This is a genomic window from Runella defluvii, from assembly GCF_014195535.1.
GTDB classification, from domain to species: Bacteria; Bacteroidota; Bacteroidia; order Cytophagales; family Spirosomataceae; genus Runella; species Runella defluvii.
This window is the reverse complement of record NZ_JACIBY010000005.1, coordinates 317,845-433,187: the sequence shown is the minus strand read 5'-3', so window position 1 is coordinate 433,187 and position 115,343 is coordinate 317,845. Positions and strand designations below refer to the sequence as shown.

88 protein-coding genes (1 of these 88 running past the window's edge) are annotated in these 115,343 nt (G+C 46.2%); 50 read left to right on the top strand and 38 right to left on the bottom strand.

All coding sequences use genetic code 11. The features are described 5' to 3' along the window. Positions 1 to 44, bottom strand: the 5' portion of a protein-coding gene (locus FHS57_RS14435) for a T9SS type B sorting domain-containing protein (protein WP_183974743.1). It extends 1,924 nt beyond the left edge of the window; 44 of the gene's 1,968 nt are visible here — the first part of the coding sequence; the start codon lies at positions 42 to 44; its stop codon lies beyond the left edge, outside the window. Between the two features lie 151 nt (positions 45 to 195). On the opposite strand from FHS57_RS14435, the gene FHS57_RS14430 reads away from it, so the two are divergent. Next, positions 196 to 1,443, top strand: a complete 1,248-nt coding sequence (locus FHS57_RS14430) for a bifunctional 3,4-dihydroxy-2-butanone-4-phosphate synthase/GTP cyclohydrolase II (protein ID WP_183974741.1) — start codon at positions 196 to 198, stop codon at positions 1,441 to 1,443. Positions 1,444 to 1,544: 101 nt separating this feature from the next. Here FHS57_RS14430 and FHS57_RS14425 read toward each other — a convergent pair whose 3' ends face one another. Together FHS57_RS14425 and FHS57_RS14420 are read right to left on the bottom strand one after the other, a co-directional pair. After that, the gene (locus FHS57_RS14425; protein WP_183974739.1) at positions 1,545 to 2,201 is read right to left on the bottom strand and encodes a hypothetical protein; all 657 of its coding nucleotides are present in this window, start codon (positions 2,199 to 2,201) and stop codon (positions 1,545 to 1,547) included. A 79-nt stretch (positions 2,202 to 2,280) separates the two neighbouring features. Continuing rightward, positions 2,281 to 2,991: an ATP-binding cassette domain-containing protein gene (locus FHS57_RS14420; RefSeq protein ID WP_183974738.1), complete on the bottom strand. Its 711-nt coding sequence runs from the start codon at positions 2,989 to 2,991 to the stop codon at positions 2,281 to 2,283. A gap of 142 nt (positions 2,992 to 3,133) precedes the next feature. On the opposite strand from FHS57_RS14420, the gene FHS57_RS14415 reads away from it, so the two are divergent. After that, a complete protein-coding gene (locus FHS57_RS14415) occupies positions 3,134 to 5,623 on the top strand; it encodes a T9SS type A sorting domain-containing protein (protein WP_183974736.1) in 2,490 nt (829 codons plus the stop codon). A gap of 72 nt (positions 5,624 to 5,695) precedes the next feature. On the opposite strand, the gene FHS57_RS14410 is transcribed toward FHS57_RS14415, so the two are convergent. Then, entirely contained in the window at positions 5,696 to 7,204 is a 1,509-nt protein-coding gene (locus tag FHS57_RS14410; RefSeq protein WP_183974734.1) for a DUF4301 family protein, read from the bottom strand. 200 nt (positions 7,205 to 7,404) lie between these two features. On the opposite strand from FHS57_RS14410, the gene FHS57_RS14405 reads away from it, so the two are divergent. Then, the gene (locus tag FHS57_RS14405; protein ID WP_183974732.1) at positions 7,405 to 7,860 is read left to right on the top strand and encodes a (deoxy)nucleoside triphosphate pyrophosphohydrolase; all 456 of its coding nucleotides are present in this window, start codon (positions 7,405 to 7,407) and stop codon (positions 7,858 to 7,860) included. A 3-nt stretch (positions 7,861 to 7,863) separates the two neighbouring features. Here the strand turns inward: FHS57_RS14405 and FHS57_RS14400 are convergent, their stop codons facing one another. From FHS57_RS14400 to FHS57_RS14390, 3 genes are read right to left on the bottom strand one after another with little or no spacing between them, the layout of a single operon-like run. Further along, positions 7,864 to 8,676 (bottom strand): RpnC/YadD family protein, encoded by an 813-nt coding sequence (locus FHS57_RS14400; protein WP_183974730.1) that lies wholly within the window; start codon positions 8,674 to 8,676, stop codon positions 7,864 to 7,866. Positions 8,677 to 8,695: 19 nt separating this feature from the next. Then, positions 8,696 to 11,578, bottom strand: a complete 2,883-nt coding sequence (locus tag FHS57_RS14395; RefSeq protein WP_183974728.1) for a metallophosphoesterase — start codon at positions 11,576 to 11,578, stop codon at positions 8,696 to 8,698. Between the two features lie 47 nt (positions 11,579 to 11,625). Beyond that, on the bottom strand, positions 11,626 to 12,612 hold the full coding sequence (locus FHS57_RS14390) for a hypothetical protein (protein ID WP_183974726.1): 987 nt from the start codon (positions 12,610 to 12,612) through the stop codon (positions 11,626 to 11,628). A gap of 135 nt (positions 12,613 to 12,747) precedes the next feature. On the opposite strand from FHS57_RS14390, the gene FHS57_RS14385 reads away from it, so the two are divergent. Next, positions 12,748 to 13,392: a hypothetical protein gene (locus tag FHS57_RS14385; RefSeq protein ID WP_183974724.1), complete on the top strand. Its 645-nt coding sequence runs from the start codon at positions 12,748 to 12,750 to the stop codon at positions 13,390 to 13,392. A 345-nt stretch (positions 13,393 to 13,737) separates the two neighbouring features. Here the strand turns inward: FHS57_RS14385 and FHS57_RS14380 are convergent, their stop codons facing one another. The 3 genes from FHS57_RS14380 to FHS57_RS14370 all read right to left on the bottom strand — a co-directional run bounded on the left by FHS57_RS14380 (position 13,738) and on the right by FHS57_RS14370 (position 17,693). Next, positions 13,738 to 14,073: a hypothetical protein gene (locus FHS57_RS14380; RefSeq protein ID WP_183974722.1), complete on the bottom strand. Its 336-nt coding sequence runs from the start codon at positions 14,071 to 14,073 to the stop codon at positions 13,738 to 13,740. A gap of 12 nt (positions 14,074 to 14,085) precedes the next feature. Then, a complete protein-coding gene (locus tag FHS57_RS14375) occupies positions 14,086 to 16,536 on the bottom strand; it encodes a penicillin acylase family protein (RefSeq protein WP_183974720.1) in 2,451 nt (816 codons plus the stop codon). Positions 16,537 to 16,604: 68 nt separating this feature from the next. Continuing rightward, complete coding sequence (locus FHS57_RS14370; RefSeq protein ID WP_183974719.1) at positions 16,605 to 17,693, bottom strand: AI-2E family transporter; 1,089 nt, start codon at positions 17,691 to 17,693, stop codon at positions 16,605 to 16,607. Between the two features lie 109 nt (positions 17,694 to 17,802). Here FHS57_RS14370 and FHS57_RS14365 point away from each other — a divergent pair, with 109 nt between their 5' ends. Next, entirely contained in the window at positions 17,803 to 18,285 is a 483-nt protein-coding gene (locus FHS57_RS14365; protein WP_183974718.1) for a hypothetical protein, read from the top strand. 77 nt (positions 18,286 to 18,362) lie between these two features. Further along, entirely contained in the window at positions 18,363 to 19,211 is an 849-nt protein-coding gene (locus FHS57_RS14360) for an SdiA-regulated/phytase-like domain-containing protein (protein ID WP_183974717.1), read from the top strand. Between the two features lie 212 nt (positions 19,212 to 19,423). On the opposite strand, the gene FHS57_RS14355 is transcribed toward FHS57_RS14360, so the two are convergent. Then, a complete protein-coding gene (locus FHS57_RS14355) occupies positions 19,424 to 20,953 on the bottom strand; it encodes a flotillin family protein (protein WP_183974716.1) in 1,530 nt (509 codons plus the stop codon). A gap of 57 nt (positions 20,954 to 21,010) precedes the next feature. After that, positions 21,011 to 21,580 carry a serine protease gene (locus tag FHS57_RS14350; RefSeq protein ID WP_183974715.1) on the bottom strand — a complete coding sequence of 190 codons (570 nt, stop codon included), beginning with the start codon at positions 21,578 to 21,580 and terminating at the stop codon, positions 21,011 to 21,013. Between the two features lie 203 nt (positions 21,581 to 21,783). Between FHS57_RS14350 and FHS57_RS14345 the strand changes: the two genes are divergently transcribed. The 5 genes from FHS57_RS14345 (at position 21,784) to FHS57_RS14325 (ending at position 27,827) form a co-directional block, all read left to right on the top strand. After that, a complete protein-coding gene (locus tag FHS57_RS14345) occupies positions 21,784 to 22,806 on the top strand; it encodes a sterol desaturase family protein (protein WP_183974714.1) in 1,023 nt (340 codons plus the stop codon). A 357-nt stretch (positions 22,807 to 23,163) separates the two neighbouring features. Continuing rightward, positions 23,164 to 24,237, top strand: a complete 1,074-nt coding sequence (locus FHS57_RS14340) for a DNA cytosine methyltransferase (protein WP_183974713.1) — start codon at positions 23,164 to 23,166, stop codon at positions 24,235 to 24,237. Beyond that, on the top strand, positions 24,234 to 25,238 hold the full coding sequence (locus FHS57_RS14335; RefSeq protein ID WP_183974711.1) for an HD domain-containing protein: 1,005 nt from the start codon (positions 24,234 to 24,236) through the stop codon (positions 25,236 to 25,238). Before FHS57_RS14340 ends, FHS57_RS14335 begins: the two co-directional genes overlap by 4 nt. Next, positions 25,238 to 26,959 (top strand): ORC-CDC6 family AAA ATPase, encoded by a 1,722-nt coding sequence (locus tag FHS57_RS14330; RefSeq protein WP_183974709.1) that lies wholly within the window; start codon positions 25,238 to 25,240, stop codon positions 26,957 to 26,959. The genes FHS57_RS14335 and FHS57_RS14330 overlap by 1 nt, the downstream gene beginning before the upstream one ends. Continuing rightward, positions 26,952 to 27,827, top strand: a complete 876-nt coding sequence (locus FHS57_RS14325) for a hypothetical protein (protein ID WP_183974707.1) — start codon at positions 26,952 to 26,954, stop codon at positions 27,825 to 27,827. The genes FHS57_RS14330 and FHS57_RS14325 overlap by 8 nt, the downstream gene beginning before the upstream one ends. A gap of 201 nt (positions 27,828 to 28,028) precedes the next feature. Here the strand turns inward: FHS57_RS14325 and alaS are convergent, their stop codons facing one another. Further along, the gene (gene alaS / locus FHS57_RS14320) at positions 28,029 to 30,680 is read right to left on the bottom strand and encodes an alanine--tRNA ligase (RefSeq protein ID WP_183974705.1); all 2,652 of its coding nucleotides are present in this window, start codon (positions 30,678 to 30,680) and stop codon (positions 28,029 to 28,031) included. 166 nt (positions 30,681 to 30,846) lie between these two features. On the opposite strand from alaS, the gene FHS57_RS14315 reads away from it, so the two are divergent. Next, the gene (locus FHS57_RS14315; RefSeq protein WP_183974703.1) at positions 30,847 to 31,155 is read left to right on the top strand and encodes a hypothetical protein; all 309 of its coding nucleotides are present in this window, start codon (positions 30,847 to 30,849) and stop codon (positions 31,153 to 31,155) included. A 142-nt stretch (positions 31,156 to 31,297) separates the two neighbouring features. Beyond that, positions 31,298 to 31,711, top strand: a complete 414-nt coding sequence (locus FHS57_RS14310) for a DUF3592 domain-containing protein (RefSeq protein ID WP_183974701.1) — start codon at positions 31,298 to 31,300, stop codon at positions 31,709 to 31,711. A 271-nt stretch (positions 31,712 to 31,982) separates the two neighbouring features. Here the strand turns inward: FHS57_RS14310 and FHS57_RS14305 are convergent, their stop codons facing one another. The 3 genes from FHS57_RS14305 to FHS57_RS14295 form a co-directional block, all read right to left on the bottom strand. Further along, entirely contained in the window at positions 31,983 to 33,149 is a 1,167-nt protein-coding gene (locus tag FHS57_RS14305) for an AIR synthase-related protein (protein WP_183974699.1), read from the bottom strand. Positions 33,150 to 33,218: 69 nt separating this feature from the next. Further along, a complete protein-coding gene (locus FHS57_RS14300; RefSeq protein ID WP_183974698.1) occupies positions 33,219 to 34,562 on the bottom strand; it encodes a Gfo/Idh/MocA family protein in 1,344 nt (447 codons plus the stop codon). 72 nt (positions 34,563 to 34,634) lie between these two features. Next, positions 34,635 to 36,176, bottom strand: coding sequence for a serine hydrolase domain-containing protein (locus FHS57_RS14295; RefSeq protein ID WP_310586994.1), 1,542 nt, complete (start codon positions 36,174 to 36,176; stop codon positions 34,635 to 34,637). 226 nt (positions 36,177 to 36,402) lie between these two features. Here FHS57_RS14295 and FHS57_RS14290 point away from each other — a divergent pair, with 226 nt between their 5' ends. Both FHS57_RS14290 and FHS57_RS14285 read left to right on the top strand, forming a co-directional pair. Further along, positions 36,403 to 36,990 carry a methyltransferase family protein gene (locus FHS57_RS14290; RefSeq protein ID WP_183974697.1) on the top strand — a complete coding sequence of 196 codons (588 nt, stop codon included), beginning with the start codon at positions 36,403 to 36,405 and terminating at the stop codon, positions 36,988 to 36,990. Positions 36,991 to 37,054: 64 nt separating this feature from the next. Next, entirely contained in the window at positions 37,055 to 40,318 is a 3,264-nt protein-coding gene (locus tag FHS57_RS14285) for an ELWxxDGT repeat protein (protein ID WP_183974696.1), read from the top strand. On the opposite strand, the gene FHS57_RS14280 is transcribed toward FHS57_RS14285, so the two are convergent. Next, positions 40,315 to 41,823 (bottom strand): sulfatase family protein, encoded by a 1,509-nt coding sequence (locus tag FHS57_RS14280; RefSeq protein WP_229601347.1) that lies wholly within the window; start codon positions 41,821 to 41,823, stop codon positions 40,315 to 40,317. The genes FHS57_RS14285 and FHS57_RS14280 overlap by 4 nt on opposite strands. A 63-nt stretch (positions 41,824 to 41,886) precedes the next feature. On the opposite strand from FHS57_RS14280, the gene FHS57_RS14275 reads away from it, so the two are divergent. Together FHS57_RS14275 and FHS57_RS14270 are read left to right on the top strand one after the other, a co-directional pair. Next, positions 41,887 to 42,597, top strand: a complete 711-nt coding sequence (locus FHS57_RS14275) for an SDR family oxidoreductase (RefSeq protein ID WP_183974695.1) — start codon at positions 41,887 to 41,889, stop codon at positions 42,595 to 42,597. A gap of 232 nt (positions 42,598 to 42,829) precedes the next feature. Further along, the gene (locus FHS57_RS14270; protein ID WP_183974694.1) at positions 42,830 to 43,468 is read left to right on the top strand and encodes a porin family protein; all 639 of its coding nucleotides are present in this window, start codon (positions 42,830 to 42,832) and stop codon (positions 43,466 to 43,468) included. A 67-nt stretch (positions 43,469 to 43,535) separates the two neighbouring features. On the opposite strand, the gene FHS57_RS14265 is transcribed toward FHS57_RS14270, so the two are convergent. Beyond that, positions 43,536 to 45,392, bottom strand: a complete 1,857-nt coding sequence (locus FHS57_RS14265) for a vWA domain-containing protein (protein ID WP_183974693.1) — start codon at positions 45,390 to 45,392, stop codon at positions 43,536 to 43,538. Between the two features lie 263 nt (positions 45,393 to 45,655). On the opposite strand from FHS57_RS14265, the gene FHS57_RS14260 reads away from it, so the two are divergent. Both FHS57_RS14260 and FHS57_RS14255 read left to right on the top strand, forming a co-directional pair. Beyond that, complete coding sequence (locus FHS57_RS14260; protein WP_183974692.1) at positions 45,656 to 46,237, top strand: RNA polymerase sigma factor; 582 nt, start codon at positions 45,656 to 45,658, stop codon at positions 46,235 to 46,237. Next, positions 46,230 to 47,447, top strand: a complete 1,218-nt coding sequence (locus FHS57_RS14255) for a carboxypeptidase-like regulatory domain-containing protein (protein ID WP_183974689.1) — start codon at positions 46,230 to 46,232, stop codon at positions 47,445 to 47,447. The genes FHS57_RS14260 and FHS57_RS14255 overlap by 8 nt, the downstream gene beginning before the upstream one ends. Before the next feature lie 14 nt (positions 47,448 to 47,461). On the opposite strand, the gene FHS57_RS14250 is transcribed toward FHS57_RS14255, so the two are convergent. After that, entirely contained in the window at positions 47,462 to 48,166 is a 705-nt protein-coding gene (locus FHS57_RS14250) for an SDR family NAD(P)-dependent oxidoreductase (RefSeq protein WP_183974687.1), read from the bottom strand. 69 nt (positions 48,167 to 48,235) lie between these two features. Here FHS57_RS14250 and FHS57_RS14245 point away from each other — a divergent pair, with 69 nt between their 5' ends. Then, complete coding sequence (locus FHS57_RS14245; RefSeq protein ID WP_183974685.1) at positions 48,236 to 49,189, top strand: aldo/keto reductase; 954 nt, start codon at positions 48,236 to 48,238, stop codon at positions 49,187 to 49,189. Here FHS57_RS14245 and FHS57_RS14240 read toward each other — a convergent pair. From FHS57_RS14240 to FHS57_RS14230, 3 genes are all read right to left on the bottom strand, one after another. Continuing rightward, a complete protein-coding gene (locus FHS57_RS14240; protein ID WP_183974682.1) occupies positions 49,159 to 50,427 on the bottom strand; it encodes a sterol desaturase family protein in 1,269 nt (422 codons plus the stop codon). The two genes, FHS57_RS14245 and FHS57_RS14240, sit on opposite strands and share 31 nt — an antisense overlap. Before the next feature lie 98 nt (positions 50,428 to 50,525). Continuing rightward, positions 50,526 to 51,587, bottom strand: a complete 1,062-nt coding sequence (arsS, locus tag FHS57_RS14235) for an arsenosugar biosynthesis radical SAM (seleno)protein ArsS (RefSeq protein ID WP_183974680.1) — start codon at positions 51,585 to 51,587, stop codon at positions 50,526 to 50,528. A gap of 29 nt (positions 51,588 to 51,616) precedes the next feature. Continuing rightward, positions 51,617 to 51,952: an arsenosugar biosynthesis-associated peroxidase-like protein gene (locus FHS57_RS14230; protein WP_028525823.1), complete on the bottom strand. Its 336-nt coding sequence runs from the start codon at positions 51,950 to 51,952 to the stop codon at positions 51,617 to 51,619. Positions 51,953 to 52,064: 112 nt separating this feature from the next. On the opposite strand from FHS57_RS14230, the gene rnr reads away from it, so the two are divergent. After that, the gene (rnr, locus tag FHS57_RS14225) at positions 52,065 to 54,401 is read left to right on the top strand and encodes a ribonuclease R (RefSeq protein ID WP_374757999.1); all 2,337 of its coding nucleotides are present in this window, start codon (positions 52,065 to 52,067) and stop codon (positions 54,399 to 54,401) included. A gap of 392 nt (positions 54,402 to 54,793) precedes the next feature. Here rnr and FHS57_RS14220 read toward each other — a convergent pair whose 3' ends face one another. Beyond that, on the bottom strand, positions 54,794 to 59,767 hold the full coding sequence (locus FHS57_RS14220) for a hypothetical protein (protein ID WP_183974677.1): 4,974 nt from the start codon (positions 59,765 to 59,767) through the stop codon (positions 54,794 to 54,796). Between the two features lie 96 nt (positions 59,768 to 59,863). Between FHS57_RS14220 and FHS57_RS14215 the strand changes: the two genes are divergently transcribed. Further along, the gene (locus FHS57_RS14215) at positions 59,864 to 61,138 is read left to right on the top strand and encodes a DUF2851 family protein (RefSeq protein ID WP_183974675.1); all 1,275 of its coding nucleotides are present in this window, start codon (positions 59,864 to 59,866) and stop codon (positions 61,136 to 61,138) included. An 85-nt stretch (positions 61,139 to 61,223) separates the two neighbouring features. After that, complete coding sequence (locus FHS57_RS14210; protein ID WP_183974672.1) at positions 61,224 to 62,690, top strand: M20/M25/M40 family metallo-hydrolase; 1,467 nt, start codon at positions 61,224 to 61,226, stop codon at positions 62,688 to 62,690. A gap of 230 nt (positions 62,691 to 62,920) precedes the next feature. Here FHS57_RS14210 and FHS57_RS14205 read toward each other — a convergent pair whose 3' ends face one another. Next, positions 62,921 to 63,556 (bottom strand): DUF1361 domain-containing protein, encoded by a 636-nt coding sequence (locus FHS57_RS14205; RefSeq protein ID WP_028525827.1) that lies wholly within the window; start codon positions 63,554 to 63,556, stop codon positions 62,921 to 62,923. 409 nt (positions 63,557 to 63,965) lie between these two features. Between FHS57_RS14205 and FHS57_RS14200 the strand changes: the two genes are divergently transcribed. The 3 genes from FHS57_RS14200 to FHS57_RS14190 all read left to right on the top strand — a co-directional run bounded on the left by FHS57_RS14200 (position 63,966) and on the right by FHS57_RS14190 (position 69,809). Beyond that, on the top strand, positions 63,966 to 67,208 hold the full coding sequence (locus FHS57_RS14200; RefSeq protein WP_183974669.1) for a SusC/RagA family TonB-linked outer membrane protein: 3,243 nt from the start codon (positions 63,966 to 63,968) through the stop codon (positions 67,206 to 67,208). Between the two features lie 65 nt (positions 67,209 to 67,273). Further along, positions 67,274 to 68,800 (top strand): SusD/RagB family nutrient-binding outer membrane lipoprotein, encoded by a 1,527-nt coding sequence (locus tag FHS57_RS14195; RefSeq protein ID WP_183974667.1) that lies wholly within the window; start codon positions 67,274 to 67,276, stop codon positions 68,798 to 68,800. A gap of 109 nt (positions 68,801 to 68,909) precedes the next feature. After that, positions 68,910 to 69,809 (top strand): DMT family transporter, encoded by a 900-nt coding sequence (locus FHS57_RS14190; RefSeq protein WP_183974665.1) that lies wholly within the window; start codon positions 68,910 to 68,912, stop codon positions 69,807 to 69,809. Between the two features lie 13 nt (positions 69,810 to 69,822). Here FHS57_RS14190 and FHS57_RS14185 read toward each other — a convergent pair whose 3' ends face one another. Both FHS57_RS14185 and FHS57_RS14180 read right to left on the bottom strand, forming a co-directional pair. Further along, positions 69,823 to 71,496, bottom strand: a complete 1,674-nt coding sequence (locus FHS57_RS14185) for a hypothetical protein (RefSeq protein WP_221225633.1) — start codon at positions 71,494 to 71,496, stop codon at positions 69,823 to 69,825. 62 nt (positions 71,497 to 71,558) lie between these two features. Beyond that, the gene (locus FHS57_RS14180; RefSeq protein ID WP_183974662.1) at positions 71,559 to 72,740 is read right to left on the bottom strand and encodes a GlmU family protein; all 1,182 of its coding nucleotides are present in this window, start codon (positions 72,738 to 72,740) and stop codon (positions 71,559 to 71,561) included. 126 nt (positions 72,741 to 72,866) lie between these two features. Here FHS57_RS14180 and FHS57_RS14175 point away from each other — a divergent pair, with 126 nt between their 5' ends. From FHS57_RS14175 to rimO, 12 genes are all read left to right on the top strand, one after another. After that, positions 72,867 to 74,357, top strand: coding sequence for a tagaturonate reductase (locus FHS57_RS14175; protein ID WP_183974660.1), 1,491 nt, complete (start codon positions 72,867 to 72,869; stop codon positions 74,355 to 74,357). A gap of 81 nt (positions 74,358 to 74,438) precedes the next feature. Then, positions 74,439 to 75,077, top strand: coding sequence for a DUF1684 domain-containing protein (locus FHS57_RS14170; protein ID WP_183974658.1), 639 nt, complete (start codon positions 74,439 to 74,441; stop codon positions 75,075 to 75,077). 57 nt (positions 75,078 to 75,134) lie between these two features. Then, positions 75,135 to 75,818, top strand: a complete 684-nt coding sequence (locus FHS57_RS14165) for an MCP four helix bundle domain-containing protein (RefSeq protein ID WP_183974656.1) — start codon at positions 75,135 to 75,137, stop codon at positions 75,816 to 75,818. An 88-nt stretch (positions 75,819 to 75,906) separates the two neighbouring features. Then, positions 75,907 to 76,947, top strand: a complete 1,041-nt coding sequence (locus tag FHS57_RS14160; RefSeq protein WP_183974654.1) for a DUF4097 family beta strand repeat-containing protein — start codon at positions 75,907 to 75,909, stop codon at positions 76,945 to 76,947. Positions 76,948 to 77,280: 333 nt separating this feature from the next. After that, positions 77,281 to 78,141 (top strand): glucose-1-phosphate thymidylyltransferase RfbA, encoded by an 861-nt coding sequence (gene rfbA, locus FHS57_RS14155; protein WP_183974652.1) that lies wholly within the window; start codon positions 77,281 to 77,283, stop codon positions 78,139 to 78,141. A 6-nt stretch (positions 78,142 to 78,147) separates the two neighbouring features. Beyond that, positions 78,148 to 78,756: a riboflavin synthase gene (locus tag FHS57_RS14150; RefSeq protein ID WP_183974650.1), complete on the top strand. Its 609-nt coding sequence runs from the start codon at positions 78,148 to 78,150 to the stop codon at positions 78,754 to 78,756. Between the two features lie 12 nt (positions 78,757 to 78,768). Further along, positions 78,769 to 80,241 carry an alpha-amylase family glycosyl hydrolase gene (locus FHS57_RS14145; RefSeq protein ID WP_183974648.1) on the top strand — a complete coding sequence of 491 codons (1,473 nt, stop codon included), beginning with the start codon at positions 78,769 to 78,771 and terminating at the stop codon, positions 80,239 to 80,241. A 51-nt stretch (positions 80,242 to 80,292) separates the two neighbouring features. Continuing rightward, on the top strand, positions 80,293 to 80,799 hold the full coding sequence (locus FHS57_RS14140; protein WP_183974646.1) for a GbsR/MarR family transcriptional regulator: 507 nt from the start codon (positions 80,293 to 80,295) through the stop codon (positions 80,797 to 80,799). A 97-nt stretch (positions 80,800 to 80,896) separates the two neighbouring features. After that, positions 80,897 to 81,463, top strand: a complete 567-nt coding sequence (locus tag FHS57_RS14135; RefSeq protein WP_221225632.1) for a hypothetical protein — start codon at positions 80,897 to 80,899, stop codon at positions 81,461 to 81,463. A gap of 160 nt (positions 81,464 to 81,623) precedes the next feature. Further along, entirely contained in the window at positions 81,624 to 82,277 is a 654-nt protein-coding gene (locus tag FHS57_RS14130) for a hypothetical protein (RefSeq protein ID WP_183974642.1), read from the top strand. Positions 82,278 to 82,363: 86 nt separating this feature from the next. After that, positions 82,364 to 82,501, top strand: a complete 138-nt coding sequence (locus FHS57_RS14125) for a hypothetical protein (protein WP_183974640.1) — start codon at positions 82,364 to 82,366, stop codon at positions 82,499 to 82,501. 104 nt (positions 82,502 to 82,605) lie between these two features. Next, entirely contained in the window at positions 82,606 to 83,913 is a 1,308-nt protein-coding gene (rimO, locus tag FHS57_RS14120) for a 30S ribosomal protein S12 methylthiotransferase RimO (RefSeq protein WP_183974638.1), read from the top strand. Between the two features lie 110 nt (positions 83,914 to 84,023). Here the strand turns inward: rimO and FHS57_RS14115 are convergent, their stop codons facing one another. Beyond that, positions 84,024 to 85,370, bottom strand: coding sequence for an amidohydrolase (locus tag FHS57_RS14115; RefSeq protein ID WP_183974636.1), 1,347 nt, complete (start codon positions 85,368 to 85,370; stop codon positions 84,024 to 84,026). Between the two features lie 92 nt (positions 85,371 to 85,462). Between FHS57_RS14115 and hisB the strand changes: the two genes are divergently transcribed. Both hisB and FHS57_RS14105 read left to right on the top strand, forming a co-directional pair. After that, the gene (gene hisB / locus FHS57_RS14110) at positions 85,463 to 86,584 is read left to right on the top strand and encodes a bifunctional histidinol-phosphatase/imidazoleglycerol-phosphate dehydratase HisB (RefSeq protein WP_183974634.1); all 1,122 of its coding nucleotides are present in this window, start codon (positions 85,463 to 85,465) and stop codon (positions 86,582 to 86,584) included. Positions 86,585 to 87,076: 492 nt separating this feature from the next. Then, on the top strand, positions 87,077 to 87,448 hold the full coding sequence (locus FHS57_RS14105; RefSeq protein WP_183974633.1) for a DUF3127 domain-containing protein: 372 nt from the start codon (positions 87,077 to 87,079) through the stop codon (positions 87,446 to 87,448). A 183-nt stretch (positions 87,449 to 87,631) separates the two neighbouring features. On the opposite strand, the gene FHS57_RS14100 is transcribed toward FHS57_RS14105, so the two are convergent. The 11 genes from FHS57_RS14100 to FHS57_RS14050 form a co-directional block, all read right to left on the bottom strand. Next, positions 87,632 to 88,996 (bottom strand): putative oxidoreductase C-terminal domain-containing protein, encoded by a 1,365-nt coding sequence (locus tag FHS57_RS14100; protein ID WP_183974632.1) that lies wholly within the window; start codon positions 88,994 to 88,996, stop codon positions 87,632 to 87,634. A 48-nt stretch (positions 88,997 to 89,044) separates the two neighbouring features. Next, positions 89,045 to 89,833, bottom strand: a complete 789-nt coding sequence (locus FHS57_RS14095) for a glucosamine-6-phosphate deaminase (protein ID WP_183974631.1) — start codon at positions 89,831 to 89,833, stop codon at positions 89,045 to 89,047. A gap of 36 nt (positions 89,834 to 89,869) precedes the next feature. Next, complete coding sequence (nagA, locus tag FHS57_RS14090) at positions 89,870 to 91,057, bottom strand: N-acetylglucosamine-6-phosphate deacetylase (protein ID WP_183974630.1); 1,188 nt, start codon at positions 91,055 to 91,057, stop codon at positions 89,870 to 89,872. Positions 91,058 to 91,151: 94 nt separating this feature from the next. After that, on the bottom strand, positions 91,152 to 92,507 hold the full coding sequence (locus tag FHS57_RS14085; protein WP_183974629.1) for a sugar MFS transporter: 1,356 nt from the start codon (positions 92,505 to 92,507) through the stop codon (positions 91,152 to 91,154). 70 nt (positions 92,508 to 92,577) lie between these two features. Continuing rightward, positions 92,578 to 93,945, bottom strand: a complete 1,368-nt coding sequence (locus FHS57_RS14080) for a Gfo/Idh/MocA family oxidoreductase (RefSeq protein WP_183974628.1) — start codon at positions 93,943 to 93,945, stop codon at positions 92,578 to 92,580. Between the two features lie 213 nt (positions 93,946 to 94,158). Further along, the gene (locus FHS57_RS14075) at positions 94,159 to 94,482 is read right to left on the bottom strand and encodes a high-potential iron-sulfur protein (RefSeq protein ID WP_183974627.1); all 324 of its coding nucleotides are present in this window, start codon (positions 94,480 to 94,482) and stop codon (positions 94,159 to 94,161) included. Positions 94,483 to 94,507: 25 nt separating this feature from the next. Next, positions 94,508 to 96,442 (bottom strand): PVC-type heme-binding CxxCH protein, encoded by a 1,935-nt coding sequence (locus tag FHS57_RS14070; protein WP_183974626.1) that lies wholly within the window; start codon positions 96,440 to 96,442, stop codon positions 94,508 to 94,510. A 7-nt stretch (positions 96,443 to 96,449) separates the two neighbouring features. Next, positions 96,450 to 97,715, bottom strand: a complete 1,266-nt coding sequence (locus FHS57_RS14065) for a hypothetical protein (RefSeq protein ID WP_183974624.1) — start codon at positions 97,713 to 97,715, stop codon at positions 96,450 to 96,452. A gap of 277 nt (positions 97,716 to 97,992) precedes the next feature. Next, positions 97,993 to 99,336 carry a neutral/alkaline non-lysosomal ceramidase N-terminal domain-containing protein gene (locus FHS57_RS14060; RefSeq protein ID WP_183974623.1) on the bottom strand — a complete coding sequence of 448 codons (1,344 nt, stop codon included), beginning with the start codon at positions 99,334 to 99,336 and terminating at the stop codon, positions 97,993 to 97,995. Continuing rightward, entirely contained in the window at positions 99,333 to 100,727 is a 1,395-nt protein-coding gene (locus FHS57_RS14055) for a DegT/DnrJ/EryC1/StrS family aminotransferase (protein ID WP_183974615.1), read from the bottom strand. The genes FHS57_RS14060 and FHS57_RS14055 overlap by 4 nt, the downstream gene beginning before the upstream one ends. A gap of 97 nt (positions 100,728 to 100,824) precedes the next feature. Continuing rightward, the gene (locus FHS57_RS14050; protein WP_183974613.1) at positions 100,825 to 101,844 is read right to left on the bottom strand and encodes a Gfo/Idh/MocA family protein; all 1,020 of its coding nucleotides are present in this window, start codon (positions 101,842 to 101,844) and stop codon (positions 100,825 to 100,827) included. 155 nt (positions 101,845 to 101,999) lie between these two features. On the opposite strand from FHS57_RS14050, the gene FHS57_RS14045 reads away from it, so the two are divergent. From FHS57_RS14045 to FHS57_RS14000, 10 genes are all read left to right on the top strand, one after another. Then, on the top strand, positions 102,000 to 102,638 hold the full coding sequence (locus tag FHS57_RS14045; RefSeq protein WP_183974611.1) for a GntR family transcriptional regulator: 639 nt from the start codon (positions 102,000 to 102,002) through the stop codon (positions 102,636 to 102,638). Between the two features lie 316 nt (positions 102,639 to 102,954). Further along, positions 102,955 to 106,119 carry a SusC/RagA family TonB-linked outer membrane protein gene (locus FHS57_RS14040; protein WP_183974609.1) on the top strand — a complete coding sequence of 1,055 codons (3,165 nt, stop codon included), beginning with the start codon at positions 102,955 to 102,957 and terminating at the stop codon, positions 106,117 to 106,119. A gap of 243 nt (positions 106,120 to 106,362) precedes the next feature. Further along, on the top strand, positions 106,363 to 108,150 hold the full coding sequence (locus FHS57_RS14035; RefSeq protein ID WP_183974607.1) for a RagB/SusD family nutrient uptake outer membrane protein: 1,788 nt from the start codon (positions 106,363 to 106,365) through the stop codon (positions 108,148 to 108,150). A 130-nt stretch (positions 108,151 to 108,280) separates the two neighbouring features. Next, positions 108,281 to 109,084 (top strand): creatininase family protein, encoded by an 804-nt coding sequence (locus FHS57_RS14030; protein ID WP_183974606.1) that lies wholly within the window; start codon positions 108,281 to 108,283, stop codon positions 109,082 to 109,084. Between the two features lie 317 nt (positions 109,085 to 109,401). Further along, positions 109,402 to 109,791, top strand: a complete 390-nt coding sequence (locus FHS57_RS14025; RefSeq protein WP_183974604.1) for a RidA family protein — start codon at positions 109,402 to 109,404, stop codon at positions 109,789 to 109,791. A 99-nt stretch (positions 109,792 to 109,890) separates the two neighbouring features. Next, entirely contained in the window at positions 109,891 to 110,850 is a 960-nt protein-coding gene (locus tag FHS57_RS14020) for a 3-hydroxyacyl-CoA dehydrogenase family protein (protein WP_183974602.1), read from the top strand. Then, positions 110,850 to 111,974, top strand: coding sequence for a mandelate racemase/muconate lactonizing enzyme family protein (locus tag FHS57_RS14015; protein ID WP_183974600.1), 1,125 nt, complete (start codon positions 110,850 to 110,852; stop codon positions 111,972 to 111,974). The genes FHS57_RS14020 and FHS57_RS14015 overlap by 1 nt, the downstream gene beginning before the upstream one ends. Before the next feature lie 109 nt (positions 111,975 to 112,083). Next, positions 112,084 to 112,995, top strand: coding sequence for a DMT family transporter (locus FHS57_RS14010; protein WP_229601345.1), 912 nt, complete (start codon positions 112,084 to 112,086; stop codon positions 112,993 to 112,995). Positions 112,996 to 113,006: 11 nt separating this feature from the next. Next, positions 113,007 to 113,957, top strand: coding sequence for a dihydrodipicolinate synthase family protein (locus FHS57_RS14005; RefSeq protein ID WP_183974595.1), 951 nt, complete (start codon positions 113,007 to 113,009; stop codon positions 113,955 to 113,957). Positions 113,958 to 114,276: 319 nt separating this feature from the next. Then, a complete protein-coding gene (locus FHS57_RS14000; RefSeq protein WP_183974593.1) occupies positions 114,277 to 115,065 on the top strand; it encodes an SDR family NAD(P)-dependent oxidoreductase in 789 nt (262 codons plus the stop codon). The last annotated feature ends 278 nt before the right edge of the window (positions 115,066 to 115,343 follow it).

Genomic DNA, 115,343 nt, shown 5'->3' with positions numbered 1-115,343 from the left:
GCTAGGCTTACCAAAAAGAAAAAAAGTACAAGAGATGATTTCATAGATTTATGATTTCCGATTTCCTTCTCCCCAAAGAACGTATCTTTGCAAAAGGTTGTTTTACTAACAAACTTACTACGAAAAGAATTACACGCACTACACAGAATCGTAAACATAAAACGTTGTTTTTCGCAAACTATTTTTATTTGATACATGGATAGCAATAATAATACCAATTCCATCAAGCTCGATACCATTGAATCGGCGATTGAAGACATTCGAGCAGGGAAAATCATCATTGTGGTCGATGATGAAGACCGTGAAAATGAAGGAGACTTTATTTGTGCGGCCGAAATGACCACGCCTGAAATGGTGAACTTCATGGTAAAAGAAGGCCGAGGGCTCATGTGTGCCCCCCTTACCGTGGAGCGCTGCGAGGAATTGGGCCTCAAAATGATGGTGGGAGATAATACTTCTACGCACGAGACACCGTTTACCGTATCGGTCGATTTGCTGGGGCACGGCTGTACGACGGGAATTTCGGCTTCCGACCGTTCTAAAACCATTCAAGCTTTGGTGGATCCTACCATCCGTCCCGAAGAATTAGGTCGTCCAGGACATATTTTTCCGCTTCGTGCCATGCCTGGCGGCGTACTTCGTCGCACGGGTCATACCGAAGCTGCCATTGATTTTGCGCGTTTGGCAGGATTAAAACCTGCGGGAGTCCTTATTGAGATTTTGAACGAAGACGGTACGATGGCGCGTTTGCCACAGCTGCGCGAATTGGCCGATAAGTTTGATATGAAGTTGGTGTCTATCAAGGATTTGATTGAATACCGTCTTCAGAAAGAAACCCTTATCAAGCGCGAAATCGCCGTTGACATGCCGACCGAATGGGGGCATTTCGACATGATTGCGTTCCGCCAAATCCATACCGAGGAGTTACACTTAGCCCTTATTAAAGGTACGTGGGAAAAAGATGAACCCGTATTGGTGCGCGTTCACTCATCGTGCGTGACGGGCGATATTTTCGGGTCATGCCGTTGCGACTGCGGGCCGCAATTGCACGCGTCGATGGAAATGGTTGAGCGCGCGGGCAAAGGCGTGGTGGTGTATATGAACCAAGAAGGGCGTGGTATTGGACTTATCAACAAACTGAAAGCCTATAAATTGCAAGAAAATGGCTTGGATACGGTTGACGCCAATATTGCCCTTGGGTTTAAAATGGACGAGCGTGATTATGGCGTAGGCGCACAGATTTTGCGCGATTTGGGATTGAGCAAAATCAAACTCATTTCAAACAACCCTAAAAAACGGGTGGGTTTGATGGGTTATGGCCTAGAAATTATTGATTGTGTGCCCATCGAAATGCCTGCAAATCAGTACAATGAAGGATATTTGAAAACAAAGCGCGACAAAATGGGGCACCGCCTTACGCAGTTTGCAGCTGTGAAAGAATAAATGTCTAGGGTAGAATGTCGAGGGGCGAGTGCAGAGTGTCGAATACAAAAATACACTCGACACTCTGCACTCGCCCCTCGACACTGAAAAACACTAAAACACTAAAACAATACGGCTCGAATCACCAATGGGCTCGAAGTCGGATAAATGTTCTCTGCGGGATATGAAGGGTTCACCAAGTTGTTGTAACTTAGGTTATACAACAACATCAGGTTAAATGCCTTGATAAAACGCCCCCCAATCGGAGTGGAGTACGAAGCTCCCACCATGGCCGAATTTATCCAAGTTCGCTTACGTACGCCGCTGGCGTTGTAGTCGCGGTATTGGACGTTAAGCGATTCGTATTCAGCGTTTAAGTTGATACTTTCGTAAACATTAAACATCCCAAACACTCGTCCGCCGTAGTTATCGTAGCTACTTTTAAGGGTAGGAGAATAGCGGAGTTGGGTGTATTGATACGTAAAACCACCCCCTAACGAAAGGCGATTAGTAACCTGATACCCTGCCACGGGCGAAACCCCAATACTGGTTACGGTTCCAAACGACAGTGGCCCAATACTTCCTCCCAAGCGAAGGCGGTCTAAGGGCGAAGGCGGACGCTCTGGATCTTGTTTGCGAGGAGGTGCGTCTAACACTTTGATGGGGCCATCATTATTGGGTCGTACTGGTGGTGGAGGTGCGTCGGGGTTGGCGGTCTGAGCGGCGGCTCCAAATGCCCATAAGGAGGCCACTACCAATCCCAAAAATAATTTTCTCATAGTCTCAAATATAAAAAACGTTCAAAAGAGATTACGTTCAAAGGAACAATTCTGTTTCAAAAACGAAAAAAAAGGAGGGCTATTGCGTGGTAAGCTCTCGGAAGACTTCTTCTAGCGGTTTACCTTCGCTGCGCAAATCGGCAAGGGTGCGATTGGCCACGACTTGCCCCCGATTGATAATGACGGCACGGTCGCAAATGGCTTCCACTTCTTGCATAATGTGCGAGGAAAAAAGAACCGTTTTTTCTTTTCCAACGCTTTTAATGAGTGTCCGAATCTCAAGAATTTGGTTCGGGTCGAGTCCCGTGGTGGCTTCGTCCAAAATCAGAACGGGCGGGTTATGAATCAAGGCTTGGGCCAAACCAACGCGTTGGCGATAGCCTTTGGATAATTGTCCAATTTTTTTGTTTTGTTCAAGCCCTAGTCCACATATTTCTACCATTTCACTCACCCGCTGGCTCAGTTTTTCGCCTTTGAGGCCATACAAAGCCCCCACAAAACGCAAAAACTCTTTGATGTACATATCGGTGTAAAGTGGGTTGTGCTCAGGCAGATAGCCAATCGAGCGGCGTACTTCCATCGACTGCTTCGCTACGTCAAATCCACACACTTCTACGCTTCCGCTGGTGGCGCTGAGGTAGCCCGTCGTGATTTTCATGGTCGTCGATTTTCCCGCGCCGTTAGGCCCTAAAAATCCCATGATTTCGCCAGGCTTTACGTCGAAGCTAATGTCGTTGACGGCTTTTTGTGCGCCGTATAGTTTAGTGAGGTGTTGTATCCGAATGGACATGATTTTTCAGAATTGGGGCGAAAATACAAATTTCTCGTTTAGGGTCTTGTATATTTGCTTGATAGAAAACTACAAAGAGAAGGGATTGTTGTATTGCAATGGCACAATTTTAGCGTATAACAATGTAACGGACTTGCGTTTTATGAGATTGTTTAAACGGACTGGGGTTTTATTATTTTTAGGCGTAATCGCTTGGATGAACACGTGGGCACAAACCCCGACGATTACCACAACGGACGTCAGCGGGGCAGCAGCCTGTGCTGGGGCAACTTTGTCGGTGGCGTTTACACCATCCAATGTCCCTACGCCTGCTAAACGTACTTACACGGTGCAATTGTCAGGAACGGGAGGGACGTTTACGAGTCCTACGGCGTTGGCATCGGGAGCAACCAGCCCGATTGTGGTTACCTTGCCCGCAACAGCTCCTAATGGGGAGTATCGTTTGCGCGTTGTTTCGGATACGACGGGTATCACGTCGGTGCCAACTTCTATTTTTACCATGCTCAGACGCCCCACAGCCACGCTTTCGGGCGATACCACGATTACGTTGGGTGGCACGGCGACCTTGACGGTTGTTTTTACAGGAAATGGCCCTTGGACTTATACATTTACCAATACCAACACAGGCACTACGCTCACAAGTCCGCTTAAAGGGATTGTGCAACCTACTGTGAGTACTACTTATGCCCTTCAGTCGGTTAGCAATGTGTGTGGTGCGGGTACAGTTGCTGGCAGTGCGCGGGTACGCGTTTTACCCATTATTACCCCTACGTTTGCATCTACTTCCGTTTGCGCAGGTTCGACGGGCACGGTGGCTTTTGTCACCACGGGCACGTTTGAATCAACGGCTGCTGTAACCTACACGGCACAGGTATCAGACTCGACGGGGAGTTTCACCAGTCCCGTTGCGATTGGGACAGGCACAGCCAGCCCATTGCAAGTTACTTTTCCAGCTTCGTTGTTAGCAGGCAAAAACTACAAAGTACGCGTTATCGCTAGTGCCTCGGCCACTTCGGTGGGTAGCGGTGTGTTTGCGATACAAGCTTTGCCTACCGCTACCTTGAGTGGCAGTACAACGATTGGGGTAGGAGAAAGCGCAAAACTCACGTTAGACTTTACTGGAGAAGGCCCGTGGACGTACGTTCTATCCAATGACCAGACGGCTACAGTGAATACTACTCCTGCTTTAGTGACGGTCAGTCCTACGACGACGACGACCTATTCTGTTAAATCAGTTCGTAATGCGTGCGGAACAGCCCCCACGCCGACAAGCACTGTTCAGGTAAAAGTCAATCCACGGGTGAGTGCAGCCGACGTGGCCTTGGGTTCGGTTTGCGTCGGAAGTGTCATAAGTTTACCTTTTGTGGTAACGGGAACTTTTGAAGGCGCGGTTACTTATACCGTTCAGCTCTCAGATGCAACGGGTTCGTTTACAGCGCCTCGTGCGCTTGCAACGGGAACGAGCAGCCCAATTTCAACGACGATTCCTGCCAACGTTGCGGCGGGGGCGGCGTATCGTTTACGGGTAGTAGCCAGTGTGACCTCAACATCGGTCAATAGCGCTTCGTTTATAATAAAAGTTAGACCAACGGCGGTATTGTCGGGCGCTGCTTCGGTCAATTTTGGTGAATCAACAACCTTGCCTGTGACATTAACGGGCGATGGTCCTTGGTCGCTTGCATTGTCAGACGGCACCACCACAACTTCGGAAGTAACTCCTGCGCAAGTAACTGTAAAACCCACCCAAACGACGGTATATCAACTAACTTCGGTGCGAAATTCGTGCGGTGAAGGTACTGTTTCGGGAATTGCCTCGGTGACGGTTATTCCGCGCGTAATTACCGAAAACATCACCTCAGGTATTTGTAGTGGTAAAGAATTTGAAGTCAAATTTTCGCTTGGCGGCGGAACCCTCCCTGCCAATACCGTATTTCAGGCGCAGTTGTCGGACAGTTTAGGAAATTTTACCAATGCTGTTATTATCGGGACGGGAAGCCGTAGCCCTATTTTAGCCAATATCCCCGCGATTCCGAACGCCAACGGTTACCGAATTCGGGTCGTAGTGGTAGGAAGCACAACGGTTACGTCGCAGCCGACTTCGCCCTTTCTGCTAGGACGCCGCCCTACGGCCGCACTGAGTGGAGGCGTGGCGACGCCGCTCAAGCCTGGGGATGAACTATTGTTAGTGATTCAGTTTACTGGCGATGCACCTTGGACCTACACAATGTCGGATAATACGATGGGGACAACAAACGAAACCCCCGTTTTGATCACTGTTAAACCCACTTTACCAACGACCTATACCCTCAGCTCGGTGAGTAACTCGTGTGGGACGGGGACGGTATCGGGTAGTGTAACGGCCAATGTGGTGATTACAGGAGTGGAGGAAGAACAAGAAAAAATCATCGTGGGGCCTAATCCATTGTCCGACCGACTGCACCTAACCATCGACATTCCTACGGCGACCGAATGGCAGATAATAGACGTACAAGGGCGCGTGTACCAAAAACGCCAGTGGACAGCGGGCGAATACCGAGACGAAATCAATACCCAAGCTTTGCCAAATGGATTGTATTTTCTTCGAATAAAAGTAAGTGATAAATGGCTTGAACGTAAGCTGTTGAAGCAATAGAAAAAATTAACCCCCTCTGATGCGGAAAACCGTTCAGAAAGGGCTAAAAAAGGTGTTTTTTGTTGATAAACCTTACGCTTGGTGCTCTTTACGGAGCAAATCGTTGACAGTTTTGACGGGGTTGAAGGTAATCAACGGAACCTCCACAAACACCGTATTCCAGTCAGACATTGAGCCGTTCCAAAGTCCTGGGAGTTCTTGGGCTTTCAAGTCTTTCCCGTCTTTTGATTTTTGGGTAATAAAGCCCGTATTGGAGTCGCGATAACTCATCAACTCAAATTTCTTGCCTTTATAACCACGGAGAGAGCACACCAAATCAACGGGGTTGAAGTGCGTTGCGGTATCGAAAAGTGCTTTTTGGGCAGCATCGTCCATGTCAATTTGCGCCGACTCTACGACTTGGAGCGAGGTCGTGCCGTCGGGATTCGCCGCCCAGAAAGGCCCGCCACCAGGCTCGCCGACGTTTTTCACCATTCCGCACAAACGCACAGGGCGGTCGAGTTTCATGGCAAAATAAGCGAGTTTCTCGGTATTTGAAAGCGTCCAGAAATCCTTGGTAGGCTGCGTAAACATCGTCGTTTCGTAAAACTCTGACAGTTCGCTGATTAGGCTATCGCTGTTTTCGCCTGCTTCGATGCGGGCTAAGAAATCAAAAATTTGCTGGCGGTATTTCAACAACAACGCCCCAAGGACTTTTTTGTACGTAAAAGTGGTGTCTTTGAGGCTATCGGGTACTACGTTGTCGATGTTTTTGATGAATACCACATCCCCGTCTTGGTCGTCGAGGTTGGCCAAAAGCGCCCCGTGCCCCGCAGGACGGAACAACAGGCTACCGTCGGCGTTGCGGAAAGGTGTGTTGTCCATGTTCACCGAAATGGTATCGGTAGAGGGTTTTTGCTCCGAAAAACTCACTTCATAAGTGACGCTGTATTTTTCTTCAAAAGCAGGTTTCATGGCTTCAATCAGGGCTTCGAAACGGCTGCGGTGCTCTGGTGAGACAGTAAAGTGTAGGCGAACAACCCCGTTGGCATTGGCGTAGTTGGCGCCTTCTACCAAATGCTCTTCTACGGGCGTACGCGCCCCTTCTTCGTAGTTGTGGAATTTTAACAAACCTTTGGGAAGGTTGCCATAATCTAGCCCTTTGCCACTCAAAATATAGTCGGCAATTTGTTGGTAATTGCCGTCGCCAATGGCCGTTTCAATGTCAACACCGTCGTTGGCCATGGCGGCTTTTAGGTCTTCAAAGAAAGCAAAATCGCGAATCCGCTCGCTAAATTCAGGGATAGACTTGTCGCTTTTTCCGTCGTCTTTGAAAGCAAAAAGCGACTTGAACATCCGCGTGGCAGCGCCCGAAGCTGGGACAAACTTCAACAACGAAACGTTTTTGGCTTGTGCATCAAACTCATCGACAAGAGCAGCACTTTCTTCTTCGCTCACGCGCACAATGCCATCACCTACGGTAGCGGCTTTGAGAACTTTTAAAAAAGGGAAACCCGTTTCAAAATGAGAAATCTGTTGTTGGATGGTTTCAAGCGAAATGCCCTGTTTTTCGATTTGGGCGAGGTCTTTTTCAGTAAACATGGGTTTGAATAAGATTATACTGTTTAAGGTTCGGAGATACAAAATCGTATTATGACTACAAAAACTTGGACTTTGTGCTAAAAATAAGGAAGATTCAGGGATGCAAACTATAAAATATTTGTTAATCCTTCGACCGTTCGATAAAAAAAGCGGTTAGAAATGATTTTCCGTACTAACTTTGTATAAAAAAGCGGCTTTGTATGGCAATCCCACCCGAAAGTTCAAAAAAAATTGTGGTAGTACCCTGCGCTATCTTTGAAAAAGATGGGCATGTTTTTTCGGCCCAGCGCAAGGAAGGGATGTCACTGGCTTTAAAATGGGAGTTTCCTGGCGGAAAAGTGGATGAAGGCGAAACGGAAATTGAGGCACTTCACCGCGAAATTATGGAAGAACTGAGTGTAGAAATTGAAATAGGAGTACGCCTTGAACCTGCCTACAAAGAAGACCCTAACCGCATTATCTGCCTTGTACCTTACGTGTGTCGGATGCTTACCTCGCCCATCGTTTTGACTGAACACCAACAATACAAATGGGTTCGGCTGGAAGAGGTTCACAAACTAGATTGGGCCGAAGCCGACTTAGAAGTCATCGAGACTTTTCTTCATTATTTAGGCGTTAGCAAACTACGTCGCCATAAGACAAAGTTAAAGTGCTGATTGTTAGGTGTTTTTTGCCTGGAGTTTTTGTTGGACAGCTTTGACAAAGTCCACAGTAGTATCTGCTATATCGGCAATTTGTTCAAAAGTCCTGTTTCCTTCTCTAAGCAGAAAAGCGACAAATTTTGATAATTCTTTTTCCTGTCCTTTGATGAAGAAAGGGTCATTTTCGACATCAAAATATTTTGCCATGTTCTTTATCATATCATCAAACTTTAAATTCAAGTTACGAAGTTTTGCAAGAATTCTCAACTGCCTATAGTGTTTTTTTAACGTATTTGCATCAGTTTTAGTTTCTTCGAGCCTTTGGATGATTTTTGAGAGCACATTTGTAGGTTGTTCGTTGCCAAAATCCCCCAAAACAGCTAAAATAATTTCTTCAGGGTTTGTTGAATTGAGAAATCGTAAATAATCGAATTGGGTGATATTGATGAGCTGAAACTGAAAATAATTACCATCCTCTGAAAGTACAGTTCTCATTGTTGGTTCTTTGTTGCCAATGTAAATAACAAATTGCCTAATAGGAAACTTGTATTTCGATTTTAATAAAACCCAGTAATCTGCCATGCGATATACCATTTTTTTATAGTCATCTACTTGGAATTCAAGGTGTAAAATAAACTTTCTGCCGCTTGGGTCTGTAATTATTCTCAAAACGTCTGCTTCTTTTTCCTTGGTTTGTTGCAGCTTTTCTTTGATTACGGTCGATTCTAGAACTTTGAAGCCCAAAACGCTATTCATCAATGCAGGAATGATACTTTCAATATTTTCTTTTACGATTCGGTCATAAATATTACCTTCTCTCTTGTGTTCCATAGTAAGCAAAAAGGGTTGTTTACAGTTTCACAACTTTGCGAACAATCGTTTGCCCCTCTACTACAAAACGTAACAGATAGGCGCCAGGGACGGTGTCTTCGAGTGATATGTCAAGCCCGTGCAATGTTCCTTTTCGGAAGTGTCCTTTGTTGAGGGTTTTTCCTTGCGCATCCAATAATTCCCAATCGCCTGATTTTTGTCCAAAGACCTTAGCTTCTACTTTGACTTTGTTGTGGGTTGGGTTGGGCAATACCCGCAAGTCTTCGTCAGAAACAGGCGCAATGGCCGTGAGAAGAACATTCACGCGCGCATTGCCACCAACGCTTCCGTTTCCACATACGTTTGTCACTGATTTTAGTGTATAGGTGGTTTCTAAGGCTGGTTTTACGCTGATGGTTTGAGCGTTGCTGGAGATAGTGGCCGTGTTATTGTCGGAAAGAACGTACGTCACGGGAAACGTGCCTTGAGCACTTAATTTTAGCTTAGCTTCCCCTCCAAACGCAATTGTCGTGTCGCCACTAAGGGTTGCTTTGGCGCGTTGTTTGAGCGAGAAAACGTCGCTTGGTGTGAGGTTCGCGTTGGCATTTTGGGTCGGTTTGATGCGTAAACGGTAATTTCCACCAATTTCTACATTGGCAGGAATCGTAACTTTAAGGGGACTTTGGCTGCCACTTCCGACAGTGCGAGATGTGGTAAAGTTTCCTTCTTTGTCCGATAATTGAGCTTCAAACCCAATGCCTGTATCAAATCCTCCCGTGACGGTGAAAGGCAAATCAAACACCGATTCATCGCAAAGTATAACTCCCGCAGGCATTTGAGCCGTGATTTTGGGCGTTACCTCCACTCGTGCACTTCCGTTGGTGGTGCCTGTCCCGCAAGCATTGCTTACGGAGGTGACGGTATAAGTGGTGGTTGTAAGCGGCGAAATGGAGATGGTCAATGGGTTGGTGGAAGTGGTCGCAGCGGGGCCGCCCGAAAGCTGGTACGTCCATGGTCCTGAGCCCGAAAATTGGAGCGTAAGTGGGGTGCTTTGCCCTGCCTCAATGGTTGCTGCGCCGCTCAAGGTTGCCGAAGGTTTTTGTTGGATGCTAAAATTGGCCGATACAACTGGAGCAATCCCCGCGACGTTGGCCACAATGCGCAAGCGATAGTTGTCGCCCGAAGGGAGTGTGGTGGGTAAGGTGGCAGAAAATGCTTCGTTACTTTCGGTGGAAAGGGTGACGGGTTGTGAAAAATTGCCTTGATTGTCAGATAATTGCAAGGTGTATTTCCAGCGATTGCGGTCGGTGTTGGTTACCGAAAAAGGAACCGAAAGTGCCGCACCTGCGCAGGCATTGGCCAGAGGTTTATCGAAAGAAAGGGCGGGCTTGTCGCTTACCGAAACTACAAAACGGTCCAACAAACAACCCGCTTCGTCGCGAACGGTAAGGGTGGTGTCGCCCGTTAGGGTAAAGGACAATGTGGGCTGGTTGCTGCCATTAGACCAACTGGTAGCGCCTTTCCACGAAGGGGTGAGCGTCACAACTTCTCCGTGACGCGCTTTGAGTTGCGTCGTTTTATTGACGTTTTTGAAAATCGTAAATTGATCACGAACCACACCGTCGTTACAAAGCCATTCATAGTTAAGGCGGTTGTCTTCGACTTCGATAACGACCGAACCTCCGTTTTGGAAGTTTTTGAAAGGCATTGCGGGGTGGGCTGGCCCATCGAGTCCGTTGTTACGCCCCGAAGAACCTGCGACTACGTAAATAACGCCCTCATCACCTCCGTTTTTGACGTACGCACACGAATTTGGGCTATTGTCGTATTTGCCCGATGAAGTGCTGGTCAAATGAGCGGCTTCGTTGAAAGTCGGGGCAAGTCCTGTGTGACCCCGCGTAGGGCGCGAACGTTCATACAAGTGGCTATGACCGCTCAGTACCAAATCAACTTTGTATCGCTCTAAAATAGGGTTTAGATTTTGTCGAATAAGAACTAATTCCGTTTCGGTATCCGAGTCGTGCGAGTTTTTGGTGTAAGGTGGGTGGTGAAACATCACAATCGTCCACGGAAGGCGATTGGCGGCTAAGTCTTTTTTGAGCCATTCTACCTGTGGGCTGAGCGTATCGTACAATCGGTATTTGTCTTGCTCAATGCCGTAAGAGTCCAAGGCTACTACGTGTACATTGCCGTAATCGAACGAATAATTCATTTCGGAGCCCGACGGAACACCGCCCGACTCGCCGTTTTGGGGTTGGGAGAAGATTTGAAAATAGGCAATCTCACGACGGCTTTGCACGCCCGAATAGTATTCATGGTTGCCAGGAATGGCCCAAATAACGTTGTTTTTGAAGAAATAATCTTGGTAAATATTGAAGAAATTGTTCTGGTATTCTTCGTCGGTACCGATGGCATAGGCATTGTCTCCAAGAAACAAAACAGCGTCGGTTTGGCGGTTGTCGTTTTGAATACGTTTTAAATAAGCATCGCGTACTTCCCGCTGGTTGGGCGAACCGTCTCCTGCATCACCTAAGGCCCAAAACCTCACCTTTTGCTTACTTCCCGTGGGCGGAGCTGTTTTGAAATAATAGGAATCTCCTTCGTAGGTCGTGCCGTTGACTTGGATTCCGTAATAATAGACTGAGTTGGGAGTAAGGCCATTGATGCTTACTTCGTGTTCGGTCGTAGGAACGTCGCGGCTAACGCTTTGCGTTTTTTGGGAAGAAGAACTTCCGTAGGTGAGCTTACTAACCACCGCCACGTCTGTCCGCCACCGCACTACGATGCCCGTTGAAGAACCCATTTGGAGGTAAGGACCTCGTACAATTTTTTGGGCAAAAAGGGCATTGGACGCACAACTGGTCATAAGAAGTGCAAACCAAACAACGACTAAAAAACGGCGTTTACGTAGAAATGAAGCCATGCGAATTGTGATTAATTAAATCGAACCACAAAGTTGCGCAAAAGAACCTATTTTACCTCAATCGTTACGCTTACTTCTTTCTGAGGTTTGCAGTACCACTCGCCTTGGCAACGTAAAAAGTACGTGGTGGTTTCTTGCGGCGAAAAACTGCGTTGATTGCGCGGTGAGTAACTGTACCGTTGCATCAGCGTTTTGGTGCCATTGGCAGTTTGGTAAAACCATTCCAATGGCCCCTGACCATATTCGTTGACGGGGCAGCCCGACAATGATAAGGTGATTTCTTCCCCCTTCGTAATGGTGTATTTTTCGGCAGTGAGCGTGGGAATAGGGACGTTGCAAGTGGCACACTCTTTTTCCCGAACCACTACGTACTGCACATTTTGAGCAAAGTCGGAGGCTTTGAAGAAATAGCGCTGCGACCAACTGCCCGTGGTAGAGTTTTCAAGAATTACCCGATTGCTATCAAACGTTTTGGTCGAAGAAAGGCTCACTTCGGCACATTTGACTTCGTCGAGCAGGTTGGAATAACCTTTCCGAAGGGCCACTTTGTACTCACGTCCTGTGAAAATATTGGTATAGGTGGTGTCTTGAGAAATCAAAATTTCGTACGGATAAGGCCGAAGGGTGTCCACAGGCGGCAAGTTGACGTCAATGTCGTCCCGATACGCTTTGTCGGTAAATCGAATCAAGGCTCGGGCGGCTTTTCGGTCGGTCGTAGTGCCTTTGGGGCCATCCCAAACGATTTTGAATTTACGAGAGAGAACCGTTTTAAACGAAATAGGCCGACGTACCAACTCACAAGGATTGGTCAGACCGCCTCGGTAAAAAATACCAAACACGGCTGTGGCGTAGTACAAACTATCTTGTGGATTAAAAAAGCCACGGTCTTGGTCGGTGACTTCCGAAGTACTGATGGGAGCGCCCGCTTCACATTTGCCCGAAGTTCCCGATGTTCTTCCGTTAAAAAATGGATTTTCGCACCCTATCAGCCCTACCAATCCAATCCATACAATTATTGTCAGCCACTTCTTCATTTCACAAATCGTTTTCGATAGTTTCTCAGACAAATATACGGGGAAATTGCTAAAAACGATTCTGGTAGTTTGAGCAACGTTCATAAAACTGGTATGCTTATTGCTCTGACGCTGAGTATAACTAAGCTTACGTACATGAAAAAATTATACCTAGTTGCGTTGTTGAGCATGTTAGTGGGAGTGCAGTCGTATGCTCAACGTTTTGTAAAAATCGACGAAGACAGTCGCCGTTTTTGGATGAATGTGGGTGTCGGGCCTGGTTTGATGAAAGCGGGTGGTTCTTACGATTTTAGCCCATTTTTTCTCCCGAAAACAGCTCCTACGTGGCAGGTGTTTTTGTCGCCATATTACATGGCATCCAATCGGTTTAACGTTGGCCTAAAATTGGGCGGCTTCTTCCGACCCTCATTTGAGGATGTAGAGTCAAAGAGCATTATTCAGCAAAAATTCACGTCGTTTGGGTTGTTGTACGCCGACTATTATTTGTCGTCACCCTATCGGATTTTGGAGCGACCTTGGAAACCTCGTTTTTACTTGGGACTGGGTGCTGGCGTTTCGTACATTGGTAAACTAGAAGCCAAAGACTTGTTGACCGAAAACCGCTTTACATTCCGTCGCAAAAACCAAGATGCGTTCATCACGGTAGCGCCCAAAATTGGGGTTTCTTTCCGTTATATTAAACTCGAAATTGAGCACACGTTGACAACGCCTTTCAATCCAGATATTACGTCGATTACCATCATCAGCGCGCTACCGTTGGGCAATCCAAGGTACTATTAGAGGAGTGATGAGTTATGACAGATAAGTGATGAGGAGTTGACAGACTATTCTTTACAAATAAAATCCCCGAGTCCTTGTTAAAGGCTCGGGGATTTTTGTTAGTTGAAGTTTCTGTCTCGGGCGGGTTGTGAGCAACCCTTGACACGCATCTTGCTTTTTGCCTCTTGCCTGCTTCGGGCGGGTTATGAGCAACCCTTGACACGCATCTTGCTTTTTGCCTCTTGCCTCCTTTGGACGGGTTGTGAGCAACCCTTTGCACGTTTGGAGCAACCCTTTGCACGTTTGCCCTTTTTGCCTCTTGCACTTTGCCTTCTTCGAGCGGGTTGTGAGCAACCCTTTGCACGGCTAGGGTTTTAGCGCCAAGCGACAATAATGACCTGCTAAACCTGCGAAGCCCGCCACTAATCCTCCCACGAGGGTGACGGCGGCAAAAAGGCTGGCGGCGTTTGGTAATTTGAAAATTTCGGCCACTTTTAGGGGAAATGCTCCTCCGCTGGAGACACTTTGGAACAATGAATACCCTAACCATAAAGTAGAAACTGCGGCAAACGCAATTCCGTACGCTTCTTTGGCATTTTTAGCTTTCCAAAAACAAAGCCCAAAACATACGATGGGCATCAGCCACCAAGGGCCTAAAAATTGAGCAATACCGCTTATGACAAGAATAAGAATATAAAGCATGAGTCGGAGAGTTTAGCGTTGTAATTTGACGGTTGATTTGATGCGAGGGTGTTGTTCGTCTTTCGACTTCAAAAACACTAACTCGTTGAGTTCGCCTTTGGCCCATTTTTCCACCATGTTGTCGTAGTGTGGGCTACCTGGGTTGCCCGACTGCCCCCCTGGGTACAAACCGTAGGCTTTGGGCCACGTTTTGTCGAGCTGCACCACCATTCGCCACGATGGGCCATGACCTGCTTCGGTGGTTGCGTTGACAATGTTAGCCCCCCCTCCGTTGATGATATCCATGCGCGAAAACGACTTGAATAACGGTACAAGGTGCTTGATGTCAGTTCCTTTGGCAGTCCCCCAAACCCACGTTTGTGGATTATATGGCCCGTATTTTACCGTAAGCGAGTCAATGGTAGCTTTGAAAGTGGTTGTAATAATGTCAGCGGCGGTTTCTACCTTGTCGGTCGTTTTTACGTTGTCAAACCACTTCGCATTGGGTTGTTTTTGGAGCATAGCCCACGTACGGTCGCGGGTAGGCTGTGACATGGGCGCTTTTTCGTCTTGCGTTGGAAACTCATCTTCCCAAATCGCCAGCCGCAGTTCTTTTACGAAACGCTCAAAAATGGTAGGCGCAATTTCGTTGGGGTCGTTGCGCAAGTTCCATTTGGCCAACACGCCGTAGGCTGGCAAGGCTTTGGCGCTAGGGTCTTTTTCCAAATACTTGAGTAATTCGGGCAGAATGCGGCGTGCTTCTACGTTGAAATTATCATTTTGGAGGAGACGTAAGCTGTCGGGGGTTGCTTTGGTCATGTTGCCCAAACGCTCATTGATACGAATACCCCGTTCGGCGGGCGCAAATTTCCACCCCAAATAATACGGGTAAGAAGGGTCAGCGGGAAACTGATTGGCCGAACTTACAAAGCCACGGGCAGGATTTTTGACGTAAGGTGTTTGCTCCACGGGAATCCACGCTTTCCACTCGTGCTCAGGGTTAGCGCCATCGAGCGAATATTTTCCTTGCTCTTTCCATTTCAACGGAAAATGCCCCGCTGAGGTAATGGCCACGTCGTTTTGATTGCTGGCAAACACAACATTGAAACCTGGAGCGGCTAAATAGGGTAAAATTTTACGGTAATCGTCGTAATTTTTACCGTGGTTGATGAGGTACAACGCCTTCACTGAATTTCCTGCGGCTACGGGACCTACCCACGTAAGTGCATGACCAACGGGTAAATCGGAGAAGAAAGGTTTTTGTCCTTGGCTATAAAGAATCGGGCCGTGGTGGGTATAAAGAACGGTATCACGGATGATTTCGGGCGAACCTTTTACCTTAAATTCACTGACTCTCGACGTGACAGGGCGCCAGTCGTTGCCGTATTTGTATTCTTTGAACGTATTGTCTTTGAACTGAATTTGGAACAAATCAAACACGTCCGAACCGACGTTGGTCATTCCCCAAGCAATGTCTTTGTTGAACCCAATGCCAATCCCTGGCCAACCGGGCACGCATACGCCATAGACGTTGACCGTGGGTGAAACCAACTGCATTTGGTACCAAATAGAAGGAAGACTTAGCCCTAAGTGGGGGTCGTTGGCGAGCAAAGGCAGCCCAGAGGCTGTACGCGAACCATGAACCGCCCAGTTGTTGGAGCCAATACCAGGGTTTTCAGCTTCAAGGTCGAGATTGGCGGCGATGCTCGCTTTCATAAGTTCGGGTACTTTGGGAACGGCCAGTGGCGTAAAATCCCATTTTGTGCCCGAGGGTACAATCGGCGACTCTTCTACGGGATAGTCAGGAAAGAGGTCGTTCATGGTTTCTTTGCCAAACTTCGCCAAAGCATTGGCCATGCGGTAGTCGTCCGAGCGCGCGTTCATGTCTTTGCGCATCACCATTTCTACCAAGGCTGTTTTAAGCGGCGACCAAGCTTCGGGCGTATAGCCAAGAATTTTATACTCAATGGCCAAATCTTTGTACGAAACCTGTTGAATATAAGCGTTTACCCCCGCCGAATAAGACTCTACAATGAGCTTAGACGTAGGCTCATGGGTAAATGACTCCGCCAATCTCTCGGCTCCTTCGGGTAGTTGGAGACGACGATTATAGCGGTCAAAATCAAGTGCCAAAGGCCCCATTACCTCACTCAAACGCCCTGCCGCTACGCGACTGTAAAAGTCCATTTGCCAAAGACGGTCGCGGGCAATGATGAAACCTTGGGCGAAATACAAATCTTCGTCGTTATCGGCAAAGATGTGCGGCACTCCGTTGTCGTCGTATTTGACCGTAACTTCGCCTTTTAGCCCTTGAAGTTTAATGTCGGCTGGGGGTTGTTTATCGGGCGACTCGGCATTTTGCCAAAAACCCGTAAACGGACTAAAAAAAGGTCCCAAAGCAGGAGCAGGCCCAAGCGGGCGGCTAAAAATGTACGTCAATCCACCAGCTACCAGCAGACTCAACAACGCACGAATGTATTTCATTGGGGAATGTTAAAAGGGTTTGGTTTTGGTATTTTGTTGATAAAAAAATGAATTAATTGGGGTGCAATTTAGTGTTTTTTATCAAATGTTGGCCAGTCGAGTGGCGCACGATCTTCGGCTTCTCCCAATAAATAACCAAAAGGTTTGAGGGCTTCGACCGAATCAAAAATAACTTTCACAATGGCCGTAACGGGAAGGGCCAAAATCAAGCCTGAAACGCCCCAAAGTTGTCCCCCAAAAATCAAGACAATCATGGATGCAAGCGGGTTGACACTCACTTTAGAACCGACGATGTAAGGCGTAATGAAATTTCCTTCTAGTATTTGAATCACCCCAAAAACGGCCAATACTCCCAGCGAATACATGGGCGAATCGAGCGCAACCAAGGCCATTAAAGCGGGTAAAATAGAGCCTATCAACAAACCGATGTAAGGGATAAGCAACAAGCAAGACGCAAAAAAACCAAAGAAAACCGCGTGCGGGACGCCAAGCAGCAGCAAACCTGCGGAATTGAGCACTCCCACAATCAGAATCACCGAAACCAGTCCTACGAGGTAGCCTTGTACAACCTCATAAATCCGCCGAATGGCTTGATCGACGCGGCGTTTGTGGCGGCTATCAAACAATTTGTAAAAAAACTGACGGAAGAAATCGCGGTAAAGCAAAAAGAAAAATACAAACAAAGGAACAAGCGTAGCTGAAGCCAGCGTACCTGTGGTGGTAGCAACGGCCCCCGTCAGGACCGATGCACTATTTTTGAGGGCTTCGGTGAGGTACTTGCGGCCTTCGGTAATTTGTTTACGGCGGCTCATGCCAAAATTATCACTTAAAAAATCTTGTCCTTGGTCAATCCAATAATTGGCTTTTTTCTCCAAACGAGGAAGCTCTTCTCCAAAACTGATGATTTGAATGGAAGCCAAGTAAATCAATCCTACCAAAACCGCAAAAAAGATGATTTGGGCAATGGTAATGGCCAACAAACGAGGGAAACGCCAACGTTCTAAAAAAGCACAAATGGGGTACAGTAGCACCGAAAATAACACCGAAAAGGTGAGGGGTACGATGGTTTCGCGGAGAACGTACAAGATATAAACGATAATTACCGAGGAAAGAAGCCACCCCGCGAGTCGAAGGGAAAAAGGAAATGATTTTTGCATGGTCAGACTGAACCTTTTAGGGTAATTTTAAGATTTTTGGAGAGGATTTGGGTCGAAACGGTAAATTCACCCAAATCTACGTATTTTCAAGGGGAAAAGGCAAACTCCCGTGCCAAGGGTTGCTCACAACCCGCTCGAAGAAGGCAAGAGGCAAAAAGCAAATGGCAAACGTGCGCTCGTGCTAAGGGTTGCTCCCAACCCGCCCGAAGAAGGCGAGAGGCAAAAAGCAAAGGGCAAACGTGCGCTCGTGCTAAGGGTTGCTCACAACCCGCCCGAGGAAGGCAAGAGGCAAAAAGCAAAGGGCAAACGTGCGCTCGTGCTAAGGGTTGCTCACAACCCGCTCGAAGAAGGCAAGAGGCAAAAAGCAAAGGGTAAACGTGCGCTCGTGCTAAGGGTTGCTCCCAACCCGCTCGAAGAAGGCAAGAGGCAAAAAGCAAAGGGCAAACGTGCGCTCGTGCCAAGGGTTGCTCACAACCCGCCCGAAGAAGGCAAGAGGCAAAAAGCAAAGGGCAAACGTGCGCTCTTGCTAAGGGTTGCTCACAACCCGCTCGAAGAAAGCAAAAAGCAAATGGCAAATGTGCGCTCGTGCTAAGGGTTGCTCACAACCCGCCCGAAGAAGAACAAAGACCCGAAACTCCAAACAGGAAACTGTAAACCGAAAAAGAGAAAATGTTTCAAAAACTATTTTGGCTGGCATTTACGTTGCGCGTGGCGATGTGCGACTGTCACCACGAAAGACGAAAAGAAGGCTTCAAACGGGCAAACTCCCGTTATAAAGTAACGCAAGTAGGGCAATTGCCGCCAGAGATTCACGAAACTTCGGGGCTGGTGTTGGGGGAAAAAGAAGGGACATTTTGGACGCACAACGACGGTGGCAACACCGCCGAAATTTATGAAGTTGACCCAAAAGGAACGTTACTCCGCACGCTTCCGCTGTCACCTTTGGTCAATAAAGACTGGGAAGACATCGCCAAAGACGACCGAGGCAACCTCTACCTCGCCGACGTGGGCAATAACGCCAACAATCGCCGCGATTTGGTCATTTATAAATTTCACCCGCTCACACCCGAGCGCGTAGAGAGTATTCGGGTTAGGTACGCCGACCAACGCGCGTATCCACCCGCCGCCGACTCGCTCAATTTTGATTGTGAAGCGGTGGTTTGGCGCCAAAACAAGCTCTATTTGTTTTCCAAAAATCGCAGTAAAACCGACCGAATGGTGAAAATGTATGCCGTGCCCGACGCAGCAGGCAGCTACGAGACCAGCCCCCAAGACAGCGTGTATAGCCACGCGATGGTAACAGGAGCCGATGTGAGTCCCGACGGGAAAACGCTGGCATTGCTCACCTACGGGAAAGTGCTGCTTTTTGACATTGCCCAAGGCATGAATTTAGAACACCCGACGCATTGCCTAAAAATAGCCCGTGCTCAGACCGAAGCCATCGTTTTTGTCAACAACACCGATTTTGTAGTTTCCAACGAACGAAAGGGACAACTGTGGAAAGTGACGAAAAAATAGTCCCTTTTGTCATTCCGTAGGAATCTAAAACGTGGTAGAAGATTCCTACGGAATGACAAAAAGCGTAAATATTACCTCAGATAGCGCGAACGTCTCGTTCGTGATCTTCATTATTAGGCTTCTAGCCTTTTCAATTATTGACTAAAACTCAAAGGCTGGAAGCCTTTGAATAGTCATCACGAGTGAGACACTCGCGCTATCGGACTTTGTCATTACGATTTAGAATCCGTTGGGAGCTGAATCGTTGGAGTTTCGCCCGATTCTTTGCCTTTTAAGTAATCAGGAAGATTCAAACCTGCCATGTTGAAAAGGTCATTGAGGGGAGGAACCGATTTCATCATGCCAGAGATAAAATTGGCGGTAGATGAGTTCTCACCGTTGCTTCCGCCATTGTCCCAAACCGTCACTTTGTCGATTTTGATATTTTTCACGGCTTCTACTTGAATTTGTATCAATTCAGGAAGTTTTTCAATCAACAACAACTGGAAGGCTTTCGACGGGTCGCCACCTGCGGCTTGCACTACTTCTTTGTACCCTTCGGCCTGTTTGGTCAGGATTTCGTACAACCCTTTTGCTTCGGCCTCCATTTTGGCATAAATCGCGTCGGCTTCCCCTTTGGCTTTTTCGCGGATGCGTTCGGCTTCGGCCTGAGCTTCGATAATGGCGCGTTGTTTGGCGATTTCGGCAGGGACAATCGTGTTGGCCAACTGCGACGAACGTTCGCGTTCGGCACGGGCGGTCTCTGCTTTTTGTTCAGCCAGATACGATTCCTCCAAAGCCATTGCTTGTTGTACTTTTTCGGCGGCGTTGGCACGACGGTTGGCTTCCGCTTCGCGCTCACGGCGGAGGGCTTCGGAGTTGGCGATGGTGATTCGAGCTTCGTTTTCACCCCGAACGGCGATGGAGTTGGCCTCCGAAATTTTAATACGCGTGTCTTTTTCGGCTTCGGCTTTTCCGATGGCTTCGTCGCGGAGGGTGGCCGCAATGACCACTTCTTTGTCCTTTTTGGTTTGCGCAATTTGAATATCGCGTTCGCGCTGGGTTTCAGCAATGCGGGTGTCGCGGTCGCGGTCGGCGAGGGCTTTTCCGATTTCCCCCACTTTTTCTTGTTCGGCTACGCTGATTTTGGCTTCGTTGATGGCCTTCGCAGCGGCTTCTTTACCAAGGGCTTCGATGTACCCCGACTCATCGCGCAAGTCGGTAACGTTGACGTTAATCAATTTTAAGCCTATTTTTTTCAACTCAGCTTCTACGTTTTGGGTAATATTGGTCAAAAACTTGTCGCGGTCTGAGTTGATTTCCTCGATGGTCATGGTGGCAATCACCAAACGAAGTTGTCCAAACAAAATATCCTTGGCCAATTCCTGAATGTCCTGCATCGAAAGCCCCAAAAGGCGTTCGGCGGCGTTGTTCATGCTGTCGGTTTCGGTAGAGATGGCTACTGTAAAACGGCAAGGAACGTCGATGCGGATATTTTGACGGCTGAGGGCATTGGTCAAATTGGCTTCAATGGAAATGGGTTTTAAGTCCAAAAAGGCGTAATCCTGAATCACGGGCCACACAAAAGCACCCCCGCCGTGGATACAGCGCGCCGACGACGTGCCGCCGTCTTTATTGGTTCCCGTCCGTCCGTAGATGACAAGAATTTTGTCAGAAGGACAGCGCTTGTAACGTGCCAAAAGGGCGGTAATGGTAGCGAAAATAACGACCGCAATCACCGCGATGGTAATCAATGGAGTCATGGTTGTAAAGAGATTTAGTTAAAAAATGAATGAAAATAGTTTAGCAAAAAAAGAGAATTAGCACAGCTCCACCACCAAGGTGTCATTGGGCAAAGTAGCAGTCACTTTAACAACCGCCCCCGTAGGAATAGGCGCTGCTTGGTGGGTGACAGCATTGAGCTCGCGAAGCGTATTTTGAACGCTCACGTGCACTTTGCCATGTCCGTTTTGCTGGGCAGGGATGGTCAGATAGACTTCGGCGGTTTTACCGATGGCATTTTCGAGCCGCATCACGTTGTTTTGGTTGAGCTTTTGCAACTGTTTGATAATAAAGAAAAATACCCCAATCAACGCCAATCCCGCCAATGTAGCAACAATGACGAGGGCTAACTGATTGGAAATGAGTTCGTAGAAACCAAGCCCCGTCCAGCCAAACCCTAACAAAAAATGAATCAGGTTTCGGAACGAAAACAATTGAAACGGTCCATCGGTGTGCGACACATCGCCGTCGAAGTCGGCATCGAGGCCATCGGAGGCATCGCTTCCCGCAAACGTCATAACGGTTTGAATCAGGAAAATGAACGACGCAGGCAGCGTAATGTACCACAACCCTTTTACAAAAGGGTCGGCATTCTGAAGGAATTCCATAGCAGGTAGCGTTAAGAGGTTAAGAATCACTTAAAAATAACGGTACAAAGGTAGATTACCAGCGATTGTTGGAAGAAATGATTTTAAGGTCGCGCCTTGGAATCACGTGACGGCGCCTTGTAAGTGCGTGATGAGCGGTAGGGGGCACAGTAAATATTCCCATCACGCTCCTTATGGTTTTGACTTAGTAAACCAGCCCTCTCATGGAAATTTTGCAAACCCTTTACAAAGAAATTTTAGGCTTTTTAGGCGTAAACGGCATTATCAACATCATTAGCAGTGGAGATTACAGTGCGTTTAGCACCTTAGACGGCATCCTTACGGCCTTGAGGCCAATGATTCCGTTGTTGTTGGTGTTTGAGTTTGGGTTAGGCATTGCCCAGAAAAACCCGCAGACCAAGGTCTATCGTACCAACTTTATCATCTATGTTTTCAATCGTTTTATTTCACGCTATATCTCTTTGGGCGTAACGGGCTGGATGATTGCCACTCTACAGCCGTATGCCCCTTTCAACGCCACACTCACCTGGTATTGGCTCCTCTACGGCTACGTAGTGTGGGAGTTTGCCCATTTTATCTACCACTTTTTTGGGCATAAAGTACGCCTGTTTTGGTGTTTGCACGCCACGCACCACACGCCCGAAGACATGAACTTATCGGTTGCCCACGCGCACTTTTTTCTCGAAGCTCCCTACGCCGATGCCATTCGGACTTCTATTTGTATTTTGGCGGGCTTAGACCCTAAGTTGCTCTTTTTCATTATGTTTATTGACGGTACGTATGGCACGTTTATTCACGTAGGAGAGAACCTGTTCAAAGATGGTACATTGGGACTGCAAAAAGTACGTTTCTTTGGCAAATACATCCTTACCCCTTCTGACCATCGGGTGCACCACGCCCGCAATCCGCTGTACATGGATACCAACTTTTGCAATTTCATTAATATTTGGGACAGGGTATTTGGCACGTACCAAGTAGAGCGAAAAGACATCCCTATCGAGTACGGTATCACGCGCAAGATAGACTCAGGCAATTTTATGGAAACCTACTTTGGTGAAGTGTGGGAACTCCTGAAAGACATGGCAAGTGCGCCCAGCCTCAAAGCCTTTTTACTCTATCCCATCATGCCTCCAGGCTGGAGCCCCGACGGCAACCACCGCACTGCTACGGTCGTGCGGCAGGAGTATTTGGAAGGTAAGGACGCGCTGGTAGGTACAAAGGGGTAGTGGGTTTGTGGGAGGAAACCTCCTGCTCGGAGAAGGAAGTTTTTAACCTCTTCTTTATCAGGACTTTGTTCGATTTTATAGGTAAATTGTAGCTTTTTTTGTTTGATTTAATAGGTAACTTTGGCCGTTTTTTGTTCGATTTTATAGGTAAAATGCTTTTTTGCTCGTGGCTGGGAGGGGAGGTTATGGTATTTGCGGCCTGAAATAATGGGAGAGAAGTGTGAGAGTTAGATTATAAAAAAATATTTTATAAGTACTTGATATTCAGTTATTTGCAAAATAGTTAAACGATATTTTTCTGTTATTAGTAGATTTTGCCAAATTAGCATATTGAAATGATATTGTAAATTTTCTTTGATGGCTAATAAAATTATAGGTATTGACTTGTTTTCTGGGGCAGGAGGTATGTCGTTAGGGGCGCTTGAAGCGGGTGTTGATGTGAAATTAGCAGTTGAAAATGATATACATGCTTGTACTACTTATCGTCATAATTTACCCCAGACAATCATATTCGATAAAGATATACGTGCTTTGAATACGATTCCTCTTAAAATTTCTTCTAAATCAAACATTATATTATTTGGCGGACCTCCTTGTCAAGGATTCTCTACATCTAATCAAAAGACTCGGAATTTAAAAAATGATAATAACTGGCTTTTTGAGGAGTTTGTAAGAATTGTCAAGCTTTTAAAGCCTGTTCCAAAGTGGGTGGTATTTGAAAATGTTAAAGGCTTTTCGGAAACCGAGAGTGGTCTTTTTTTAGAAAAAGTAGTCGCCGACTTAGAAGGTCTTGGATATAAAGTTTCATGTGCCAAATTAAATGCAGTTGATTTTGGAGTACCTCAAAAACGGACACGCTTTTTTATAGTAGGAAGCATTGATGGAATCGAATTTGAGTTTCCAATACCGACACATTTAACCATTAACACAGTTAAAGATGCTCTAGATGATTTACCAATTTTGAAAGTAGGTGCAAGTGAAAATTGGCAAAACTATGGAAAAGACCCTTCTTCGCCTTACGCTAATCAATTAAGAGGTAATCTTGAAAAGTCTGCTAACCATCAAGTTACCAGAAATTCAGAATTAGTAGTAAAAAGGTATAAGTATATCCCACAGGGAGGCAATTGGCAAAACATTCCTGCTGAACTGATGAATAACTACAAAGACTTTACTCGTTGCCATACAGGCATTTACCACCGTTTGCGTGAAGACACACCTTCTATTGTTATTGGTAATTATCGAAAAAATATGTTAATTCACCCAACACAGGATAGAGGGTTATCAGTAAGGGAAGCCGCTCGGTTACAATCTTTTCCTGATTGGTTCGAGTTTAAAGGTAGTATTGGGTTTCAACAACAGCAAGTAGGCAACGCAGTACCACCACTTTTAGCAAGGTCAGTTTTTAAAAAAATTATCGAATATCTAAAATGAGTTGGATTGAACAAAATTTTGAAAAGCATATTTTGAAAATGCTTAAAAAAGAATTAAATAACCGTGAAGATGCGGATAAGTACTATACTCACTATAAATCTATTAGAAATAAATTAGTTGATGAGATATTTCCAAATATTTCAGTCAAAGAACCAAATTTGACCGATCATAGTGCAAAACACATTCAAAATGTTATGTCCAATGCTTTTATCATTTTAAATAAAGGGATGGTAAAGGAGTTTTCTGGATGGGATTGGTATTTTTTAGGAATGACTATTCTTTTTCACGATGTTGGTAATGTATTTGACAGAAAAGAACATTGGAAATATGATACTATTACAAAAATTTACGATGATTTCTTACATAAAGATGCTAATTATAAACGAGAAAGACATCAAATAGCAACCGCTGCTGAAGCTCATAGTGGAAATAGTCGTGACGGTTCAAAAGATACTATGAAAAGTATTGACCCTACGGGCGACATTGACAATGGATATCCAGTAAAATTAAGAGATGTCGCAGTTATTCTGCGTTTCGCTGATGAATTAGCCGAAGGGCCTCAGCGTACATCTTATTTCATGCAAAAAAATAAACTTATTCATAAAAATAGTTTAAAATTTCATGAATATGCTTCGCAAACCAGTATATTTATTGATAAGAATAATGAGCGCATAGCTTTGACTTATGACTTACGTATTGAGACCAAGACAGATAAAAATTTAAAAAAATTAGAAGACAATTTAAAATATATCTACAGCCGTGTACACAAACTTGATCAAGAGCGAAAATATGCACGACATTATTCGTCTTTTTGTGAGCAATTTAAAAAAACGAGTGTTGCAATAAATATTACATTAAAAGATAGGACAGTTGTACAGCTAAACAACTGTATATTAGATGATTTAACTATTCCTGGGCAAGAAGAGTACAAATCTCTTGAAAGTAAATACGAAGATTACAAAATCAACAATATTATTAATAAAATAACCAAATTTGATTAATGCGTAACCCCTTTGAGTATGAAGCTGCTAATAATCTATCAGAGGAGGACATCTTAGATTATTACATAGAAGATCACAATTTTTCTCGCTTTATCATTTCCCCGCGCAATATTTTTTTGACAGGAGAAAGAGGAACAGGCAAAACTATGACGTTACTGTACTACTCGGCAAAAATTGAATATTTGAAGTCTAAAAAAGAAAAGCGAGAATTTGATTTTCATAATATTGGCATCCATATTCCTTGTAAAACCCCACTGATTTACAAACAAGAATATGAACTACTCAATGACTTTAAAGCGTATCTGGTGAGTGAGCACTACCTTACTTTATACATAGCGAATGAATTGGTGACTAGTTTACATGCAATAAGGGAAATAGAAAACGCTTTTATTAAGCATAATCTAAAATTAAAGAATGACTTTGAATATTTAACAGGTGAGGCTCTACCGTCAGAAAAATCCTTTTTAGAATCTATATCTATTTTTAGTCATCGAGAAGTAATTAAGACCCAACGAAAAATTAATTCACCTGATTTTGATGAGTTTTACAATAATACTTATTCTCTTAATTCACTAATTTTACCTTTGTTGGAAATGATTAAGAGCGTACCTTTTATGGGTAATGCTCACTTCATGTTTATGCTTGACGATGCCCATGATTTGAATAGCTTTCAGAAAAAAATTGTTAATTCATGGATTGCATACCGCGACCACTCTAATTATAGTTTTAAGGTAGCTATAACTTCTGAAAAAGAATATCACTTCACAACTGCTTCTGGGGGTAGCATTATCGAAGACCATGACTTTACAAAAGTTGAGAAAGAAAACCCTTTTCGTAATTCAAGGTCTGATTTTGGTAAAATGGCTAAGGATATTATAGAGAGACGCCTGAGCTTATATAACATAAATATTTCCGCAGAACATTTTTTTCCTACTAATCCAAGTATGATTAAAGGCTTGGAAGAAGCAAAAGAAATTGTTAGAAAAGAATATTTGACGAAAAATCCAAGCGCATCACAAAAACAAGTCAGTGATTACGTGTATAAGTACCATAGAGCGTATTATTTTGGACAAAGACATTCAAAGGCGAATTTACCCCCCTATTCGGGACTTGAAATAATTGTACAGCTTTCTACAGGAGTAATCAGAAACTTATTAGCACCATGCCATGAAATGTTTGAAATGGTATTGTCAAATCAGCAAATTAACAATTCTAACATCAAAGAGATTAGCCCAACAATTCAGACAGAGGCTATAAAATCAATTAGTAAACGAAAATGGGAGAGCATAGAACATCTTCATCGAAATATAGAAGGTTGCTCAGAGAATGATAAAAATTATATCTTGAATATGTTTAATAATTTGATGACTTTATTCAGAGATAGATTACAGAGTAATTTATCAGAACCAAGAGCTATAAAATTCATTATTACGGAACATAAAAGCGAAGCTATGAGAAAATTAGAGCATCTTTTATTGATTGCTCAAAAAGCTCAATTGCTATATATGCGTACGGGACGTAGTAAAGATGATGGTAAACATACAAGTTATTATGAACCGAATAGGTTGTTACTACCTGATAGAGGTTTAGATCCAATAGGACAACACTCTGAAATAAGTATCAAATCTACTGATTTGTGGGCTGCTGCATCGAAAAATAAACGATTAAAAGAAGCCACCCAACTTCTCCAACCACCGACACTTTTTGACGACTATGATTGATAATATAATTGCCGTTTTAGGATGGGAAGAACGCTTTATCGAAGGCTTACAAAAGAACCTAAATGAGTTTAATAGCGTTACATTGTATTTGATTATTTTTGACGAATATGAATCATATTCGTCAAAGAATCTTTCGAGGATACAAGCTATTTGTGATGAAAAAAAAGTGAAAATAGAAAAACTGAAATTATCATACAAAAATCCTGCTTACAGTTGGCGAAAATTAGAAAGTTTAGTTGCTAACAAACTAATGAGTACAGAAAATGTTATTCTTGATATTTCAACGATGCCTCGTGAAACAATCTGGGGGTTACTTTTCTTCCTTCAAAAAAACTCAAAGCAAACTCACTATATTTATCACAAACCACTGAACTATGGTGAATGGCTTTGCAAAGAGCCTGATAGGCCACGATTACTATACAAACATTCAGGAATAGCTGAATTTGGTCGCCACACTGCGTTGATGATATTGACGGGATATGACTATGACAGAACAAATCAGTTGGTAAGATTCTACGAACCCGCATTAACAGTTCTTGGACTTCAAAAAGGTAGCCAATTTGATAATCAGAAAAGGAATATCGAGAAACAACACAGAGAACAATGTAAAGGAACGGAAGTAAATACGTTTGAAATAGACTTTTATAGTGGAGATTTGGGGTTTTCTGTACTAAATGAAGAGATAACCAAATTGAAAAGCGATTATAATGTTATTGTGGCTTCTCTTGGACCAAAAATTTCTTCTATTTCTATTTATCGAATCTTCTTAAAGCATCCAGAAATCGCTTTAACTTATGTGCCAACAAAAGAGTACAATAAGTCTTATTCTGTGGGTATTGCGGATGAAGCCGTTTACGGAATGTTCTAAAAGTATTTACGATAAACTCTGCTTCCTAAAAAGCCACATTAAATAATTCTCTAAACAAATAGCTATGAAATGAAGAAGTTTGAGAGAGATTCATAAAATTTGGCAAGTATTATTTGTTAGATTTTATAGGCAAAACGCCCCTGCCATCATCCATTTGAATAATAACAGGGGTGTGTATGAATTGATTTAAGGTATTTATAGCTACACGATTCCTTTCGCCTTTGCCAAAGCGGCATCCAAGCCGCTGGCGTCGGAACCACCTGCGGTGGCAAAGAAAGGCTGACCACCGCCACCGCCTTTTACTTCTTTGGCAAGCTCTTTTACGATGTTGCCTGCGTGTTTGCCTTGTGCTACTAAGTCGTCAGAAAGCATCACGGCCAACTGAGGTTTACCACCCAACACCGTTCCTAAAACGATGTAGAAAGGCGCTTGTGATTGCTCTTTCAATTGGTAAACGAGCGATTTCAAAGCGTCGGCGTTCGGAACTTCTACGCGGGCGATCAGGCTGGCAACGCCGTTGGTGTGCGTTACTTGGGTCAACAAGGCGTCTTTTACTTGGGCTAACTTCTCGTTTTCGAGGGCTTCGATGCGTTTTTGCAAAGCAGCTTTTTCGGCCAAAAGACCTTCAACGGCTTTGACAACGTCTTTTTGTCCCTTGAACATATCGCGAAGGGTATTCGTAATGCGCAATTCGTCGTTCAATAACTCAAAGGCTTTTTCGCCCGTTACGGCCTCTACCCGACGTACCCCCGCCGAAACCGACCCTTCAGAGATGAACTTAAAGAGCGAGATTTCGCCCGTAGCAGGTACGTGCGTCCCCCCGCAAAGCTCGACCGAAAAGTTGGGGTCAAACTCTACCACGCGCACAAAATCGCCGTATTTTTCGCCAAAAGTGGCCGTCGCGCCCATTTTGATGGCCTCGTCGATGGGGATGTTGACGTGGGTTTTGAGCGCAATGTTTTCGCGGATTTTACCGTTGACAATGGCTTCAATCTGCGCGAGTTCTTCGTCGGTTACTTTGGCAAAGTGCGAAAAGTCAAAGCGAGTCACTTCGTCGTTTTGGTACGAACCTTTCTGAACAATGTGCGTTCCCAACACCCGACGCATAGCCGCCAACATCAAGTGCGTCGCCGTGTGGTTCCGCATGATATTCTGACGACGATGAGCGTCCACTTTAGCGATGAGTGAGGAGTGAGGAGCGATGAGTAGTTCATCTAAATTCTTATCCCTCGAAACATGAATAAATAAATCATTCTCCTTTTTGGTATCAACGATGTTGATAATTCGTAATTCCCCATTCGTAATTCGTAATTCGCCTGTATCTCCCACTTGTCCTCCCATTTCGGCATAGAAAGGGGTGCGGTCGAGTACGATGTGGTATTCTTCGCCAGCTTTGGTTTTTACTTTGCGGTATTTGATGAGTTGAGCGGTTGCTTCGAGGGTATCGTAGCCCAAAAACTCAAAATCGCTTCCTTCGCTTATTTCTACCCAGTCGGTGGCTTCTTTGGCAGCGTCTTGGCGGCTGCGGTTCTTTTGTTCGGCCAGTGCCTTTTCGTAGCCCGCTTCGTCGATTTTGTACCCTTTTTCTTTGGCCAAAAGCGCCGTTAAATCCACAGGGAAACCGTAGGTATCGGAGAGTTCAAAAACGATGTTTCCATCAATGACGCCTCCCGTTGGGCTAAGTGACTCGAATCGCTTGATTCCCAACTCCAACGTCCGCAAGAAGCTCTTTTCTTCTTCCAACACCACGCGCGTCACAAACTCCTCTTGCGATTTAAGCTCAGGGAATACATTTTTGAATTGTTCGGCCAAGACAGGTACCAACTGACTCATAAAAGGCTCAGTAAAGCCCAAATACGAGTAGCCGTAGCGAATGGCGCGGCGCAAAATGCGACGAATTACGTAACCCGCTTTGGCGTTGGACGGAAGCTGTCCGTCGGCAATGGCGAAACTTACCGCCCGAAGGTGGTCAGCGATAACGCGCATGGCGATGTCGGTATAATCGCTGGTGTTGAGCGTGCCGCTTACGCCGTATTTTTTACCGCACATTTTCTCAATGACCTGAATGGTATTTTGAAAAATATCGGTGTCGTAGTTCGATTGTTTGCCTTGAATGGCCATACAGAGGCGCTCAAAGCCCATCCCTGTATCCACGTGTTTGGCAGGAAGCGTAATCAACGACCCGTCGGCCTTGCGCTCAAACTGCATAAAGACGTTGTTCCAGATTTCAACCACTTGCGGGTGGTCGGCGTTGACGAGTTCTTTGCCAGGCTTTACATCCACTTCGGCTTGGTCGCGGAGGTCGATGTGGATTTCTGAACACGGGCCACACGGGCCTACGTCGCCCATTTCCCAGAAATTATCTTTTTTATTTCCTAAAATGATTCGCTCTTCGCCGCCTAAAATGGCTTTCCAAATATCCCACGCTTCTTGGTCAAACGGTACGCCATCTTTTTCGTCTCCTTTGAATACTGATACGTAGATGCGGTCTTTGGGAAGTTTATAAATGCCAGTGAGCAGTTCCCACGACCACTCCAAGGCTTCTTTTTTGAAGTAATCCCCAAACGACCAGTTGCCGAGCATTTCAAACATCGTGTGGTGGTAGGTGTCAAAACCTACGTCTTCCAAGTCGTTGTGTTTTCCACTCACGCGCAAGCACTTTTGGGTATCGGCGATGCGCTTGCTCGGAGGAGTTCCGTTGCCCAAGAAAAAGTCTTTGAATTGCGCCATGCCCGAGTTGTTAAACATGAGCGTGGGGTCATTTTTGGCAACAAGCGGTGCCGACGGCACGATAAGGTGTCCTTTACTCTTAAAAAAGTCTAAAAAAGCTTGGCGGATTTCGTGAGAAGTCATCTTCGATTTACGTTTAATAGTCGATAGTCCACAGTCGATAGTCCTTAGCTGTGAATTGGGCTGCAAAATTACGGAAAAATGCCGTAGCTTTCAGATTGTGCTTTGATTTTGATTAACTTGCGTAAAAGATACCCAACTGTTTCTGTTCAACGTATTACTTCCTGCCATGAAAAAACTGCTATTTATTCCCCTGATGTTTGGTGTGCACGTGCTTTGGGCACAGCAACTGCAATTGAAAGTGCCTTCTAAGCAATTACCACCGATTAAGCAGGCAACTCCCGTGCCTATGTTTCGCTATTCAAGTGATTCTACGGTAGCCTATTCGCGGGTGGACAATATGCCTGTGCTCATTGTGCAGTCAGGCGATGCCATGCCCAATGCGATGCCTATCACTCCCCAAGGAGAGGAGAGTAAATACCGCTACCGAATGCCCAATCCGTTGAAGAAAAATGTGCTTCCCCAAAAACCAAAATAAGGGTTACTAAGTAATAGCCCGTTAATAGTTAATCGTTATCTGTTAATCGTAAAATTCAGATTATCAGCTAGCTAAGCCTGTTTTTAGAGCAACAAATAATAGAAACTAACTTTGCCTGAGTAATTAATCGGTTGTGTGTGCGATGAACAAAAAGTCAAATCGGATAGGTGGAAGTATTTTTGCAATCATTGGGCTGCTGCTGATGATTGGGGCTTGGATATTGTTTCAAAACGACCAGAAATTTGCAAAAGAGGCTGCTTCGGCCACGGGGACAGTGGTGGAGTCGGTGTATGTAAAATCGCGAAAAGGGAAAGGTTCTTATTATCCCGTTGTTGAATTTCAGACGGCGGAAGGCAAGCGTATGACCTTTCGGTCGGATACGGGCAGGGGCCGCCCTGATTACGAAAATGGCGAACAAGTGCCTATTTTGTACGAAAAGCAAAACCCTGCGAATGCTAAAATCGCAGGGTTTTGGGAATTATGGGGACTGTCGGCTGTTTTGGCCGTATTTGGGCTTATTTTTATGGGAGTAGGGTTGAAAATTAGTAGGAGTTAATCCTATCAATGATGTAATTTCGCTCACAGCCCATCAGTACCAATAAAAGCTCGATAAGCGTTTTTCTAGTTTTCATCTGTACATTGAGGAGTGTTGAAATTTTATTTTCAACGTTAGCTAAGTTTGACTACCGTTTTACTCGCTGATTGGCGCAGATTGAAGGCCGCAGATTTTCGCTAAAAAAGGACTTGATGAAGACGTTTTTCAGCGAAAATCTGCGTTTGTATTAGTCTGCGGCCTTCTGCGGGCGACATAAAAAACAATGTCCTAGCTATTCATAAACAAACTCCCCAAACTCGCTCTGAACCGTTACTTTTTTGCCTTCGTTGGCTTCCACGTAGCCGATAATTTGGGCTTCGATACCAAACGATTGCGCAATTTCGATGACGCGTTGGGCGTGTTCAGATGAAAGATACACTTCGAGGCGATGCCCCATGTTAAACACTTTGTACATTTCCTGCCAGCTCGTTCCACTTTCGGTTTGAATCAATTTGAAGAGCGGAGGAATGGGGAACAGGTTATTTTTAACAACGTGCAGATTCTCAATAAAATGCAATACTTTGGTTTGGGCGCCACCGCTGCAATGCACCATGCCATGAATGTGCGGACGGAGTTCGTCCAACAACGTTTTGGCAAAAGGGGCGTAGGTACGCGTAGGCGAAAGAATCAATTGACCCACGTTGACAGGTGTATTTTCGACGGCATCCGTGAGGCGTTTTGAACCGCTGTACACTAACGAACTGTGGACTTCGGGGTCAAAACTTTCGGGGTATTTGGGGGCAAGATAAGAATCTAACACGTCGTGACGGGCGGAAGTAAGTCCGTTGCTGCCCATGCCTCCGTTGTAAGTGGTTTCGTAGGAAGCCTGTCCAAACGATGCCAACCCGACAATCACATCGCCCGCTTGGATGGTATCGTTAGAAATCACGTCCGAACGTTTCATGCGTGCAATTACCGTGCTATTGACCGTAATGGTGCGTACCAAATCGCCTACATCGGCTGTTTCGCCACCCGTGCTGTAAATCTCAACGCCGTGACTGCGAAGCATTTCCAATACTTCCTCGGTGCCATTGATGATTTCGGCGATGACCTCCCCAGGAATTTTGTTTTTGTTGCGGTCGATGCTCGACGAGATAAGCATCGGACCCGTTGCTCCTACGCAAATCAGGTCGTCGGTATTCATCACAATCGAGTCTTGCGCTATGCCACGCCACACCGACAAGTCACCTGTTTCTTTCCAATACAAATACGCCAGCGAGGTTTTGGTACCTGCTCCGTCGGCGTGCATGATGGTGCAGTAGTCGGGGTCACCTGCCAAAATATCAGGGACGATTTTGCAGAAAGCTTTGGGGAAGAGTCCTTTGTCGAGCTTAGCAATGGCGCGGTGTACGTCTTCTTTGGAGGCCGACACCCCACGTTGTAGGTAACGTTCTGTCATGGAGTTGAAAAACAAAATGAGGCGCAAAGTTACCAACTTTACGCCTCATTTTCTAACCCTATCGGGGTTTTACGCTTTCGGTAGTTGCCAGCCGTTATTGTAATGGGCTTTGATGAGGGCGTTGGCCTCCGCGTCGTTTTTGAACGCGCCCGTTGTCGCATCCCAATATACTTTCCGCCCTGTTTTGTAGGCAATGTTACCCATGTGGGCATTGATAGCCGCTACACTTCCCGTTTCGATACCGCACTTGAGCAGTTTGGGGTTGTTGTCTTTGATAGCCTGTACAAAGTTTTTGGTATGTTCGTTGAGGTAGTCACCATTGCGCGCTTGGTCAGGAATATCCTCAATTTTATAGACTTTAATGCCGTTTTTGGTTTGGGTTTCGGGGTGCAGCGACCAGCCCCCGCGATGCAATACCAACGTGCCGTTGTTGCCAATAAACGCAATCCCTTCGGTAAGGCCATAATTCCCGCCGTCGATGCCCGTGGCGTGCTCCCAAAGCATGTTAAAGCCCTCGTATTCATACACCGTTTGGAGCGTATCGGGGGTTTCAGAAGCATCGTCGGGGTAGGCGAGTTTTCCACCCGAAGCCATGACGGATTTGGGCGCTTTGGCGTTCATGGCATAGAGCGCAATGTCGATTTCGTGGACGCCCCAATCGGTCATTAGGCCACCTGCGTAGTCCCAAAACCAGCGGAAATTAAAGTGGAATCGGTTGGGGTTGAAGGGGCGTTTTTTGGCGGGGCCGAGCCACATATCGTAATCAACGCCTACAGGAGGTGCGCTGTCGGGCTTGACGGGGACGGGCTCCATCCAACCTTGGTACGCCCATACTTTTACCAAACGAATATTACCCAATTTACCCGATCGCACGTACTCGATGGCTTTTTCATAGTGCGAGCCGCTTCGTTGCCATTGCCCGATTTGGATAATTTTACCCGCGCGTTTGGCCGCAGCGAGCATGATATTACACTCTTCGATGGAATTGGCTAACGGTTTTTCGCAATAGACGTGTTTTCCCGCCGCCAATGAATCGGTTAACGCCAAGCAGTGCCAATGGTCGGGCGTACCTACAATCACCGCGTCGATGTCCTTGTTTTCGAGCATTTTGCGGTAATCCTTGTAGAGCTGAGGGCGATTGCCACGGGCAGTTTGCACATCGGCTGCGCGCTGGTCGAGAACACTTTGGTCCACGTCGGCCAAGGCCACGCACTCGACCTCGCTCATCTGGAGGTGGGAGCGTAAATCTGACCACCCCATGCCTTTGCAACCAATCACTCCCAATTGTAATTTATCATTGGCAGAGACTCGTTTGCGTTGGCTTGCCAGCAATTCGAGGGGGGTAAATGAGAATAAACTTGCTCCAGTAGCCACCGAAGCCGAACGAATAAAATCTCTGCGGGAGGTTTGCATAGGGATTGTGCGTTTTACTATGCAAAAGGATAAGAATGGGTAGAATCTAATGTTAACTTGTTCATATAGGTATTATTTCTTCACCTCCCCAATATGATACTCCTGAATCAATGGCGAACTTTCGGGCGTAAGCGTAAACGACACCCAGAGTGTTGCTTTTTCTCCTTCGATAAGGTAGCGGCCGCGCAGTTGATTTTCGGGAACAATTTCTTTTACGCTCACAATCTTTCCTGCTTTTTCAAACAAAGCCGATGCTTCTTTTTTGAGGGCTTCCAAAGAGTAATCGGCAAAGAAGTTCTCGGCAAATAGCCCGCTGCTTTCGGCATTTTGCCAGTTAGGAAGGAGCTGAGTAAGTTGCTGTTGGCGTTGTTTTAGAATGTCGGAGGCGGGTAGCTGACGAGGTTTTAGCTGGGCACTCACAATGAGCGTATCTAAAATTTGGAGGTTAATCGGAACAGTGGGAGCGTAGGTAACATTGGCAAATGCCACTACCCCAATACCGTACTGGGGCAAAATCCGCCAGTTGCTACCAAAACCAGGCAACCCGCCGCTGTGACCTACGTACTCGCGGCCTTCGCAGTCGCGCAGCCAATTGAGGCCATAACAATAAGCCGACACCGTAGCGCACGGGCGCCCCGTCGCGTATTTGAACTGCGGAGAAAAGCCACTGATGTTCCAAGGTTGGTGCATTTCCCGAATCGAACTCCGTTTCAATGGGCCGTTATCGACGTCGTTTTTGGGAGGCCAAGCCGCCAAATGCAAAGCTATGTATTTGCTAAAATCGTCGATAGACGTAATCAAACCGCCCATTGCTCCCCATGCGCCGTCGTGGAGGAGGGCTTCTTCTGTCCATTGGCCGTCGCGCCAGCGGTAGCCGTGGGCGAGTTTGTCTGCGGGGACTTCAGCATACTCCCATTTGGTGTGGGTCATGCCGAGGGGTTGGAAGATGTTGTCGTTGATGAACTGTTGGTAGGTTTTTCCCGATACTTTTTGGATAATATAGCCCAGTAGCGTAATACCCAAGTTGCTGTATTCGTAGGCTACTCCTGGGGTATTTGAAAAAGCAATGGGGTTTTTAATCAATTGCAACAACTCTGCGTTGGTATCGGCCAATTGGCGGTCGCCCCACGGGTTGTCTTCAGGAAAACCTGCCGCGTGCGTGAGCAAATGACGAATCGTAATGGCTGGGGCATCGGCCGTGAGCAATTTCGTATTCTTCATTTCAGGAATGTACTTGTCAGCACGGTCGTCCAAGTCGAGTTTGCCCGCATCGCGCAATTGCAAAATCGCCATGGTCGTGAAGCTTTTACTCATCGACGCAATACGGAAAAGCGACTGCGTCGTGGCGGGCGTTTTTTTGCTAAGGTCGGTGTAGCCCGCTGTCCCCGTGTGAATCAATTTACCATCGACCACCACGCCGTATGTAAACCCAGGGAAATGATTTTTTTCGGCGTATTCTTTGTAAATTTTGTCAATGGTAGGCAATACCGACTCGATTTTCTTCATTCGGTCGGGGTCGGTGAATACGGGCGGTTTGTAGGATTGGGCTAGGACTGTTGAGCCATTAAAACAATAACTGAATAGAAGGAAACAAAGGAAAGATAGTTTTTTCACAGATTTTTGTGGTTAGCGTTGGATAGGCATCGAAAATAGTGATAACCGCTGAAACTACGCTATGCTTCTACCAATTTTTGTCGTTCAATGGCCTTGCTCTCCCTTTTTAGCACACGGATTGAACGGATGTAATGGATTTTTACGGATTAAAATGACAAATTGGGCATGAATCCGTGTCAATCTGTCCAATCCGTGTTTTCCGTGTGCTATTTATAATACTAATAATATGAATCCCTACCTACTTCAAATCATCTTGTGGTTAGCTTATGGGCTACTACACAGCGTATTAGCAAGCCACCAAGTCAAGCGTTTTTTTGAACAAAAATTAGGAAGTGCTTTTCGATACTATCGCTTGATGTACAATGGATTGGCATTTGTATTGTTGATAGGGCTGTTGTGGTACCAACGTTTATTCCCTAAAGAATGCCTCTGGGCTTTTGCATGGTGGGCTGACATCCTAGCAGAAGCGGCCAAAGGCCTGGGAATAATCATTGCTTTGTGGGGACTGCGCGGTTACGATTTGCGTGAATTTTTAGGACTTTCAGCGCCTGCTTCATTGGCTACTCCCAACGAATTCCGAACGGGTGGGCTGCTGCGTTACGTACGGCATCCGTTATATACGGGGACTATTTTGTGGGCATGGGGCGTATTTGTGGGGGAAGCTAGCCCCCAAGCCTTGATTATGGCCATTTGCATTACGGTCTATATTCGTATTGGCATTGTGTATGAAGAACGAAAACTCGTGCGCGAATTTGGAGATGCCTATGTGGAGTATCGCCGTCGAGTAGCGATGCTGTTTCCGAAATTATTTTAGTCAATTATTTCTATGAGATTACTTTGATACAAAGTATATTTAGTGCGTTAAAACTACAACTAAAATGCGCTTAGTTACACTTATATTTATAATTGCTGGGCTAAATACTTCGAATCACTTATTTGCTCAGCCTACAATTCGCCTTGTAAAGGACATTGCTTTAGGGTCTAATGGCTCTGAACCTCAGTTGTTTACTGTGTCCAATAATCAGTTGTTTTTTGCAGGAGCCAATGGAACTCAAAAAACGTTTAATAAACTATGGAAAAGCGATGGAACGGAACAAGGAACTACCCAACTAACTCCTACGCAAAATATTTACGTAATCCAGCAAGCTGCCAATGTTGGTAATTCTCTATTTTACTGGGCAAGTGGTATGCCGACTGGCGGGCTATTTAAAACGGATGGAACTGAGGTAGGTACTCAACGACTATTAACAAATGACTATAATCCAGAAGGCTACTACCATGGAGCAAGAAACCTTTTCAACTTTAATGGAAAGCTTTTTTTTGTAGCGTCTCATTATAAATTAGGGGATGAACCTCACATATCAGATGGAACCACAGCAGGTACTTTTTTATTAAAAGATATCGCCAAAGGGGACAATGTTTCTTCTGGCGTATCTGGTATCACGCAAGTAGGGAATCTTCTCTACTTTACCGCTTTTGATGAATTGGGAAACGAATTATGGTGTACCGATGGTACTTCCGAAGGAACTCGCTTGGTCATTGATTTGAACCCAGGGGCTGAATCATCTATTGAGTTTGGTAGTTCATATTCGATTGCCTATAAAGATACGTTGTTTTTCACGGCTTCAACAACAAATAGTTATTCTAGTTTATACAAAACAAGCGGGACTTCTGCAAGTACAAGTTTGGTAAAATCATTTGCGTACGGAATTATGAATAGCTCATTATTTGTACACAATGGCTTTATGTATTTTCTGGCCGATACTGATAACACAGGCTATAAACTTTGGAAATCGGACGGAACGGCAACAGGAACAGTTCAGTTAACTTCTCAAGGAAATCGGTTTTATACATCTAAATTTATTTCAGTTAATGATTGGCTTTATTTTGTTTATAGTACACCTTCAAACGGGGCAGAACTTTGGAAGACCGACGGTACAGCAGCTAATACAACGCTGGTGAAAGATGTCCGAACGGGCAGTGCCAATGCTTTTGAAGGAACTATAAACCTAGCGACTATCAACGGTACACTGTTTTTTACGGCCAATGACGGTACCCATGGAAAAGAACTTTGGAAGAGCGACGGAACAGCCAATGGTACTCAATTGGTGAAAGATATTAACGTAGGAGTGAGTGATGCCGTATTTGACAAACCTATCGTCTATCAAGATAAACTCTATTTTATATCGAACGATGCCGATGATTTGACTCGGCAAGAGTGTTGGCGAAGCAATGGAACCGCAGAGGGGACTATCATGGTGAAAAACATAGATTCGTCCCTTGGGCTGTTTGATATTCGCCCTGAAATTGTGTTTCAGAATAAGCTGTACCTCAGTGCTAAAGATGACGACAGTGGTAGTGAAGTATGGCGAATAGATGGGAATACAATAAGCCAATTGAAAGAAGTTAATACTACTCCCGCCGACGCTAATCCTAATCAAGAACAATGGGCATCCAGTAAGCAAAGATTTATTGGGCTAAATAATACACTTTTTTTTAGCGCTGATAACATTCGTTATGGAAGAGAGCTTTGGATGACCAAAGGGACGGAGGCGACTACCCGAATGGTAAAAGACTTTACCAAAAAGCCCACTTCTCTTTGGTATAATTCTACCAATACAGATAGTTATTTTAATGGAATGATTGTCTATAAAAATCACCTTTATGTAATGGTTAATGGAAATCAAGTATGGAAGATTGATGAAGAGGGAAACTCCCAATTAGTACTTCAAAATTCCAGTAGTAATGGTACTTTTAGGGCATTTTTTACCCTATTTGAAGGCGACTTATATTTTAAGTTTGGTTTATATGGTAACCAACTTTGGCGTACTAACGGAACCATGTGCACACAAATACAGTTTTCTACTAATGGCTTTTGGGGTTTATATGCCAATAATGACTTTATAGTTTTATGGACTTATAATGCTAAAAGTATACTTGAGTTATGGAAAATTGAAACCAAAAATGCTATCCCCAAAAAAATTAAAGAGTTAAATGGCCATTCGATGGATATTGATAATTTTGGTGTAGTTGGGGATTTAGTCTATTTTAGTTCTTTACATCGACCGACTCCAAACGAAATGGAATATCATATCTGTAGAACTGATGGTACGGAACAAGGGACTTTTTTTCTAACGGCCCCTGATGGAAATGTAGCTGATGGATTATCAGGAAAAATGCTCAATTTTAATGATAAAGTATATCATGTTTTAAATAACGGTAGTGGTCAAATTTGGTCAAGAGATAGTACACTACAAGGTGCACAATTAGTTATTACATTAGATGTTCCTCTAAGCCAACGTAGGCATTTCGATTTGTTTGATATTGTGAATGGACACATTATTTTTCATTTTTGGATTGAGGATCAGCCTGGCTTTAGACCTATTTATCGTTCAGACGGTACCCAAAAAGGCACTTCTCCTATATCTGAGGATAAATTTTCAAGTATTTACAGTACGTTTACCCACAATCAAAAGTATTATTTCTTCACTACTTCTGAGCTATGGGAAATAGATGCTACTCCTAACGGTATTCGACCAATAGCAAATCGTTCCATATCGGGAGTAATCCAACCTTTAGGTGGGTCTCAACAAAGTCACAATGGTAAGTTCTACTTTGCGGCCATTAGCCCTCAATATGGTACAGAATTGTTTGTTCAGGAAGCCGAAGTATTGCCTTCTGTAGCCATTAAAGATAACCCCGAAAGAGGCCAATACATCAAATACCAAGCAACGGGAGCCATAACAGCCACTAACCAACCAACGAGTTATTCTACCAACAGTTATCAATCGAATACGTCAGTGACACTCGAACCTGGTTTTGAAACCCAGCCTTACGCCATCTTTACGGCTGAAATAGCTACTCCGACTCTTAATCAGGCTGCCGCCCCTGAAATTCAGGAAACTCCGAAGCAGGTTTCAAACGATGTAACAGTTCCCTCTATTTCGCGCTATGAGATTGAACCTGTTTTGGCCAAAATTCAAAATTCAGAAATTTACAGAGCATTCAAATACCCTGATGCAAACAAACCAATGCCCAGCATTAGTATTTCTAAAGAGAAACTTGATACGGGCCTGACTCGCTACACCTTTGTAGTCATTTCGGATGGGAAAGTACTTCAGGAAAGCGTAGAGGGGTTTTAAAATTTCACCCCTGGCCAAGAGGTACTTTCAACGTACGGTTGGGGCGTTCCTGCGGTGCTGCGTCCGTCTTGAATGTATTTGCGGAGCAAGGCTTTGAGTTGCGTTACTTTGTCGGGGTATTGGGCATAAAGGTTGGTTTTTTCGGCAGGGTCGTTTTTCAAATTGTAGAGCTGCACCGTGGGCAAACCCTCGTAATCCTTGCCAGGTTTGGGGTAACTCCATCCGCCCGAACCTGCGTCCAAAATCAGTTTCCACTCGCCTTGTCGAATGGAAAATAACCCTTCTACCGAGTGGTGAACGGTGGCTTCCCGCAAAGGTTTCGTTGGGTTTTTGCCAAACAAAACAGGCCCCAAGTCGTAGCTGTCTTCGCCCGCATTTTGGGGGAGTTTTCTGCCCTGAATCCCCGCACACGTCGCCATAAAATCGGTTAAACAAATTGTTTGGTCTGACGCAGTGTTGGGCTTAATATGCCCCGCCCACTTGGCAATAAACGGCACCCGATGCCCTCCCTCGTAGCTGTCGGCTTTGTAACCCCGAAACCCATTGCTGGCAAAATGCCCCGCTTTTTCCATGAGTTCGGTACCCGCGTAAGGCGCGCAGCCGTTGTCGGACGTAAAAATGATGAGCGTATTTTTGTCCATCCCTTGCTGACGGAGTGCCTGTTGGATTTGCCCAATGACATCGTCCACCATCAGCACAAAATCGCCGTATTCGTTTAGCCCCGATTTGCCTAGCCATTGCCCATTCGGCAAAATGGGTGTGTGGGGTGCGGCCAGTGGCAAGTACAGAAAAAAAGGTTGCGAAGACGTACGACTACGAATGTATTCCACCGATTTTTGAACAAACCGCTCCAAGACCTCCTCGTGCTTAAAATCGGCGCCCGTAGGCCCTTTTCGCCACCATCCGTACTGTGTTTTGGATTCCGTTTCGCGGTTGGGTTGGGCGGTGACGCGGCCATTTTCAACATACACATACGGAGGGATGTCGAGGGAGGCGGGAATGATGTAAGAATAATCAAAGCCGTATTCGTTGGGCGATTGTTGGACGGGCTGAGAAAAATCAACGGGTACAACGGGGTCGTTTTTAGGTGCCCAATTGAGCCCCAAATGCCATTTGCCAACGCAGGCAGTTTGGTAGCCGTTTTGTTTCAAAAAGGAAGCCACCGTCAGTCGTTTATCTTCAATAAGTGCTGAGTCGTAGCTCCACGTAACCCCCTTTTTGAGCTTGCTACGCCACGAATACCGCCCCGTCAGAATCCCGTAGCGCGTGGGCGTACACACCGCCGAGCCTGAGTGCGCATCCGTAAAGCGCATTCCTTCCGCCGCCAGTTGGTCGAGGTGCGGAGTTTTAAACTTAGCCTTTGGATTAAATACCGATACGTCGCCTTGCCCCATATCGTCGGCCAAAATATAGATAATGTTGGGTTTGGTAGCAGGCGCTTGCATGAACCATTGGGGTAAAATACCCAGACCAACGACTAAAAACAGGGCGATTCGGGATTTCATTTGGAGGAGATGGTGTTGTTGAGAAACGAACAAATAATTACGATACACGAAAAAGAAAGAACCATGAAAGAAATACTAAGAACGGCTCTGATTACGGGAGGAACGAAGGGAATTGGTCTGGGTGTGGCCGAAATGCTCATCAAAGAAGGGTACAAAGTGGCCATAACGGGTCGCAACGCAGAAACGGTGGAAGCAGCAGCGGCACAGTTGAATCAATTGCAAGAAGGCGCGGCGTTAGGAGTCGTAGCCGACGTGAGAAACTTTGATTCTCAGCAAGCGGCGGTGAATCAGGTGTTGGAAAAATGGGGGCGCCTCGATGTGCTCGTTGCCAACGCAGGGGTAGGGCATTTTGCTCCCATCGAAACACTGACCCTCGAACAGTGGCAAGAAACGATTGACATTAACCTAACGGGTGTTTTTTACAGTACCAAAGCGTCGTTGGCCGCCCTTACGGCGTCAAAAGGCTATTTGATTACGATTGCGAGTTTGGCAGGAACCAACTTTTTTGCCAACGGATCGGCCTACAATGCCAGCAAGTTTGGCTTAGTAGGTTTCACGCAGGCGGTGATGATGGACGTGCGTAGCGCTGGTATCAAAGCAACGACGATTATGCCAGGTTCGGTAGCGACGCACTTTAATAATCACGAACCTTCCGAAAAAGATGCGTGGAAGATTCAACCCGAAGACATTGGACAAATTGTGGTGGATTTATTAAAAATGAACCCCCGCACGCTGCCAAGTAAAATCGAAGTTCGCCCGACAATGCCGAAATAAAAACGTGCCCGAGGTTTCTCAAAACCTCGGCAGTCGGTTACTGATAAAACGTGGCTCAGGTTACTAATAACCTGAGCAAGGGGTTTCTCAAAACCCCGTTAACCGAAAACTCCCCACAAACCAGCCCAAAAATGAGGAAAATTTTCCCCGTTTTTGGGCTGGTTTTTTTCTTAGAACAAGTGGAACGAGGTTTTTGAAGGAAAAGTACAACCACAAAAACTCACTCACAACCATGAAAAGAAGTGCTTATTTCCTCCTAATGATTGCCTTGATTTCAGCAGGAAGACAGGTAACAGCCCAAGAAAATGTCTCTTTTGGCCCGATTGTAGGGGTAAATTTTTCGAGATTGACCAATCACCCAATTTATAACGACTGGAAAGTCGGCAACTCGGCGGGTATTTTTATCAACTATAGTGGAGAAAGCCGTTTAGGAGTCAATGGACAACTGTTGTATTCGCGAATTGGGGGCGAATCGGGGAACGGAGCCTCAAAAGGCCACCTCGATTACATCCAAATACCCATCATGGGAACCTATTATCTCAATGGCCGTGGCAACGCGCTTCGTCCCAAATTGATGGCAGGGCCTTACGTTGGATTTTTGGTCAAAGCTGTCAATGAAAGTAATGTAAACATCAATCCCGAAGGGGCGGCACGGGCTTACAAAGGTGTAGATGCGGGAGCAGCTTTGGGCGCAGGGCTCAACTATTCCATCAAAAATAAAGTATGGCTCAACGCTGATTTGCGTTACAACATTGGCCTTACCAACGTGATGGCGAATGCTTCTGATGTACACAACCGCTCGTGGGGACTCAATGTAGGCGTAAGTTTTCCACTGGGCAACTACTCTCCAAGCACAGGGAAGTTTAGATAGGTTAGGTTATATATAGTGGCTGGAAATGACCCGTAGGCAGGCGATAAGCCCACCTACGGGCATTTTTTTATTCGTCTTTTTTGGCAACTGTTTTGGAGGTATCCAGCGACTGAGCCAATTTGACCAAGCGCACAAACTCGGCGCGATAGCCTTCTGGGTCTTTGACAATAGCTCCTTTGGCAAGGTCAATAACCTGATCATAAGAGGCTTCTCCCTTAAATTCGGAACCGCGAAGCAATAATCCCCATTCGGCTACCGCTGCCGCAAAATGGAAGTTATTGGAGGTGTTGGCCAAAGGCGTAGCTGCATTACGTACAGGTACTTCAAAAAGGCGGCTTGTCTCACTATCGGGTTGTTTGTAGCGTAGTTTGATGGTCACCAGTTCGTCCGAAGAAGTGGCGACTTCCGCACTTTTTTGGTATTTTAAGTCATCTACCTTATTCAAATAAGCGCTTTCCACTCCTGCGGGAATGATTTCGTACAAGGCCGTCACGGTATGGCCGCTGCCCATGTCGCCCGCGTCTTTTTTATCGTTGTGGAAGTCTTCGTTGTTCAACATTCGATTTTCGTAACCGATGAGGCGATAACCTTTGACAAACCGTGGATTAAATTCCAATTGGAGTTTTACATCTTTGGCAACGGTAAAAAGTGTCCCGCCAAATTCGTGCACAAATACCTTTTGGGCTTCTTGTAAATTGTCGATATAGGCATAATTTCCGTTGCCTTTGTCGGCCAAGGTTTCCATTTTGTTGTCTTTGTAATTGCCCATTCCAAAGCCCAAAACGCTCAAATAGACGCCGCTTTGACGTTTTTCTTCGACCAATCGTTGCAATTCGCCCTCGCTCGAAACCCCCACGTTGAAGTCGCCATCGCTGGCCAAAATGACGCGGTTATTTCCTCCTTTGATAAAATGGTCTTGGGCAATTTTATAGGCCAATCGGATGCCCTCGCCACCCGCCGTTGAACCTCCCGCTTGAAGATTGTCTAAGGCGTCTTTGATGGTAGAAGCCTGATTACCAGGGGTAGAGGGGAGCACTGTTCCTGCCGCTCCTGCGTACACCACCATAGCCACGCGGTCGCTGGGACGAAGCTGATTGACCAATAATTTGAAGGCTTCTTTGACCAAAGGCAATTTGTTAGGCATTCCCATCGACCCCGATACGTCCACCAAAAACACCAAGTTTGACGCAGGCAGGTTATCGCTAGGAATGGTTTTGGCCTGTAGCCCGATGTGAAGCAATTTTAAGCCTTTATTCCAAGGCGAATCCGATAGTTCGGTTTGAATAACTACGGGGTGCTCGCCTTTGGGCTGCGGATAGTCGTAGTCAAAATAGTTAATCATTTCCTCAATCCGCACCATGTCTTTCTGCGGAAATTGCCCCAAATTCAGCAGTCGGCGCACGTTGCTGTAAGCCGCCCGATCTACGTCAATCGAAAACGTGGTGAGCGGGTTGTTTTTAGGGTTATGAAAACCGTTTTCATTGATGCCTTTGTATTCTTCGGCATTGAAGTCCATTTGCATGGCGGGAGGAGGCGTACCCATCAAGGCAAAAGAAGAGGCAGGCGCAGCCATGCTCTTTACCGCGCGTTTACTAAGGCCAGTTACCACAACCTCTTGCAAGGCTTCGTGAGCTACTTTGAGCTTGACATTCACCACCGAATCTTTGCCGATGGTTCGTTCGATGGTTTGGTAGCCAACAAAGCTAAAAACCAGTTTGTCACCCCTGCGAGCGGCCAGCGAATACCGCCCGTGGACGTCGGTAGTAGTGCCTTTGTTTGTTCCTTTAATAGCAATTGTTACGCCTGAAATGGGGGTCAACAGCCCTTCTTCAAGCACAGTACCCGTGACTGTAACGGGAGTAGATTGAGCGCAAGCAAACAACGTAAATACGCTTAAAATCAGGCAAAAAAGATTTGTTTTCATGGTTGTGATTTGTTAGTTTCAACCACTAGATGCAACCACCAGCCCGATTCCATAAAAGTTTTTGAAATTTTTTTGTGGAATTTTCTCTATTCGTTCATCTAAAGATAAACTACATTCAATGATGATGTCAGGGTTATATCTTTTTCGGTTTTTGAGGGGCGTAGCCCTAACATCATCGTAGATATAAAAACGATTCTAATACAGAAAGGGGCGTTAGCCCTGGTATCTTGTTAATTTTCAATACTTAAAAAAGCAGCAAAGACTTGTTCTTAAAACTATTTCGTCGAAAAGCAGATTTCTCCGATACCGACTACCTCTCGGAGTATCGCCGAACGGGCAATTTGACCGAGTTGGGTGAGTTATACGAACGGCACATGGACATGGTCTTTGCGGTATGTTTCAGGTACTTGCGCGACGAAGACGATGCCAAAGATGCCGTCATGCAGGTGTTTGAGCAATTGATAGAAGAGTTGAAAACGAGCGAAGTGCGCAACTTCAAAAGCTGGTTGCACAGCGTAACGCGCAATCATTGTTTGATGCAACTGCGCGCCAAACGCGTGGTAGTGGGCGACGAGGGGCTATTTGACCACGAAGCCTACGAAACCTTCGTGGTACAAACCCCCGAAACCGACGCAACGCTTGAAACGCAATTGTCGGATTTGGGCGATTGCCTGCAAACGTTGGCCGTAGAACAGCGCAAAAGCGTAGAACTGTTTTATTTCCAACAACTTTGCTACCAACAGATTGCCGAGCAAACGGGATTTGCGTTAACAAAAGTGAAAAGTTATCTCCAAAACGGAAAGCGTAACCTAAAACTGTGCATGGAGGGCAAACAACATGGCTAAATCAAAACAACCTACTTCGCCTTTGATGCCCCAACTGCGCCAGTACGTAGCAGGGACACTGACTCCCCAAGACCAGCACAAGGTCGAAAAAGAAGCATTGCAAAACCAGCAGGTGGATGATACACTGGAAGGTCTCCAAGCCATGAAAAAAGCGGGCGTGGACGAGTCGGCAGCGCTGTTGGATGTTCGTAGGCGGCTTCAACAACGAATTTCACCCCAAAAACGCAGGTTAGTACCGTATTACTATGCCTCGGCTGCTGCGGTGGTTATGGCTGTGGGGTTGGGTTGGTGGTTGGTACAGCGGCAAGAGTTACCCGAATCAACGGCTAAAACAACGGCAGAGACGGTATTGCCGTCGGTTCCCGTACCTGAAAGTGCGCCTATTTTAGAAGAAAACTCGCCAACACTTTCTGCCAAACCCAAGACGAAAACGCTTGCTCAAAAACCAGTCGAAGAACAAGTGGCCGCTGCGCCTCCTACCCAAGAAATGTTGGAAGCTGCTCCCGCGGAGGGCAGTGCAGCAAGCATAGTAGCAGAAAAAAAGGCGGAGGAAATCGCCGCAGTTCCTGCGCAGGAATTGGCTACGAGGCCCGCGCAGGCAAAAAGTCGAGTTGCATCGGCTCCTGCGGCGGCGTTACCAGCCGATACGTTTACGCTACGCGGAAAGATATTGGATGCCGAAACGCGAGAAGCACTGGCAGGAAGTATCATTGCGGTGATGGGACGCAACCGAGGGACTTCTTCGGCTAACGACGGAACGTTTTTCCTACGAGGAGTACGTCCCAATGACAATGTAAGTGTCGGTGCCGTCGGTTTTGTTCCCGTCCAAATCACGGTGAAAGATTCGCTTTTAGCCCCAGTTTTGTTAAAAGCAGAGCAAAATGCACTCAGTGAGGTAGTGGTCACAGGCGATAGCAAACGTACCCAAAAGTCCAGATCAATCCAAAACCAAAAAACGTATTCCGATTACGTACGGCAAGCAATACAAGCATTTTTGGAAAAGAACCCCCAAGGCCCTCGCGGACGAGTAGTGGTCGAATTTACAGTAAACGAGTTGGGGGAATTAAGTGATTTTGAGAATAAAAATAGGGCGAATAATCAGCTGTTTGAGGAAGCCGTTCGCATCCTCAAACAGGGAGAAAAATGGACGCCGACCTATAAAAAAGGAAAGCCACAATCAGAAAGAAAGCGCCAAGTTTTCCAGTTTTAGCACAAATGGGACGATTACTTCAATCGTCCCATTCCGCCATCTACGTTGAGAACCTGTCCCGTAATCCAGCTACCTTCGTCCGAAAGCAATAACTTCGCTACGGCGGCCAAATCTTGGGGCGTACCCACGCGTCCAATCGGGTGGCGTTTGTTGGAAGCCTCTCGTTTTTCATCACTCGACAACAATGAGGCCGCCAACGGCGTGTCGGTTAGCGATGGTGCGATGGCATTGCAACGGATTTTGGTGGCGGCCAACTCCGCCGCCAACGAACGAGTCAATCCTTCTACGGCTCCTTTGGCCGTGGCAATCGACGCGTGAAAACCCATGCCCGTTTGAACGGCAACCGTACTAAAAAGCACAATGGATGCCCCGCCTGCTTTACGAAGTCGGGCAAGGTTGGCCTGAATCGCGGCGACGGCTCCTAAGACATTGACGTTGAAATCTGCCTGAAAATCAGCCAACGAAAACCGCTGAAAAGGTTTGAGATTGATACTGCCTGGGGCATACACAAGGCCGTGAAGGGTATCGGGTAATGCGTCAAAAAGACCTTCAACGGGCTGAGTGACATCCCACGTACTATGTTGACTTTGAATACCCTGCGGTGCGCGGCGTGAAGCCGTAAACAACGAGGCTCCTTCGGCTTGAAGGGTTTGGGCAATGGCAAGGCCAATTCCAGAGCTTGCCCCGATGATAAGAATGTTTTTTCCTTGAAATGACATTAGAAAAAGGAGTTTGCTATATTTAACTCATAGCGCCAGTGGATGGTTTTAAGATAACTTACTTTTGAAATGAACTACTTAACTTTTGAAAACGGAGACAAAATGCCCGCCTTGGGGCTTGGGACGTGGAAATCGGCCAAGGGAGAAGTATATACGGCCGTAAAGACCGCTATTGAGATTGGCTATCGGCATTTTGACTGCGCTTTAGTGTATGGCAATGAGCAAGAAATCGGTCAGGCGTTTGCGGATGCAATGAACGAAGGAACGGTAAAAAGAGAAGACCTCTGGATTACGTCGAAACTTTGGAACAACAGCCACGAAAAACAACATATTTTGCCTTCCATCAACACCACTTTAAAAGATTTACAGCTCGACTACCTCGACTTGTACCTCATTCATTGGCCCGTAGCGCTCAAACGAGAGGTAGCTTATCCCCAAACAGGCGAGGACATGCTCAGTCTGACGGACGTTCCTCTTTCAGAAACTTGGGCAGAAATGATTGTTTTGAAAGAAATGGGACTGACGCGCCACATCGGGGTGTCCAATTTCAGCATCAAAAAGCTGGAAGAGGTAACTGCCGCCACGGGCGTTCGTCCTGAGGTGAATCAGCTGGAACTGCATCCGTTTTTGCAACAGTGGCCCATGGTGGACTATTGCCGCGAGCACGGCATCGTTTTGACGGGGTATTGCCCCTTAGGCTCGTCAGACCGACCTGCCAATCGGATTGTGGACGGCGAACCTAAATTATTTGAAAATGAAGTAATTCGTACTTTGGCGCAAGCACGCGGCTGCTCGGCCGCGCAGTTGATGCTGGCGTGGGCAGTCAATCGGGGAACGTCCGTGATTCCAAAGTCAGTCAACGCAGGACGCTTGCAAGAAAACTTAGCCGCTGCCGACATTGAGCTAACCGAGCAAGAAATGAAAACCCTGCGGGAGTTAGACTTGCAGTACCGTTACATCAAAGGCAATTTTTGGTGCTTAGAAGGGTCTGATTATACATTGGAAAGCCTTTGGGATGAATAAAAAGTCAGCGACCGTGCAAACAACGCTACCACAATGCTCGAAAGTACAAAGTAACTCGCCAGTACTACGGTGCCCCAAGGCATGGTTTCTGACATTCCGAACCAGCCGTTTTGGTAAATCAAAAACAGCCCAATGGCGTTTTTGAGCGCTTCCCACGCCCAAGCGTAGGGGTTTTTATCCATGAGTTCGGTATAGGCAAAAACGCACAAAAATAAGAAGCCACCATAGACAAAAATGTTGGGCGTACCTATTTTGGCAATGTTGATAAAGAAGTAATTGATGAGCGCAAAAGTGAACAAAAACTGAATCCACGTCCACGTCCGTAGTGCTACCGAAGCCTCTGGGGCGTACTTTTGGAAGTGGTACGGGTCGTCGATTTTGTAAACGGGATAACGTTCGATGACGTCGGCAGGGCGCCAGCCTGTTGGCATAAACCAAATCCGAACTTTATCCTTCCAATTGTTTGTCCGATAGGCGTCTTTTATCAATAGCCACAAGTGTTGGAAATTGATTTTGATGGGATTCCACGTCTGAACGGGCCGAGTGATGCCATAAACAGGCGGTACGTCGGGGAGTTCTTCTTGAAACGTACCAAAGAGTTTATCCCAAATGATAAAAATCTGCCCATGGTTTTTGTCCAAATAAATGGGGTTCATGGCGTGGTGTACGCGGTGGTGCGAGGGCGTCACGATGATGTGTTCTAAGATGCCCATTTTACCAATGTAAATGGTATGGTACCAAAACTGGGCAAACAAATGCAGCGGCGCGACAATCGCAATGACTTTTGGCTCAACGCCTAGCAACGCAGCAGGAAGCAAAAATATCGTAAATAAATTGACAAACGACGAAATGCTTTGGCGCAAGGCACAGGCCAGGTCAAACTCTTCGCTGCTGTGGTGAATGGCGTGTTTGTTCCAAAAAAAGTTGATTTGGTGGCTCAAGCGGTGTACCCAATAGCCCGAAAAATCGAGGGCAATGAAAGCGATGATATAGACCCAAATCGTAGATTCTACTTTGTACAGCGCCCAATGTTCGACCATATAGCCGTAAGTCAGAATCGAAACACTAATGCCCAGCACATCTTTGATGATGTTGGTGTAGCCAGAACTAAGGCTAGAAAGTACGTCCATCGTACGGAACGGGTGCTTTTTTACCGCCCATCCGTACAGTTTTTCGAGTAAAACTAAGCCCAAAAAAATGGGCATGGCAATGAGAAGAATGCGTCCGTAGGTTTCCATTGGGTGATTTTTCTAACAAATTATGCAAGCATACTGTTTTTAATCACAAATGTAAGAAATTGTTGACTTTTTTCAAGAGTCAACAATTTTTGGACAATTTAAGCCACTTCGCCACCACAACTACTTCCCGCCCCTGCGGTGCAGGCGTAGCAGTGCTGGTTGATGACGATGTCTCGTTCGGTAAGTTGTTGAAAATCAAAGTCCTTTAAGTGCTTTACTGAGCCTGTTACTTTTAAATCCAGCATTTGGTTAAAATCACAGTCGAACAAGTAGCCGTCCCAGCCAATCGACAAGGTGTTGCGGCACATGACGTTACTAGCCGCTACGGGATTAAACGCATTGACGAGCTTTTCCATGTACGAACCGTAGTTGCCACTCACCAACAAATAGTCCAAAAAGCGACTGATGGGGATGTTGGTGATGCAAAAAAGGCTGTTGAAGTCAATGCCAAATTTGGTTTTTAGTGCCCGCTTAAATTCGCGCTCCAGCCCCGCTTGTCCGCTTGGTAAAAAAGCGCCCGCAGGGTTATAGACCAAGTTGAGGGTCAAGCCCGAACCTTCTTGTCCATACCCAACGGCATTGAGGAGCTGAAGCGCTTTGATAGAATCTTCAAAAACGCCATTGCCGCGTTGAGAATCAGTGCGGTTGGCGGTATAGAATGGCAACGAAGAAACCACTTCCACCTGATGCTGTTTAAAGAAATCGGGCAGGTCGTGGTACTTAGGGTTGGCCAAAATGATGGTAAGGTTGCAGCGAACAATGATTTTTATTTCCTGACTAATTTCACGAATTTGCTCCACAAACCATCGAAAATGAGGGTTCATTTCGGGGGCTCCTCCCGTGAGGTCAACGATTTTGAAGGGGTGCTTTTTCAAGGCATCCAAACACAACTGCATGGTGTCTTGCGTCATAATCTCCTTGCGATCGGGACCTGCGTCCACGTGGCAATGTTTACACACTTGATTGCACATTTTCCCCACATTGATTTGAAAAATATCAATTTGCGTGGGTTTCAACGGAAACAAACCGATGGGCGCGAGTTTTTCCTGAAATAAGGGAAAGTGATGCCCTAATTTTCCCGAATCGTTCAGTACATCAAGCTGGTACTGGGTGTTTCCGAGTTCGTGTTTTTGTGCCTTGAGAGATTTGACGGGATTCATGAAAATGGGGAGAATAAAACCTGCAACAATTACATCGTGACTTCTTTCGCCTTGTTAATCATTTGAGTACTGTGTACCAAGGTAATACCTGCGGCCATCACAGCACTTACGTGTACGGCTTCCATCATTTCGTCTTCTGAGCAGCCTTTTTCGAGGGTGTCGGTGGTGTAAGCATCAATGCAATAGGGGCATTTGAGCACGTGGGCTACGGCCAAAGCAATGAGTGATTTTTCGCGAGAGGTGAGAGCGCCTTCTGCAAATACGTCGCCGTAGTATTTGAAGAAATCTTGCGCTAAATTTTTTGCACCAAAATCGCCAATGGCGCCAAATTTTTTAAGGTCTTCAGAGTTGTAGTACGATGCCATAGTTTAAAATGTCTTGGGTGTTTACTTATTTACGCAAATAGAGGTGTTTTGGTTTGAAAAACTAGGGAAATGCAATGATTTTCGGAAAAAAATGGTTAATTTGAGTAGAAGTATGAAAAGTATGAAGAAAAAATCACAGAAAACGCGTAGCCCCAAAAAGAAACAAGGGGGACGTACGCATCGACAAATAGTCTCGTTTTTGGATGAACTCAAATCCGAGATTGCTACTTTTTTTGAAATCAATACCGAGCGACCTTTTGAATTGCATGAACTTCACAGTCATTTTGATGCCGATGACCCAAAACTTCGGCTTATTTTCAATGGATTGCTCGATGAGCTTGTGGAAGAAAGTAAAGTAATCCGAACGAAAGAAGGGCTGTATGCGACCAACGAAAACGCAAATGTGTTTATCGGGAAAGTCGAACACGTCAATAAAAACTATGCCTTTATCGTACTAGATACCCAAAAATCAAGCGAGCAGCCTAAGTTAGAAAATACCGACATTTGGGTGGATTCCGACGATTTGCGGGGAGCAATTGATGGCGATACCGTTCGGGTAAAACTTTTGAGTGATTACCGAAGTGGCCGCCGCCGCGAAGGCCGAGTGGAAGAGATTTTAGAGCGTGGACGGGTCGAACTGGTGGGTGAAGTCGAACTTTGGCCTAAGTACGGCATTGTGGTGTTGGACAACCGTCGCATTTATGACGATGTGTATATTCCTGAGGCCAAACTCAACAATGCGCAAGACGGAGACAAGGTGTTGCTGAAAATTACGCAGTACCCAACGCGCTCGCGTCGTATGGAAGGAGAAGTGCTGGAAGTATTAGGCAAAGCAGGAGCTCACGAAACCGAAATGCACGCGATTTTGGCGGAGTTTGGGTTACCTTATAAGTTTCCTGAAGATGTAGAAGCGGAATCAAATGCGATTTCGGAGGTGATAGAAAACGACGAAATAAAGCGCCGTCGCGATATGCGTGCCGTGACAACGTTTACCATTGACCCTGCCGATGCCAAAGACTTTGACGATGCACTTTCGGTTCAGTTGTTGGAAAATGGTCATTTCGAAATCGGGGTTCACATCGCGGACGTTTCGCACTACGTACGTCCTAACACGGCGTTGGAGCGGGAAGCGTATGCCCGTGCTACGTCGGTGTATTTGGTGGATAGAACGGTGCCTATGTTGCCCGAAAAACTATCCAACAACTTGTGTTCATTGCGCCCCAATGAAGATAAATTGACGTTTTCGGTGGTGTTTGAGTTAAACGAAAACGCCAAAATCGTCAACGAATGGTTTGGCCGTACCGTGATTCATTCTGACAAACGTTTTACCTACGAGGAAGCACAAGAAGTACTTGAAGCGACCGCGCGCGGAGAAGAAGAGGCAGGGCCTTTTGCTAAAGAACTTACCTTGCTCAATCAGTTGGCCTACAAACTTCGAGATGAGCGTTTTGCCAAAGGAGCAGTCAATTTTGAAACCACCGAAGTGAAGTTTAGGTTGGACGAAAATGGCAAGCCGTTGGGGCTCTACACCAAAATCCGCAAAGACGCCCACAAGCTGATTGAGGAATTTATGTTGTTGGCCAACAAGCGCGTACCCGAATACATTTACCGAAAATCGAAAAACAAGGAGCAGCCCAATACCATGGTCTATCGGATTCACGAGGAGCCCGACATGGAAAAGCTGCGGATGTTTGCCGCCTTCGCGGGTCGGTTAGGCTATAAAATGAAGCTCGACGATGAAAAAGTAGTGGCCAAGTCGCTCAATCAATTGATGTCGGATTTGGAGGGGAAACCTGAACAAAACGCACTCGAACAATTGGCGATTCGCACCATGGCCAAAGCGCGATACAGCACCGAAGATGTCGGCCACTTTGGTTTGGCTTTTCGTCGGTATTCGCACTTTACATCGCCGATTCGCCGCTATCCCGATATGATGGCGCACCGTTTGTTGCAGCATTATTTGGACGGAAAGCCATCGCCCGACCGAGCCGAATACGAGCCTGCTTGCAAACATTCGTCGTCGAGGGAGCAATTGGCCGCCAATGCCGAACGGGCAAGTATCAAGTACAAGCAAGTGGAATTTATGGCCTCGATGGACCCTGAGCGCGTTTGGGACGGGATTATTACGGGCGTTACCGAATTTGGCTTGTTTGTCGAAATTACCGAAACGGCATCGGAAGGATTGGTCAGAATGAACGACCTGAACGATGATTTTTACGAACTAGACAAAGAAAACTACCGACTAGTCGGAAAGCGCACGCAGCGTTTTTACACGTTTGGAGATACGGTGAAAGTAAAAGTCAAAGACACGAATATTTCGCGCCGAAGCATGGATTTGACGTTGGCAGAAACTACTTCCAATGTTGTTTCGGCATTGCCTGCGCGTGGCCGTGGTAGAGGAAGTGTGAAAGAAAAACGTCCTCGAACGAAGGAAAAGCGCCGCAAATAGTTTTTTAAGTAGTTGGGCAAAAGTTTTAGTGTGTTAGTAGTTTATATTGCTTCGGACAGGGCCGCCTGTGCGGAAGCGCAACCTTTGTAGTAGTAGAGGGGGCATCCATGAAACCCTTTTGCTTCGGACAGGGCCGCCTGTGCGGAAGCATAACTAGATGCTTTGTTATGCTTCACCGAAGCAAAAATTAAAAAAAACTCCTGCTGCTACTACAAATGTTGTGCCTCTACCGAGGCGGCTTTGAACTACTCTAAAACTTTTGCTTTATTACTTAAAACAGCCTCGGAGAGGCGAAACCTTTGTAGCCCTGGAAAAAATAAACCTTCCAAGTTTTCAAAACTTGGAAGGTTTTGCGTTTGTTTCGCCCCGAACTAACCTCGGGGCGAGATTGTTTAGAACCCTTCTTTCTCTTCTTCCTTCTCTTTCTTTTTCGTTGGGGTTTTGGCAGGTGGCGTTTGCGCTACTTTAGCACCAGGTTTTGCTTTAGGGTCAGTAGCTGTCGTTTTTGCTGCCGTTTTGGTATCTTTTGCTTTCGGATCCGTTGTTGCTTTAGTGTCTTTGGTGGTAGGTTTGGTAGTCTTATCTGCCACTTTTACTTCCTCCTCCTCAGGCTCTTCGGCAGGCGTCGTCGTCGTTGCTTTTTGAGTAGCAGCAGGCGTTGATTTTGACGCAGTCGATGGCGCAGTGGTTTTCGCAGGAGCACCTTTTGCAGGGGTTTTGGTATCTTTGGCCAACGGTTTTTTCACTTTCGGACGGTAGTACGCCGTAAAACGATCCACAAACAAGTCACGTTCTTCAAAGCCAATTGGCAGAATAGAACCGTCTTTTTTATCTTTTGATTTAACCGAAATCAAATCATTAATTTCCTGCACCGACGACACAACGGCAAGTTTGTCTTGTTGCCAATCAAAATAATACCACACATCTTCGGATGCTTCGATGTAGATGCTCACTTCGTCGCCACGGGCATTTTTACGAATTTCCACCATACCTTCTAGCTCGGCGTTGATGTCGGTATTGCCAAGGTTGGAGACCCCAATTTTACCCACACTATAAAACGCATTTTGAGGCGCCGACCAGCGAAGATTGACGTTCGATAAAACGAGTGTACTGTTGAATTTAGGCGAAGCATCAAACAGCGGCTTGTACGCAGCAGCACTGCGACTGATGTAGCCGTCGGTGGCTTTGCGACCAATGAGTGCGGCCAATTTATTACCCAACCGCTCGATACTCGGTTCGGCGGGGTCGCTGTTTTGTTCGTCTAAGTTGGTTTGAACAAGGTTTTCTGCCGCTTTGGTAATAATCTCACGGTTTGCAGGGAAGTTGAGCGACATGAGGGTATTGAAACGATACGTACTGCTGTCGATATTGGCCTGCACTCCCCCCGAAATCATAAAGAGCTGTTCGGCTTCTTTGGTGCTGCGGTCGTTGATGAGGCTGATTTTACCCGAATACGAAATAGTGCCTTTCGTGTCGTTGAAAGTATAAGCATTTTCTTCATCGACTAGCTCATCGGCGGTTTTGGTTTCGGGCGTCACACGAAACGCTTTTAGTTTATCATCAAAGCGTAAAAGCCCGTAGGCTTCAAAGATAATCTGGTCGTTACGCGCTTCTTTGCCCGATAAAAACGTTGGGTACAATCCATCAGTACCTGCCCGATAATGCAACCCAACCGAAATAGGCATGTCTGCTTCGTTTTTGAGGGCAGGTGTCACTTTGAGGGCTACGTCTTTGGTCGGGGTTTCTTTAAACGGAATCCAAGATGCGACCAAATCGGGGCGTTTTTTGAGAATAGGCTTGACATACCCATCAAATTGTAAGTTCGGTTCGGGGGCGAGCATGGTCATAGCGCCTTTGTATTGCAGGCGAGGAGCGGCCACAAAGTTGTCGAGCTCCACAATTTCGGCCTTGGCCACGGTGTAAGAAGTCTTTTCTTTGGAAGGCGCAGTGCGGTTGCTACCCGACGACGCTGCTACGCCTTGGCGCAGACTAAAGTTCCCCATTTTGACAGGAATGGTGTCGTTTGAGACGGTAGTATAAAGGTAAGTGGCGTCGCCCGTAAACTTCGTGCGTGATTCAATCTTGATGTTACCGTTTTTGAGTCGGTGGTATTCGTTGAGGGTATCAAGGACCAAGCGCGCATTTTTGAAAGGTGTCATTTCGCCGTTGCGGTGAATCACCACAAGTCCTTTATCGGGCAATACCTTCGCATCAGCAGATTTGATAAATGGAACACCGCCAATGTTGAGGGTCATTTTTTCGATTTCGTACAAGGCCGAAGAACCGTTAAACGTCAACCCTGCTTGTTCGGGAGCAGTGGAGGTAAAGGTGGAAGTGGCCACATCGCCTTTCATGGCAATGGTTTTGGCGTTGATGTTCCACTGAGCGCGGTTGATAGAGGTTTGATATGAGGCAAATGGGAACTCCATAAGCGGGTTTTCCAGCGTATTTTTACTGGTTGAAATACCGACCAATCCCTTTACAAGGTTAAAGTCCACGTCCACATTAGAGCCTAACAAAACGGGGCGGGTGGCATTGGTAGCCGAGATAATTTTGTACTGCGATTCGCCCGCAAAAAAACCTTCTTTATTAAACTTGATGTCCTGAGAAGTAAGCTCTGAGTCGTCGCGGCGAAGTAGCCCTTTTCCGTACAAACCCGTCGAACGAAGCACAATCCGCCCGTCAAGCTTGGTGGTTCCGTTGTAAAAATTAAAGGTATTTCCCTTGGTTGTCAGCGACATACTGTCGGCTTTTGGCGTCCAGCGTAGGGTGAAATTTCTCAAATCCACCTTAGGGAAATACGCCTTACCAATGGTTGCCTCTTTGACTTCGGCCTGCGCGCCGTTGGCAATCAACGAATCTGACATAAACAACAGGCTCTCGGTAGGAATACGCGCGCTCAAGTGGGTAATTTCGCCTTGCGAACGTAACCCTTGTTTGTCCATCACAAGTTCTTTGGTAAACTTCACGACGGTATTGGTGCCATACACTTTATAGCCCGTGACGGGTGGAATGTAATTGAAACCCAGCGAGTTGTCGGGCATGGAGCGGAGTTCGGCTTGGAAGGTAGGGAAAATACCGTTGGAGTTGAACGTTCCGATAAATACAATGTCTTGAAGACCAAGGCTATCGTAGTCGAGCGACGGAATTTTAAAGAAAACTTTGCGGTCGTATTTGAAATTTCCACGGTCAGGTTGATCAAAATAAACCGTCATCCCTTCGGGGACGTGCAAGCGCGGAAAAATGGAGTTTTTACGTCCCCCCGATTTATTACTAGGGTCATTTAGATAAATCCGTCCTGATTTTTCATACACAATATCACCACCCACTTCGGTATTGCTTCCTTTGTCGTAGGCTGATTTTGGCACGAACGTGATGTTGTCAATTTTGTTCAAATCAACAAAAAACTTGTCGTAATTAAACATCAAATCGCGGCCATTGAAGCGGAAGTTGGCCGAAACCAACAAACCATTCATGCGAAAATCGCGGTTTTTGAGCACCTTGATTTCTTTGTCCGAAGGCGAAGCGACGATTTTGAGCGAGTCACTAATGGTGAATTTTTCAACACCCCTAATGGTCAATACATTGTCTTTGAGGTCGATGCTAGCGTTGGCGATGTCGTTGTTGGCAGGGTACAACGACGAGACTTTGAAGTTATCAAAATCGGCTTGTTTGTTGTTAGCCATCACGTACAAAGCTCCTTTATTGGTAAAGCGGAAAAGACCATTTTTAGGGTCGATAGACAGAAAGCCGTCGTAGTATAGTTGCATAAAAGCTGAGCGTACGGCGTTCATGTCGCGTTTGAAAAACTGGGCAACTTCTTCGGGGGCAAAGCTGGTTACTTTTTGTTTGGTAACGTAGTTTGACGCCATTTGCAGCGGGTGAAAACCCGACTGCTCGTTCATGGCACGGAAGCGTTCGGGTTTGAAATAGCTAAACGACTCGAACGAAATGGGAACGACGTTTTTTCCCGAAATACGCAAAAACTCAATTTGATTTTTGGGGAAATTCCAGCGAAGCATTTCTGCGTCGATGTACATTTTGTGGTACGAATCGGAATAAGGTGTATAGTGAAAGCCTGATTTGACCGAAGCGGGTTGCGTTTTGACTGTCCCCGTGGCTTCGCTGTACGAAAGCTGAACGCCAGGGTGATGCAGCGAATCAGTGCCCATGTAGCTAGTGAAGGTAGCGATGGGGGAGGTAATCAAGGAATCGGTGATGTCGAAGTGGCGGCTGCTCGATTTGAACGCCAATTTTCCGTTGTAATTGACCATCACCGTTGAGGGGGATTGGCTCAAGGAAGCGCTGGTCATTTTTTGACCCACCAGCGAAATTCCCCCTTGGTACATGATATTTTTGCTTAATCCTTTGATTTGGGCGTCGTTGCGGTACGAAATAAAACGAGGATAGGGCGAAGGTTGGCCTTTGGTGCGTCGTTTGCTTTCGTATTCAAATACCCCTTCGACGGGAGCATTGAGCTTGGCGCCGTATTGGAGTTTGGCGTCGTCGGTCACGAGTTTAGGAAGTCCTACATTAAAGCTATAGGCACTCAGGTTGACAAAGATATCGGGTGCGCCTGCTGTTTCCCAGCTTACTTTTCCACCCATGCCAACCCAGTTTCCTTCGCGAATGGCCAATTTTCCGCTGGTTTGCAGAATAGGCACCGAGTCGTTGGCGGTGAGCATAACGAGGTTGGTGTTCTTGAATTCAATAATGGCTCCCGAAACGTCAGGTAGAGGTTTTTTCTCGTAAGCAGGCAGCAGGGTGACGGCGTTTGAAGTATCGGTTACGGCTCCCCAACCATCGTTGGTTGCACTGTTTTTTGCCGACTCTACGGTCTTGATAAGCTCAGAATTGACGTCACTAAAACGGAAACTAAACGTTCCTTCGAGCGCGTAAAGGCGATTGAAATTCGAGGTATAAATCAGGCGATTCTCAAACAGATTGCGAGCTGTCTCAAAATACTTTAAAGTCGCTTTGGTATCGTATGCTTCTACGGCTTGGGTGGTGGTGGTTAGGTAGCCATCTACTTCGTTAGGATTGGCGTGTGTTCCATTGAAAGCCGCGTAAAAACTGTTGAAAAACTGCTCAAAATGAGGTGTGGTAGGTTTATATCCTTTCGCTACCATGCGTTTGGTAAGGGTAACGATACTTTTTTGGTGCGCTTGCGTCAAACGACTGTCCAGCCAAAGGGTTTCGAGGTTTTTGGCAGCTTTGAGATAGGTAGGGTTGCCGCTTGCAGCCATCATTTTCTGCACGTCGGCTATAAACTGCGCAGGGTCGTCAGAAAGTTTGACGACTTGAGCGTGAAGAACCAACCCTGTAAGCCATAAAAAAACGATGAAGTAGGGCGTAAAACGTTTCATAGTATCTGCGGAATTTGTCGAAACCAAAACTAGGTATAGAACTATCAATATACCTATTTAACTCAATTTAATTCAAAATTATTTCAATAAAGCGCTATGTCCGAAGATTTTCTGTACTTCTTGTGGCAGTTTCAGTATTTTGACGCTGCTCACCTCACAACTACGGCGGGAGAATCGCTCCAAGTACTGGCCATTGGACAACGAAACGCCAATGCAGGCCCCGATTTTATCAATGGGCGCGTCATTGTAGAAAATATCGAATGGGCAGGAAGTATCGAAATGCACTTGCGAAGCTCAGACTGGCACCGACATGCCCATACCACCGACCGTGCCTACGAGAGCGTTGTTTTGCACGTAGTTTGGGAAAACGATACGGATATTTGTCGGCACGATGGCACGGCAGTTCCTACCTTGGCTTTAAAAAACATTACCTCTCCCAAACTGTTGCACAAATATCACGTACTGATAGGAAGCAAAGCAACGATTCCGTGTGAAAACCAATTGGGAGCGGTTTCGAACTTGCAAAAACGCATGATGCTCGACCGCGCGGCTACGCAGCGTCTTGAGCGTAAAGCGCAGGGCGTATTGGAGTTGTTGACCCAAAACCACCAAGATTGGGAAGAAACGACGTATCAATTGTTAGCCCAAAACTTCGGTTTTAAAGTCAATGCCGAACCGATGCTTCGGCTGGCGCAGGGATTGCCCCTGAAAATTCTTCACAAACACCGCGATAACCTTTTTCAACTAGAAGCCCTGTTGTTTGGACAAGCGGGACTTTTGATTCCCGCAGACGAATACGCACTGTCTTTGCAGAAAGAGTACGCGTTTTTGGCGGCAAAATATAGTTTAAAGTCCACCCAACTACAGGCCCACGAATGGAAGTTTTTGCGCTTGCGTCCTGCCAATTTTCCCACGGTGCGACTGGCGCAGTTGGCGGCGTTTATCCAGCAACAACCCAGCCTGTTTTCACTCTTTATTCATGGTGAAAATGTTAAAAAATTGGAGGAGGTACTCCGCGCCAAGCAGTCGGACTATTGGCAGACACATTATCACTTTCAAAAAACAACGGCAGCGAAAGTAGCTACCTTAGGAAAAGCATCAGTCGAAAATATTGTTGTCAATACGGTCGTTCCTTTAGTAGCAGCTTATGCTGAAGCAAAAGATAATCTAGATTTTATGACCAAAGCAACCGAATTATTGGAACAACTTCCTGCCGAAACAAACCACCTCACCGATAGGTGGCATCAGATGGGGATAGAATCAAAAACAGCCTTTGATTCCCAAGCTATTATCGAACTCTATACCCATTTTTGTGTAAAAAAGGGATGTTTGCAGTGTGCTATTGGTACATCGTTGCTGAAATCTCCCTGACCGTTAGATAAATACTTAGATTCTTTTTAAACCAAACACTTACTATTTTTGTATTCTTTAAAGTTGTAAAACTATACAAGCCCCCATGTATCGCCACCTTTTTCCTTCCTTTTTGGTCAGTGCGAGTTTTTGCGTAATTGTTGCATTTCGAGACAACAGCGAATTTGTCTCGGCTTTTCAAAAAATTAACAACGAAACCCTGAAAAATAGCCAAGCGTACGAAACCCTCGGCGATGCTACTTCGACCATCGGACATCGTCTGACGGGAAGTCCAAACGGAGCCAAGGCAGAACAGTATGCGTTTAATCTTCTCAAAAAATACGGCTACACAGATGTTAAGTTCCAATCGTTTGAGGTAGAATCGTGGATGCGTGACACCGTGACGTTGGACGTAGTGCCCAACAAAAGTGATAATTTCAGGACAGTGCCCGTGGTGGCGTTGGCGCATTCGCCCGTTCGTGCCAAAGTTAGCGGGGCAATAGTGGACGTGGGAAATGGCTTGGAAGAAGATTTTGAAGCGGTCAAAGACATTATCAAAGGCAAAGTAGCGCTAGTAAATATTGGATTGGTCAACGGAAAAGCAGGGCAAAAGAATTTGCACCGTTCCGAAAAAACGGCCTTGGCCATCAAATATGGCGCAAATGCGATTATCACCGTCAACCAAGTGGTAGGGAATGTGCTTTTGACAGGGACGGCCTCGGTGACGGGGGCGTTGATAGGTATTCCTGCCGTGAACATCTCGCGTGAAAGTGGCGAAGAAATTCGGAGTTGGATGAAGGTGGACAACGACCTCCATGCCATTGTGGATATGACCAACGTGAGTAAAAAAATAAAAGCAAGGAATGTCATTGCCACGATTCCAGGCAAAAGCGACGACCGAATCGTGATTGGAGGGCACCTTGATTCGTGGGATTTGGCAACGGGCGCAGCCGATAACGGCCTAGGGTCATTTACGATTATGGACATTGCTCGTACGTTTAAAGCCTTAAAAATCAAGCCTAAACGGACGATTGATTTCGTGTTGTTTATGGGGGAAGAGCAAGGCTTGCTAGGTTCGAGGCAGATGGTGAAAGAATTGGCCAAGGCCAAACAGCTTGAGAAGGTCAAGTTTATGATGAACCTCGACATGACCAACAATGTGTTTGGAATGAGCGTGGGAGGGCGCGACGAACTGATTCCGTTCTTCCAAGCGGTGGGGGAACAAATCAAAAAAGTGGACGATACCTACTCAAACATCGTTAGCAGCCGTGCAGGACTCCATTCAGACCACCAACCGTTTATGTTGGAAGGCATTCCGACGGGAGCACCTGCGGGACGACTCGGCGCTAATGTCTATGGATGCTATCACGCTGATTGTGACAAATTTGATTTGATTAATCGCGATGAAATGGTCAATGGCGTTCGTTTTTCGGCCATGCTGCTTTATGCTTTGGCCAATGCCAACGATTTGCCCGCCCAAAAACTAGATACCTACAAAACCCGCGATTTAATGGTGGCGCAAGGGCTCAAAAAAGAGTTGGTTCTTGGCAAAGATTGGAAATGGACGGACTGATAAGTGTGCCAAGGGTTGCTCATGTCGTGCCAAGGGTTGCTCACAACCCGCCCGAAGGACAAACAAAAGGCAAGAAGCAAAAGGCAAATGCTCGTGCTAAGGGGGGCTCACGTCGTGCTAAGGGTTGCTCACAACCCGCCTGATAACGAACAAAAGGCAAGAAGCAAAAGGCAAATGCTCGTGCTAAGGGTTGCTCACAACCCGCCTGATAACCCCAAACAGGAAACACATTACTCAGCTTTAGAGCGTGCCAATACCCAAAATGCCCCATAGGTGGACAACATCACGAAGGAAAATGCCAGCGTGAGTTGTAGTGCTACAGGGTTGTGTAGTAGGTTATTCCCAATATACCGAACCAACGATAAAGGATGAGTAGCCACGTGCCAGCTATTCCAACGACCAAACCTCCCCAAGTAGATTCCATAACTTGCGACGACCAAACTCCCCCCAATCAGCAGCCAACTGGTGATTCGGCTGTAATAATCCTCCAAAAGTGCATGGATTTTCAGGACAGAATAAAAGCCCGTTAGTAGTCCTGCCAACGCAAACGAAAAACTCATCAACGCATCGTACCAAATCAAATGGTCGGGGGAAGCCCTCAGGTGAATTAGGTCGGTGATGAGGTAAGGAGCATTGGGAAAAAACAACAGCCAAGCTGCTGCTCCTAAGAGTACTCCCCGTTGGTGGATAAAACGGTGCTGAGCCAAATCTTCTACAATACAGGCGATTCCGAACGGAACCCAAGCCAGAAAAAGATTCCACGTAAGGAAAATTCCTCCAAAGTTTTCGGTAAACGTAACGCGGCCACAAAGCAAAATGATGCTTATGAGCGACACCGCAGCGAGTAGATGGTTTTTGTTTTTCATTTTTATAAAAAAGAACTTTGAAATACAAAGTAAAATAAACCAATCAACTGTGTCAATAGGAAAGCCCATTTTTATTTCGCTGAAAAGATGACTAAAGTCTTTTTTTTAGGGTGGAGATGACTTGATATTTGTTTAGGGCAAGAAGAAGAGAAAAAGCCATTATTGAAAAAGTACTAAAACCAAAATAGAAATGTAAGCTCTTTGTGAGAGAGTAAAACGAACAAAGAAAGGTTTTAATAGCTATTTTAATGGCAAAACGTCATTAAAGAGGGGGTTTTGGTAGATAGATTTGGGGGTTTTGTAGATATGCAAAATAACTTTAATCTAATTTTCATCTCGGCAGATAGTATCTTCTTTAGATTTACCCGCGGAAGTATTTCTTAATCTAAACTAAAAAACAAGTAAAAGTATGAAACAAAGGTTTACACTGCTGGCCGCAGTGGCGATGCTATTTTGTGGCCTCACGTTGTTTGCCCAAGACCGCTCGATTTCGGGTAAAGTAACCGCTGACGACGGTTCTGTTCTTCCTGGGGTAAACATTACGCTTCGTGGTTCTAACCGCGGTACAAACACAACAGCGGAAGGTACTTACCAAATTGCTGTCCCAAACAATGCTGTTTTAGTATTCAGTTTCATTGGTTTTAAATCGCAAGAAGTTGCAGTAGGTGCTCAATCTGTGGTGAATGTAAAGCTCGTAGCAGACGCTTCACAATTGCAAGAAGTAGTAGTAACGGCGCAAGGAATTCGTAAAAGCCAACGCGAAATCAATTACTCGTATGCAAAAGTAGCCAACGAAGACATCACGCTTGGGCGTGCACCTCGTTTGGCACAAGCGCTTGCGGGTAAAGTAACAGGTTTGGCTGTTTATAACGTAAATAACAGCGTTGACCCTTCGGTGAAGGTGGTATTGCGTGGGTATCGGTCATTGACAGGTAATAATGAAGCGCTTGTCGTGGTTGATGGTATGCAAACAACCTCGACGGTATTGGCCCTCATCAACCCCAACGACATCGAGAGCGTGACAGTATTGAAAGGTGGTCAGGCGGCTACGCTTTATGGCTCGGCGGGTATCAACGGTGCGATTGTTATTTCAACCAAAAAAGGTGCAAAAGGAAAGTTGAAAGTAAACTATACCAACAGTACCAACTTTGAAGAAATTAGCTTTTTACCACAGTTTCAAAATAAATATGGGTCAGGGTCACACTACGCTGCCTCTTTCGGGTCAGCAGGATATTTGACCAATCACCTTGATCGTTTGAAACAAAACTGGCGCCCTTACGAAAACCAACAGTACGGAGATGCTTTTGATGGCTCGATGCGTATTCAGGGACGGGTATTGGAAGATGGTTCAAAATTAGAAATTCCGTATGCTGCCCTTGACAATGTTCGTCGTAAGACCTTCGATAGAGGAGTGTCAATGAACAACCAAATCAACTTTGAAGGCGGTGATGAATCAACAACGTTCCGTTTGTCATTAGAAAATCAGAAAATTGCGGGTATTGTTCCTAAAGATAAAAGTGATAGAACGGGGATTCGTTTCGCGGCGTCGAAAGAGTACAAGCGTTTGACGGCGAGCTTCACGGCTAACTATACCCAAGCAAAGTATGATCGTACGTCTGCCGATTTCTATAACGACGTATTGAACCAGCCTGCCAACTTGCCATTGTACGACTTGCGCGATTGGCAAAACAATAAGTTTGCGAACCCTAATGGGTATTACAACGACTACTACAACAACCCTTATTTTAATAAGGACATCAACCGTAACAACTACAAAGATGCCAATATTTCAAGCAACATTGCTTTGGAATTTAGAGCAACGGATTGGTTGAGATTAGTAAACCGTTTGGGAGTGATGAACAACTCACGTACGGGTAAAAACTACACGAGCAAGTTCCTTTACTCTGACTGGGCAAAAACAAAAGCATTTGTTCCTGCTCCTTGGGGTATCGACGATGTGGACGGAACGGGTATCTACCGTGCTATTTCTGACATCTTAGGAGGTGTTTCAGATTACTCAAGCACAGAAAATGTCATCAACAACGAATTCCAAGCACACGTAAACAAAGATTTTGGTGACTTCAAAAACAACTTGATTTTGGGGGGAAGCTTGTATCAGCGTTACACCAAAGCGATTGCCATCAGTTCGTCTTCTATTGTTGTACCTGATGTGTATAACGTATCGAACCGTCAAGGTATCTTAGGGGGTGGTGAAGGAAACACCATGGAGCGTCGTTATGGATATTATGCTGACATCAGTTCTAACTATAAAAACTGGTTGATTCTTAATGCTTCTGCCCGTTATGATGCCACGTCTCGTTTCTACAAACCTGCACGTAACAAAAATTATTGGTCGTATTTATACTATGGAGCAGGTTTGTCGTTCATCCCAACCGACGCCTTCCCTGGTTTGAAGAGCAATGTACTTAACTTCGCTAAAGTGCGGATGAACTACAACAAAAATGCGAACGACAACATTCCTCTTTACGGATTGGACTTGACGTATCCTAACGGTAGTGGTTTCCCATTTGGAAACACGGTAGGGTTGACCGTGGGTAACACACTTCCTGATGCCAACCTAAAGCCTGAAATTGTATATTCTGGTGAGATTGGCGCTGAATTTCAGATGTTTAATAACCGCGTAAATTTAGAGTTCTCGGCCTATAGCCAAACTTCGAAAGGCCAAGTAATCACCGTACGTGTACCAAACACTACTGGTTTTAGCAACTTGCTTATCAACGTAGGTGAAACCAAAAACTGGGGATATGAGGGTGAATTTAAGTACCTTATCGCTCGTGGAAGCAAACTTAACTGGGATGTGAGTGTGAGATATTCTTACAACGACAACAAGGTAATTGACCTTTACCCTGGTATCAATGAATTCCAATATGGCGGATTCACCTATGCTACAACCAATGTAATCAAAGGTGAGCGTTTTCCAATGCTCAAAACAAATGGATATACATACGCTCCAGATGGCTCGGGTTACGTTCTTGTTAACCCAACTACTGGCTATCCTATTCTTAATACGGCTTTGGTCAACAGAGGGGGAACACTGCCACGCCACATTGCGGGTTTAGGTTCAAAAGTTAGCTACGGTAACTTGACGTTTAACTTCAACTTTGAGTACCGTGGTGGAAACGTGATGTTTAGCGACTTAGGCCGTCAGATGACCTTTACAGGGGCAGGTAAGTGGACAGAGAACCGCGACCCACAAATGGTGCCAAACTCAGCAACGCTTAATGCCGATGGTAAAACAGTGACGCCAAATACCAACATCAATGTTCGCGAGTCTGAATATGGATATTGGGTGGACAACTACCGTTTGATTTCGGAAAACTTCGTAACTCCAGGTTGGTTTATCAAATTAAGAGATGTAAACCTTGCTTACACGCTACCTACTAGCCTTATGGAGAAAACAAAGGTATTCTCACGGGCAGAAATCGCGTTCTTCGGACGCAACTTGTTCACGATTGTTGATAAGAAAAACTACTACACCGACCCTGAGTTTAGTAACGTAGCTACCAACAGCTTTACAGGAACGATTTCGGCGGTTACAGCACCAAGTGGAAGTAACAACGTGGGTATCAACACGACAGGGCAAACGCCACCTGTTCGTCAGTATGGTGTAAGCCTTAACTTGACATTCTAAGAGGAGAGCAGCAGACAGTTTCTGGATGTTTCTCAATTTTTTACAACCTTATAAAGAAGTTCACAATGAAATTAAAATCATATTTTCTCATTGCGGTGTTGGCCTTGCTAAGTACTGCTTGTAACGAGCAATTCCTAGACATAAACACCAACCCCAACTCGTTGCCAACGGCATCGCCAAACTATATTTTTACCAATGCGCTTCGTCAAACGGCATCTAACATGCTGGGGCCAAACGAAACCGCTTCGTACTGGTCGGGACAATGGACGCAGTCGAACGGTTATATCTTGAGCACAACCATTTTTACGTATAATTTCACCAATGGTGATTTTAATTACTGGGATGGCTACTATGACAACCTCCAAGATTATCAGGTGGTTATTGATAATGCGGATGCGCAAAACCAGAAGTTTTTGAAAGGGCCAGCTAAAGTAATGAAGGCGTTATTGTTCCAACAATTGGTGGACATGTACGGAAACCTTCCCTACACGGATGCTTTGAAAGGGGTATCTTCATTGGCTCCTAAATTTGATGAGCAACAGTCGGTTTATGACAATCTTATCAAACTTCTTGATGACGCAATAGTGGACTTAAAAGCCAATGCGTTTGCCAGTGCTTTTGCAGGTTCAGATATTGTTTTTGCGGGTAGCAACACCAAATGGATTCGTTTTGCGAACTCTGTTAAATTACGCATCTTGATGCGTCAGGCACGTGTAGCTGCTAAAGAAGCAACTATCAAAACCGAAATCAATAAAATTGTAACGGAAGGTTCTGGTTTCATCACGGGCGAAGATGTAGGTATTGGTAGTGCCTCTTTCTGGCAGCCAGCGGATGGTCAAATGAACCCAATTTATGAAAGCTGGGGTTATAGCGCCGCTGGTGCTAAAAAAGCGTTGAACAATTACCCTCGCCTTACAAAGTATTTGATTGATGGACTCAAAACTTCTGGCGATACGCTTCGCTTGAAACGTATTGGCTACGCCATCGGTGGCGAAGGTAGCACAGCGGGTGTAAGTACCCGTGCCGAAGTGGCTGCCAACTATGCAGGTGTACCTTTCGGTGCAAGCTCAGGCTATTTGCCAACTACTGTTTCGGCGCTTGGGCCAAGTATCATTGCCAAAGGTGCGTTTAACCGCCCGTACCTTATCATGACAGCAGCAGAAATCCAATTGAACTTGGCAGAAGCAAAAGAGAAATTCGGAACTGGAGTAAGCTTGGCAGGAACGGCACAGTCGTACTTTGAAGAAGGTCTAGTCCAATCATTCAGAGCATTGGGAGCAGCCACTACTGGAGCGGCGGCGTTTAAAGGAAGTAAAATTGAGAACTACGACTACGTAGCTTCAACCAACAAGCTTACGGCAATTGCCTACCAAAAATGGCTTGCTTCTTGTAACTTCACTGGCTTAGAAGCATGGGCAGAATACCGTAAAACGGGTGTGCCTGTTACGCCACAAAGCTTGGGCGTACCTGATGCAAAACGCCCCGTTCGTTTATTCTATCCAAACTCTGAAGGTGGTTCAAACTCAGCCAACGTAAATGCCCAAGGAACGGTGGATGTATTTTCTACCAAAATCTTCTGGGATATTGACTAATTACGCCCAAAAAACGATTCGTTGATTTCGTATGTACAGAAGGCAGCGCCACGGCGCTGCCTTCTTTTTTGTATTATAATTGTACCTTTGTCGTCTAATACCAACACTGATGAACACCTCGCCCAAACCTACCCTGTTCGATTACTTACACCTGCATTTTTTGGTCATTATTTGGGGCTTTACGGCCATTTTGGGAAAATTAATCAACGCCGATTTGTCGCGGGTTAGTCTGACGTTCTTTCGGACACTTTTAGCGGCCATTGGCTTGGCTTTGGTGCTTACGCTACGCAAAGAATGGAAAAAAGTAGCGCCCCAAGACCGTAATAAAATGCTGGGCGTAGGCGTGATTATGGGCGTTCATTGGTTGACGTTTTTTGCCTCTGCCCACGTATCAAGTGCGTCGGTATGTTTGGCAGGAATGTCCACTACGTCATTGTTTACGGCTTTGTTGGAACCGTTGTTTAGCCGTAAACAAGTACGACCGTTAGAAATTCTGATGAGCCTGTTAGTAATGTTGGGGCTTTACCTGATTTTTCGTTTTGAGTTTGACCAATCGTGGGGCTTGGGCTTGGCGCTGATTTCGTCCTTGCTGGCCGCCTTGTTTACGATTGCCAATAGCCGTTTTGTCAAAACCCATCCTGCTTTGGTCATTACTTTTTATGAAATGAGCGGTGCTACCATGGGGATGTTTCTTGGGCTAGTGGGTATTGGAATGGTGAGCGGCCTTACACAAGCACAGGTTGTTCCTCAAAGCATGGATTGGCTGTGGTTGGGAATTTTGGCCAGTGTTTGTACCGTTTATGCGTATTCGGCAGGCGTGCATTTGCTGAAAAAAATGTCCCCTTTTACCCTCAACCTTACCATCAACCTAGAACCTGTGTATGGCATGGCGCTGGCGTATTTTATTCTCAATGAGCGCATGACCGCAGGTTTTTATGCAGGAACGGGTGTTATTTTACTGACAGTAATTTTGTACCCGATACTCAACAGCCGTTTTTCTAAAGGATAATCGCTGTCTTTATCTATCTCTTAAAAACCTTTGGCCAAATCTTGCTCCATCCTTCGCGGTCGCCAGGAAGGGGGGCGTCGCGTTTGATGTACCTGCCTTGGGCATCCAGAATAACAGCATAAGGAGCTCGTGTTATTTCCCATTCCGCTTCTAAAAATTCGTTTTGGTCTTGGGTAAGTTTTCCGTGCAGTCCCCTAGATTTACGTTTGACCACATTTTCAACCCACACGTTAGTGCTCTCTTTGTATTCTGACAAATAGACAAAATTAAGCTGCCCTTTCGGCAAAGACGCTTCTAGCTGACGGGCTTCAGCAAGGGCGCGCATTCCGTATTCGTCGTTGGTCCAAAAGAGCAAATAGGTGGGTGTTCCCCGTACTTTTCTTTTGATTTCATCCCAAAACTCACGCCCGCCCATGTAGATTTTTTGGTAGAGCGTAATGCCATTTCCCAATTCTGCTTCGAAATTTCCTTGGGTTTGCAAATCTATAATGTCGTGTGCTTCATTGATGGCGGTGGAGTCGTTACACTCGATGTGATGCAGTTCGTCCAACGATTTTTGGTAATAGGGCGAAGTCAAGGTAGGGCGAATGTGTTGGTACCAGACCATTTTATTTAAAATAGGTGCGGTGTAGAGGTGTCTAACATAAAACGTCGCGTTGAGGTAATCGACTCCTCTGTCTCCAAAATAGAAGCTATATTTTCGGTTTTCAAGTTCAAACGTATTGATTACCTCTAACGTATCGCGTTTTTTGCTGAAAAGGGTATTGAGCATCGTCAAATCCCGCGTTTTGGCCGAGCCACCCAGTGATATTTCCAGTAGCTTGCTTTTTTGTTCTTCGGAGATGTCAGGAATGTAGGTAAGAATGAGTGACGCAACTTTGGCAACAGGCAATGTATTGATAGAGAGGGCAGGGGTGGTCAGCTGCGCGTGGGCGCTGAATTGCTGAAAAAAATCTGCGCGTGCAAAAGTAAGCAAACTCGATTGGTCTAAGTCGGCAACGGTAACAATCGGCTTTCCTTGAGGCCCCATGCGGGTTGTTCGTTGCTCAGTCTCGGTCGAAGAAATCACCCAAAGTGAATTTGGCACACGCTGTAGAGTTTGCTGCAAAAAAGAATACAATTGCGCTTTGGCGGTATTTTCAATTGAAGAAACCACCCATTCTTCTAGCAAGGGAGGAGCTTTAGTAAAGGCTGGAAGAGAGCGAAAAAACGCAATTTGTCGGTTACTTTCGGTATCTAAGTGCTGCCAGTATTTGCTTGCGTCAGTGGTGTTTGTCGTTGTTGCAGGGTTGGCTTCCAGCCACTTTTTGCGTTGGATATAAAACTGAGCGTGCAAATTATTCACCTCGGCATTGACTCCTGCAAAGCGGAGTGGAATATCACTTTTGGCCAAAGAATCGGCATAAATCGTCACTTCAACGACGCCTTTACTTCCCAAGAAGGGCATCACGACGTTGTTATACGTCAAATAACACTCTTCTTTGGGAAAAATAAGGGGCATTTTGAGTTCAAAACTACCGTTGGGTTGCAAAGGGGCAGCCCGTATGATTTCGTGGTTGGGTTGTAAAATATTGACCCGTGCGACCACCACCTCCGACGCTTGTCGATAAAGACGTGCCGTAAGGTTTTCGATTTTTCCCCGCACCACCAAGGTGTCAGTTTGTGCATAACTGTTTTGGATGGACAAAAATAGCCCTAGGGTTAAGAAAAAATACCAACGCAATGTCATAGTAGTAACGAACGAAAATTTTATAAACGCGGCCGAGTCTGCTCAAATATACTTCTTAAAATGTCTTGTTCTATTTCTCCAAAACGAACGTTTCGTCTGCTAACTGTTTCGTAGGCCACTTGAATGGCCTTTTCGAGACGGTATTCGGTGGTGCCTTCGGCAGCGCCTCCCCACGAAAACGAAGGGATGTGCTTTGACTGAAATCCTGCCCCAAAAACGTTGGCATTGACCCCGACAACTGTCCCCGTGTTGAACATGGTGCTGATGCCCGCTTTGGTGTAGTCGCCCATAAACAAACCACAAAACAAGCGCCCCGTATCTTCGAGGGTATGCGTGGCGTAGCTATACAGCTTTACGTTGGTATAATCGTTTTTGAGGTTAGAGTTGTTGCAGTTGGCACCTAGGTTGCACCATTCACCAAGAACTGAATTCCCCAAAAAACCGTCGTGGCCTTTGTTGCTATAACTAAAAAGAACAGAGTTGCTAATTTCTCCTCCTACTTTACAGTGAGGCCCAATGGTCGTGTTCATGCGCATTTTTGCTCCCCAGTTGACGGTCGCGCTTTCTCCCAGTGAAAATGGACCCATGACCACACTGCCTTCGCAAATGGTTGCATTTTTGCCAATATAAATGGGGCCATTTTCGGCGTTTAAAATCGCCGCACGTACTTTGGCTCCTTCTTCGATAAAAATACGCTCAGGGGCATAGCAATGCGTGTGTGGGTCGTTCAGTGGTTGGGAAGTTCGCTGGTGGGTGATGGCTGCAAAATCAGCGTTGATTTGCGCGCCGTTTTCCACAAAAATGTCCCATACATGTTGAATAACCGTAATAGGTTCGGGAAAAGGAATGACCGAAAGCTCAGTCTGCGGCTGTACCACTTCAAACGGCGAACGGTAGGCAATTGTAATGCCATTGGAACCCACTAATACTTGTCCTACTTGTAATTTTTCAACGGCATTGGCGATGGCAACGGTGGCACAAACAGCACCGTTGAGGAAGGTATTGTCGTGGGTGGTAATGAGCGGAAATTTATACTGAAGGTAGGGTTCGGTCAAAAAAGAAGGGGTTTTACCAAGGTAATGCACCCATTTTTCGGTCAAAGTCATAATTCCACAACGTACGTCGGAAACAGGACGGGTGAACGTGAACGGGAGCAAATGAGGGCGGATGGCCGCGTCGTCGTACAAAATAAAATTGGTCATAAATCAATAAAATCTATTAGAGTTTGTAAGCCTTTGGTAGCCACAAAGATAAGTTTTGCGCAAAATTTATTAGGTTTGCCAATACAAACATTTTTAACCTACCAAACTGCTCAATCTTTTAGAACCATGCCTAAATTAACCAAACAAATTGTTGATAACGAAACCCAATATAGCCTTGACTTGCCCGTAAAAGTACTCCAATTTGGTACGGGTGTGTTGCTCAGAGGGTTGTGTGATTATTTGATTGACCAAGCCAATAGACAACACGTTTTCAACGGACGTATTGTGGTGGTGAAATCTACCGCAGGTCTATCCGACGATTTTGCCGAGCAAGATGGTTTATATACGGTATGTGTGCGTGGGGTGGACAGCAACGGCGAAACCATTGACGAAGCCGTGACAGTGGGGGCAATTAGCCGCGTAGTATCGGCACAAGACAATTGGCGCAGTATTTTGCAAGTGGCTCGCAATCCGCACCTCGAAGTAATTATCTCGAACACGACCGAAGTGGGAATTCAGTACGTGGAAGAAAATATTTTTCAAAATCCACCTCAATCGTTTCCCGCCAAATTGACGGCGTTTTTGTACGAACGCTTCCGCACCTATGGTGGAAAAAGAGACAAAGGCGTGGTCGTAATTCCGACGGAGTTGATTACCGACAATGGTCTTAAACTCCGTGAGTGTGTCGAAAAACTTTCTGCTTATAATGAGCTTGGTAAATTGTTTAATAAATGGTTGAAATACCACGTTAAGTTTTGTAACTCCTTGGTGGACAGAATTGTGCCAGGGAAGCCCGATGCAGCTACTCAGGCGCAATTGGAAGCAAAACTTGGGTACGAAGATAGCCTATTGACGGTAGCCGAACCGTATTATTTGTGGGCCATTGAGGGCGACGACCGCGTGAAAAAAGTGCTATCGTTTGAGCAATTGTTTGACAATGTGATTGTTGACGAAGATATTTCCTATTACCGCGAGCGCAAGCTTCGCATCCTTAACGGAAGCCACAGTGCTTCTGCTCCGTTGGGGTATTTGAGCGGATTTGACATTACGTATCAGTGTATGCAAGACCCTGCGATGTCGAAATACTACGAAAGTGTTATTTACGATGAAGTGGTGCCAACCTTGCCTTTTGAAGACCAACTAGCGGAGTTGAAAGTATTTGCGGGCGACATCTTGAGCCGTTACCGTAACCCGTTCATTCAACAAAAGTTGATTGGTATTACGCTCCAACAAACCTCGAAAATGAACGCTCGTAACGTAGCCACCATTCAGCGTTATTACAAGCAATTTGGCACCGTACCTAAGCACTTTGCGTTAGGTTTTGCGGCTTATTTGCTTTTTATGAAAGCGGTAAAGAGCGAAAACAACCAGTATTTTGGACAGCGTGGCGAGAGCTTCTACCTCATCAACGACGACCAAGCGGCCTATTTCTCTGAACAATGGCAAGGTGTGACGGTAGAAACGGTGGGAACGCTAGTAAATGAGGTGTTGAGCAATACAAAAATTTGGGATACTAACTTGACCAAATTGGCAGGTTTTGCCGAAACGGTCACCGAGTTGTTGACCGAAATGATGAACAATGGGGTCAAAGCAACGCTCGAAAAAGCGATTTTGTAAGTATAAATTTATAGATAGACTACTTGCGACGGCATCGCCTCAAGCGATGCCGTCGCTTTGTCTCATTAATTTTAAGCCAGTATGTTTAAAAACAAATTTGTCATCGGATTGATTGTAGCGGTTATTGTTGGGGTCATTGGCTACACATTTTTGGGAGAAGAAACAACCGTGTCAGAAGCGGATTATGCGGCGGAAATGGTGCAAGAGCGCAAAGACAAAGACAAGTTTTTCCGCGATTCGGAGGAGTCTCCTTTCCGTAAAACGGACGATTTTAAAGGCATTGATTATTTCTCTCCGAGCTCTATTTATAAAGTAACTGCCACGGTGGTGCCTTACCACGCTACTGATAAAAAAGTCAACGTGCCAATGACCGATGGCACAACGGTAGCATACGAAAAATACGGCTTTGCGGAATTTACGTTGCCAGGCGAGAGCGCCGCTGCCGACCTTAACGTCTATCGGTTGCTGATTTATAAACACGAATCAGGACTGTCGATTCTGTTTCGTGATGCCACTGCTCCCAAAGAAACTTACGGCGGTGGACGTTACTTAGATTTCAAACTGGAAGACGTGAACGACGGTAAGTTGGCCATTGATTTTAACAAAGCTTATAACCCTTACTGCGCGTATAATCACGAATATTCGTGCCCTATTCCTCCCAAAGAAAACACCTTACCTGTGCGGATAGAGGCGGGCGAAAAAATCTACCACGAAGAATAAAGGAAAGAGACAGTTTTTTTCCTATATTCGTTGGTAAACTAATCTACGCGACACCTCATGAAATGGTCATTTGTTATTCAGCAAAAAGTAAAAGCATCGTTGCTTCTAGGCGGAATTATGGTTGTGATTTTGCTGAGTGCCCTTGTGTCGCGCATGAGTTTGGATAACATCGACCACTCGCTGTCGTCTATTTACCAAGATAGATTGGTGCCTACCGTCGATATTGTGTATTTGAGCGAGCATTTATACTCAAAGCGCTTGTTGTTAGAACAAGGGCTAGAAAAGAATGCCTCTACTTCGTGGCAGGAACTAGGGAAACAACTCTCGGTTCATACCCACAAGATTGATTCCTTATTGGTAGAGTTTCAGAAAACAAAGTTGGTGGAAGAGGAAGTAAAAGCGCTCAATGCGTTGAAGACTCACGCCCAAGCTTATGCGACGTTAGAACAAAAAATTGTACGATTAGCTGCTCACTCAGCCTCCCAAGAGGGAAAAGAGTTGTTTCAATCGGAAGGAAGCCAATTGTTTCAGCAGTCGATTCATCGGTTGAGTGAACTGACCAAAATTCAGTCGGTAGTTGGGCAAAAACTTATTAAAGATTCGCACACCGAGACGTATTACTGCAATCTCCTTTCAAACCTTCAAATCATCATTACCATCATTATCGGCACTATCGTGGTGTCGTTGGTAGTGAATTCCAAAATCATTCGCCAAGATTCCCAGCCTTTCCATTTGAACTAGGGAAAAACTTTTTGAAAAAACAGCGCTTCGTGTGCAACTTGAGCTTGAGGTTTTGCATCTATTTAACAAAACACAAACTCATACAACCATGAAAGCCATCGTCTTTACATTATCGTTCGTTTTAGTCGCTTTTGCCGCATTCTCTCAAAAGGACAACGAAACCCCTTATTTTACCAAAACATTTAGCGCTTCGGCTGTAAAAGCCCTTCAAGTACGTACCTCGGGCGGGAGCATTCGCGTAGCAGGGAGTACCAACGAACCCAAAGTCGAAATGTACGTACGCGCCAACAACTGGAACGGCAGTTCGGAATTGAGCAAAGAAGAAATTGACGAACGCCTCAAAGAATACGAAGTACGCGTGGCGATGGAAGGCGAAACGCTCGTTTGCCGCGTGAAACGCAAAAACGAAGACGAAAAATGGGATTGGAAACGCTCATTGAGTATTTCATTTAAAATCATTGTTCCCGAAAAAACCGCTACCGATTTGGTTACGAGCGGGGGAAGTATCCGTTTGGCGAACTTGTCGGGAACGCAAAGCTTCTCTACCAGTGGTGGGAGCTTGCATTTAGACGAATTGAGCGGAAATGTTAAAGGACGCACATCGGGTGGCAGTATTCATTTGGCAAAATGCCGTGAGCAAATCGACCTCAGTACGAGCGGTGGGAGCATCCATGCCGACGAATGCAAAGGGGACATCAAACTCGTAACTTCAGGAGGAAGCATCGAGCTCAACCAAGTGGATGGGGTTTTAAGAGCTAGTACGAGCGGTGGAAGCATCAGAGGTGGCGGTATCAAAGGGGAGTTGACGGCTTCAACTTCGGGTGGTTCGATTCGTTTGAATGACGTAGCGGCATCGTTGCGGGCATCCACCAGCGCAGGAAGTATCCACGCTGACATTGTATCGGTAGGTCAATTTTTAGACTTGTCAACTTCAGCAGGTGGGATTCACGTTCAAATGCCATTCAACAAAGGCATGGAACTCGATTTACGCGCTAATCGCGTCAACGTAGGTACGCTTAAAAACTTCAATGGTATTGTAGAAAAAGACCGTGTAAAAGGCTCACTCAACGGCGGTGGCACGTTGGTGTCGATGCGTGCAAGTGCGGGCTCTATTTCAGTAAATGATTAATAGGTCAGACGATTTTTCGGTCAGACGATAGTCAGACCGCTTCGGAATAGTATCTCAGTCTGACTACCGTCTGACTGAGATAAGGTCAGACGATAGTCAGACCGCCTCGGAATCGTAAGTCTGACTGTCGTCTGACTGAAATAAGGTCAGACGATAGTCAAACCGCCTCGGAATCGTATCTCAGTCTGACTGCCGTCTGACTGGGTTTACGATAGTCAGACCGTAGTAAGTCCGCCAGTTTTGGCGGACTTTATTTTTTGGTGCTGAGTTTCACAATGAAATAGCTAATTTTGATGCTAAATCACCGAAACACAATTAGAACTTCCGCATTCTATGAAAGGAATTATTTTGGCGGGTGGCTCAGGCACTCGCTTACACCCACTCACGTTGGCCGTTAGTAAGCAGTTGATGCCCGTTTACGATAAGCCAATGATATACTATCCGTTATCAATTTTGATGTTGGCGGGTATTCGTGAAATCTTGATTATTTCGACTCCCCATGATTTACCGCACTTTCAAAAACTCTTAGGAGATGGAAGTCGCATCGGTTGTGAATTTAGCTACGCCGAACAACCCAGTCCCGATGGCCTTGCCCAAGCGTTCATTATTGGTGCTGATTTTATTGGAGACGATAAAGTGGCGTTGGTGTTGGGCGATAATATTTTCTACGGTAGTGGACTCAGTAAATTATTACAAGCCAACAACGACCCCGATGGAGGTGTGGTGTATGCCTACCAAGTGCACGACCCCGAGCGCTACGGTGTGGTAGAATTTGATAAAGACTTTAACGTCCTTTCAATTGAAGAAAAACCCGAAGCACCCAAGTCAAATTACGCCGTTCCAGGACTTTATTTTTACGATAATGAAGTGGTGGAGATTGCCAAAAATATCCAACCTAGTCCGCGCGGAGAACTTGAAATTACGGACATCAATCGCGTGTATTTGGAGCGTGGAAAACTCAAAGTAGGGGTGTTGAACCGTGGAACAGCTTGGTTAGATACAGGTACGTTTGCGTCGTTGATGCAAGCAGGACAATTTGTTCAAGTGATTGAAGAACGCCAAGGACTTAAAATCGGTTGTATCGAAGAAGTGGCCTACCGTATGGGTTTCATTACGGCCGATGCACTTCGCGAAATCGCCCAGCCGTTGCTCAAAAGCGGTTATGGCCAGTATTTACTAGGAATTTTGAAGTAAAATCAGATGTTCACAGGAATTGTAGAAGCGACGGCCGAAATCGTCGAAATTGTTGCGGAAGGAACGAACCTGACGTTTAGGTTGAGCGCAGCTTTGGCGCCCGAACTCAAAGTGGATCAGAGCGTAAGCCACAATGGCGTTTGTCTGACGGTTACGAGCATTGAAGGAACTACCTACACGGTGACGGCGGTGGACGAAACCCTCAAAAAAACAAACTTAGGCCAGTGGAAAGTAGGCACAAAGGTAAACGTGGAACGCTGTATGCCTGCGCATGGCCGTTTTGACGGGCACATTGTTCAAGGCCACGTTGACCAAACGGGAGTTTGTACTTACATCGCTGAAGTGGGTGGAAGTTGGTTGTTTGATTTTACGTACGATGCCGCTGTGGGCAATATTACCGTAGAAAAAGGCTCGATTTGTGTCAATGGAGTGAGCTTGACGGTCTTTAACTCGCACGATGACGGCTTCCGCGTAACGATTATTCCTTACACCTACGAGCATACCAATTTTCATCAATTGAAGGTGGGTGACATCGTCAACTTGGAGTTTGATATTTTGGGGAAATACATGCAGAAGATTTTGGCGAAATCAATGGCGCCCATTGCCGTTAAATAAACCTTGGAAATCTTGACGCACCCCCGAATTTGTTACGAAATTTTTGTTCGTTCTTTTTGCGATTCCAACGGGGACGGAATCGGTGATTTGAACGGCATTCGTTCCAAGCTGCCTTACCTTCAGGAATTTGGAGTTGAGGCAATATGGCTTACTCCGATTCAGCCGTCACCGAGTTATCATAAATACGATGTCGTTGATTATTATGGCATTGAACCTGAATATGGAACGCTCGACGATTTTAAAAACCTCCTGACTGAAGCCCACGCACGCGGTATTAAAGTCATCCTAGATTTGGTGATTAACCACACGAGTGTGCGCCATCCTTGGTTTGTAGAGTCGGCCAAGGGTAAAGCGAGTCCCTACCGAAACTATTATAATTGGAAAAGTCCCGAGGAAATCGAGGCGTTGGGTATTGCCACGCGCGAAGCTACGCCCGATACGTGGGAACGAAAGCCTTGGCACAGTGCGGTGGGCAATACGGAAAAATACTACGGCCTGTTTTGGAAAGGAATGCCTGACCTCAACTGCGACCACCCACCTGTGCGCCAAGCGATTTATGAAATTGGTAACTATTGGCTTGAAATGGGCGTGGACGGTTTTCGATTGGACGCCGCACGCCATATTTATCCCGAATGGGAAGAGTACAAAAACTACGATTTTTGGGTCGAATTTCGGACGGAAATGCAGAAAGTAAACCCGCAGGTGTATTTGGTCGGGGAAGTGTGGAATGCAGCCGATAAAATAGCCCCTTATTTTCGCGGGCTGACGGCCAATTTTAACTTTGATTTGAGTCTAGCGCTTCAAAAAATCACGGCAGAAGAGCGAGATACCGTGCATTTGATTGTCACTCTGGCCAAAAATCGTCAAGTATTTGCCCAAACAAATCCCCGTTTTATTGATGCAACGATGCTGACCAATCACGATCAAACGCGCATTGGAAGTGTGTTGCACGGCAAGCAGACGCACTTGAAAGTGGCAGCCAATTTGCTCTTTACATTACCAGGACAGCCGTACGTTTATTATGGCGAAGAATTGGGGATGCTGGGACAAAAACCCGATGATTTTATCCGTGAGCCGTTTTTGTGGGGGTATCGTCAACACGACCGCGAACGAGCGCGATGGATGAAGCCCAAGTACAGCAAAAGCGTGACCGTAACCCCGTTGGTGGGGCAACAAAATGACCCCAATTCGCTCTATAATCACTACAAACGCTTGATTCATTTCCGTAAATCCAATGCCGTCATCGGTAGTTTTTACGGGCAAATCGAACCTTTACCCAACCGCAACCCTCGCTTGGTCGCATTCAAGCGTGGCCTCGCCGAGCAGGAAGTATGGGTACTTCATAATCTTTCGAGTACAACAGTGACTTATTTCGCCTCCTTCATGCCCACCGAGTTGCTATTGACCACTGACACCGCGTCGCGTTTTGAAAAGGTCGATACCATTTCGTTGGCACCGTTTAGTTGTGTAGTGTTGGGAGAATAAATTTATTTTCAATTATTTTTGAAAATACAATAATTTGTTTTACTTTTGGCTATGGAATTACAAGAGGCAAAAGACCGCTTTGTTCAGGCATGGGGAACATTAGCGACCCAATGGGGAATTAATCGTACGATGGCGCAGATTCACGCGCTATTGATGATTTCTCCTAATCCGCTCACGACCGAAGACTTGATGGCGCAGCTTCAAATTTCTCGTGGAAATGTAAGCATGAACTTACGGGATTTGATGGATTGGGGATTGGTTTTTAAAGAATTACGTCCTGGAGAGCGTAAAGAGTACTTTTTTGCCGAAAAAGACGCTTGGAAAGTAGCTAAACAAGTAGCAAAAGAACGTCGAAGAAGAGAGATTGAGCCTGTCATTAAGTTGCTAGATGAGCTTCGGAGTGTCCCTGTTCGGGCGGGTGATGCCGATTCAGAAACATTCCATGCGACCATCGAAAGCATCAGTCGAGTGGTAAACTTAGCAGACGGAGCCTTAGATGCTGCAATGAAGGCGGAAGAAAGCTTAATCTTAGGGACGCTAATCAAGTTATTGCGCTAATAATGGCGAACAAACGGGCACTTAGGTGCCTATTTATTGAGTTTTAGATTTCAATAATTTCTGAAATATCTAAATATACAAAAAGATGAATCGTGTCATGAACCTTCCGCCCCAAGCGCCAGACATCCGTTCGGCGTTTCGCAAAAAATGGTTTTGGTTGTGGGCGTTATTGCCCATCGGCGCCTATTATGCAAGTTGGTTATTAATGATGATGCCTTTTCCGTTGTTTTTGGTCATTGGACAATGGGTCGCATTGGAGAGTTTTCATAAAAAACAAAAACCAATGACCTTATGGTTGCTGAATTTGGTGACGTTGTTGGTAACAGGTCTGCTTATTGTGGTGATGGTGGATAAGATGTGGACAAACCAATACGATGACTATCTCCTTTTTATCTTGTTCGGAACGTACTACCTATTCCAGTGCTTCAATGAGTGGGTTTTCTTTAAGTTATTTCCTTCTTGGCGCTTTGGCTATTGGTCAGCCGCCAATCTTATTGCAGCGGCGGTCTGGATAGGGGTTTTAGTGGGCGGCAAATTCATTTTGCCTTTTGCCATCAAGCACGAATATGTGCTTTGGTTTATCATTCCCGTGCTTGGAATCATCTCCAATAGTATCACCGCCCTAGGAATACACCTCGCTACTCAAACCCGTTATGGACTATGAAAAAAATAGTGGTCTATCCCGCCACTTTGAGTCTGTCTTTAATGCTTTTACCCTAATATGGCCTTATATTTCTTATATGGTTCACCACCTATTAACAAACAAAAACTAAAAAAGAAATAAATAATACCAGTAGCCGTTTTATCATTATAACGGCTATGACATGAGAATCCTCTATTTCTTTACGCTTGCGTATCTTCTGGGCAAGGAAACTTTGGCACAATACCCAAATACCAGCTATTGGCAAGCCGAAATGAGCTATGCCGCCCCCATCTTTCAAAAATCTCAGGCAATTCGCTATGGTGCAACTCAAGTTGATGCCTGGACACCACGAGCGCTAGTCAACGCCAACCTTGGGTTGCACTTTGAATCCATAGAAGGACATTTTGCAGAAGTTTTTCTTCATGCACGATGCTTAGAAAATAGCATTGAAGATTCTTCTATACTTATGGGCACGCGCATAGGAACAGGCAAAAAAAGGTGGCGAGTCTATTTGGAAGTAGCATATGTCAGACCCAATGGAAGCGTTACTGTGTATGCTTCTGGTTCTCCAAACGAATCTGCAGGCTTTATGTATGGCTTAGGGACTCGCTACCGAATCTCGACGCGGGTGTCCCTGCAAGCCTCTTGTTTAAGAAATCATTTTACCCAACTTGAGAAAGTAGCTGTTCCATTCAAACGACCCGTTGGTTCTTTTGCCTCGTTGGGTCTTTATTGGAACTTGAGCGTAAAACCCGATAGGCAGTCCAAACCCACCAAAGTCAAAAAGTTAACGCCTCGTCGGCAAGACCGCTGCTTGTACGCGCCAGCTGTTTAGAGATAGTTAATACTTTACGAACTTTGTTTGTGTAAGCTAGTGTTCATCAGGGAGGTTTTTGTAATTTTGTAAAAAAATAAGTCGCTATGAGCGAACAAGAAAAATATCAACGGCTGAAAGAAATTGCTTTACGTATTTCTAAGGATAAAAAAATTATCCATGAAAAAGGCGTAGAACAAGCCGCAAAAGAGCATGGTATCAAGTTCATCGTTCCTCATACATAATTCTGTTTTATTCCCCTCGCTTAGTAGTTTTAACAAGTATTCTTTCACATTTGGAAGAAATAAAAGAGGCTTTACCCAAAGCGGGAGAGTCGTACAAATAATCAATGAAAACCAAAGGAACCAAACGAAACAAAGTCAATATCGTGACACTGGGTTGTAGTAAAAACTTGGTGGATAGCGAAAATATCTTTACCCAACTCAAAGGCAATGGCTACAACGTGACCCATGAGTCGCAAAAAGACGATGCCAATATCGTGATTGTCAATACCTGTGGGTTTATCGACAATGCCAAACAAGAATCGGTGGATACCATTCTTCGCTATGCCGATGCCAAAGAAGCAGGGCTGGTGGATAAAGTATATGTAACGGGTTGTTTGTCACATCGTTATAAGGACGAATTGGCGGTTGAAATCCCTACCGTAGATGCGTGGTTTGGAACGAATGAACTCCCTCGTTTGCTCAAAACCCTCAAAGCCGACTACAAACAAGAACTTGTAGGAGAGCGTTTATTGACGACGCCCGCGCACTATGCCTACCTCAAAATCGCGGAAGGCTGCGATCGCCCTTGTAGTTTTTGCGCGATTCCGTTGATGCGCGGAGGCCACGTGTCCCGTTCGATTGATGAGCTGGTGACCGAGGCGAAATCATTGGCGCGTCGTGGGACGAAAGAGTTGATTTTGATTGCCCAAGATTTGACCTACTACGGGTTGGATATTTACAAAAAACGCAATTTGTCGGAGTTACTCAATCACCTGGCCGATGTAGAAGGCATCGACTGGATTCGTTTGCAATACGCGTACCCGTCGGGTTTTCCGCTAGATGTGTTGGATGTGATGCGCGAGCGTTCCAACATTTGTAAGTATTTGGACATGCCGCTTCAAAGTGGTAGCACCGAAATGCTGAAACTCATGCGTCGTGGTATCACACGCGAGAAAACCGAAGACCTCATCAAAACCATTCGGGATAAAGTACCAGGCATTGCGCTGCGTACGACCCTCATTGCAGGTCACCCAGGGGAAACGGAAGAAATGTTTGAAGAAACCCTTGAGTTTGTCGAGCGTACCCGTTTCGACCGCTTGGGTGTATTTGCTTATTCGCACGAAGACCAGACGCACTCGTTTACCATGCCCGACGACGTGCCTGCCGACGTAAAACAACAACGCACCGACGACATCATGGCGGTGCAGCAAGACATTTCGTGGTCGTTGAACCAAGCAAAAATTGGCAATACGTACAAGGTGTTGTTCGACCGTAAAGAAGGTGGTTATTTCATTGGCCGTACCGAATTTGATTCCCCCGAAGTAGATAATGAAGTGTTGATTTCGGCCGAACAGTACGTTCGAGTAGGGGATTTTGCCAACGTGAAAATCAACAACGCCGAAGAGTTTGATTTGTACGGGCAGTTGGTATAACGCAGATTCATTAAAAACATAGAGTACATAAGAGTTTTTCACATAGTAAACATAGAACACAGCTATGTTTACTATGTGAAAATTCTATCTGAACTATGTGGTTACCCACGTCATTTTGTCGCTTTCTTCCCTTTGGTAGTGCTTGAAGCTGCCGCTTTTGAGTTCATCTCCATATAATCTACCACCAAGTGGCTAAGAGATTTTACGCCTAACGTAAACCCGCTTTCATCGAGATAAAAATCTGGCGTGTGGTGTGGTGCTACGTCATAGGGGCTTTTGCCTTTGGCCATTCCACCCAAGAAGAAGAAGAACCCAGGGATTTTCTTTTGGAAGTAGCTAAAGTCTTCAGCACCAGTAGCAACGGGTGAAAGAAGAACGTTGTCTTTGCCTGCCAATGCCTCCAACGTCGGAATCATTTTATCGGTAAGTGCGGGGTCGTTGACCGTAGCTGGGTAGCCAATTCCGATTTCAACGTCGGCTTTTGCGCCTGCGCTTTCGGCAATATTCGTTGAAATTTCTTTGATGCGACGGTGAACAAGCGCCTGCTGGTCATCGCCGAAGGTACGGATGGTACCAATCATTTCGAGTGACTCAGGAATGATGTTGTAGCGAATACCGCCGTGAATCGCGCCTACCGTAACTACCGCAGGGTTTTCAGTAATATCAACGTTGCGACTTACGATGGTTTGTAAACCCATCACTACCTGAGAAGCCGTAACAATAGGGTCAACGCCCGACCAAGGGTTGGCGCCGTGGGTTTGTTTTCCTTTTAATTTGATGGTCAACTGGTCAACGGCTGCCATGGTCGCACCTGGGCGGTAGCGGATTTTGCCTACTTCGGTTTGAGAATTGATATGAAGTCCAAAAATAGCATCCACTTTTGGGTTGTCCAATGCGCCTTCTTCCACCATTCGATTCGCGCCAAAAGTCCCGCCTGTATAAACACCTTCTTCGGCAGGTTGGAAAATAAGCTTAACCGTTCCTGCCAAGTCTTTTTGCATCGACGCCAATACCTCAGCAACCCCCATCAAAATAGCGACGTGGCTATCGTGACCGCAAGCGTGCATGACGCCCGTTTTTTGGTTGTTGAACTCCGTTACCACTTTCGATTTGAAAGGAATATCCACGCGTTCCGTCACAGGCAGACCGTCCATGTCGGCGCGAAGGGCGACTACGGGGCCAGGTTTTCCACCTTTCAATACCCCAATTACGCCCGTAACGGCTACTTTTTCTTTTACTTCATAGCCTAATTTACGGAGGTGCTCCGCCACGATCTTAGCCGTTCTAAATTCTTGGTTTCCAAGCTCTGGGTGCTCGTGGAAATCGCGACGCCACGCAATTACCTTGCTTTCGATAGCGTCAGACGCTTGGTTGATGACGGGCTTGAGGGCACTTTGCGCGTATCCTGTGCCAAGGCTCAGAGCTAACAATGCACCACTTAGGAGAGGTTTTTTCATCGGATTTTAGTTTGTCGTTAGGAAAAATTTTGAGCAATTTAACAAAAAACGCCCTTGGATGTTCGATATTCGCGGTTCAAAATCGAAAACTGATGCAAAAACTTCTCTTCATAGACCGCGACGGAACTATTATCGTTGAACCACCCGTCGATTTTCAGGTAGATTCCCTAGAAAAATTGGCTTTTTTGCCCAAATCCATCTCAAATCTTCGCCGTTTGGCCGAAGAAACCGATTTTGGTTTTGTGATGGTAACCAACCAAGATGGATTAGGAACGGACTCTTTCCCTGAAGATACGTTTTGGCCTGCCCAAAATAAAATGCTCCAAGTCCTCGAAGGCGAAGGCGTGACGTTTCAGGCGATTCACGTGGATCGTACCTTCCCGCACGAAAACGCCCCCACGCGTAAACCTGGCACGGCTTTGTTGACGGAGTATTTCAATGGTTCGTACGATTTAGCAAACAGCTACGTGCTGGGCGACCGCCTGACGGACGTGCAATTGGCGGTTAATATGGGATGTAAAGCCATTTATATTGCCAACGAACTCCCCGCCGACCTTGCTCCCGAATTGGCCAATGCCATCTCGCTTGTAAGTACCGATTGGGATGTCATCTATGAACACCTTCGCTTGCCTGCCCGCACGGCTTCGGTAGAGCGAGTGACGAAAGAAACTCAAATTAAAATTGAGCTCAACCTCGACGGTACAGGTAAGTCAGAAATGAACACAGGACTTGGGTTCTTTGACCACATGCTCGACCAGCTTGCCAAACACTCAGGGGTCGATTTAGCGATTTCGGTGGTGGGCGATTTGCACATCGACGAGCATCATACCATTGAAGATACCGCTTTGGCGTTGGGAGAAGCCTACCGCAAGGCATTGGGCGACAAACGAGGTATTAGTCGTTATGGTTTTTTGTTGCCGATGGACGAGGCATTGGCCCAAGTAGCTATCGACTTTTCGGGTCGTCCGTGGTTGGTGTGGGATGCTGATTTTAAGCGGGAAAAAATCGGAGAAATGCCGACCGAAATGTTTTACCATTTCTTCAAATCGTTTTCGGATACGGCTCAGTGCAACCTCAACATCAAGTGCGAAGGAAGCAACGAACACCATAAAATTGAAGCGATTTTTAAGGGGTGGGCCAAAGCGATTAAAATGGCGGTAAAACGTGATTTAAAAGCGCTGGATGTTTTGCCATCCACCAAGGGAGTACTTTAGCAAGAAAGCATTCGGATAATTTTACAAAAAAACACCAGTTTTTTTGGGTCTAAATGCCGAATGCTATTACTTTTGTACTATCTTTAAAATAAGGTTTTACACAATAAATTACGAATCATAATGGACTTAAGAACCATCGGTACCCTCATATTTTATGCAGTATTGTTAGGCGTTGCGTTTTGGGTAGGAGGCCTTTTAGAGAAAAACGAGCGTAAATACACAAAATATTTCAAAGAAGATTAATCAAAACGCATGAGCGTAAGCTCATCGTCTTCGATACATCAATTTCAAACGCGAGCTATTGAGGAACATCAGTAGCTCGCATTTTTGTATCTAGCACTTCTGATAACCCATGTAACTTTTTGTTGAGAAGGTAGTCAGAAGGGCAAAAGTGCCTGTGGTTGCGCACAACTACAAATGAATAATGTGCCTGTGGTTGCTCACAACCACAAATGAATCATCGAATATCAACAATAAAACGAATAACGGACTATGGACATCAAAGGAAGAGTACTCCAACTATTGCCTTTGCAAACAGGCGAGGGTAAAAATGGGACGTGGAAAAAACAAGATTTTGTCATTGAAACCGACGGCCAATACCCCAAAAAAGTGTGTATCTCGGCATGGGGTGATAAAATCAACGAAGGCGCCTTGAAAGTAGGTAATGAAGTAAATGTGTCGTTTGACATCGAAAGCCGCGAATACAACGGCCGCTGGTACACCGACGTAAAAGCGTGGAAAATTGATTCAATGAGCGGCGGCGGTGGCGCAAGCGAAGAGGCAAGTTTTGGCGGAAGCACCCGCCCTACTACATCGCTACCTACCACCTTTGAAGCCAGCGAAGAAGATAATTTACCATTTTAGGAATGTCGAGGGTCGAATGCAGAGTGTCGAATAAGAAAAATACCATTCGACACTCTGCATTCTCAATTCGACACTAACAATCGGGTTGTGAGCAACCCTCAGCACAGAATTGTCAACTTAGGCTAGGACAAGACATTTAGCAAATTTTGCTGTTTTGCCCCATTTGCAAATTTGCCCATTTACTTATTTTTTGCTTTGTGCCATTTTGAGGGCTTGCGTGGTGGTATAATACTTCGAAATCATGTTAGGAACTTCCCACTCGGGCAGTTTTCCAGCCTTCAAAAAGTCCATGTATTTCTTCGCTACTTGTGAGAAGTGCGCCTCGTGGCCGATGTCGTATTTTTTCGGAATCACTACTTCCCAGCCTTTGTCATTTTTCTTGAGTTCGATGCCTGGATACGTTGTCTGTACTTTTTTGAACGCTTCGGCCACTACTTTTTCGTACGCTGGCGTATTGCTAAGGGATTCGATATACAACACAGGCTTAAAATTCTGCTCCTTGCCCTGACGTATAATCAGATTCGCTTTGCTTCCCTTCATAATTGAATAGTGCGTATCGCCCGTGCCTTGTGGCGCTTGGAAGTTCCAAATCACCGATGCGCGTGCGTGTACGCCCCTGAGTGTGTAGTCAATCTGACCGTTGGCATAGACCTCAAGATTTTTACCTTTTACGTCTTTTTTCAAATAATCGGGGTAAGTGTCATTTTTGGTGACGAGTTTAAATTGCTCAGGCGTCATGGTCGTGGCGCTGTGAGTCGCATTGAGGAGCTTGATGTCTTTTTTGTAGTCAATGATTTGGTTGGGAAAACAGCTCCATTGAATCAAATCCACCAAGTGAGTCGTCACGTCCACTACGCCTTCCCCTTGTTGTTTTACGTCAAAAAACCACGATGGACGAATCAGCGGCTCGCCCGAAACGTACTTGAAAAAGTGGTGAACGCTCTCTTTGGTAACAGCAGGGTCTTGGGGCGTGCCTTTTTGGAGTGTACCAAAAATGGCGGGCACCAGCGCAAGCTCGCGTTGGAGGGCATTGCTGATTTCGTAGCGCTCCGTCATGATGTCGTAGAGCAATACGTTTTTCTTTTTGGCTTGGGCAAAAGCTTCTTGCAACAACGAAAAACCAGCGGCATCAATGGCCATGGGTTTATCGGCCAACACGTTCAGCCCCGCGTCCACCGATTTTTTGATGTAGTCGGTTTTCTTTTGGTTATTTCCTGCCAAAACCACCAAATTTCCTGCTTTTTCGCTCAACATCTTCTGGAAAAAGTCAGTGCCCGTATAAACTTTCTCGTCCCACTGCGTAGGGTCGTCAGAGCGGGTGTTGTACTTTTTAATTTTATCGAGATACGCCTCTACATCGGGGCCTTTGGTGGCATACACGTGCACGACGGGGTTGACGTTGTCGTAGCGGGTATTTTGTACCAGTGCGGCATGAAAGTGCCCAGGCTCAAGCACGATGAGGCTAATGGGCTTTTTGGCTTGTTGTCCCATGCTGGGGAGGGTTAAACTACTTGCAGCTAATAAGCAGCCTAGAAGGCGATTCTTCATAGAATTTGTGGGTGATTTTTTAAGGAATAAGCGTTTGTGGCCACAAATTTACTTAGTTTCCCTAGCTTCCAACCACTGCTGAGCGCTATTAGGATCGATAAACAGGGTGGCGTTGGAGTGGGTACGCAAAATCGTTGATGGATATACTTCGCTGATGTCATCGAGGAGGGTGTGGTAAATGGCTTCGGCTTTGTGGGCCGCAGGAACCATGCAAAACACCGTGGGCGCTTTCACCAACGCAGGAATCGTAAGCGTAAGGGCATACTCGGGAACAAGCTCCAACGACGCAAAACAGCCGTCGTGTACTTGCTGCTGACGGCTCGTAAGGTCTAAGTCCACCCTTTTGACTAGCACAGGGTCGTTGAAAAACGCAATGTGCGGGTCGTTGAACGCAATGTGGCAGTTTTCGCCGATGCCCATGCAAACGATGTCGGTAGGGTATTGGGTCAACAAAGCCGAGTAAAGTTGACATTCTGCTTCGGCGTCTGCTACGTTTCCATGGATGTAAAACACTTCTCTCAACGGTACTTTGGCAAAAAATCGGTCTTTGAGAAAGTTGCCAAACCGCTGCGGCGCGTCGTCCGACAAGCCAATGTATTCGTCCATGTGAAAGGCATTCACCCGTTGCCATTCAATACCAGGCTGAATAGCGAGGGCGTCCAAAAACTCGTTTTGCGACGGAGCAGCGGCAAAAATAATATTGACGGTTTCTTGGCTTTGGAGCAATGATTTAATGTTTGTAGCAGCCATTTCGGCGGCATATTGCCCTAATTCTTGGCGATTTTGGGCTAATTTGACGTGGAGTTTGTCAACGGTTGTTTCTTGCAAAAGAGGCATTTTTTGAACGTAAGGTTGATACATTTAAACGATTTGTCATGCCGTAGGCATCTGATTATACACTACTTTCCCCCCCACCATCGTCATCCCGACGTTGATATTTTCATCAAAAATAACAATGTCAGCGTCTTTGCCTTTGGCGAGCGAGCCTTTGCGGTCGCTAACGCCCATGATGCGGGCGGGGGTGGTGCTTGCCATGCGAACGGCATCCAACAACGGTACATTGGCCATCGTAATCATGTTGCGCACTAGTCGGTCGAAGGTGGCGACGCTGCCCGCAAACGAGGTACGGTCGGGGAGTTTGGCCACACCGTCTTCGATGATAACGGGCAAGCCATTTTTCAATGACCCCAGCACACTTTCTCCTTCGGGCATCCCTGCGCCGCGCATGGCGTCGGTGATGAGGGCAGTGCGGTCAGGGCCTTTGAATTTATAGACAAATTGGAGCAAAGGAGCGGGCAAATGAATGCCATCACCGATGATTTCTACGTCTAAGTCAAGTAAGTACGAGCTTTCAATCACCCCCGCGTAGCGAAAGGCGTTTTTGCGCGTCACACCCGACATCGCTGAATACAAATGAGTGACGAGTGAATAGCCATTTTCGTAGGCTGCCAACACATCGTCGTAATAAGCATCGGTATGAGCAATAGCCGCCAAAATCCCTTTTTGACGTAACCGTTGTCCAAACGGAATCGCTCCTTCTAATTCAGGAGCCGCGCTCCAGCGGACGATGGACGACGAATAGTTCAGAATTTCCTCGTATTCGGCGGGGTCAGGCTTGCGGATGTAACGCGGGTCTTGCGCTCCCCGCTGACTTAGCGCAAAATAGGGGCCTTCGAGGTGAATCCCTAAAAAGGCCGCGCCGTTGGTATTGCGTCGATGGGCTTTTTCATACACATCGAGCGTGTGGAGAAAATCTTCCTTTTCGGCGGTGAGCGTGGTAGGTACCAAGGCAGTTGTACCGAAACGCGCGTGCAGTTTGGCAACCGTCAGAAATGCTTCTTCGGTACCATCCATAAAATCGGCGCCACCACCGCCGTGGACGTGGATGTCGATAAACCCAGGAGAAATGTATCGCCCTTGGGCGTCGATTTCTTCGGCTTCGGGTACGTCTATATTGCCTTCATGGACACCGAGGACTTGACCATTTTCCACCACCACCGTTCCATTTTTAATGGCGCGAAAGGGCGTGAGAACAGTCCCGTTACTGATTTTTATTTTCATAAAATGCAGGTCTTTTTGGCTAAAAAATTAGCCCTTCTCCTGAGAGGAGTTGGGGTAAGGATAAACCCCATGATAAGGGGTTTAAGAGCAAAGTTTAGCCCTTCTCCTGAAAGGAGAGGGGTTGGGGTGAGGTTCCCCAACGTTTCACTTTATGGCCGTAGGCCGCATAATACACCAAGTACAAATAACAAGGCAACAACACCCAATACGCAGTGCGCACGTCGTACAAATCGGCAAAATAGCCGTAGAAAAGCGGCATAATGGCATTGCCACACAAGCCCATGATGAGAATCGAGGCGCCGAGTTTGGTATAACGTCCAAGGCCGTCCAACGCCAAGGGCCAAATTCCCGCCCATACGAGTGAGTTGGCCAAGCCAAGTAATACCACAAACCAAATCGAAAGGTCGGCGGTATGGCCTAGAAATTGAACGGTGCCTTTGGCAAAAATAATGAGCAACGTAAACACCGTTCCCAACACCGTACAAAAGCGCAGGGCATTGACCTGACTGACAAATCTGGGGATGGTGATAATCCCGATGATGTACCCACAAATGGTACAAGCCAAGGTGTAGGACGGAAATGTTTTGGCCTTGAGCAAATCAATGCCCATGGAGTTGGCATACCCAATGACGGTATCAATGGCAATCACCTGCGTACCTACGTGAAGGAAAATGGCCACAGCCCCCAAAATAAGGTGCGGAAACTGGAAAATGCTGGTTTTGCCCGCGTTGGCACTGGCGACTTCGGGGCTTTCGTGTTCGGTATTGATTTCGGGTAAAGGCGAGCGATACACCAAGTACCCCAACACAAATAAAAATATTCCTAAAACAGTGTAAGGCTGAATCACCCGACGGACGAGTTCGTCCAAAGCAGCGCTTTTTTCGGTGGGATTCATCGTGCCAAGTTGCGCAAATAAATCGGTGTCGGTGGGGCGTAAAATCACGGCAGCAAATACCAACGGTGACAAAATTCCCGCGGCTTTGTTGCAAATTCCCATGATGCTAATTCGTTGAGCACCACGTTCTTTTGGGCCTAAAATGGTGATGTAAGGATTGGCAGCGGTTTGTAAAATGGCTAACCCAATGCCAATCGTAAACAGTCCCATCAAGAAAATGCCATAAGTGCGCGTCATAGCAGCAGGAACGAAAATAAACGCACCCAACGCCATCGCCCAAAAGCCAAACATCATGCCCTTTTTGAACCCTTGGGTTTTGAGCAGATACGAGGCAGGTACCGACATGATAAAGTAGGCAATGTAAAACGCAAACGCCACCAAATAGGCTTGAAAGCTGGTGAGTTCGCAGGCAATTTTGAAGTAAGGAATCAGAATGGAGTTGACCCACGAAATGAAGCCGAAGATAAAAAACATCAGCCCAATCAAGAAAATAGAAACGGTGGTTTCGCGCGGGCTTAGGCTGCTTACTTCAACGGCAGCAGTAGAGGATTTCATAGAAAGGATGGTTTTGGACTTCCCGAAAGTTACCCACTTTCGGGAAGTTGGTTAGGTTTAGAAAGAATCGTTACAACGTTGGCTCCCAGCCTTTTTCGTACTCACGTTTCCAGAATTTCTGCGCTTCTTTGTTGTTCTTGATGTGCCCGTTGGTGGGGTCAATGTCCAAAATGCTGTTGGAACGCAAAGCGATGTTCCCCAACTGACACAAAAGCGTACTCTGGTGTCCGCTTATAATATCGGATGCCAACGGCGTCCCTTTTTTGATGGCTTCCACAAAGTTTTGGAAGTGAGTGGCGTCCAATGCTTGCGAAGGATTCATTTTGTTTCGAGGATCAATCGGCATGTCGTTGGTAACGTCTTTGATGACCTTGTTGTCCAAATCATAAATTTTGTACGCATTGCCGCCGCCGTATTCCAACGTACCTTTTTCTCCGTAAAACGAAACGCCTACGCTGCTGCCTTCGATATTGCGGCTGTTGCAGCTACGGCCTTCCCACGTCATGAATTTATCCTTGCCAAATTCGAGGTTAATAACTTGGGTATCTGGTGTTTCCCAGTCGTCTTGGTAGCGGTAACGCCCACCCGAAGAGGAAACTTTGGTCGGATAACTTACCTGCAATCCCCAACGCATGAGGTCGAGCATATGGGTGCCGTTGTTGAGGGCTTCACCCGTTCCCCAATTCCAAAACCAGTGCCAGTTGTAGTGGATGATGTTGTCTTTATAGGCTTTGCGTGGCGCGGGGCCTTGCCACAAATCAAAGTTGAGCCACGACGGTACGGCCGTTGCTTTGCCCGTCCCGATGGTAGGGCGGTTGTTGGTGTACCAGCCTTTGGCAAAATACGGGCGACCAATTACTCCGTCGTGAATTTCTTTGATGGCTTGTTTGACGTTGGGCCACGACCGACGCTGGTTTCCCATCTGAATCACGTTTTTGTACTTGGCAGCTACGGCCATCAACAATTCGCCTTCGTGCGGGTTGTGGCTGCATGGTTTTTCCAAATACACGTGTTTACCTGCTTTTGAAGCCAAAATAGCCGCAGGGGCGTGCCAGTGGTCAGGAGCAGCAACGATGAGGCCGTCCATGTCTTTGTCTTCCAGTGCTTTGCGGAAGTCGGGCGTTTCTTTTGGCTTGCGGTTTTGGATTTTCTCTACCCCCGCCACGCACTTTGCAGCGGCTTTTGAATCCACGTCTGAAATACTGACGACTTCGCAGTTAGGTTGAAGAGCAAAGTTGGTTGCCAAGGCAAATCCACGGCTGTTGACTCCCATGACACCGAGGCGTACCTTGTCGTTAGCGCCCAAAATATTGGCATAACTTTTTGCACTAAAGCCTGGAAGAACACCGCCTACGGTCAAAACGGCCGTTCCTGTTAGGCTTTTTTTGAGAAAATCGCGGCGAGAAGCGCTGTTGGATGAAGTTGAGTTTTGGCTCATGTAAAGGTTTTTGGTTAGAAATAATGTGTTTATTGACACCTGCAAAAATAAAGGTTAGCCCGAGGTTTTGCCTAAACTTTCCAAGTTTCCTGTGAACCTTGGAAAGGTTTTTAACCTTTCCAAGGCTATTTTTCGACGCTTTACGAACCTTGGAAAGTATCTTAGTCTTTCCAAGTTTCTTTTTCGATGGTTTACAAAACTTGGAAAGGTTTGTTATTTGCTTTGCGGTGCCCAATACGTACAATAACCTGCCGTTTGAACGGGGCCTTTGAACAACATACAGCCACCGCAGGCTTTGCCATCTTTGGGAGGAAGCCACAAATTGCAATTTCCACACTGAGACTCGGCACGGGGTGAGGCATCGACATACCCCAGTTTTTTCCGAGTTTTTAGGTCATTCTCACTAACCATTGAAAAATCTTTGCAAGGGTCGGTCGTTTCAGAATGAGAAGCCGATTTTGGTTGACAGCTACTCACTAAAAATGCGGAGGCGGGTACTATCGGTAACGCAGTGGCGATAAATTCTCTTCTTTTCATGCGGGTTAATGATAAAATAAACCTGTTATTTCTTCCCCAACAAAAGGGCTAATCGCTGAGCTTCCCCTGAGCGATTGCGGGTACGCACCACGTGAGCAAAGTCGTTGAGGAAACTTTCTTTGTCGGGTGTCATTCGATCAAAAAAACCTTCCTTTTGCAATACTTCAATGAGTGCAAAAGAGGCTCCTGTCTCCGAACTTAAAATTCCCATGCGGTACCATTTGTCCTGAACGTGTTTTGAGAGGGCACGGGCCAATGCGGTTGAAGCAGCAGGGGTTTTGTACTGCCCAAGGCTCAAACAAGCTTGAAACGATACTTTGGGCGACAGGTCAGTGGTTTTTTCGATAAGTTCAGGTACTAACTCAGGCCACTTTTCGGCTTCGATGAGGCCATAGGCGCGGAGGTCGGGCTGAGCGTCGGTGAGGGCTTTTTTGATCAAGCTGGGCGTCAGGGTATTAAGTCCTTCCAAGACAAAAAATGCGTGCAAACGAGCGCGAGCGTCGGCGTGCGTTAAGAAAAGGTCAGTCACGGCGGGAAGTATCGATTTATCTTTCTTTTCGAGCAAAAGTCGCTGGGCATTGAGCCGCCACCATTGCTGCGGATGAGCTAAAAGCGCAACCAATTCGGCCGATGATTTTGAACGTAATTTAGGCGCTTCGTGCGTTAGTTTGGCTTCTTTTGGGGCAATCTGGTAAATGCGCCCGAGTTTGTTACCGTTGAAAAAATCCATTTCTTCTTTTAAATCTTCAGGAATGGCCGTGGGAGTTTCGATGTGCTGTCGGTACATGTCGATGACGTACAGCACGCCGTTGGGGCCCACGCTCAGTTGCGCAGGTCGAAACCACGGGTCGGAAGAGGTCAAAAACTCGGTGGTCTTTTCTTTTTCCCCGCGTTTGGCAACAAACGTTGGGCTATTGGGCAATGGTTGTATAACGTCACGGTGAATCAAATTTCCCGCCACTTCGCCCGTAAACACCGAACCATGGTAGTCGTCGGGAAGTAAATTTCCGCCGTAAAATGTTCCTCCCGAAGCTCCTGTAAAATGATCTTCGGCGTATTCGTGGCGGTCGAGTTTGGCTTCGGCAAACTGCTCATTGCGGCGCTTGGTACGTTCTTGACGCCAGTAGGGAGCGGGCGTTTCTTGAAACATGTCAGGGTCGTGGTCGGAGATATTCAAAGCCACATCGTACGACGGCAAAAATGGATGACGGAACAAATAACGTCCTGCAATGGGGGCGTGCTGAATGTGCAGGGAGTTTTCGGTAAAAAAGCGGTTGCCCCAGTCATCGACCGACATCCCAAATTGCCCCGTACTCGACTCAATTTCAAACTGCCCTCGGTCGAGACGAAAACGAAAATCGCCGCCTTTGACCGAAATGGGTGGTAATTTGGGGTTTCGCATAAATTTTACTAGCCCATCTTGCCCACAGTTGGAGGCATAAATCCAGTTATCGACGTTGTAGTGCAAGTTGGTGATTTGTGCTTCCGAATTGTTGGCAAAAAAGCCCGTAAAAAGTACCTCACGAATATCGGCGCGGTAGTCGCCTGTAGTATCTTTTAAAAACAAAATATCGGGAGCGGCGGCGACTAGTAGTCCTCCTTCCCACGGCAAAATGCTAGTAGCTTCCGAAAGGTTGTCGGCAAAAACAATGGCCGAATCAATGCGCCCGTCTTGGTTGGTATCGCGCAGGAGCCGAATCGCTCCTCCCAACGTCCCATCTTCGGGTTTGGAAGGGTAGTCGGGCATCTCGACAACAAACGCGTTTCCCTCCTCGTCAAACACCATTTCAACGGGGTCGAGTACGTGCGGTTCGGTGGCAAATACTTCGACTTGGAGGCGGTCGTCGCTCAAGGTAAAGCTTTTGAGGGCTTCGTCGGGGGTGAGGGGGTCGGTATAATGCGCACACGACCAACTGAGTCCTACAAGTGCGAAGAAGAGAAGGTTTTTCGAGGCATTCATTGGGATATTACAAACTGATTTTTACTAAATCTTGAATCTCGTGTCCTTGGTGGTCAAAGCGTGCCAAGGTATAGACCGACTTATCGGCGCCAATGGCAACGGAATTAACGTAAGTAGGGCGGCTGCCGTCGGCGTAGAAAATCGGGCCGTGGTCGTGGTAAGTGAGGGTCGGTAAGTGGTACGTAACCAAATGCAGGTTTTCGAGTCCTTTGGCGGCTCCTTTGGCAATTTGGTCGGCTCCTTTGACCCGTTTCCCGTCGATGTAAATAGGACCACCTGTGAGGTAATAAATGGTTTCGTGGTCGGGGCCTAATTGGAAGCCCAAATACCCGTAGCTAAATTGGTCGAACATGCCACTTTTGCGCGAAGGCTCCGACGTGAGGCGTTCAACAAGTTCTATTTTTTGAGCTTTGGGGTCAAAACGGAACAAATACCCCGAATTTCCGTGGATTCCGTAGGCAACTTGTTCAGGAGCATACCAGAAAATTTTCCGCCAATTGTACCCCATGCTGCCTGGGTGTTTGGGGTCGTATTTGCCAAAATAGTCGATACGTAAGTCAATGTTTTCTAGCTTGGTTAGCCCTTCATCATCAGGTTGGTAAGTGAAAATGTCTCCTTCGGCGGTGGAAAAATAAACGTTACCATCACGCGGGTCAACGAGCATCGAACGGCACAAAACACGGTAGTCATCTCCAGGAATACCAGCCTCACCATTGGCCGAAACTAACGCTACTTTTTTAAGGGTTTTGGTCGAAAGGTCGAGGTCAATAAAATACCCCAACGGCCACGTAATGCCGTACAAATGCCCTCGTTCACGGTCGATAGTCATGGTTAAAATCCCTTCGCCATCAGGGGCAAGAGCGAGGTCTTCAAATTCACCCGTAGCCAAATCGTAGGAAAGAAAATGTCCCCCAGGGTAGAGATTTTTTCCATTGGGTGCTTGGGTAGGAAGGCGCTCCATGCCCTCAATCATCTCATAGACGCCAATGTGGGTAGCAAAATAAAGTTTGCCGTTGTTTTCGTAAAAACGAACGTGGCTTTTTCCCTGCGGAATGGCGTTAGCTTCTTTTTCGCCGCAGACGTCGGTGAGGTCGGCTACCCATTCGGTTTGGTCAGTAGCGGGGTCGTAAGCGTACATTTGTCCGCCGATGTCGTACGATTCTGAACAAAGAACGTAATAAACTTTACCGTTGCTCGCCACTGAAATGGCGTTGTAGGTATCGTGAGCCAACTCAAAACCCGAAAAGTAGGCTTTGGCAGTAAGTGAATTCATGTGGTTGTGGTTTTTTGGAAAAAATAATTATTGGTGTGTGCGCCTAGTGAGCGAGGGTACTCATACCCTCGCATTGTAGCTGGGTAGCCACTACGTGGCAAGTGGATTGTGTTATTATTTTTATGCTACAAACAGGTAGCCGCTCCGCGGCAAGGGTTCCTAGTGAGCGAGGGTACTCATACCCTCGCATCGCGGTTGCTCACAACCGCGTGTTCTGTGTGCGTGAGGGTATGAGTACCCTCACGTTACGGTTGCTTACAACCGTGTGTTAGATACCCTATTTCGGCACGAGCTTAATTTGCTTTGCTAGTTTGTCAATTTCGACATAAATCAAGGAAGGCACTGATGCGTCCCAAACGCTCGGCAAGCCATACACCATTTGCGACGATTGACCTTCGTAGCCCCCTTCTTTCAGTATCGTGGCGGAAGGGATATAACCCATGACGTCGTTGGAATAAGCCGCCACAAAAATGTCCGTTCCGTAGCGCTTTTTGCACTCAATGGCGTATTCAATGACCAATTCCCCCCCAAAACTGAACAAAGCCTGTTCGCCTAATTTCCAAAGTTGGATGGGGTAAGGGTAAGACGAGACAAACGGCTTTCCTTGCTTCATTTCACTGAGCAGGCGAGTAGCCCAACGCTGCATGTAGGGGGCTTCAGTTTGCTGAACTTTCAACAGTTGTGCCTCCGTAGGTGGGGCCGAAAGCGGTAACGTGACCTCGGCGTAAGCCGATTGAAACTGCGCCGACAGCGGTTTCATGGGTTCTTCCAACACCCGTTCCACGGCGGCGGCGAGTTCTTTGCCGTATTGCTTGGCCAACGAAACCGTGCGGCGAGGCAAAGGGTTTTGGTCGCCTGCGGCACCTTGAAAAAACAAAGCAGTGGCTTCGGGGTGCGTTTTTTCTAACTCGATTTGGGCAAAACCAGGGTAATCCCCCGAAAGGGCGTAAAGGTCGAGTACGGTAGGGTGGCAAGCGTAGCCGAAAACAATGGCTTTGAGCTTTCCTTTGGGCGTCACGGCTTTGATGACAGGGACGGCGTAGTCGTTGGGGCCTTTTAATTCGGTTTGTTCGAGCAGAGCCCCTTCTTTATTGTTACGTCGGTTGACCTGAAAGCGGGTTACGCCGTTTTGGGAAAACAGCTCAACGGGTTCCAAGTTTTTCAACGCATTGCCAATTAACTCCACCACTTGCCCCTCCAACCAACGCGAATACTGGTTGATTTTGGCTTCTTCGGCGGCATTGAGGGGATAAATATCGTGCAGGGCATCGTACAGCACAGGGCCAGAATGTGTGTGCGAACTGTTCAAGAGCACATTCGCTTTACTCAACCCAAAACGTGCTTGTAGCTGGCTTCGGATGCGGTCTGACATGGCTTTAGGAAACCCCAGCATATCGGTAGTAACCAGCACCGAGCGTTGGCCATTTTCGTCTTCCAGTGCCACGGCTTTGGCCCACAAATCGTGCAGTTTTCCTTCCGAAGCGTGGGTGCGCGAGGCATACCCTGCTTGCCAAATCGCTTCTTTAGGTGTAATAACGACTTTGGAAACGCCTGCTTTCCAGCCTTTTGCAAAGGTGGTTGAAATGATGAATAACCCCACCAGCCAAAGATGCTTTCTCATTTCATTGTCAGGAGTTTATCGGCGTGGGTAAAGATTTTTTCGATGGCATTGGCGATGTCGTCCATGTCGGCGCGTGTACCGAGGAGCATATTTTGGGTAAACCAAACGGCTTCTTCGTTGCAAAGGCGGTCGTTGTTGGGACAATGGTTCCGCTCCACGTAGCTTTTAAAATCCAGCATGGCCTTGGGGTACATTTTCTGGAAATTTTTCGATTGGAACGCATCGTCGAGGTAAGGCATGTTGTTGAGGGTCGCGTAACCTTTCGAACATGGGATTCCCTCGGCCGTCAGCGCTTTTAAGAACGTGTCGCGTGAAAGTCCTTTAAAGGCCGATTTTTGATAACGGAACGGAAATAAATGGAAGGCTGCTTTGGTGACATTGCCGTACAGCTTGTACGGAATAATACCTGGGATTTGTTCGATTTTGGCTTTTAGGTAAGCCGCATTTTCGTTGCGGAGGTTAGTTTCTCCTTCCAGCCGTTTGAGTTGTGCTAACCCAATGGCGGCTTGGTATTCAGTAATGCGTTGTTTGTTGCCCTGCATGATGGTACCCGCGCCAATCACTCCCGAAGCCATCCCGTAGGGGTTACCGTAGTTGTGGTACGAAAAGCAACGATCCATAAATAAGTCGTTGTTGCTTACAATCGCTCCAGCTTCGCCGATGGCTAAGTTTTTGGAATTTTGGAAGCTAAAACAGCCCGCATCGCCAAAAGTTCCTACTTTTTGGTGGTTGATTTCGGCCAAATGCGCCTGACAAGCATCTTCAATCACGGCCAATTTGTGTTTTTTGGCAATGGCCAAAATCTGTGGCATATTGGCTGGCAAGCCTAAAATATGCACAGGGATAATGGCTTTGGTGCGAGGCGTGATTTTGGCCTCAATTTTGGCAGGGTCAATCTGAAACGTTTCGGGGTCAACATCGACAAATACGGGCATAGCGCCGTTGGCAATGACGGGCGCGACCGTTCCGATAAAGGTATAAGGAGGTACCAGTACTTCATCGCCCCCGCGAATGTTGAGCTGTGCCAATGCTGTGATGAGGGCGTTGGTGCCATTGACTACCGCCAACGAACGCTTTGCACCGACGGCTTGTGCCCATTTTGCTTCAAAGTCGGTGACGACATTGGCCCGTGACCAAACGCCGCTGCGGATAACTTCGAGCAGTTGTTTTTCATCAGTTTCGGGTTTCCAAATGGGCCACGTAGGCCACTGTTGCGTCCGTACGGGTTTGCCTCCCAACAACGCTGGAGGCTCTGCCAACGAAAACGTGACTGATTTTGCGTTAGCTTCTGCGGGTGAGGTCGTTAGCAGGGTGGGAGCCAAGGCAGCGCCGAGTCCCGTAAGCGAATTTCGTTTGAGAAACTCTCGTCGTGAAAAGGGTTGGGAAGGCATATAAATACAGGTTTTTAGTCAAAATGAGGGGATTACTACCAACAAACGGGGGTTTTGAGAAACTCGATGGGTGGTTTTGAGAAACCACCCACACCGTCTAGCTTTTTCTTGCTTTTTTTAACACACTTTCAAGCGTTACGGGGACTCCGCCTTGGCGTTTACTTTCGTCGGCGGCTTCCATAAAGGCAAAAATTTCAATCGTTTCTTCGGGGGTAACGGGGACTTGGCCCGTTTCAAAATAAGCGACAATGTCCTTTAACAGAGGCTCGTAACCGCCATAAGGGCCGAGAACGATGTTGCCGTTTTGGGTATAAACCGTGCCGCCGTAGTCGTGTTTGCCCGTGCGTGTTCCACGGAAGGTACCCACGCGCCCGTCGGCCCAAGTACCTACCACAATGTCGGTACCTTCGTTGTTGATTCTAATCACTTGTTTGCAGCCCGTACCCATGACAGTGTAGAGCGTTTCGACGCCGTGAATGCCGTACCAGAATAAATCGGGGTGCGTTTTTTCCAACACCGCAGGGCTAAAGGTATCAGCGCCTACGACTTTGGTTTTATCCACTTTTTCTACGCCTTTTATGTGCCGCAACGAAGAAGCGGAGAAAAGTGGCATTTGGTATTTTTTGGCGGTTTCAAAGATGGTGAGGACGTCGGAAAGCGAAGCGGCAATGGGTTTGTCGATAAAGACGCGTTTTCCTGCTTTAAGAACAGGGATAAGTTGTTCGAGGTGACGGCGGCCGTCGTTGGTTTCGAGCAACACCACATCGACTTTTTCTAACAATGCTTCAATCGAATCGACGATTTCGACATTCAATTTTTTGACTTCTTCGGTATAACTAGGAATGCGTTTGGTGCTACTTTCAATGTCTTTGCTGCCGTGTGGATAGGCCGCGACTATTTTGTAGCCTTGGTAGTCGGCACTAGCATCGGACGCATTGAGAACTTTGGTAAAGGCGGTACTGTGCGAGGTATCAAGGCCAATGATGCCTACTCGCTTGCCTGCGGCTACCGTTGCGGACGCAGAGGCAAAAGAGGAAGGGGCAAGGGCTGACAACGATAAACTTCCGACAGTAGCGCTTTTAACAAAATTTCTTCTAGTAAATGTGGTTTTTTTCATGATGAAAACAGATGATTGGGTATAGACAATATATTATCTATATTTAGGAAGACATATTTGTACTACTATTACGGTGTCATTGGATAAATATTTTTTAACTTTACAAAGATACTTAAAATTTGTTTACATTTTTGCATAAAATTTGACTACAAAAAATGAAAGTAGATTCCCTCGCTAATAAAGTATATAATGAGCTTCGCAAAAAAATTCTGTCGAACCAACTGGTGTCGGGTACTCGACTAAAGGAAGACATCTGGGCCAAGCGTTTAGATGTGAACCGCATGGCAGTGCGTGAGGCGTTGACGCGGTTATTGGGGGAACAGTTGATTGAAACGGGCGAAAAAGGGGGGTACTTTGTGAAGTCGATGAGTGTGGAAGATGTACGTCAGATACGCGAATTGCGCGAAATATTAGAGCTAGGAGCAATTCGGTTGGCCATTCAAAAGATTGATGACGAGGGGATTCGTAAGTTGGAGGAGATTTGTAATGATTTCTCGTCGATGGTAGAGCGTGGGTATTTTGGCGGGGCTTGCGAGGCGGATGTGAAATTTCACGAAACCCTGATTGATTTTGCCCAAAATGACAAGTTAAAAGACATTTACGAAATCAGTAACATTCCACTCTTCCACCAAAAGCTGGGTAAATCCCAAACCCACATGGATGACTACGAGCTCACCGACCAAGAACATCGGCAGTTATTGAAAGCATTGAAAGAGAAAGATGTAAAGTTGGCGGAGGAGACGCTTTCGAAGCACTTGCTTCGTGGAGAAGTAGAGGCGCTGGAGCTAGATTAAGCCTTTATCTATATTATATAACAGTATTCTGACCACCCCAAGGGTAAGCTACGCTCGTAGTAAACCCTTGGGGTTTTGATTTTGAGGGGGATAGGGAAAGAAAGGGTTTCGTAAAAAAAAATTAACATAACTTTTTTTGTTTACAAAAATAAGTTTTCTTTGTAAACAAATTCGGCAAAGATATGTAGGCAAAAGTCGCGTAATGCCTAACTAGATTTGGAGAGTTGAGAATGTTACCAATAACCCTTATTAAAACACCATTAAATGCAAAGCCCTATTTACTATTAACTCTTTTCTTTAAAAAAACATCACACACATGAATGACTTCTTCCTACTCCGAAAAAAAGGGGTAAGTATGCTATTGCTTTGCCTACTTATGTCCGTTGCGGTGTACGCCCAAACCCAAATCTCGGGTAAAGTGGTGGGGGCTGATGATTCTCAGCCCATTGCAGGCGCTTCGGTGCTTATTAAAGGAAATACGACAAATGGTGCCATCACGGGTGCCGACGGCACATTTAGATTGACGGTTGGCTCGAATGCGGTGTTGGTAATTTCGTACATTGGATACCAAGCGCAGGAGGTGAATGTAGGTTCGCAAACGACTTTTAACATTTCACTAGTTCCTTCCACCACTACCCTCGGGGAAGTGGTAGTAACGGGCTACTCGGCTGAGCGCAAAAAAGACATTACAGGCTCGGTGTCGGTGGTGGATGTGAAGGCGTTGAAATCGATTCCGTCGGGTTCGGCGGTGCAAGCCCTTCAAGGTCAGGCGGCTGGGGTCAACGTCATTAGCTCAGGCGCGCCAGGAAGCCCTAGCAATATCTTCGTGCGGGGGATTACTTCGTTTGGAAATACGCAGCCTTTGGTGCTCGTTGACGGCGTTCAGGCAGAACTCAACGATGTAAGTTCGGACGACGTGGAGTCGATTCAAGTCTTAAAAGATGCGGGTGCGGCGGCCATTTATGGGGTACGTGGTTCAAACGGGGTGATTGTTGTGACGACCAAAAAAGGAAAGTCAGGCCAACCCGTTATTTCGTACGATGCTTACTACGGAAGCCAACAACCGTTGAAAGGAAACGTGTTTAACTTACTTAATTCAACGGATTTTGCGCGTTTGACCAAAGTTGCCTACCCAACGACGGGTTTATTCCAAAATGGTCTTCCTGACTTTACGTATAGAGGCCCAGGTGCAACGGGCGTGGGTAAAGCAGGCGATGCAGCGGTGGATCCTTCCAAGTATAATTTTGATGCCAATAACCCAGGTCGCAACTACTTGATTCAGTCCGTAAACAAAGAAGGTACCGATTGGTTCCATGAGTTGTTTAAGCCTGCCGCCATGACCAGCCACAACTTAACGGCTAGCGGCGGTACTGATAAGTCGAATTATATGGTGTCGTTGGGGTATTTCAACCAACAAGGAACGATGCTCAAAAGCTACTTGGAGCGTTATTCGGCGCGTATCAACACCCAATTTAAGATTAAAAATAACATTCGGGTGGGTGAAAACGTCTATATGTTCTACAAACGCAACCCAGGATTTGACAACTTGAGCACAGGTAACCCAATCGCTTGGACGTACCGTGCGATGCCGATTATTCCTGTCTATGACATCAGAGGTAACTACGGTGGAACGTTCGCAGGCCCTGAATTGGGAAGTTCGTCCAACCCTGTAGCGGTACAGATGAACACCATCAACAACAAAAGCAACGCTTGGGATGTGATTGGAAACGTGTATGCCGAAGTGGATTTCTTGAAGCACTTTACGGCACGCACCAGCTTTGGTGGAAGCATTGATAACCAGTATGCTACGAACTTCAACTTTACCCCTTATAACAATTCAGAAGGTAACACGAACCCTAACTCGTTTTCGGAAATTGCGTTGTACAACAGCAACACCATGTGGACGAATACGTTGACCTACACCAATTCATTTGGCAAAAACAATTTGAAGGTAATTGTGGGTTCGGAAGCGATTCGTAACTACGGACGTTACCTCATTGGTTCGGCAAGCCGCTTGTTCTCTACCAATTTCGATTATTTGAGCTTATCGAACGGAACCATCAACATTACCAACGGTAGCAGCGCTTACAACAATACGTTGTTCTCTATTTTTAGCCGTGTTGATTATTCGTTTGATGACAAATACTTGGTGGGCGTAACGGTTCGTCGCGATGGTTCGTCGCGTTTTGGCGCCAATCGCCGCTACGGTATTTTCCCTTCGGTATCGCTCGGCTGGCGCTTGACGGGTGAGGAGTTCTTGAAAGATGTTGCTTGGCTCAACGAATTGAAATTGAGAGGAAGCTATGGGGTGCTCGGTTCGCAAAACAACGTAAGTCCGCAGAATGCCTATACACTTTTCGGGGGTACGTTTGCTAATGCCTATTACGACATTGGCGGAAACGGTGCGTTGGCACAGGGTTTTGCCCAAACAAGCATCGGAAACCCGAATACAGGATGGGAAGAAAACATCGTGACCAACATCGGTTTGGACGGTACTATCTTGAACAACAAATTGGACGTTTCGGTCGAATACTACAAAAAGTCAATCAATGGCTTATTGTTTAGCCAACCGCTTCCTGCTACGGCTGGGGGAGCTACGGCACCAACGGTGAACATTGGTGACATCCAAAACAAAGGGGTGGATTTGGCTTTGACCTACCGCCAAACGATTAGCCCAAGTTTGAAATTTAGCATTGGTGCCAACATTACGACCTACCAAAACAAAGTCGTAAACACACCAAGCCCAGGGTATTTTGACGGTGCCAACACCCAAAACCTCGGAAACGTTGTTCGCAACCAAATCGGTCAGCCTGTAAGCTCGTTTTTTGGCTACAAAGTGATTGGGTTGTTTAAAAACGACGCCGAAGTGACCTCGTCGCCCACCCAATCGGGAGCCGCACCAGGCCGCTTTAAATACGAAGACGTCAACGCAGATGGCAAAATCGACGCCAGCGACCGTACCTTCCTTGGCAGCCCTAACCCTGACTTTACGTACGGCTTAAACTTGGGCGTAACTTACCGCAACTTTGATTTCTCAACTGTTTTGTACGGCTCACAAGGCAACGAAATCTACAATACAGTACGGTCGTTTACGCACTTCTTTAGTACGTATGTTGGGGCAAAAAGCAATGATTTGTTGAATGCTTGGACGCCAGAAAACCCCAACAGCAGCATTCCAAAAATTGAGTCAACGGGCTCGTTCAGTTCGTCGGGGGTTTCTAACTCATTTTACGTAGAAAATGGGTCGTTCCTCAAAATGCGTTCGTTGATGGTAGGTTATACTGTGCAACCGTCGTTCCTCAAAAAATATGGTATGAGCAAACTTCGCTTGTACGCCCAGGCCGCGAACTTGTTTACGTTCACCAAATACACGGGTCTTGACCCAGAGTTGAGCGGAAACAGTTCGTCCTTTGGAATTGACTATGCCAACTATCCGAACAACCAGAAGAACTTCATTTTTGGTCTAAACCTTTCTTTTTAAAGTTAAGTAAATAATTTCATTAGTTACCCGCAGAAGCCGCTGACTAATACAAACGCAGATTTGCGCTGAAAAAAGACTTTATGAAGCCATTCATCGGCGTTATCTGCGGCTCTCAATCTGCGTTAATCTGCGGGTAAAATTTTAAAAAAACTTGGCTAACACTCTATTAATCGTTGTCGGTTAAAAAATGAATTTAATCGCTGAATTAACTGATAACCAATAACAGTCTAAACATTGACTTACATGAAACGATTTAAAACACTTTTATATGCGACTGGGTTGGGGTTGATTTTGACAACCAACTCCTGCAAGGAAGAATACCTCGAAATCGGGGCGTTGGGTTCTACCAGCGAAGCTACCCTTGCCAACAAAGCAGGTTTGAATGGTCTCTTGACGGGGGCGTATTCCTTGCTCGACGGCTGGGGTGTGCCTAACACTACTTACTATTTTGTGGGGGTGAGCAACTGGATTTTTGGCGGGGTAACCTCTGACGACGCCCATACAGGAACGCAAGCGTCGGCATTGCCACCAATGGAAGCCGTTGAAAGTTACAACTATGACGCGACGTTGGCACCGTTCAACAACAAATGGATGGTATTGTACGCAGGAGTGCAGCGCGCCAACGACGTGTTGCGGGTTTTGGCCAAAACCAATGACCCCGCGCTTTCGGCTGAAGAAGCCAAGCAAATCAAAGCCGAAGCAACGTTTTTGCGTGCAGTCTATCATTTAGAAGCGGCCAAAATGTGGGAAAATATTCCGTATTTGGACGAAAGCATCAGCTACGCCAACGACAATTACAAGGTAGCTAATACCACCTCAGCTTGGCCTAAAATTGAGGCCGATTTTAAGTTTGCGGCTGATAATCTCTCGGGTACTAAAACCGAAGTAGGCCGTGCCAATAGCTGGGCAGCGAAGGCGTTTTTGGCCAAAACGTACATGTTCCAAGACAAATACACAGAAGCAAAAACAGTATTGGAAGATGTGATTGCTAACGGAGTAACTTCGTCGGGAGCAAAGTATGCGTTGGTCAACTATGCCGACAACTTTAACCCTTCTAAGAAAAACGGCCCAGAATCGGTGTTTGCCGTGCAAATGTCGATTGCCGAATCGTTCCAAAATGGAAACTACGGCGATGCCCTCAACTTCCCGATGGGCGGCCCTGCTACTTGCTGCGGAGCGTATCAGCCGTCGTTTAGTTTGGTCAATTCGTTTAAAACGGATGCTACTACGGGCTTGCCTTTAATTGATACGTTCAACAATTCGGATGTTACCAACGACCAAGGAATCGAAAGTAGCACACCGTTTACGCCTTATGCAGGAACGCTCGATTCGCGTTTGGATTGGACGGTAGGTCGTCGCGGAATACCGTATTTGGATTGGGGATTGCACCCAGGAAAAGCGTGGATTCGCGTGCAGTCGGTCGCAGGGCCGTATAGTCCTATCAAGAGTATTTATTACCAAGCGGCAGCCGCAACTACTTCATCGTCATCGCGTTGGACGTCCAACAACTACACCATGATTCGTTTTGCGGATGTATTGTTGTGGGCGGCAGAAGCAGAGGTAGAAGTGGGAAGTTTGGCAAAAGCGCAAGAGTATGTCAACCGTGTACGTTCACGGGCGGCAAATCCAGCGGGATGGGTGAAAAAGTATGTGGACAACACCGCACCATTAAAAGGGGTGACCAACGAACCAGCGGCCAATTACAAAGTGGGCTTATACACCACCGAATTTACGGCCAAAGGCAAAGAGTTTGCGCGGGAAGCGGTGCGTTTTGAGCGTAAAATTGAGTTTGGAATGGAAGGCCATCGTTACTTTGACCTTCGCCGTTGGGACAATGGAACGGGCTACATGGCCAACGTTTTGAATGCCTACGTGCAGCACGAAACGACCATCCCTGGCTATGATTTTACTTACATGAAAGGTGCGACGTTTAAGAAAGGGAAGACCGAGTTGTACCCTATTCCGCAAGCTCAAATCGACCTAAGTGTAGTAAACGGTCAACCCGTATTGAAACAAAATCCTAATTATTAGGCTGTTAACTGTGTATCCGGCATCTGTGTATCTGTTATCTGAACCAATAACGGGTAACAAATAACCACTAACAGTTAACGGATAACTAATAACGGATAACCAGTAACAGATAACGAATAACAAATACACCATGCTTTTTTACGCTTCTACATACCCTGACCTCAACGAGGCAGCCAACGACAAGGTGGTGGTGTTGCCTTTGGGCGCCATCGAACAACACGGCCCACATTTGTCGGTTTCGACCGATACCGACATTGTCACGTACGTTGCTCAGCAGATAGAAAAAGCCTTACCAGAGTCGGTGTTGCTTTGTCCTACGCTGCCTTTTGGGTCGAGCCACCATCATTTATCCTTGGGGGGAACGATGAGTATTTCGCCCGAGCTTTATACCCAAGTGGTGATGGATTTGGTGGGGTCGTTGGTAGAAAGCGGTTTTAAAAAGATTATTTTGCTCAATGGCCACGGGGGAAACATCACCCCCGTGCGCCAAGCATTGGCGGTGTTGAGCAAGCGTTTTGACGTAAGCCACCAGCCTACTATTGCGTTGGCAACGTATTGGGAGGTCGGCGGAAAAGCCTTTGCGGGCGAACCACCAATGGAAAGCCCTGCCCTGAGCCACGCGTGTGAGTACGAAACAAGCATGATGCTTCACTTATTTGCCGATAAAGTGTGGATGGAGCGCGTCGAAAGGGCACAACGCCCCGAAAGCAATGGCTATATTCCGTGGGAAGACGATGAGCCCTATCGCGGCGTGACGGTTTTCAAACAAACGGCTTTTATTTCGAGCAATGGCAGCAGCGGTGAGCCTCAATTGGGGACGGCCGAAAAAGGAAAGTATTTAGTAGAACAGGCTATCAAAGGATTAATTACATTTATAGAATCATTCAAAAACTGGCCTTTGTCGGAGCGGCTTTTTAACCACAAAGAACCCTAAGAATTGTACAAAGAAACACAAGTGAATGCCCTTTGACAGGTTAAACGCATTTAAAAAAAGTAGCCTCAGCGAGGCTAAATCTTAGTAGAAAAAGGTAAGCAAACACGTCCCCCACCTCCCAAGGCTCCGTCGGGGCGACTGACTCTCGGTGAAAGATGTCACCCCGATGGGGCTTGGGGGAATACCTGGGTCATTCTTTCTACTAAGATGTAGCTCCTCTGGAGCAATAAAAAGCTATTTAATGCGGTCAACCTGGTTCTTTGCGAACATTTTGGTAAAATAAAAAAGATTTGAAAGTTTTGAAAATCAACATAGTTATGTCAAAAAAAATAGAAATAAAACATCCCGATAAAGCCGCCAATACGGGTGCATATTCGGCAGGAGTGATGGTAGGTGAATGGTTGTTTATCAGCGGACAAGGTCCACTCGACTTGACCACGGGAGAAGTGATTCACGGTACCATCGAAGAAGAAACCCTGCTAACCCTCTCACACGTGCAGAAGGTAGTCGAAGCCGCAGGGGGAACGATTGATGACATCGTCAAATGTACCGTTCATTTAGAAGATATCAACGACTTCGACCGCTACGATGCGGCCTATGCCTCGTTTTTTCAGGGAATCAAACCTGCCAGAACCACCGTGCAGTCGGTGTTGTCGGACGGAATTAAAATTGAAATTGACGCGATAGCGATTATTGCTCAAAAATAGAGGGACAATTTTCTAATTTGAAAATGAGGCAATTTGAAAATTAATGACACGATGTATTTCTTACATTGCCGAATTTTCAAATTCTCAAATTTGTAGAGTATGAATCAAACAAAACGCATTGGTACAGTTGGGCTAGGACTGATGGGAAGCAGCATTGCCACCTGCATTTTAGCGGCGGGGCATGAGGTGACATCATTGGTCAAAGACCTAGGCATCGTGGATGAAGCAAGGCAGCGTATTCTCTCTTTTTTGGAACAACTTCACCAAGAAGGTATCCTAACTGAGCGTCCCGAAGAGGTAGTAAAACGCCATACCATCACCGACGACGTCGCTAAGATGGCGGGGCACGAAGTGGTGATTGAATCCATCATCGAAAATGTTGACGAAAAGAAAAGTGTCTATAAAAAGCTAGAAACGGTGCTTTCGCCTACGGCCATCATCGGTAGCAATACATCGGCGATTCCTGTCACGGTACTTCAAAGTGGACTTCAACATCCCGAGCGAGTGTTGGGAATTCACTGGGCCGAGCCTGCCCACATCACTCGTTTTATGGAGGTGATTTGTGGGAAAGATTCGCAGTTAGAATATGCCTATAAAATGGTCGAGTTGGCCGAAAGCTGGGGCAAAGAGCCTTCATTGTTGAAAAAAGACATTCGTGGGTTTATCACCAACCGCATCATGTACGCCATGCTGCGCGAAGCATTTTATTTGGTCGAAAACGGCTACGCTACTATGGAAGACGTGGACCGTTCGTTACGAAACGATTTGGGGTACTGGATTACGTTTGCAGGACCGTTCCGATTCATGGACCTGACGGGTATTCCAGCCTACCTTACTGTTATGAAAGACTTGTTTCCAGAACTCAGCAACGCTACCGAAGCACCTGCTTTTATTGACGACCTCGTGTCGGCAGGTGCCAAGGGCGTTAGCAATGCCCACGGATTTTACACCTACACGCCCGAAAGTGCCGAGCGTTGGGAGGAAAAATTCATTGAATTTAGCTATGACGTCCGAAAATTAGCCAAAAAGTATTCATCCAGTTCGATTGAAAATATCTAATGACGACTATCCACACCATTAAAGCCACGGAGGTGATTGTGCCTGCCAAGCCCGGAAGCCTAAATTCGGAGGAGGTAATAGACAAAGACGCCGCCTTTGCCCAGAAGTTTTTGACGGGCGAGCGCTGGACGGAGTTTGCCAATCAGCCCAAGTGGATCATTGAAATTACGCTTAAAAATGGCCTGACGGGCATCGGCGAAACCTACCGAAGCGCTTCTAAAGAGCAGTTGTCTGAGGCCATGCAAACACTGGTTGGGCAAAATGTACTCCAATTAAACTGGCGTCGATTGCCCGTGACCGACCAACGAATTTACGAAGCTTTTGAGACGGCGGTGCTGGATGTGGTGGGCAAAATACTGAACGTACCCGTCGCTCAATTGCTTGGTGGAGCCTACCGCGACCGCGTCGATTGCTTTGGTTGGACGGGTCGCCGAACGCCCGAAGATGCCGCGCAAAAAGCCTACGAAGCCATGCAAAAAGGCCACAAAGCCTTCAAATTTAAGTGCTCCGACGAAGACCCTGTGCGTTTGTGGACGGCTGAAATCAAGAAAAAATGCGGAGATGGTATTAAAATATTGCTTGACCCCAACCAACGTTGGACGGATGTGGCTACCACGCTTCGATTGATGGAAGGCGTAGAAAACGACATCATGCTAGGTTTGGAAGACCCTATTTTGCACGCCGACGTAGCAGGATTTAAGCACTTACGCGAAACGTTGGGTATTCCAATGTACCGTCATATTTCGTTGCCATACACCCAAGACATCCGCGACATGATTGCCTTTGTTCGTGCCGATGCCGTGGATGGGTATAATTTTAACGGTTCGGCTTATAACTGCGTACTGTTGGCCGAAATCGCTCATTTAGAGGGGAAAGCGTGTTGGAGAGGTTCGGAAGTGGACTTAGGGATATCGGAAACCATGGGACTACACATCGCGGCGGCGAGTATCAACTGTACCATTCCCTCTGATTTATTTGGAGAATTGGTTCGAGAGGATGATTTGATTGTTACTCCCATTCAATTTGAAAACGGCGCGGCTCTCGTCCCGCAAGGCGCAGGACTGGGTATCGAACTGGATAGAAAGGCGTTGGATAGATATAAAGTGAGTGAAATGATTCATTAAACCCCTATCCCCAACCCTTTCCCCTATTAGGGAAAGGGAGTTAAAAGTCCCCCCCTAACAGGGGAGGGTTAGGGGGGGGGTAAATAAAAGAACTATGAAAAAATCGGCAATGTCTTGGACCATACTGTTTGCTTGTAACTTTATGTGGGCCTTTCATTTTACGAGCATCAAGCTGACGCAAGACCAAGTCGGGCCGTATTTTACGGTATGGGCACCGATGCTACTGGCTACGATTTTGCTAGGGCCGTTTGTGGTACGCGATTTTAAGAAAGGAGGTAAAAAACTCTCCGACATCTTGATTTTCGTGCAGTTGGCGGCGTTGGGTGCTTTTCCCTCACAAGTACTAATGACGTGGGGAACGCAGTATTCCCTGGCCAGTAATGCGGCCATTTTGGTGCTTACCTTGCCCGTCATTACGGCGGTTTTTGCCTTCTTGATACTCAAAGAACGCATGAATGTGGCCCGTTGGGTCAGTTTTGCCATTGCGATTATTGGGGTGGCACTATGCTCCACGGACGACATCAAGCGGGTCGATTTAAGTTCCAAATACGCGTTGGGAAATGTACTTATTTTCTTGGCTATTTTGGGCAATGCGTACTACAACGTAGGCTGTAAGAAAATTGCGGAGAAATACACCGAAATCGAAATGGTGTTTTATACCTACCTTGTGATGTGTATTTTGCTTACGCCGCTGGTGCTCTATTACGAACCCGAAATGTTTGGCAAAATTCCCGAATTTACCACCAATACCTGGATTGGGATGATTTCGCTGACGGTGTTTCATAACTTCCTTTCGATGGTATTGTTTTTTAAAGCCCTCAAACATTTGGACGCGACCCAAGTGGCTTTATCCAACTACCTCATTACGTTTATGGGACTTCCGATTGCCGCTTTTTGGCTGGGCGAAAAGCTTAATTCACAGGCCATTATCGGCGGCCTTCTAGTGCTAGTTTCTACCCTTATCCTTTCTATTGTAGATAGCAGAGTGCAACAAAAAAAAATGATTAATAATAATCCATAATCAGTACAGATATGTCAGAGCTAACAAACGAGCTATTCGGCGTTGTCCCGATTGTTCCCACACCCTTTACCGAAAACGAAGAAATCGACGAAAACGCCCTTCGCAATTTGATCGATTTCGCCATTGCAGGAGGCATTAAAGCGGTTTGCTTACCCGCCTATGCCAGTGAGTTTTACAAACTTACGGACGAAGAAAAGCTTCAAGTCGTACGCGTGGCGGTGGAGCACGCAGCAGGGCGTATCAAGATTGTAGCACAGTCGAATCATCCATCACTGAAAGTAGCGATTCGGTTAGCCCAAGCCAACGTAGCAGCGGGTGCCGATGTGGTGTCGTTGGCCGTACCTCGTATTTTCAGCCTGCCCGAAAGCTCGTTGAAACAATACCTATCGGAGTTTCTTCAGTCGATTCCCAATACGCCTGTATTGATTCAAGATTTTAACCCAGGTGGCGCTTCCATCAGTGTAGAATTTATCAAAGAGTTGATGGACGAAAACCCGAATTTCAAATACCTTAAACTGGAAGAACCACTTTGTGCGCCTAAATTTGAGAGCATCATCAAAGCGACCAAAGGCAAGGTAGGTTTGTTTGAAGGATGGGGGGGCTTGTACATGCTCGAATTGGTGCCGATTGGTATTCAGGGTGTTATGCCAGGGTTGGCCGTGGCCGATATTCTACAACGCGTGTTTGATTTGCGCCGTAACGGGGAAGACGGCAAAGCGTTTGATTTGTTTGAAAAAGTAATGCCGCAAATTTTCTTCTCGTTGCAAAACATGGAGTTGTTCCACTACGCCGAAAAAGAATTGCTTATTGCGCGGGGTGTGTTGAGCAACAGCATCGCCCGCAAAGCAGCCTACATTCCAGACGCGTCGAGTGTGAGCTACATCAAAGAATTGAACCAACGGGTCATCGACGTTCTCAACGACGAAACCTACGCCATTCGCCCAGTAGCCGAAGCAGTATAAATAACCTCTCGAAAGTTCAAAACTTTCGAGAGGTTAAATGTCGAAGGCAGAGTGCAGAATGTCGAATAGATAAAAATTGCCTCGGAGAGGCACAACGTTTGTAGAGAATGGAAATAACGGCATCAAAAGTTGCCTCGGAGAGGCACAACGTTTGTAGAGAATGGAAATAACGGCATCAAAAATTGCCTCGGCGAGGCACAACGTTTGTAGAAAATGGAAATAACGGCATCAAAAGTTGCCTCGGAGAGGCACAACGTTTGTAGAAAATGGAAATAACGGCATCAAAAGTTGCCTCGGCGAGGCAAAACGTTTGTAGAAAATGGAAATAACATCATCAAAAATTGCCTCGGAGAGGCACAACGTTTGTAGGGAATTTGACGGACAAATAGCCATTGTAACGGGAGCGGCATCAGGCATAGGTTTGGCAATAGCCAAGAAACTCTTGGTTGAGGGAGCCCACGTGGCATTGCTAGATTTTAACGAAAAAGGGCTTCAACAAGAATTTGAATCCTATGGCGAGCAAACCCTGCGCATCGGACTCGATATTACCAACGAAGCCCAAGTACAAGAAGCCGTGGCAGACGTAGTAGCGCGCTTTTCGAAAGTAGATATTTTGGTCAATTGCGTGGGTATCACGGGAGTTACCAACCTAAAAAGCCACGAAGTAAGCACCGAAAACTTGCAAAAGGTGTTTGATGTCAACTTTATGAGTTGCTTCTACACTTCAAAGGCAGTGATACCGTCGATGTTAGCTCAAAAATACGGGCGCATTTTGCACATCGCATCCATTGCGGGAAAAGAAGGAAACGCGGGGATGTTGGCCTACTCAGCTTCCAAAGCCGCGGTGATTGGTTTGACCAAAGTCCAAGGAAAGGAATATGCCGAAGACGGTATTACGGTCAATGCCTTGGCACCAGCGGTGATTCGTACACCTTTGGTGGATGCCATGCCCGAAGTTCAGGTCAAATACATGACGGACAAGATTCCTATGAAACGTTGTGGTACGTTGGACGAAGCCGCCGACTTGGCCGCTTACATCATTTCGCAAAAAAACAGTTTCACTACGGGCTTTACCTTCGATTTATCGGGAGGCAGAGCAACATATTAAAACGGGGTTTTGAGAAACCCTGTTTTCGGATAGGAGTATCCGAAAGCACGCAAATGTGGAGGAGGTTTCTCAAAACCTCCTGCAAGGGTTGCTCAGAACCCAGCTTGCGGGTGATTTATATTAAAACGGGGTTTTGAGAAACCCTCGTTTCGGATAGGAGTATCCGAAAGCACGCAAATGTGTTGGAGGTTTCTCAAAACCTCCAGCAAGGGTTGCTCAGAACCCAGCTTGCGGGTGATTTATATTGACGGGGTTTTGAGAAACCCTCGTTTCGGATA

Coding starts and splice junctions, on each gene's coding strand:
- FHS57_RS14430 (WP_183974741.1), top strand. CDS start 196: ATGGATAGCAATAATAATACCAATTCCATCAAGCTCGATACCATTGAA.
- FHS57_RS14425 (WP_183974739.1), bottom strand. CDS start 2,201: ATGAGAAAATTATTTTTGGGATTGGTAGTGGCCTCCTTATGGGCATTT.
- FHS57_RS14420 (WP_183974738.1), bottom strand. CDS start 2,991: ATGTCCATTCGGATACAACACCTCACTAAACTATACGGCGCACAAAAA.
- FHS57_RS14415 (WP_183974736.1), top strand. CDS start 3,134: ATGAGATTGTTTAAACGGACTGGGGTTTTATTATTTTTAGGCGTAATC.
- FHS57_RS14410 (WP_183974734.1), bottom strand. CDS start 7,204: ATGTTTACTGAAAAAGACCTCGCCCAAATCGAAAAACAGGGCATTTCG.
- FHS57_RS14405 (WP_183974732.1), top strand. CDS start 7,405: ATGGCAATCCCACCCGAAAGTTCAAAAAAAATTGTGGTAGTACCCTGC.
- FHS57_RS14400 (WP_183974730.1), bottom strand. CDS start 8,676: ATGGAACACAAGAGAGAAGGTAATATTTATGACCGAATCGTAAAAGAA.
- FHS57_RS14395 (WP_183974728.1), bottom strand. CDS start 11,578: ATGGCTTCATTTCTACGTAAACGCCGTTTTTTAGTCGTTGTTTGGTTT.
- FHS57_RS14390 (WP_183974726.1), bottom strand. CDS start 12,612: ATGAAGAAGTGGCTGACAATAATTGTATGGATTGGATTGGTAGGGCTG.
- FHS57_RS14385 (WP_183974724.1), top strand. CDS start 12,748: ATGAAAAAATTATACCTAGTTGCGTTGTTGAGCATGTTAGTGGGAGTG.
- FHS57_RS14380 (WP_183974722.1), bottom strand. CDS start 14,073: ATGCTTTATATTCTTATTCTTGTCATAAGCGGTATTGCTCAATTTTTA.
- FHS57_RS14375 (WP_183974720.1), bottom strand. CDS start 16,536: ATGAAATACATTCGTGCGTTGTTGAGTCTGCTGGTAGCTGGTGGATTG.
- FHS57_RS14370 (WP_183974719.1), bottom strand. CDS start 17,693: ATGCAAAAATCATTTCCTTTTTCCCTTCGACTCGCGGGGTGGCTTCTT.
- FHS57_RS14360 (WP_183974717.1), top strand. CDS start 18,363: ATGTTTCAAAAACTATTTTGGCTGGCATTTACGTTGCGCGTGGCGATG.
- FHS57_RS14355 (WP_183974716.1), bottom strand. CDS start 20,953: ATGACTCCATTGATTACCATCGCGGTGATTGCGGTCGTTATTTTCGCT.
- FHS57_RS14350 (WP_183974715.1), bottom strand. CDS start 21,580: ATGGAATTCCTTCAGAATGCCGACCCTTTTGTAAAAGGGTTGTGGTAC.
- FHS57_RS14345 (WP_183974714.1), top strand. CDS start 21,784: ATGGAAATTTTGCAAACCCTTTACAAAGAAATTTTAGGCTTTTTAGGC.
- FHS57_RS14340 (WP_183974713.1), top strand. CDS start 23,164: ATGGCTAATAAAATTATAGGTATTGACTTGTTTTCTGGGGCAGGAGGT.
- FHS57_RS14335 (WP_183974711.1), top strand. CDS start 24,234: ATGAGTTGGATTGAACAAAATTTTGAAAAGCATATTTTGAAAATGCTT.
- FHS57_RS14330 (WP_183974709.1), top strand. CDS start 25,238: ATGCGTAACCCCTTTGAGTATGAAGCTGCTAATAATCTATCAGAGGAG.
- FHS57_RS14325 (WP_183974707.1), top strand. CDS start 26,952: ATGATTGATAATATAATTGCCGTTTTAGGATGGGAAGAACGCTTTATC.
- alaS (WP_183974705.1), bottom strand. CDS start 30,680: ATGACTTCTCACGAAATCCGCCAAGCTTTTTTAGACTTTTTTAAGAGT.
- FHS57_RS14315 (WP_183974703.1), top strand. CDS start 30,847: ATGAAAAAACTGCTATTTATTCCCCTGATGTTTGGTGTGCACGTGCTT.
- FHS57_RS14310 (WP_183974701.1), top strand. CDS start 31,298: ATGAACAAAAAGTCAAATCGGATAGGTGGAAGTATTTTTGCAATCATT.
- FHS57_RS14305 (WP_183974699.1), bottom strand. CDS start 33,149: ATGACAGAACGTTACCTACAACGTGGGGTGTCGGCCTCCAAAGAAGAC.
- FHS57_RS14300 (WP_183974698.1), bottom strand. CDS start 34,562: ATGCAAACCTCCCGCAGAGATTTTATTCGTTCGGCTTCGGTGGCTACT.
- FHS57_RS14290 (WP_183974697.1), top strand. CDS start 36,403: ATGAATCCCTACCTACTTCAAATCATCTTGTGGTTAGCTTATGGGCTA.
- FHS57_RS14285 (WP_183974696.1), top strand. CDS start 37,055: ATGCGCTTAGTTACACTTATATTTATAATTGCTGGGCTAAATACTTCG.
- FHS57_RS14280 (WP_229601347.1), bottom strand. CDS start 41,823: ATGAAATCCCGAATCGCCCTGTTTTTAGTCGTTGGTCTGGGTATTTTA.
- FHS57_RS14275 (WP_183974695.1), top strand. CDS start 41,887: ATGAAAGAAATACTAAGAACGGCTCTGATTACGGGAGGAACGAAGGGA.
- FHS57_RS14270 (WP_183974694.1), top strand. CDS start 42,830: ATGAAAAGAAGTGCTTATTTCCTCCTAATGATTGCCTTGATTTCAGCA.
- FHS57_RS14265 (WP_183974693.1), bottom strand. CDS start 45,392: ATGAAAACAAATCTTTTTTGCCTGATTTTAAGCGTATTTACGTTGTTT.
- FHS57_RS14255 (WP_183974689.1), top strand. CDS start 46,230: ATGGCTAAATCAAAACAACCTACTTCGCCTTTGATGCCCCAACTGCGC.
- FHS57_RS14250 (WP_183974687.1), bottom strand. CDS start 48,166: ATGTCATTTCAAGGAAAAAACATTCTTATCATCGGGGCAAGCTCTGGA.
- FHS57_RS14245 (WP_183974685.1), top strand. CDS start 48,236: ATGAACTACTTAACTTTTGAAAACGGAGACAAAATGCCCGCCTTGGGG.
- FHS57_RS14240 (WP_183974682.1), bottom strand. CDS start 50,427: ATGGAAACCTACGGACGCATTCTTCTCATTGCCATGCCCATTTTTTTG.
- arsS (WP_183974680.1), bottom strand. CDS start 51,587: ATGAATCCCGTCAAATCTCTCAAGGCACAAAAACACGAACTCGGAAAC.
- FHS57_RS14230 (WP_028525823.1), bottom strand. CDS start 51,952: ATGGCATCGTACTACAACTCTGAAGACCTTAAAAAATTTGGCGCCATT.
- rnr (WP_374757999.1), top strand. CDS start 52,065: ATGAAAAGTATGAAGAAAAAATCACAGAAAACGCGTAGCCCCAAAAAG.
- FHS57_RS14220 (WP_183974677.1), bottom strand. CDS start 59,767: ATGAAACGTTTTACGCCCTACTTCATCGTTTTTTTATGGCTTACAGGG.
- FHS57_RS14215 (WP_183974675.1), top strand. CDS start 59,864: ATGTCCGAAGATTTTCTGTACTTCTTGTGGCAGTTTCAGTATTTTGAC.
- FHS57_RS14210 (WP_183974672.1), top strand. CDS start 61,224: ATGTATCGCCACCTTTTTCCTTCCTTTTTGGTCAGTGCGAGTTTTTGC.
- FHS57_RS14205 (WP_028525827.1), bottom strand. CDS start 63,556: ATGAAAAACAAAAACCATCTACTCGCTGCGGTGTCGCTCATAAGCATC.
- FHS57_RS14200 (WP_183974669.1), top strand. CDS start 63,966: ATGAAACAAAGGTTTACACTGCTGGCCGCAGTGGCGATGCTATTTTGT.
- FHS57_RS14195 (WP_183974667.1), top strand. CDS start 67,274: ATGAAATTAAAATCATATTTTCTCATTGCGGTGTTGGCCTTGCTAAGT.
- FHS57_RS14190 (WP_183974665.1), top strand. CDS start 68,910: ATGAACACCTCGCCCAAACCTACCCTGTTCGATTACTTACACCTGCAT.
- FHS57_RS14180 (WP_183974662.1), bottom strand. CDS start 72,740: ATGACCAATTTTATTTTGTACGACGACGCGGCCATCCGCCCTCATTTG.
- FHS57_RS14175 (WP_183974660.1), top strand. CDS start 72,867: ATGCCTAAATTAACCAAACAAATTGTTGATAACGAAACCCAATATAGC.
- FHS57_RS14170 (WP_183974658.1), top strand. CDS start 74,439: ATGTTTAAAAACAAATTTGTCATCGGATTGATTGTAGCGGTTATTGTT.
- FHS57_RS14165 (WP_183974656.1), top strand. CDS start 75,135: ATGAAATGGTCATTTGTTATTCAGCAAAAAGTAAAAGCATCGTTGCTT.
- FHS57_RS14160 (WP_183974654.1), top strand. CDS start 75,907: ATGAAAGCCATCGTCTTTACATTATCGTTCGTTTTAGTCGCTTTTGCC.
- rfbA (WP_183974652.1), top strand. CDS start 77,281: ATGAAAGGAATTATTTTGGCGGGTGGCTCAGGCACTCGCTTACACCCA.
- FHS57_RS14150 (WP_183974650.1), top strand. CDS start 78,148: ATGTTCACAGGAATTGTAGAAGCGACGGCCGAAATCGTCGAAATTGTT.
- FHS57_RS14140 (WP_183974646.1), top strand. CDS start 80,293: ATGGAATTACAAGAGGCAAAAGACCGCTTTGTTCAGGCATGGGGAACA.
- FHS57_RS14135 (WP_221225632.1), top strand. CDS start 80,897: ATGAACCTTCCGCCCCAAGCGCCAGACATCCGTTCGGCGTTTCGCAAA.
- FHS57_RS14130 (WP_183974642.1), top strand. CDS start 81,624: ATGAGAATCCTCTATTTCTTTACGCTTGCGTATCTTCTGGGCAAGGAA.
- FHS57_RS14125 (WP_183974640.1), top strand. CDS start 82,364: ATGAGCGAACAAGAAAAATATCAACGGCTGAAAGAAATTGCTTTACGT.
- rimO (WP_183974638.1), top strand. CDS start 82,606: ATGAAAACCAAAGGAACCAAACGAAACAAAGTCAATATCGTGACACTG.
- FHS57_RS14115 (WP_183974636.1), bottom strand. CDS start 85,370: ATGAAAAAACCTCTCCTAAGTGGTGCATTGTTAGCTCTGAGCCTTGGC.
- hisB (WP_183974634.1), top strand. CDS start 85,463: ATGCAAAAACTTCTCTTCATAGACCGCGACGGAACTATTATCGTTGAA.
- FHS57_RS14105 (WP_183974633.1), top strand. CDS start 87,077: ATGGACATCAAAGGAAGAGTACTCCAACTATTGCCTTTGCAAACAGGC.
- FHS57_RS14100 (WP_183974632.1), bottom strand. CDS start 88,996: ATGAAGAATCGCCTTCTAGGCTGCTTATTAGCTGCAAGTAGTTTAACC.
- FHS57_RS14095 (WP_183974631.1), bottom strand. CDS start 89,833: ATGCCTCTTTTGCAAGAAACAACCGTTGACAAACTCCACGTCAAATTA.
- nagA (WP_183974630.1), bottom strand. CDS start 91,057: ATGAAAATAAAAATCAGTAACGGGACTGTTCTCACGCCCTTTCGCGCC.
- FHS57_RS14085 (WP_183974629.1), bottom strand. CDS start 92,507: ATGAAATCCTCTACTGCTGCCGTTGAAGTAAGCAGCCTAAGCCCGCGC.
- FHS57_RS14080 (WP_183974628.1), bottom strand. CDS start 93,945: ATGAGCCAAAACTCAACTTCATCCAACAGCGCTTCTCGCCGCGATTTT.
- FHS57_RS14075 (WP_183974627.1), bottom strand. CDS start 94,482: ATGAAAAGAAGAGAATTTATCGCCACTGCGTTACCGATAGTACCCGCC.
- FHS57_RS14070 (WP_183974626.1), bottom strand. CDS start 96,442: ATGAATGCCTCGAAAAACCTTCTCTTCTTCGCACTTGTAGGACTCAGT.
- FHS57_RS14065 (WP_183974624.1), bottom strand. CDS start 97,715: ATGAATTCACTTACTGCCAAAGCCTACTTTTCGGGTTTTGAGTTGGCT.
- FHS57_RS14060 (WP_183974623.1), bottom strand. CDS start 99,336: ATGAGAAAGCATCTTTGGCTGGTGGGGTTATTCATCATTTCAACCACC.
- FHS57_RS14055 (WP_183974615.1), bottom strand. CDS start 100,727: ATGCCTTCCCAACCCTTTTCACGACGAGAGTTTCTCAAACGAAATTCG.
- FHS57_RS14050 (WP_183974613.1), bottom strand. CDS start 101,844: ATGAAAAAAACCACATTTACTAGAAGAAATTTTGTTAAAAGCGCTACT.
- FHS57_RS14045 (WP_183974611.1), top strand. CDS start 102,000: ATGAAAGTAGATTCCCTCGCTAATAAAGTATATAATGAGCTTCGCAAA.
- FHS57_RS14040 (WP_183974609.1), top strand. CDS start 102,955: ATGAATGACTTCTTCCTACTCCGAAAAAAAGGGGTAAGTATGCTATTG.
- FHS57_RS14035 (WP_183974607.1), top strand. CDS start 106,363: ATGAAACGATTTAAAACACTTTTATATGCGACTGGGTTGGGGTTGATT.
- FHS57_RS14030 (WP_183974606.1), top strand. CDS start 108,281: ATGCTTTTTTACGCTTCTACATACCCTGACCTCAACGAGGCAGCCAAC.
- FHS57_RS14025 (WP_183974604.1), top strand. CDS start 109,402: ATGTCAAAAAAAATAGAAATAAAACATCCCGATAAAGCCGCCAATACG.
- FHS57_RS14020 (WP_183974602.1), top strand. CDS start 109,891: ATGAATCAAACAAAACGCATTGGTACAGTTGGGCTAGGACTGATGGGA.
- FHS57_RS14015 (WP_183974600.1), top strand. CDS start 110,850: ATGACGACTATCCACACCATTAAAGCCACGGAGGTGATTGTGCCTGCC.
- FHS57_RS14010 (WP_229601345.1), top strand. CDS start 112,084: ATGTCTTGGACCATACTGTTTGCTTGTAACTTTATGTGGGCCTTTCAT.
- FHS57_RS14005 (WP_183974595.1), top strand. CDS start 113,007: ATGTCAGAGCTAACAAACGAGCTATTCGGCGTTGTCCCGATTGTTCCC.
- FHS57_RS14000 (WP_183974593.1), top strand. CDS start 114,277: ATGGAAATAACATCATCAAAAATTGCCTCGGAGAGGCACAACGTTTGT.